The organism is Pseudoduganella rivuli (assembly GCF_009674485.1).
Lineage (GTDB): Bacteria > Pseudomonadota > Gammaproteobacteria > Burkholderiales > Burkholderiaceae_D > Rugamonas > Rugamonas rivuli_B.
Genome location: NZ_WKJJ01000013.1, coordinates 1 through 113264, shown reverse-complemented (window position 1 = coordinate 113264; position 113264 = coordinate 1). Strand labels below are relative to the sequence as shown.

The following is a 113264-nucleotide window of genomic DNA, read 5'->3' as shown; positions in this document are numbered from 1 at the left end:
GGAAGTGCGGCTCGATCTGGCCTTGCAGCAGCCGCAATTGCGCCTCCGTCGCCATCAGTTGCAGCGCGCGCTCGCGCCGGTGCTGGCGCAGCCGCACCAGCCACCAGGTCCATGCGATGGCGGATACCACGGCCAGCAGGATGTAGAAGCGCGCCTGCGCCAGCGGGTGCGCAATGGCGTCGGCCGCGCGGAAGTGCAGCGCAAACGCCGTCACATACAGGCCGCCGAACGAACCCGCCGTCAGTCCCGCCGCCAGCACCGCATTGAACACCGCCATGGCGCGCCAGTCGGCGGGATTCGACATGCGCAGCAGCCAGCGCTCCGGCAGCCAGTATTCCGCCAGCCGCGTCAGCGCCATCGTGGCCCAGGCGATCATCACGCAAATCAGCATGTTGAACAGGTAAGAGGCGCGCCACCAGCCCGGGTCCGATTCGCGCCCCGTCAGCACGCCCGATACCGCCATCAGGAATGTACCGGCTGCCAGCGCAAACAGCGTGGCGACCACCAGGCACGCCCACAGCGGTTCTTCGCGGTGTTTTTTCAGCGTCCAGAACGAATTCCACGCCTGGCCCAGTGTTGTCAATGTATCCATGCCCGCCAGTGTAAGCCAGGCCGGCCGGCATGGACAGGGATGTGCGGCGAATCGACGATAGGCGCGACGGGCGGCAGTTACACCTCGGGCGCGGCGCAGACAGCGTCGATCATGCCGCACAGTTGCGGATACTGGTGCTGGTCCAGCATCGCCACCACGCCTTGTACGATGTCGGGATGGGTATGGCGGCACGATTCCAGCAATTCCAGTGCGCGCGTCGTGTACAGCAAGTGCAGCGCTTCCCGCACGCCCACCAGCACGTCGTACGGCAATTGCGCCAGCGCCGCTTCCGCCAGCGGCTGCGGACGGACTTGCGGCGCGCGCTGGCGGCGGCGGAACCGGACATGCAGCTGCTGTTCCAGCACCTGGAACAGCTTGTCCTGCTCGATCGGCTTGCACAGGAATTCGTCCGCGCCCGCGTCCAGCGCTTCCTGCCGCTCTTCGTCGAAGGCGGACGCCGTCATCATCACCACGCGCGGCTGCGCCTGTCCCGGCTCCGAACGGATGCGGCGCATCACCTGCAAGCCATCCAGCCCGGGCATGCGCCAGTCCATGATGACCAGCGCGGGCGGGCTGCGTTTCATCGCGGCCAGCGCGCCTGCGCCGTCGGCGGCCAGTTCCACCATGAAGCCCAGCGGCGACAGCAGGCTGTCGATCAGGCGCCGGCTGTCTTCATTGTCATCGACCACCAGGATGCGGCTGCCCCGCTGCGCCGGTTCCAGCGCTTCCACCACGTTGGCCATTTCACCCGGCGCGGCGCTGGCCGCTTCCACTTCGATCGTGAACCGGAATTCCGCGCCATTGCCCAGTTCCGACGCCACTTCCAGCCTGCCGCCCATCATGCGCACGAATTCGCGGGAAATCGTCAGGCCCAGGCCCGTACCTTCGTTGGCGCCGGAACTGTCGGTCTGCACGAACGGTTCAAAGATGCGCTGCTGGTCTTCGCGCGCGATGCCCCGTCCCGTGTCGCGCACGGCCAGGGTCAGCGCGCAACGGTTGTCCGGCAGCGGCGTGGCGCGCGCCACCAGGGTCACGCTGCCCTGCTGCGCGAATTTCACCGCGTTCGAGACCAGGTTCAGCAACACCTGGCGCAGGCGCGCGCCATCGATGCGGATCGCGCGCGGCAAGCCGGCGCAATCGAGCGTCATGGCCAGCCCGGCCTGGCGGGCGCGCGCGCCCAGCATGTCCATCACTTCGCGCAGCAAGCCTTCCACATCGACCACCTGCGCCTGCAGCGTGATGCGTCCCGCTTCGATTTTCGACAATTCCAGCAGGTCGTTAATCAACGTCAGCAAGTGCTGGCCCGAGCGGTTGATGACGGCCAGGTTGCGCTTTTCCTCTTCCGTCATCGTCTGCGAATCCGCCAGCAGGCGGGAAAAACCGATCACCGAATGCAGCGGCGTGCGCAGTTCGTGGCTCATGGTCGCAAGGAAGACGCTTTTCGCGCGGTTTGCCGCGTTTGCTTCCGTCACCGCGACCGACAACGCTTCCGTACGCGCATCGACCAGTTCTTCGAGGTGGTTGCGGTGGCGGCGCAATTCGTGTTCCGCCATCTTGATTTCCGTGATGTCGTAATTGACGCCCACCATGCGCAGCAATTCGCCATCTTCGTCCCGGAACGGGCGGCCCGCCGCCTTGATGTAGCGGATCTGGCCATCGGGCCAGCGGATGCGGAATTCCGTGCGGTATTCGCGTTCACCCCGGCGCACGGCATCGATCAGGCGGTTCACGCGCACCAGGTCTTCCGGCAGCAAACGGCTTTCCCACGATGCCACGGTGCTGTCGAAGCCGCCGGGCGGCACCCCATACTGGCGGTGCATTTCCCGGTCCCACACCAGCCGCCCGGTGCGTGTGTCCCAGTCCCAGATACCGATGTTGGCCGCGTCGGTGGCAATGGCCAGCCGCTCTTCCGACGCCTGCATGGCGCTGTAGCGGCGGTCCAGCAAGTCGACCATTTCCAGGATGGATTCGTTCAGCGTCTGCAATTCGCCAAAAAACAGCCGCGCGCGGGGCGCGGCCCCGCCATTGCCGCCTGCTTTCACGGCGGCGGCGTACTTACCCACTTCCTTCAGGGGTTTCAGCACCACGTACCACAGCAGCAGGTACAGGCCGGCCACCAGCGCAATATCCAGCCCCACGATGGCCATCGTCAGTTCGACGCGCCGGTCGCGCAAGGTTTGCAGCACGTATTGCGGCGTCACGTACATTTTCACGGACCCCACGGCGCGCCCGGCCACGTCGATGGTGCGCACCGCCGTGCGCAGCGCGGGCAGGTCGGGCGGCGTGGCGATCCGTTCGATTTCACCCCGCGCATTGCGCAGGAAGACAAATTGCATGCCATTGCTGAGGGTGACCGTGCACCCGTACAAGTCGCGGTTATTCAGGCTGGCGCGCACGATGGCGATGATCTGGCGGTCGTCGAAATTCCACGCGGGCAGCGCGACGGCGGCGGTCAGCTGGTCGGCGCTGGCTTCGAGTTCGCGGTGCAGTTCGCGCCACCGCTCATTGCTTTCGGCGTTGTAAGAAAGCATCGCGAACGCGGCCAGCAGCACGGTGACGAGGGCCGCCAGCGCGGTGCTGACGATGAAGACAATGGATATGCGGCGGCGCGCCTGCCGCTGCAGGTTGTTCATGCCGGCCTCGGAGGACGCGCCTGCTGAATCACCCGTCCCCCTGGAAAAAATGGCCATGCGCCCGCCTGCACTCTTGACGTAGATTCGAGGATGCTAATGGGAAAGGGCGACTTTGTAACCTGCACCTTGGTACAAGTGCATATTTCGTCACACATTATCAGAGGTCACTGTTGACATTTCGGCATACTGCCGCTACTGCCGGACAGTAACCCCCAGTCACAAATTCAGACCATGCCGCCATTGGCTCGCAACACCTGGCCATTGACCCAGCCGCCATCCGGCCCGGCCAGGAACGCCACCGCCGCCGCGATGTCGTCCGGCGTCCCCAGCCGTTCCAGCGGCGCCATGGCGGCCAGCCTGGCCACGGCTTCCGGCGATTTGCCGTCCAGGAACAGATCGGTGGCGGTGGGACCGGGCGCCACCGCGTTGACCGTGATGTTCTTGCCCCGCAATTCCTTCGCCAGGATGTGCGTCATGGTTTCCACCGCGGCCTTGGTGGCGCCATAGATGGCGTAGCCCGGCAAGCCCACGCCGATCACGCTGGTGGACAAATTCACGATGCGCCCGCCGTGCGCCAGCCGGGACGCCGCCAGCCGCAAGGTATTGAATGTGCCTTTCACGTTGACGGCGAACAAGCGGTCGAAGGTGGCGTCGTCCGTATCGGCCAGCGGCGGCAAGCTGGACGGCATGAGGCCGGCGTTATTGACCAGCACGTCGACGCGGCCGTAATGCTCGGTGGCGGCGGCAAACAAGCGTTCCACGGCGGCAGGGTCCGCCACGTCGGCCTGCACCGGCAGCGCATGGCCGCCGGCGGCTTTGATGGCGTCGGCCACGGCGCGGGCTTCGGCCGCGTTGCCGGCGTAATTGATGACGACGGCATAGCCGTCGCGCGCCAGGCGGCGTGCAATGGCGGCGCCGATGCCGCGCGAGGCGCCCGTGATGATGGCAACTTGCTGCATGGTGAACTCCCTGAAGTGATGTGCGATGGGAGCAGTATCAATGAATCACCGGCACCAATAAATACAGTTAAATTGCATATACTATGCAATATTCATCAAGAATCTTCCCATGGACCGTTTCGATACCATGCGGCTGTTTTGCCGGATCGTCGAGCTGGGCAGTTTTTCCCGCGCCGCCGCCAGCCTGAACTTGCCTGCCGCCACCGCCACCCATGCGATCCGCGCGCTGGAAACCCGGCTGGGCGTGCGCCTGCTGCAGCGCACCACACGGCACGTCAGCCCGACGCCGGACGGCGACGCGTATTACCAGCGCAGCGTGCGCATCCTGGCCGACGTGGAAGAAACCGAAGCAGGCCTGGGCCATGGTGGCGCCCCGCCCCGGGGCAAGCTGCGCGTGGATATGCAAGGCACGCTGGCGCGCACCTTCGTGCTGCCACGGCTCGATGAATTCCTGGCACGGTATCCCGACATCACGCTGGACATCGGCATGGGCGACCGGCTGGCCGATTTGGTGCGGGAAGGTATCGATTGCGTGCTGCGTGTGGGGGAACTGGCCGATTCCGCCATGGTGGCCCGCCGCGTCGCCACGTTGCGGCAAGTGACCTGCGCGGCGCCCGCTTACGTGGCGCGCCATGGCGCACCTGCCAGCCTGGAAGCGTTGCAGGCGCACCGGGCCGTGAACTTCATGGGGCCGGACGGCAAACCCTATCCGTTCGACTACCTCGTCGACGGCGCGGTGCGCCGTGTGACGTTGCCCGGCGTCGTCTCCGTCACGGATGCGGACGCGTACGTCGCGTGCGCGGAACGGGGACTGGGGCTGGTCCAGTTGCCCCGCTACCACGTGGCGCGGCAACTGGCCGACGGCCTGTTAGTGGAAGTGCTGCCGCAACTGGCGGCGCCAGCCATGCCCGTGTCCGTGCTGTATCCGCACGCGCGGCAACTGTCGCCCCGGGTGCGGGTATTCGCCAACTGGCTGGCGGATGTCATGGCGGTGGCGCGCTAGGGCGTACCGCGCTTGCCCGCACCGTTGCGCATGTCTTCACGCAAATCGCCACGGACCTCGTCGAGCTCATCGTCGTCGCTGTCCGTCATCGGCATGGTTTCAATATGGTCGACGCCGATGTCATAGCCATCGCGCATCACAGCGTCGCGGCCGGCGGCGGCCCGTTCGCCCGTGCCGCCCGCATCGGTATCGCTGTCGAGATCCGCGTCGCCAAGATCGGGGCCGGCCGTACCGTGCGCCGTCCCCATTTCCGTATCTTCATTGGTCCCCTGGGTTAAGCCCGTGTCGACTTGCTGCGCCAGGCCGCTGCCGCCCTGCACGTCGCTGCCGGAATCGGAACTGTCGCTGGGCCCCAGCGCGCCAGTGCCATGGCCCCGTCCCAGGCTGCGGTCCGGCGTGGAGGGAAAGTTATCGGGGTCGAGAGTGCTGTTGCCTGACATGATGATTCTCCTTGAATTCCATGCAACGACAATAGCAAAGGCACCCGATGGGGGGCGCGACCGTGCCCGCCGGAACGGTTTTCATTGTTTATATTGTCTACAATGAAGCATTGCCCCGTTTGCGGAGTCACCATCATGGCCACCCCTTGCCTGCGCGCCGTCGTTGCCGATATCACCACGATGGAAGTCGACGCCATCGTCAATGCCGCCAATTCGTCGCTGATGGGCGGTGGCGGCGTCGATGGCGCGATCCACCGCGCCGCCGGGCCGGAACTGCTGGAAGAATGCCGCCTGCTGGACGGCTGCAATACCGGCCAGGCCAAAGCCACCAAGGGGTACCGGCTGCCGGCCGCCCACGTCATCCATACCGTCGGCCCGGTGTGGCAGGGAGGCGGGCGTGGCGAATCGGATTTGCTGGCGTCGTGCTACCGGAGTTCGCTGGCGCTGGCATCCAGCCTGGGCGTCCGTTCCATCGCCTTCCCCTGCATCAGCACGGGCGTGTATGGCTACCCGGCGGCGGACGCCGCCGTCATCGCCGTCGATGCGGTGCGGGCGGCCGCCCCCGCCAGCGGTCTCGACGACATCATCTTTTGCTGCTATTCCGAGCGCGACCTGGCGCTGTATGAAACCCTGCTGAGCTGACACCGGCCGCCTGCGTAGTATTACCGGGCAGGCTTGTGGCGACTACTTATTTCACAAATGTACTATTTATTGATATACTTTCTCCCGTGATCTTAACGGGAGCATGAACCATGAAGATTCAACTTGCCATTCTCGCCGCCACCCTGGCGGCCAGCACCACCGTCCTGGCGGAACCCGCCGACAGCGCCGTTTCACAGGCAGCCACGGCCGCCACCACCGCGGCGACTGCGTCCGCAACCGCTGCCGCCGCTGCAGCCGCTCCGGCGGCGGCCACCCGCGCCACGCCACGCCAGCGCACCCGCGCCGAAGTCATCGCGGAAGTCATCGAAGCGCGCCGCAACGGCACGCTGATCGAAACGGAAGCGGACATGGATGTCGCGCAAACCCGCCAGCACGTCGCCCGCTGATCCCATGCCACGCCGCGCCGCCCTCGTCATTGCCGTGCCGCTGCTGCTGGCCGCCTGCGCCAGCCCGGATGGCGCGCAGCCTGCCCAAGCGCGCCTGACCGATCCGGCACAGCTCGATGCGGGCGCCGCGATCATCGCGGCAGCCGGCAACGGCGACGCGGCCTGGCCCGACGAATCCTGGTGGACGGCGCTGGGCGATCCCCAGCTCGACCGCCTGGTGCAGCGCGCGCAAGCCGGCAATCCCGGCTTGCGCGCCAGTGAGGCCCGCGTGCGGCTGGCGCAAGCGCTGGCCAGCGCGGCCGACGCCGCCACCGGCCCCACGGTCAACGCATCCGCCGGCGCGGACCGCACGCGCTACCCGGAACACGGGACCGCGCCGGCCGCAATTGCCGGACGCACGCTGTGGAAGGAGAGCGCCACCGTCACCGGCGCGATCGACCTGGATGTGTGGGGCCGCCAGCGCGCGGCGCTGCAAGCGGCGCTGGGCGACGTCCGGACGGCGCAGGCGGAGCAGCAAATGGCGCGCCTGGCGCTGCAAACGGCCATCGTGCGCACCTATATCAAACTGGCGCACGCCCACGCGCTGCATGACCTGGCGACGGACACACTGCAACAGCGCCGCCGCCTGCACGCGATGGCACGGAAGCGTCACGCGGCCGGCCTGTCCGGCGCCCATGAAACGGCGGCGCTGGCCGCCACCCTGCCCGCTGGTGAACGCGAGCAGCAGCAAGCGCTGGCCGCCATCGCGCTGCTGCAACACCAGCTGGCGGCACTGATCGGCCAGGGACCGGGCGATGGCGACCACATCGCCCGGCCAACGCTGAACCTCGCCACAACGGCCACGCCGGCCGCCACGCTGCCGTCCGCCCTGCCCGCGCAACTGGTGGGGCGCCGTCCCGACGTGGCGACCCAGCGCTGGCGGGTGGAAGCGGCGGCCAGCCGCATCGGCGCGGCCCGCGCGGACTTTTACCCGGACATCAACCTGGTCGCATTCGCGGGCCTGCAGGCATTCGGCTTTACCCGGCTGCTGGAAGCGGGGTCGCGCACCATGGGCGTGGCGCCCGCCGTGACCTTGCCCGTGTTCGACAGCGGCCGCCTGCGCAGCCGTCTCGGCGCGCAAAACGCCGCGTGGGACATCGCGGTCGAACAGTACAACGGCGCCGTGGTGCAGGCGCTGGCGGAAGTGGCCGACGCGGTTTCGCAACAGCGCGCCATCGCCACGCAGCTGCAACAATCGGAAGCGGCGCAGGCCGCCGCCATCCATGCGGAAGACCTGGCCGAACGGGCCTGGCGCGCCGGCCTGACCGATGCCGATGCGCTGTTGCACGCGCGCCTGACCGCGCTGCATGAACAGCAAAGCGTGCTCGATGCGACGGCTCGGCTGCTGGAAAACCACACATTGCTGATGGCAGCCCTCGGCGGAGGCGTGAAAGCGGAGATACATTGATGAATATTTAACAGTGCGATATACAATTAAACCTTTCATAGTGGAGAGAAAGGAGAGCGCCAATGAGCAGTTTTGATGCCACCAACAAGCGCCTGAAGAACATCCACGCACGGCTGCCAGCCTTCCCTGAAGAGCTGATCCGCCTGATGCGCATGACCTACCACGTTCAGAAGCGCATGAAGGATTTGTCGAATGCGGCGCTGCGCAAGTATGACCTGGTCGATGCCAGCTACATGGTGCTGGCCGTGCTGTACGGCTCGGACAATGAGACGTCCACCGCGTCCAACCTGGGCGAGGCGTGCATGGAAAAACCGGCGAACCTGACGCGCGTGTGCAACGACCTGGAAAGCCAGGGGCTCATCACGCGCGGCAACCGTCCCGGCGACCGCCGCTGCGTGATGATCACGCTGACGGAAGCGGGCCGCAAACTGGTGGAACAAGTGATGCCCGAAGTGTGGTCGCGCACCACGCGGGCCTATGACGGCTATACGCCCGATGAACGCAGGCTGCTGGAACACCTGTTCAAGCGGCAATTGGACAACCTGGAAAATGTGATTTAGCCCATGCAGACGACCCCGGCCACCAGCAGCGAAACAATGATGCGAGCGGTGGCCGGGGCGCTGCGGCATTGGACCACGCATTGGTCTGCTTCGCATGGCGTGCGCTGGCTGTTCGTGGCGCGTACCTTGCTGGCCGCCTTCGGCGCGCTGGGCCTGGCCTTTTACTTCGGCCTCGATTCGCCGTCGACGGCGATGACCACCACCTTCATCCTGGCGCTGCCGTCCGCCGGCATGGTGCTGGAAAAAGCGTATTACCGCTTATTGGGCACCGTGGTCGGCTGCGCCGCCGCGCTGGCCCTGTGCGCACTGTTCGTCCAGCAGGCGCCGCTGCTGTTTGCCGGCATTGCGCTGTGGCTGGCCGCCTGCACCTGCGGCGCCGCGCTGCACCGCAACCAGCAATCGTACAGCTTCGTGCTGGCCGGCTACACGGCCGCCATGATCGCCATTCCCGCTCTCGATGCGCCGGAAGCGGCATTCATGCTGGCCGCCACGCGGCTGACGGAAGTCGGTGTCGGCATCCTGTGCGCGGGGCTGGTGCACGACGTGCTGTTCCCCCGCCGCCAGCACGCGGGTGTGTTGCAAATCGCCGCCGCGCGCCGCGAGCGCTTTGCCGCCTTTTGCCGCGACGTGCTGTCGCACCGGCTCGATGCGGGCGCGGCGGAACTGGCGCACCTGCGCTTTGCCGCCGATATCGCCGCGCTGGAAACAGGACGCGCGGCCGCCAGCTTCGAAGCGGCCCACTCGCCGGCCCAGACACGCCGGCTGCATGCGTTCAACAGCGCCTTCATGGCGGTGCTGGGTACCTCATACACCTTGCACCGCCTGTTGCTGCGCTTGCGCGCACAGGATGGTTCGGCGCTGCCGGATTTGCTGGAGCCACGCCTGGCCGCGCTGGCCGCCGCGATGGCGTTGCCGCTGTGGTCGCCACCGGAGCCAGGCTATGCCGGCGAACCCGGCGACGGGCTGACGCATGCGCAGCGCATCGACCTGGAAACCGCGCACGAATTGCTCGACCGCTTCACGCACGAATACAGCGCCTTCGCGGCATTGCACGACAGCCTGGCGCGCAACGACGCCAGCGGTACGGAACACGCGTGGACCTACGAACCGGCCACGCCATGGCCCATCGTGCTGGCCAGCGGCGCCCGCGCCGCCTGCGCGCTGCTGGCGGCCGGCGCATGCTGGTACTGGCTGGCCTGGCCGTATGCGGCCAATGCGCTGATCCTGTCCTGCATCTTTTGCGCGCTGGCGTCGTCTTCGCCGCGCCCGGTGGCCATGGTCCGGCAAATCCTGTCCGGCTTCCTGCTGGCCTGGCCGCTGTCGTTCGCGACGGAATTCTGGCTCGTCATGCTGGCCGACAGTTTCGTCACGCTGGTGCTGGCCGCCGCCCCGCTGTTCGGCCTGGGCGCGTGGCTGGCGACCGATCCGCAGCGGGCCGGCATGGGGATCGGCGTCATGCTGTTTGCCGCGCAAGTGATCGCCCCCGCCAACCAGATGCGGTACGACATGGGTGTCTTCCTCAATTCCACGCTGGCGATGATCGGCGGCGTGCTGCTGGCGTGGGCCGTGTTTGCCGTGCTGCTGCCGCAGCACACGATGGGCCGCGCCGCCTACATTGCGCGCGCACTGTGGCGTGAAACGCAGGCCGCCTGCATAGGGCGCCCGTTTACCGCCACTGTCACCGAACGCCACCTGCGCCGCCTGCGCCATCGCTTCGACAACCGCGTGCGCGACTTGCTGAACCAGCTGGCGACAGCCAGCGGTCCCGCACCCGGCGCGGACACGCGCGCCGTCGTGCGGCAGGCCCTGATGCTACTGGAACTGGGCCATGCCGCCATCGGCTTGCGCGTACTGGCGTCGCGCGCGCAGACCGGCGTCACGCGCGACACGCTGCATGCGTGCGTGCAGGCGCTGGCCGCGTATTGCCACCGTCCGTCCCCGGCCAGCCACGGCGCCGTGCTGGACGCGGTGCTGGCGGCCGGCGCCACGATACGCGCGGCCCTGCCCTGCGCCGACGCCGGGCGCAATGCGCGCCTGCGTGCCGCGCTGGCCGACCTGCACGCGCTGCATACGTCGCTGCTAAGCATGTACCAAGAAATTATTGTGAAATTATGACGAACAGAACCGGATGCACTGCTAGCAGCGGGCAACGCGGCAGAGCGCCGGTTATGGAAGTCAGAATTCACAAGAATTTATGCGTACTTGCTTATACCAGCCCATCGAAAAGGATATCAACCATGCCCCGTGAACTGGCCGTGTTCGGCGTCATGCTTCCCACCCTGTTGCCCCTGTTCGTGGCCAGCGTCGTGCTGCAAGCCTTGCTGGACAAGCTGCTGGGTTACCTCGGCGTGTACCGCGCCGTGTGGCATCCGGCGCTGGTGCGCCTGTCCCTGTTGACCTGCATTTTCAGCGGCCTGGCGTTGCTGCTTTCGTGAACCTCTCCTCCACTTCGACCATGCGCGACAAACTCACTCCGTTGTTCCGTTTCCTGCTTTCCGCCCTCGTGCTGGGCGGCGCCCTCTTCGCGGGCCACACCGCGTGGACCCGTTACATGGAATCGCCGTGGACCCGCGACGGCCGCGTCCGGGCCGACATCGTCAGCATCGGCGCCGACGTGGCGGGCACGGTGACGTCCGTGGCCGTGCGCGACAACCAGGCCGTGCAGGCGGGGGACGTGCTGTTCACTGTCGATCCGGCCCGCTACCGCGCCGCATTGGCGCAGGCGGAAGCGGCATTGGCCGCGCAGCAGGCCGAAGTGCGGCAACGGAGCCGCCACGTGCAGCGCCGCGCCGGCCTCGGTGACGACATCGTGTCGGCGGAAAGCCGCGAAGATGCGGGCGACGTGGCCGACGCGGCAACCGCGCGGCTGCGCGCGGCGCAGGCGGCGCGCGACCTGGCGAAACTGAACCTGGAGCGCACGGTGGTGCGCGCCCCCGTCGCCGGCTACGTCACCAACCTGCAAGTGCACGCGGGTGATTATGCGGCGGCGGGCGCGGCCCGGCTGGCGCTGGTCGACAGTGGTTCGTTCCATGTGATCGGCTATTTCGAGGAAACCCGGCTGCCCATGCTGAAGGCCGGAGCACGGGCGCAGGTGCGGCTGATGGGCGGCGGCGGCGCATTGCGCGGCCATATCGACAGTATTGCGCGCGGTATCACGGACCGCGATGCGGGCGGCGCCGGCTTGCTGGCCGACGTGCATCCGACCTTCAACTGGGTACGGCTGGCACAGCGGGTGCCGGTGCGGATCGCGCTGGACGGCGTGCCGAAGGATATCGCGCTGGTGGCGGGCGCCACCTGCACCGTGGAAATCAACGGTTCATAAAGAACAAAGCCCGCTGCTGCGGGCCTTGTTTTACGGTTTCAGGTGCGTCAGCGCGTAGCCGACGTGTTCCCACCAGTGGTCCCGTGTTTTCACGGTCTTCAGGCAGGCGTGGTCGATTTCCGTGTTGAACACGCGGTCCACGCACTTGCGGTTGACCAGCGCGTTGCGCTGGTTTTCCGCGTTGGCCAGCGCCAGCATCAGCCATGCCGAAAACGTGATGGTGACCAGCAGCAAGCTCCACGCCACATGGTTGATGTAGCGGCGCCCCACCAGCCCGCGCTCATCCGGCGCGGACTCGCGGTAAATTTCCATCACTTGTTTTTCGGTATCGCTTTTCATGCTTGCCTTACTTCTTGGCGGCCTTGGCCACCAGCGCATCCATCACCGCCAGCGCTTTTTGCATGGCCACCTGCTCGGATTCACCCGGACGGCCGGCGATCGACGGCGACGTCACGTAGCGGCCGTCCACCACGATGGTCGGTGCGCTTTCCACCTTGTAGGCGCTGATCACGGTACCGGCCTGTTTCATTTTAGTCTGCACGCCGAAGGAATTGAAGAATTCCATGTACTTGGCCTTGTCGACGCCGTTTTTCGTGATGAATTCAGTGATTTGCTCATCCGTGCGCATGCGGTTGCGCTCCACGTGCAGGGCGCGGAACAGCTTGTCATGCACGGTATCGACCTGGTTCATGGCTTCCAGGGTCAGGTAGGCGTGGGCAAACGGATCGTTCGGGCCGGATTGCGGGAAGTGCACGCGGCGGAACACGATCTTGTCGCCCTGCTTTTTCACCCACTCGTGCAGCAACGGGTCCATCGCGTTGCAGTGCGGGCACGTGTACATGAAGAATTCAACCACTTCGACTTTCTTGTCGGCCTTGGTTGGCACGGCCGGGGTCAGCAATTTGTAGTCGACGCCTTCCTTCGGTTCGGCGGCAGAGGCGCCCGCTGCGGCAAACGACAGCGTGACGGCGGCGAGGATCAGGCGCAGAAAACGCATAACTTCCCTTCCAATCTTTAAGTAGGTGGTAGACGCCGCGAGATTACCATTATTTGCCGCGGTGCTTGCGCCGAATCAGTAAAAATCCGTTACGGCGCCGGATTTTAAGGCTCAATTAAGGGCGCTGGCAACCGCCCAGGCTGCCAGCGTTGGTTTATAGTTGCGGCGGCAACTCTTTACAATTTCCCATGACAATGCAAAACGTCCGCAAACTGATGCGTTCGGCCGCGACCACGGCCATGCTGTGCGGCGGCCTGGCGGCGCAAAGCGTGCTGCTGGCGCAAGCGGTGGTGTATCCGATCCCGCAGCCGTTCACCGACACCGGCATCCCCCTCGCCCCGGCCCATGCGCCCCCGATCCGCGACGCCAGCAGCGACGACGCGTGGGGCGGCGCCCGCGGCGGCAGCGACGCCACCGGCACCCCGTTATCCGACCGCGTCGCCAGTTATGCGATTGCCGCCACGCTCGATCCCGTGCGCCACGTGGTGACCGGCCAGGAAACCCTCACGTGGCGCAACCGCAGCCAGCGCGTGGTGCGCTCGGTGTACCTGCACCTGTACCTGAACGCGTTCGAGCACAAGGACACGACGTTTTATACCGAACAGCGGCGCAGCCAGTCGATGTTCGGCAGCGAGCCCATCGACGATGGCTGGGGCTACACCAAACTGACCAGGGTGCGCCAGGGCCGGGCCGACGTGCCATGGTCGTTCGTGCAGCCCGATGACGGCCCGGCCGGAGACCATACGGTGGTCAAACTGGACTTGCCGGTACCCGTTGCCCCGGGCGGCGTGGCCACCCTCGATATCGGCTTCACCAGCCAGTTGCCGAAGCTGGGTACGCGCAGCGGCTACACGGGCAGTTTCCACTTTGTCGCGCAATGGTTCCCGAAAATCGGCGTGCTGGAATTGCCGGGCGAACGGGGCGCGGTGGAAGAACGGTGGAATGCCCATGAATACCACGTGGATTCCGAGTTTTATGCGGACTTCGGCCTGTATGACGTCAAACTCACGGCGCCGAAAGACTACACGGTGGGCGCCACCGGTAAGCTGCAGGGCGTGCCCGTGGAGCGCGACGGCTGGCTGACCCACCACTATGTGCAGGGCGACGTGCACGATTTCGCGTGGACGGCCGACAAGCGCTATGCGGCGCCGCTGACGGGCACGTGGCAGCCGCCGGCCGGCATGCGGGGCGCCCGGCCCGTGGACATCCGCGTGCTGTACACGCCGGAATACGCGGCCAGCGCGGCGCCGTCGCTGCAGGCGGCGAAGGATGCATTGAACTGGTACGGCGCCCTGCTGGGCCCCTACCCGTACGCGACGCTGACCATCGTGATCCCGCCGCACAATGGCGTGGGTGCGGCCGGCATGGAATACCCGACCTTGTACACGGCGGACAGCTTTACCCGCATCGCGCCGGGATCGCGCCAGGCGTTCGACCTGGATACGGTGAACATCCATGAATTCGCCCACAACTATTTCCAGGGCATCATCGCGTCCAATGAATTCGAAGAGCCGCTGCTCGACGAAGGCATGAATGAATACACCAACATGCGCATGCAGTCCGAGCGTGGACACAAGACCCCGCTGGCGCCGGCGTGGCTGCGCCGCCTCGGCATCAATCCCGCGTTCGAACCGTTCGATACGGAACGCGCCGACGCGGTGCTGAGCCATCCTGCCGACGCCGGCGCCGCCAGCGCCTATGCGCGCTTGCAGGGCGTGGGCCAGGTCTACGTGCGGGGCGCGCTGCTGTTCCGAGACCTGGAAGCGCAACTGGGCAAGGAAGCCATGACGCAGGGCTTGCGCGAATATTACCGCCGCTGGCGTTTCCGCCACCCCAGCGTGGCGGACTTGCGTGAAGCGCTGGCCGACGGCAGCGGCCAGCGCGCGCTGGTGGAGCGCGTGTTCGACCAGCAAGTGTATGGCGCGGGGAACGTCGACGACAGCGTGGCGGAATTCCAGTCCGAACTGGAACCCGCCGGCACGGGTGCGCACAAGGCGCCGCTGTGGCGCACGGAAGTGCTGTTGCGCCGGCGCGGCGTGGCCGTGCCGCAGACACTGGTCGTGCATTTCGCCGATGGCGGCGCGGAAACCGTGCACTGGGATCCGCAGCATGGCGAACAATGGCAGCGCTTCGTGTGGACGCGCACGGCGCGCGGCCTGTCCGCCGAACTGGACCCGCAGCGCAAGCACATGCTGGACGTGAACAAGCTCGATGACAGCCGCACCGCCATGCCCGATCAAAGCGCCGCGCGGCGCTGGACGCTCGATGCTGCCGCCGCGGTCCAGCTGGTATTGACCCTGATTGCCTCGCTTTGAACCAGATGAACAAGTCCTTTGCATTACTGAAAACCCTGTGCGTGCAATCGCTGCGCCGCGCGCTGCAATGGCGCCTGCCCGTGCTGTTCGTGGCGGCCCTGCTGCTGCCGCTGGCCATCGTGGTGGCGCCGGCGTGGATCGTGCTCGATACGCAATTGTCGTATTCCGCCCAGGCCGCCGTGCTGGCACAGCAACTGGACCTGGCCACCATCACGGATTTACTGAACGTCGGCCGGCGCCACGTGCTGGGCGCGCAACTGGCGCTGTGGACGGCGCTGGCCTGTACGGCGCTGACGTCGCCGCTGCTGGCCGGCGCCACCGTGACGGCCGCGCGCAGTACCGAACCCCTGCCGTTCGGCGCCCTGTTGGCGGGCGGCATGGCGGAATATGCGCGCATGGCGCGCATGCTGCTGTGGTCTCTCGTGGTGATGGGCGTGGCGCTGTGGGCCGGCGCCACGGCGCGGGAACTGGCGCAGCCGGACGAAGCGCTGCTGCCGGGCGACGGCGAATTCGCCGGCTATCTGGCCAACGGCGTGACGGCCTTGCTGGTGTGGGCAGCGCTGGTGACGGCCGATGCCGGCCGCGCCATGCTGGCGGCCGACCGACGCCGCAAGTCCGCCATTGCCGCCTGGTGGCACGGCGTGGCGCTGCTGCGCCGGCAACCGGTGGCGGCGCTGGGCAGTTACGCGGTGCTGGGCGTGATCGGCTTTGGCGTCACGGGATTGCTGGGGCTCGCACGCCTTCACTTCCCTACCGGAAACTTGCCGGGCGATGTGGCGGCATTGATTCTGACGCAAGCCATCGCCCTGCTGCTGGCGTGGTTCCGCGCGGCGCGGCTGTTTGCGCTGACGGCCGTGGCGCGGGGTTGATCATGCATTTTTTATGAATGGTTCATTTACATTGATCACATTGATACATGAATTGTGATGACGTACAGTGAAGCCAACTGAAAAGGAGCTTCGATGTCGACCTTGCCCGTGTATTTTTTATCCCATGGCGGTGGCCCGTGGCCGTGGATGCTGGACCAGTATGGCGGCCGCTACGATGCGCTGAAAGCGTCGCTGGAAGCCATCCCGGCGGAACTGGGCCGCAAACCCCGCGCCGTGCTGGTGGTGACGGCGCACTGGGAAGCGCCGCAATTGCGCATTTCGTCCGGCGCCGCGCCCGGCATGATTTACGACTATGGCGGCTTCCCCGACTATACGTACCGGATTCGCTACGGCGCGCCCGGTGCGCCGGACGTGGCCGCGCGCGTGCAAGCCTTGCTGCGTGACGCCGGCATCGTTGCCCACCTGGACCCCGAGCGTGGCTACGACCATGGGACGTTTTCCGCGATGGCGCCGATTTACCCGGATGCGGATGTGCCCATCGTGCAACTGTCGCTGAAAGCCGGCCTCGATCCGGCCGAACACCTGGCCATCGGCCGCGCGCTGGCGGCGCTGCGCAACGAAGACGTCCTGATCGTCGGCAGCGGCCTCAGCTACCACAACCTGCGCCAGTTCGGCGGCGCGGGGGCGCAGGCATCTCACCTGTTCGATGCGTGGCTGCGCGACACGATGGCGCTGCCGCCGGCTGAACGCAGCGCCCGCCTGCTGGCCTGGGAACAGGCCCCCGCCGCGCGGCAGGCGCATCCACGCGAAGAGCATTTGTTGCCGCTGATGGTGGCGGTGGGCGCGGCGGAACAGGATGCGGCTGCCGTGCAGTATCACGAAGACGCGTTCATGGGGGCGCTGGCGGTGTCCAGCTTTAGAATCGGCGGATAAGTCGCCCGCGCCGCAAGCCGTCAGGACCCGCGCTTGCCCTTCATGCGCTCGGCTTCCTTCTCGGCAGCTTTCAAGGCCGCTTTCTCCGCCTTGATGCGCTGCTCTTCCTCGAACACCGCCAGCGCCGCCGCGCGGGTTTCCGGCGTTTCCAGCGAAATGCGGCCCAGGATGCCGCTGCGGTATTCGGTCAGGAACGTGTGGGCGGCCTTTTCATAATCCATGTCGCCGCCACGGGCGCGGAAACCGCGCTTGATGGCGATGCCTTCCACCACGCCGATGCCGTCCATCTGGTCGATGTCCTTGAAGCCGTAGCGGGCCACCAGCAATTGCGGGTAGCGGCGCAACAGTTCGCCGGCGAGGAATTCCGCCACTTCTTCTTCGATCAGCGCATTCGACCCCACCGCGTGGCTGGCCGCCAGCATCAGGCCGTCGCTCGGCATGGCGATTTTCGGCCACAGCATGCCCGGCGTATCGACCAGCACGGTGTTCTTGTCGAGGTACAGCTTTTGCTGCGCCTTGGTGACGGCCGGTTCGTCGCCCACCTTGGCCACGCGCTTCTTCAGCAAGGCATTCATCAGCGTGGATTTACCCACGTTGGGAATGCCCATGATCATGATGCGCAGCGGTTTGGTTGGCACGCCGCGGTGCGGCGCCAGCGGCTTGGCCAGTTCCAGCACGCGCGTCACGTCGCCCGGCTTCTTGGTGGTCATGGCAAACGCCGTCACGCCTTCCTGGCGGCTGAAATACTCGACCCACGCGCTGGTGGCGGCGGGGTCGGCCAGGTCGACCTTGTTCAGCAATTTCAGGCACGGGCGCTGGCGGAACTTGCGCAACTCCTCCACCATCGGATTGCAGCTTGCTTCAGGCAGGCGCGCGTCCACCACCTCGATCACGAGGTCGGTATTCTCCATCTGTTCCGCCGCCTTCTTCTTGGCGGCGTTCATGTGTCCGGGGAACCACTGTATTGACATGCTCTGGCCTTATGCTTCTTGCGTGAAATCCTCTATTTTACCGCGAACCGCAGGGCACTGTCCGCGCCGCATCTATTGCAGTATCCGTTTCAGGTGAGGTCGGCTATCATGTGGCACCGCAATTTTTCTATTTTATAAACACTTTTTTTCTGGAGCAGCGAGAGATGCACAAATCTTCTCCATCCACGCCCGGCGAGATTACGCTGCGCGGTGTCGTCCTGGGGATACTGATTACCCTCGTATTCACAGCGGCACAGGTGTACCTTGGCCTGAAGGTGGGCCTGACGTTTGCCACGTCGATTCCCGCGGCCGTGATTTCGATGGCGCTGCTGAGCGCTTTCAAGACCGCGACCATCCAGGAAAACAATATCGTGCAGACCATCGCGTCGGCGGCAGGCACGCTGGCGTCCGTAATTTTCGTGCTGCCGGGCTTGCTGATGATCGGCTGGTGGGCCAACGTGCCGTTCTGGCCCACGTTTGGCGCGTGCGCCATCGGCGGCGTGCTGGGTGTGATGTACACGGTGCCGCTGCGGCGGGCGCTGGTGTCCAAGTCCGACCTGCCTTATCCGGAAGGCGTGGCGGCGGCCGAAGTGCTGAAAGTCGGCAGCCAGTCGCGCAGCGGCGCAGAAGAAGGCAAGGCCGGCTTGTGGGCCGTGATCTGGGGCAGCGTGGCGTCCGCGCTGTACGCGGCCGGCGCCGCCGTGAAAGTCATGGCCGGTGAAATGGCCGTGTATTTCCGCACCGGCAGCGGCGCCACCGGTATCGGCGCATCGAGTTCGCTGGCGCTGATCGGCGCCGGCCACCTGATGGGCATTACGGTCGGCATCGCCATGCTGGCCGGCCTCGTCATCGCGTGGGGCATCCTGGTGCCGCTGCTGACGGCCGCCCTGCCCGCTTCCGCCATGCCGGCAGCCGACCTGGCGCTGGGCGTGTGGAAAACCGACGTGCGCATGATGGGCGCGGGCTGCATCGGCGCCGCCGCCATCGTGACGCTGGCGGGCCTGGCCAAGCCGGTCGTCGGCGGCCTGAAATCGGCCATGGAAGCGGCGCGCCAGGCCAAGGAAGGCGGCGGCGAACTGCCCCGCACGGAACAGGATTTGCCGATCTTTATTGTCGGCCTGACCACGCTGATCGCACTGGTGCCGGCCGGCTGGCTGCTGGCGTCGTTCCTGCAAGGTGGCGTGCTGGCGTCCGTGGCGCCGGCCCTGATTGCCGTCGGTGTCGGCTATATCGTGATCGCCGGCATGTTCGCCGCCGCCGTGTGCGGCTACATGGCGGGCCTGATCGGTTCGTCGAACTCGCCCGTGTCGGGCATCGCGATCCTGACGGTGCTGGGCGCGGCGCTGTCCGTGGGCGCCGTGGGCCGTCACATCATGGGACCGGAAACCGGCCAGGCGCTGATCGCCTTCGCGCTGTTCGTCACCACCGTGGTGCTGGCCGTGGCCGTGATCGGCAACGACAACCTGCAGGACTTGAAAACCGGCCAGCTGGTCGATGCCACGCCATGGAAACAGCAGGTCGCCCTGCTGATCGGCGTGGTGGCGGGTTCCTGCGTGGTGCCGCCCGTCCTGGAATTGCTGAACCGGGCCAACGGCTTTGCCGGCGCCCCCAACCTGCAGGCGATTTCCAATGAACCGCTGGCCGCGCCGCAGGCGGCGCTGATTTCCACGCTGGCCAAAGGCGTCATCGGCGGTAACCTGCCGTGGCATTTGATCGGCTGGGGCGCCCTGATGGGCCTGGCGCTGGTCGTGGTTAATTTCCTGTTGAAAAAGTCCAGCAATGGCAAGTACAGCTTGCCGCCGCTGGGCGTGGGCCTGGCGATTTACCTGCCCAGCGCCGTCACGGCGCCGGTCGTGGTGGGCGCCGTCACCGGCTGGCTGTTCGAGCGCGCGGTGCACCACCAGCGCTGGGGTGAAGTGGCCAAGCGCCTGGGCGTGCTGGTGATGTCCGGCTTTATCGTGGGAGAAAGCTTGTTCAACGTGGCGCTGGCAGGTTTGATCGTGCTGTCCGGCAAGGGCGAACCGCTGGCCATTGCCAACAGCCTGAGCGAAGGCGCCACCATGGTGGTCGCGCTGGTGGTCGGCATGGGCCTGGTTGGCGGCCTGTATAAGTGGTCGAGCAACAACGCCCGCCGGGTCTCTGCCTGAACTCTTTCCTTCCGCAACCATTTCCCGTGGTTACAAAAACGGGCAGGCAATGATAATGTGTGTTCATTGCCTACCCGTATTGCTTTCCAATGAAATTACTCACCTCGCAGCAATCGCGCCGCCTGTTTGGCGGGCTGGCGGCCGCCGTGTGTGTGGTTTTCATCGTGGTGGCCGGGTTCGTATTGCATACGTTACAACAAAGCCGCGCGCGCTATTACGCCAATGCGGAAGAACAGTCGCGCAACCTGGCCATTGCGCTGGAAAACTTCCTGCGCGGGCATTTCCACGAAGTGGACTTGACGGTGCGCCGCGCGGCCGACGAATTCCGCTTGCTGCACGCGCAAAACCGTTTCGATCCCGCTGAATTCAGCGCTTTCCTGCGCTCGCTGAAAGAACGGGTGCCCCATGCGCGTTCGATCCGGGGTTCCGATGCCGATGGCCAGGTCATCTATGGCGAAGACATCGATCATTCGAAAATCCAGAACCTCGGTATCCGCGAGTTTTACCAGCGCGCCAAAGTCGAGCGCGACCTGGTCTTCGGGGTTCCCGTCAAATCGCGCATCACGGGCGATTGGGTGTTGCCGTTGATATATGCGATGACATTGCCGGACGGCAATTTCGGCGGCACCACCTACGTCAACATGACCACCACGACGATTTCCGACGTCATTGCATCGATGAATGTGGGCAAGCATGGCGTCATCACCTTGCTGGACAGCCAGCACCGCATCCTGCACCGGTTCCCGGAAGTGGCGGAAATCGTACCGGGTACCGAAGTGCCACTGTCGGCGCCAACCCGCGCCGCGCTGGAATCCGGGGCCCAGCATGCCACCTATGTCACCGAGAGCGTGCGCGACGGCTTGCAGCGCGTGGTCAGCCTGGAACGCATCGGGCACTATCCCGTCTATGTCGTGGTGGGCTTGTCCAGCGACGATTTCCTCGATCCATGGCGCACGGAAGTGCGTAGTGCCGTCCTGTTCCTGGCCGCGCTGTTTGCACTGTCGGCCGTGCTGCTGCTGGGCGCGCGCCAGTCGCTGCGGCGGCAGCACCGCATGGTCGAGCAACTGATCGAAGCGAAGGACCAGGCGCTGGCGGCGGGACGGGCCAAATCGGAATTCGTGGCCAACATGAGCCATGAAATCCGCACGCCGATGAATGCCGTGCTGGGCATGCTGCAACTGCTGCAGCACACCGCGCTGGATGTGCGGCAGCGCGATTACACGGCCAAGGCGGAAGCGGCGGCGCGTACCTTGCTGGGGCTGCTCAACGATATCCTGGATTTTTCCAAGGTCGAAGCCGGCAAGATGGAACTGGAACAGGTACCGTTCAGCATGGACCGTCTGCTGCGCGAATTGTCCGTGATCCTGTCCGCCTACACCGGCGCCAAGCCGGTGGAAATCGTGTTCGACGTCGACCCGCAATTGCCGCACTGGCTGCTGGGCGACGCGCTGCGCCTGCAACAGGTGCTGCTGAACCTGTGCGGCAACGCCATCAAGTTCACGGCCGAAGGCGAAGTGACGCTGACCGTGCGCGTGGACGGCTGCGCACCGGACAGTGGCCGCACGTGCGTGACGTTTACCGTGCGCGACACCGGCATCGGCATCGCGCCGGAACAGTGCCGCCATATCTTCGACGGCTTCAGCCAGGCGGAGACCTCCACCGCGCGGCGCTTCGGCGGCTCCGGCCTGGGGCTGGCGATTTCACAGCGGCTGGTGCGCCTGATGGGCGGCGAACTGTCGGTGGCCAGCACTCTTGGCGCGGGCAGCCAGTTTTCCTTTACCGTGGCCTTCGACCCCGCAACGCCCCCGGCCGCCGCGCCGTTGCGGGCGGCCGACCTGAAGGGCCTGGAATGCCTGGTGATCGACGACCATGCGGGCGCGCGCCAGGCGCTGGCGGCCATGGCGGAATCGTTCGGCTGGCGCGTGGATACCGCGGACAACGGCCTCGATGCGCTGAAACTGGTGATGCAGCGCAGCGCCGGCAAGCCGTATGACGTGCTGCTGGTGGACTGGCGCATGCCGCTGCTCGATGGCTGGGACACCAGCGTGCAACTACGTGAATTGCTGCCGGCCGAACATACGCCGCTGATCCTGATGGTGACGGCGCACGACCGCGAACCATTGGCACTGCGCCAGGCGCAGCAGGAAAGCCAGCAGCGCCCGGTGCTCGACGGCGTGCTGATCAAACCGGTGACGGCGTCGATGCTGTTCGATTCGGTGGCCGACGCCATGGCGCGCCACGACCATGCGGCCCAGCCGGCAACCGCACCAGCGCCGGCGTCCCTGCTGCGCCTGCGCGGTTTGCGGCTGTTGCTGGTGGAAGACAATCCCACCAACCAGCAAGTGGCGTGCGAATTGCTGACCTATGAAGGGGCGCAGGTCGACGTCGCCGGCAATGGCCAGGACGCGGTGGAACTCGTCATGGAGGCGGCGGAATTGCCGCACGCGATCCTGATGGATATCCAGATGCCGGACATGGATGGCTATGCCGCCACCCGCCTGATCCTCGATGGCCTGCGCCGGCAGGGACGCACACCGCCCCCCATCATCGCCATGACGGCCAACGCCATGCAGTCGGACCGCGATGCGGCGCTGGCGGCCGGGATGGTGGACCACGTGGGCAAACCGTTCGACTTTGCCACGCTGGTGCAGGTGCTGCTCACGCATACGGAAGGCAAGGCTGCACCGGAGTCCGTGGCGGCTGAGCCAACGGTGGCAACAGCCGCAGCGGCGACAGCCGCGCCGACGCCCGGGGATAACGCGGCAGCCCTCAACAGTGAAGCCGCGCTGCGCCAGCTGGGCGGGCTGCTGCCCGTCTACCAGATGGCGCTGCGCAGCTTCGGCGCTGAAACGCACAAGTTACAGCGGCAGTTGCGCGATGCGCTGGATGCGGGCGACGCGCAGGCGGCGCGCGCACCGCTGCACGTGCTGAAAGGATTGGCCGGTACGGTCGGCGCGGAGCGGCTGGCGCTGCTGGCCGGCGAAGCCGAGCAAGCCGTGCGACGCAACGCGGCGCCTGGCGCGGCGCTCGATGCCGCCGCGCGGGCGCAGGCCGAGGCCGTGCTGGCCGCGCTGCCGCCGGCTGTCAGCGCGGTGGCGACGTTGCTGGCGCAGTATCCGCCGGTGGCCGCGCATAGCTGACCGTCAGCATTTCCCACTGGTGCCCTTCCGGCTCATTCCAGTACACCATGCGCCCGCCCAGCATGGTATTGATTTGCCGGTCCATGGGGCCGAACACATTGGCGCGGTAAGGAATATCCGCCGCTTTCAGGCGCGCCAGGATGGCGTCGAATTCCGCGTCGCTGACACGGAAGCAGAAATGGTGGACCGGGTACACTTCTTCCGTCTGCTGGAAGTCCAATGTCAGGCCATCGTTGATGAAGACGGGTGAAAACGGTCCCAGCGTGGTGGGCGCCCACGCGACGCCCAGCAATTCCGCCAGTTGTTTCGCCGCGCCGACCTGGTCGCGGCAGGGAACGATGAAGTGGTCCAGCTGTATGGCCATCGGCACTCTCCTTGATCAACCCGCCAGCGCGGCTCCCGTGGCAGGCTCCTACAGTTCCGCCAGCGCCTTCACATGGGCCGCCACACTGCGGCCCAGCGCGGACAAGTTGTAGCCACCTTCCAGGCAGCTGACGATGCGCCCCTTTGCATACTGCTTCGCCACCGCCATGATCTGCTCCGTCATCCACGCATAATCGGCTTCCACCAGGCTCATGCCGCCCAGGTCGTCTTCGCGGTGGGCGTCGAAGCCGGCCGAGATGAAGATCATTTCAGGCTGAAAGGCATGCAGCGCGGGCAGCCATTTATCCATGACGAGCTGGCGCACCACGTCGCCGCCGGAACGGGCGGGAACGGGCACGTTGACGCGGTTCGGCGTTTCCGGGCGCGGCGGCGTGTACGGATAAAACGGGTGCTGGTAAAAGCTGGCCATCAGCGCGCGCGGTTCGTCGAGCAGCGCTTCTTCCGTGCCATTGCCATGGTGGACGTCGAAGTCGAGGATGGCCACCCGCGCCAGCCCGCGCACGTCCAGCGCATGTTTGGCGGCGATCGCCACATTATTGAACAGGCAAAAACCCATCGGCTCGGACGGCCGTGCATGGTGGCCCGGCGGGCGCACGGCGCAAAACGCATTGCCGATGTCGCCGTCGATCACGGCGTCGGTGGCCGCCACGGCGGCGCCGGCGGCCCGCAGCGCGGCGCGCCAGCTGTGGGCATTGAGCGACGTGTCGCCATCGATCGGATAATGCTCGCCCACGGGCGGGATATTGTCGCGCACGATGGCGATCGCCCCGGCGGTGTGGTTGCGGGCAATGTCGGACAAGTCGGCCAGCGGCGCCTCGCGCTGCTCCACCAGCGTATCGATGCGCGAGTTGATGAGCTGGTCCTGGATCGCCTGCAGGCGTGCGGGCGACTCGGGATGCCATGCCCCCATTTCATGGAGCAAGCATTCCGGGTGGCTATAAATTGCTGTAGTCATGTAAGATGAATATTGTTGATGCATGTCTCCTCTCCGGATAATAAACCCATGTACACAAAACTGCATGCAGTTGCACGCCAGGTTTGCGAGATTATCGTCGGCAAGGATTTGCAGGTCAGGCAGGCGCTGACCTGCCTGCTGGCCGGCGGCCACCTGCTGGTGGAAGACGTGCCGGGCGTCGGCAAGACCACGCTGGCCCATGCGCTGTCGATTTCCCTGGGCCTGCATTTCAACCGCATCCAGTTCACCAGCGACTTGCTGCCCGCCGACGTGTCCGGCATTTCCATCTACGAGCGGGAAAAAAACAGCTTCGTCTTCCACCCCGGCCCGATCTTCACGCAAGTGCTGCTGGCCGATGAAATCAACCGCGCCACGCCGAAAACCCAGTCCGGCCTGCTGGAAGCCATGGAAGAGCGCCAGGTGACGGCCGATGGCGTCACGCGCGCGCTGCCGGAACCGTTCTTTGTCATCGCCACGCAAAACCCCACCCACCAGGTCGGCACGTTTCCCCTGCCCGAGTCGCAGCTGGACCGCTTCCTGATGTGCCTGTCGCTGGGCTACCCCGACCCGGCCGCCGAGCGCGCGCTGTTGCTGGGCGACGACCGGCGCACCTTGCTGAAATCCCTGCCAGCCGCCATGACGCCGGCCGAACTGGCGGCGGCGCAGCGCAGCTTGCGCGAGATCCACGTCTCGCCCGCGCTGGCCACCTACGTGCAAGCGCTGGCGCAGGCTTCGCGCCAGAGCGGCGCCTTTGCCGAAGGCTTGAGTCCCCGCGCGGCGCTGGCGCTGCTGCAGGCGGCGCGGGCCTGGGCGGCATTGGAAGGCCGCGACCACGTGATGCCGGAAGACGTGCAGGCGGTGCTGGTGCCGGTCTGCGCGCACCGCCTGCGGCCGTTGAAGGCGGCGCATGGCGTGGCGCTGGCCAGCCGCGACCTGGTGCTGCAGCTGCAAAAATCCGTTCCGGTGTAGCCGATGGGGGCCACCGCGCGCAGGAAACTGGACCGGTGGCTGGGGCCGCTGCAACACCTGGCCGCCCCTGTCGCCCGGCCACTGCGCCGCCTCGTCAATTCCATGCTGTTCCAGCTGAAGGAGCGCGAGCCGGGCCACGTGGTGCTGGTCATGCGGCGCGTGTTTATCGTGCCCACCCGCCCCGGCCTCGCTTTCACGGGCTTGCTGCTGGTGATGCTGATCGGGTCCATCAATTATTCGCTGGGGCTGGGCTTTGCGCTGACGTTTTTCACGGGCGCCTGCGCGGTGGCGGACATGGTCATGACGGCGAAAAACCTGGCGCTGCTGCGCCTCGTGCCGGGCCGCGCCCAACCCGTGTTTTCCGGCCAGGAAGCACAATTCGAACTGCACGTGCACAACGACACGCCGCGCGACCGCTACGCCATCCTGCTGGGCTTCCTGCATGACGGCGAACCGCGCCACGCCATCGATGTTCCGTCCGGCGCCAGCGGCGCCGTGACCTTGTCCGCCGCCACGGAAGGACGCGGCTGGCTGGCGGCGCCCCGCGTGCGGCTCGTCACGCGCTTTCCGCTGGGTCTGTTCCGCTCGTGGAGTTACTGGCAGCCGGACTTGCGCGTGCTGGTCTACCCCGCGCCGGAAACGGATGCGCCACCGCTGCCCATGAGCGGCGCCGCCAGTGAAGACGGTCATGGCGCCGTGGGGCTGGACAACTTCGCAGGCATCCGCAGTTACCAGCCGGGCGACCCCATGCGCCAGCTGGCGTGGCGCCATATCGCCAGGCTCGATCCGGCCATCGGCGGCCAATTGACGACCAAGCATTTCGAAGGGGGGGCGGTGGCCGACATCCTGCTGGATTTCATGGCGCTGCCACCCAATCTGGACGTGGAAATGCGGCTGTCGCGGCTGACGCGCTGGGTGCTGGAAGCGGAAGCGCGGGCGCTGCCGTATGCGCTGCGGCTGGCCGGCCGCGAGCTGGGCCCCGGCCTGGGCGACGCGCACCGCGCCGCCTGCCTGCAAGCGCTGGCGCTGTATGGCGAGGAGACCACGTGAGCCTGGTGTCGCGCCTGAACGACTTGCCACGCGATAAAGCGGATACCTTGCTGTTGCTGGCGGCCGCGCTGATGGTGCTGGCGCCGCACATGGGCCATTTGCCGCTGTGGACCAGCGCCGTGGTGCTGGCCACCCTGGCCTGCCGCGCCGCCATCACGTGGCGCGGCAAGCGCATGCCGCCGCTGTGGCTGCTGCTGCCCGTGTCGCTGGCGGCCATGGCGGGCGTGTACGCCAGCTACCGCACGCTGCTGGGGCGCGACGCCGGTGTCGCCATGCTGGCGCTGCTGCTGGCCTTCAAGCTGCTGGAAATGCATGCGCGGCGCGACTTGTTCGTCGTGATTTTCCTCAGTTTTTTCCTGCTGCTGACAACGTTCTTTTATACGCAGGCGATCTGGATGGCGGCGCTGATGGCCGCCACCGTGGTGGTGCTGCTGGCCACCCTGATGACGTTCCAGTACACGGGCGCCGTGCCGCCGCTGGGCCGCCGCCTGCGCGAAACCGGCCGCATCTTCATGATCGCCACGCCGCTGGCCATCTTCATGTTTATCGCCTTCCCCCGTTTCCAGGGCCCGCTATGGGGCTTGCCGGGCGATGCGCACAGCGGCAAGAGCGGCATGTCCGACACCATGTCGCCCGGCTCCGTTTCCAGCCTGGCGCTGTCCGAAGAAGTGGCGTTCCGCGTACGCTTCTTTGGCGCGCCGCCACCGCAGGCCAGGCTGTACTGGCGCGGCATCGTGCTGTCCGGCTTCGACGGCAAGACGTGGTCGCGCGACAGCCGGTTGTTGTACGCGTCGGGCGAAAATGTGCGGGACTTTACCATTGCCGTCGATGGCGACGCGCTGCGCCATGACATCACACTGGAACCCACCGGCAAGCGCTGGCTGTTCAGCCTGGAATTGACGGCGCCGGATATCGACGTGCCTGGCGGCGTCGCCACCAGCGACGAACTGGAGTTGATGGCGCGCCAGCCGGTCAACGAGCGCCTGCGCTACAGCGCCCGCGCATGGGTCAATCACCAGTGGCAGGCCGACTTGCCGCAGGAACGCCAGGTCAAGTGGCTGCGCCTGCCACCTGGCTACAATCCCCGCGCGCTGGAACTGGCGCAGTCGCTGCGCCGCCCGGACAATCCCGCCGCGTCCGTGCAGGCGGTGCTGGCCATGTTCCGCCGCGAACAATTCCGCTACACGTTGGCCCCGCCGCCGCTGGGCCGCGACACGGTCGACGACTTCCTGTTCACCACCCGCGCGGGCTTTTGCGAACATTACGCGGCGGCGTTTACCGTGCTGATGCGGGCCATGGGCATCCCGGCCCGCGTCATCAACGGCTACCAGGGCGGCGAACTGAATCCGGTCGATGGCTACCTGACGGTGCGCCAATCCGATGCCCACGCATGGGCGGAAATCTGGCTGCCGCAACGGGGCTGGGTGCGTATCGATCCCACCGCCGCCGTGGCGCCGGAACGTATCGAACACAACCTTGCACGCAGCTTGCCGCAATCCGCGCCGTTCGGCCTCGACGGCTTGATCGGCTTGCGCAACAATCCCGATTCGTGGCTGTCGCAACTCCGTTTTGGCGCGAATGCATTGAATAATGCGTGGAACCAATGGGTCCTCGATTACAATCCCGACAGGCAGCGCAGTTTCCTTGAAGAATTAAGCCTCGGCTTCTTCAACTGGCGCGGCGCGGCGGGTATCGCGGCGATTGCCGCGCTGCTATGGTTGCTGCGCCGGATGCGCCGGCGCACCACGCAAGACCCGGCCGACGCCGCGTATGACGCTTTTTGCCAGTGGATGGCGAAGCGGGGCCGCGAGCGCCTGCCGGATGAAGGGCCGCACAGCTATGCGCTGCGCTTGCAGGACATGGAATTAACGGAAGCCGGGAAAGCTGCCATGCGCAGCTTCCTTGAATTGTATGGCAAGCTCAAATATGGGCGGCCTGACGCCAGGAGTAGCGCGTCCGCCGCCACGTTGAACGCATTACTGAACGAGTTGATAAAGAAGAACTGATGAAACTGCGTACTTGCACCTCTTCCTTCTTACTGGCCGCCGCGCTGGCCGGCCTGGCGCTGCCCTCGGTGTCGGACGCGGCCCAGGACCACCCTGCCAAGTCCGCCAAATCAAGCAAGGCCAAGGCCAAGACGGCGAAAAAGAAAACGCCGGCTGCGCCCAAAAAAGCCGCGATCGACTACGACGGCGAATTCGTCAACTTCGGCCAGTGGAAAGAAGTCAAACAATTCCTCGACGACTTGTCGGTGCGCCAGGGTTTCGACCGCGCGGAACTGGAAGCGACGATCGCCAAGGCGCGCTACGTGGATGCGGCGGTGCAATTGATGAAACCCGCGCCTCCCGGCAAGCCGAAGAACTGGCAAGCGTACAAGCAATTGTTTATCGAACCGGTCCGCATCAATGGTGGCGTGCGCTTCTGGAACGACAACCGCGACGCACTGGCCCGCGCGGAAGCGCTGTATGGCGTGCCGGCGGACATCATCGTCGGCATTATCGGCGTGGAAACCATTTATGGCGCCAATACCGGGCGCTTCCGGGTGATGGATGCGCTGACCACCCTGGCGTTCGCGTACCCGCTGGCGCCGCAGCGCGCCACCCGGATGGAATTCTTCCGCCAGGAACTGGAAAGCACGCTGGTCTATGCGCGCCAGGCCGGTATCGATCCCTTCTCGCTGCTGGGCTCCTATGCGGGCGCCGTGGGCTTGCCGCAATTCATGCCCAGCAACATCATGAAATATGCGGTGGATTTCGATGGCGACGGCAAGATTGATTTGCGCAGCTCGGCCATCGACGCGATCGGCAGCGTCGCGGCCTTCCTGGTCGCCCATGGCTGGCGCCGCGATGATCCGGGACCGCTGGCGTATCCCGCCACGGTCTCGTCCAGCGGCCAATGGAACAAGTACATCAACCAGGGCCTGGAAGCAAAATTCCGCCAGCAAGACTTGATGGCGGACGGCATCGTCACCACATCCTCTTTACCGCCGGGAATGCAGTTCGGCCTGGTGGATTTGCAAAATGGCGCCGAAGCGACGGAATTCTGGCTGGCGACCAATAACTTCTATGCCATTACGCAATATAACCGCAGCTATTTTTATGCCATGTCGGTGGTGGAACTGGGGCGCGCCATCCGGGCGGCCCGTGGGGGCACTTCCTGAGCATGTGTCGCAAAGTTGCACACGTGTAAGCTTGCGTAAATTGGCTTGAAATCTTGCCCAGTGGAAGCTATTGTATAGTTGATACTTGGAAACACGGCACTTTATGTATCGTGTGGCAATGACAACGCTTTTTGCCGTATACTCAACTTTGTCCAAAAGACAAATGCGGATGCGGGATCTGCTTAGACATGCTACCACAAGCATCATGCGTTAATTCTCACACATTGTTGCAGTCCGACAACATGAGACAGTGTTAGTTTTATTGCTCGTGAGTATTGATTTGCTTGATGTTGTACAATTGTGTATATATTATGAAACTTGTTATTTCGGAATTCCGTCCGTGTGTAAACGTTCCCAAGTAAGGAGGAACATGGCCGCAGGCTCCGAGTGTTTCAACTTTGCAGGACCAAACTTTACAGAAGGAACAGACGAATCATGACAAACCAAGTCGGAATTGATATGAACAACGATTCGGAAGGCGATGACCTGCTGCAGTACAACCCGAATCGTCTGCTCGACACGCTGATCGAAAACCTGCGCCTGAAAAACGATGCCGCCCTGTCGCGCGCATTGGAAGTGGCGCCGCCGGTCATCAGTAAAATCCGCCACCACCGCCTGCCGGTGGGCGCTTCGCTGCTGATCCGCATGCACGAAGTCAGCGACCTGTCGATCCGTGACCTGCGCTACCTGATGGGCGACCGCCGTAACAAGTTCCGCATCAGCGACAAGCAGTTCAAACCAAAAGAAGGCGAAACCCCGGGCGGTTCGCAAAACCAGGGCTGATTTTCAGCCGCTGGCTGAATCCCTCCCCTTGCGGGGAGGGGAATCAGCTTACGCCGGAAACACGCCGGTAGACAGATAGCGGTCACCGCGGTCGCACACGACGAATACGATCGTGGCATTTTCCACGGTCTGCGATACCCGTAAGGCAATTTCACAGGCGCCTGCTGCCGAAATCCCGCAGAAGATGCCTTCCTCCGCAGCCAGGCGGCGCGCCATGCGTTCCGCAGCAGCCTGCGTCACATATTCAATCTGATCCACGCGCGCCTTGTCGTAAATCTTCGGCAGGTACGCTTCCGGCCATTTGCGGATGCCGGCGATTTGCGAACCCTCTTCCGGCTGCGCGCCGATGATTTTCACGGCGTCGTTCTGCTCTTTGAGGTATTGCGACACGCCCATGATGGTGCCGGTGGTGCCCATCGCGCTGACGAAGTGCGTGACCTTGCCTTCGGTATCGCGCCAGATTTCCGGTCCGGTCGTTTCATAGTGCGCGCGCGGATTGTCGCCGTTGCCGAACTGGTCGAGGATGATGCCTTTGCCATCCTTTTGCATTTGCTCGGCCAGGTCGCGCGCATATTCCATGCCGCCCGTCTTCGGCGTCAGCAGGATTTGCGCACCGTACGCCGCCATCGCCTGGCGCCGTTCTTCGCTCTGGTTCTCCGGCATCAGCAACAGCATCTTGTAGCCACGGATCGCGGCCGCCATGGCCAGTGCAATGCCGGTATTGCCCGACGTTGCTTCGATCAGCGTGTCGCCCGGCTTGATGTCGCCGCGCTCTTCGGCACGGCGCAGCATCGACATGGCGGCGCGGTCCTTGACGGAACCCGCCGGATTATTGCCCTCCAGTTTGCCGAGGATGATATTGCCGCGCGCTGCCGCATCCGCGCCCGGGATGCGCACCAGCTGCACCAGCGGCGTGTTGCCGATCGTATCGGCAATTGTCTTGTAAGCCATCGTCTTCCGTGTGTTAACAGCAAAACGACCATTGTAATCCGAGACGGGCAACTATGCCGGAAGCCCTGTTTATCGACTCAGCTTCAGCGACATGAGGGTGTACGCCAACTGTTCGCCATCGATACGGAACATGTCGGAGATTTCGCCGGTGACGCGGAAACCGGCCTTGCGGTACAGCCCCAGCGCCGGCTCATTCACGCTCAGCACTTCCAGGTCGATCCATTCCAGCGACGTCGCGCTGCGGGCCCACGCCAGCGCGGAGGCGATCAGCACGCCGCCCAGTCCGCGGCGGCGCGCCAGCCGGTGCACGCCCATGCCCAGCAGGGCGCGGTGCGCGGCGCCGTTTTCCGGCCGTGCGCGCAAGTCGATATGGCCCAGGATGCCATCCGTGCCCTGCGCCACCCAGGCGCGGCGCCAGCCCGCATCGCCCACCGGCGTGCGCATGCCGCGCGTGAAGGCGGCTTCCTTATCTTGCGGGAAGGACGAGCGTTCGCGCGGCAGCGGCTGGAACAGCGGTGCGCCATTCAAGCCATTGTCTTTCAAATGGTCGTTCAGGTAGCGGAAAAAGGCCGGCAACTCGTCTGGCGCAACGGGACGGATGCTGGGGTGGTGGCTGCTGTCTGCGGGCATAACGGCCTTCAGGAAATCGTGGCTATCGATTGTAGCAGCGGGCCGGAAAAATGGGGCCCGCCCCTGGTATTTACGCTAGACTGTGCGTGGAATGTGAACTATGTCCTCCACCTCTGACACCAAACCGCCATGGCCACCGACAGCACAGAATTCACGCCTGAACAGTCTTCCCTCGATCCCGTCGCCGCAGTCCCTGGCAACCTGGCGTCGCGCCGGCACCAGATGTTCCCCAAACTGAACGACCACGAAGTCCGCCGCCTGCACCGCTTCGGTACCGTGCGCCAGTTCCACGACGGCGAACGGCTGTATGAAGCGGGCCGCACCAGCTTCGGCATGATGGTGGTGTTGAAGGGCAAAGTCGCGATCAGCCGCTACGATGGCCTGGGCAATACCTCGCCCATCGTGGAACACGGTCCCGGCGAATTCGGCGCCGAGGTGGGGCAACTGTCGGGCCGCCCGTCCCTCGTCAACGGCGATGCCGTGGGCGACGTGGAAGTGCTGGTGATCCCGTCCGACCAGCTGCGCGCGCTGGTGATCGCGGAAGCGGAACTGGGCGAGCGCATCGTGCGTGCGCTGATCCTGCGCCGCGTGGGCCTGATCGAAGTCAATTCCGGCGGCCCCGTGCTGGTGGGCCCGCCCGGCAATTCGTGCCTGCACAACCTGCAAAGCTGGCTGTCTTCCAATGGCCATCCGCACACGGTGCTCGATCCGAAAACCGACAAGCAAGCCGCCGCGCTGTGCGAACACTATCGCCCCCGGCCCGAGGAATTGCCGCTGGTGGTCTGCCCCGACGGCAGCGTGAAAAAGAACCCGACCAACGTGGAACTGGGCCGTTGCCTCGGCATGCTGCCCGAACTGTCGTCCGACAAGGTGTGGGACGTGATCGTGGTGGGCGCCGGACCGGCGGGACTGGCGACGGCCGTGTATGCGGCGTCCGAAGGCCTGTCCGTGCTGGCGCTGGAAACGCGCGCCTTTGGCGGCCAGGCCGCCGCATCGGCCCGGATTGAAAATTACCTTGGTTTCCCGACCGGGATTTCCGGCGGCGCTCTGGCAGGACGCGCTTTCGTGCAGTCGCAAAAGTTTGGCGTGGAAATCGCCATTCCGGCACCGGCCGGGCGGCTGATTTGCGACACCTATCCGCTGCAAGTGGAAATGTGCGGCAGCCTGCAACGCTTGCAGGCCAGGACCGTGGTGCTGTCGTGCGGCGCGCGCTACCGCCGCCCTGACCTGCCCAACTTGAAACAGTTCGAGGGACGGGGCGTGTATTACTGGGCGTCGCCGATCGAGGCCAAGCTGTGCAAGACGGAAGAAATCGTGCTGGTCGGCGGCGGCAATTCCGCCGGCCAGGCCGCCGTGTTCCTGTCCGGCCATGCGGCCAAGGTGCACATGCTGGTGCGGGGCCCGGGACTGGCCGCCACCATGTCGAGCTACCTGATCGAACGCATCCAGGCCACGCCGAATATCGAACTGCACACGCACAGTGAAATCACGGCGCTCACGGGCGATGACGAAAACGGTTTGCAGCACGTCAGCATCCGCTGCAGCGAAAGCGACGAAGAATGCCATTACCCGGTGCGCCACGTGTTCCTGTTCATCGGCGCCGACCCGAATACCGGCTGGCTGCACGATTGCGGCGTCGACGTCGACAGCAAAGGGTTTATCCGCACCGGGTTTGACGTGACGAAGGCACAGTGCCGCGCGAATTTCAACACCGGCGTCTATCCGCCCGACTTGCCGGTGCGGGCCGCGCTGGAGACGTCGGTGCCGGGCGTATTTGCGATCGGCGACGTGCGGGCCAATTCCACCAAGCGGGTGGCGGCGGCCGTGGGGGAAGGGGCGGCGGTGGTGGCGCAGATCCATGCCTTCCTGGCCAATCTGCCGCAGGACCGCTAACCGCCCGCCACAGTTACTTCAGCGGGAGTGGATACGTCGCGGGACTGGCATTGCCGTCCCTGTCCACCGCCTGCACGCCGAAGAAATAGTTATCCTTCGACAGCGGGATCTTCGCTTCCGTCACGTTGCCCACCCACCGGGAACCCTGCCAGTCGGATGCCGTAGTGTCGCGCCATACGATGCGGTAACCGGCCAGGTCGGGTTCCGTATTGGCTTGCCATACCAGCGTGGAATCGTTTTCCAGCTGCGCCGTGCGCATCTGCACTTTTTGCGGCGCCGCCGGCGCCAGCGCCAGCGTCGCCAGTGCGGCCGCGTTGACGCGGGCGACTTTCGCGATGTACTTGTAATCGTTGTACTCGGGCAGATCGCCGATCGTCACGCCGTTTTCCGTGCGCACGTTCTGGTGCTGGTGGTTGAAGTCTTCGTTCGGTTCCGTGAAACGCAGCGCCGCATAGCCCCGCTCCAGGAACGGCATATGGTCGCCGCCCCGCAGGTAACGGTCGCGGCGCTGGATCACGCTGACCTTGAAGCCCTTGACGTAGCGCTCGCCCTGCTCTTTCACGTGGCGCGCCAGCTGGCGGGAAATCGTGTCGTTTTCACCGCCCGTCAGCACCAGCGCGCGCACCGCTTCGCTCATGTCCTTCTCGACCGGGATGCCTTCCGCAAACAGGCGCACTTGCCTGTCGTCGACCTTGCCATGTTCGTCGCGCGAACTGCCGATGATGTCGTTGGTGAACATGCCCGCGATGTTCAGGTTCTTCTGTTTAGCCTGTTCGGCCCAGTGCGCGGCGCCCAACAGCCCCTGCTCTTCCGCCGCCACCGTCATGAAGACGATGGTGGCGTCGAATTTGTACTTCGACATCACGCACGCCATTTCCATCACGGCGGCGGTGCCGGACGCATCGTCGTTGGCGCCCGGCGCGTAACCCTTTTCATCCATCACATCGGTATTGCGCGAATCGTAATGGCCGCTGACCACGTAGATGCGTTCCGCGCTGCCGGCCTGCGTCCCCGGCAAGGTCGCCACCACGTTGACGATTTCCGTCGGGCGGCTGATGCGGCGCGACACCGGCGCGATGTGGCTGTCGAACGCCACTTGCAGGCGGCCGCCGTTGGCCGCGTTGCAGCGCTCGAATTCATTCTTGATCCAGCGCCGCGCGGCGCCAATGCCGACCGTGTCCGATTCCGTTTCCGACATCGTGTGGCGCGTGTGGAAACCCACCAGCCTGCGGATCGTCGCTTCAATGCGCTGAGGGGAAATGTCGCTGACGATGGTGTCGATTTGCGGCTGGTGGCGCGCCGTATTCGGCCCGGCGTCCTGTACCGGCGCCGCGATTGCCATGCCTGCCGCCAGTGCGCAGGCGAGCCCCGGCAGCGATGTGTTGATGGTTGCCATGATGTCGTCCTTGTCGTGAAGGCCGCCGCGCCTGCAGGCGGCTCGATGGACGATCATCGCATGGCCCGCCCGCGGGATGGAAGTGCGGATTTGTATCAGCAAGTAGCATGGCGGTGCAACGCACCGGCCGCATCCATCGCCAGGTAAGCCACTTCCATCGATGCCAGGAACGCCAGCGCGTCCTCGCCCTTCAGCATGGCGATGGTGGCGCAGGCGCCGGCCGCCGCCGTCAACGGCGCCAGCACGCTGACCGAGCGCCACGCCGTCACCGGCCAGCCGGTGCGGGGATCGAGGATGTGGCAATAACGCTTGCCCTCATGGTCGAAATAACGCTCGTAATCGCCGGACGTGCACAGCGCGCCGCCCGCCACGTCGATGGCGGCGATCGTGCCGTCGTCGTGGCGCGGGTCCTGGATGCCGATGCGCCACGGCGTTCCATCCAGTTGCGGCCCCAGCACGTGGAAGTCGCCTCCCAGGTTTACGTAGCCATGCCGCACGCCCTGCTCCAGCAGCTTTGCAGCGGCACGGTCGGCCGCGTATTCCTTGCCGAAGCCGCCGAAATCCAGCTCCATGCCGGGTTTCGGCAAGCGCACGGTGTTGACGCCCGCCGTGCGCTGGCGTTCCACCAGGTGCCAGCCCGTCAGCGCCAGCAGGGCATCGAGCTGGCCCGGCGCCGGCATGCGCGCCTGTTTGAAATCCCACGCCTTGCGCAACACACCGGTGGTGATGTCGAACAAGCCGCCGCTGATGCCGTGCAACTGCCCCGCGTAGTGCAGCAAGGACGCGGTTTCATCGTCGACCACGACGGCATCGCCGCCGGCCGCGCGGTTGATGGCGGTGACCACGCTGTCGTCGCGATAGCGCGAGTATTTGACTTCGATCCGCCGCACCTCATCGATGGCGCCCTGCGCCAGTGCCCGTGCCTGCTGCTCGCTGGCGGCGGGCAACAGCACCTGGCATGGGCTGGCCATGGCGTGGAATTCCACCGTGTACATGCGCAGGGTTTCCGCTACTGCCACTGCTTGCTGATACCCAGCTGCCACGTCTGTGCATCGTAGCGGGCCAGGCCGGGGCTGCCGCCGCCGCTCCAGCGCAAGCCCGCTGTTTGCCGGTAGCGTTCCGCCTTCACGTGCACGTTCCAGCCGTCGCCAAACGCATACGCGACTTTCAAGCCAAAGGTGGCGGCGCCGAATGCGGCCATGCGCTGGTCGGCCGTCATGAAGGTCTTGGTGCCGAACACATAGCCGGGCGGGAATGGCGGGCCGAAGGTGCTGTCGTACACCGGATCGAAATAAAAGTCCGCCTTCGATTGCGAATACAGCCGCACCGCGGGTGTGACGGACCAGCCGCCCGCCAGCGGTTTTTCCCATTCCGTGCCCAGGGTATGGGCGCGGATGCCGAAGGTGTCCGTGTACCAGCGGTAGCTGCTGCGCAGTGCGGACCCATCATTGAAGGCGTGGTTCCAGCGCAGCAGCACGCTGGTGATGTCGCGTTCGCGCGGACGGTTGTCGACGAATTTGTACGGGTCCGAGTAATAGCCCCGCCCCCGCGACCGCGACAAGTCGGCCTTGACCACGTCGGTGCGGGTCAGCACCTGTTCCAGCGTCGCCATCCACTCGAACGCGTGGCGGCGCTCGCCCACCACGGCCAACGTGACGGGTGAAATCACATCGTTGCTGACGCCGATGGCAAAGCCGCCCGTCGTGTTGCGGTCTTCCGACGCCAGCGTCCCGGCCAGCGACAGCGCCTTCGAGTGGTAGTCGTTTTCGCCGGAATACGCGGCGCCCGCGCTGACCGTGGCGCGGCCCAGGTAGCGCGTGACGCGGATGTCCGCGCCATTGCGCTCGTCTTTCATGCGCGACGCGCCGGACACCGACGTGTGGTAACGGGGCGTGGCGCCGGACAAATGGTCGCCCACCACGCCCAGTTCCACCAGCCACTGGCCGGCGATGGGCATCGTCATGTGCACGGACGGCGAACGGACGCTGATCCGGTCCATGCCGGGCTGGCTGTCCTGGTAATGCAGGTAATCGATGCTGATCGAGCCCGCTTCGGGGATGGTTTCCGCTGCCGCTTGCACGCCGGGCAGCGCCAGCGCCGCCAGCATCAGCGCGCGGGCTGGAGAAGAAGGAATGTTCGCCATAAGTCAGTTGCACCCGCAGCCGCCGCCGCCGACACTGCCGGCGCCGCTGGCCGCTTCGCGGCTGTCGTAGATGTGGGCCGCATAGCGGGCTTCGTTGCGGTCGCGCTCAAAGCGCATGTTGGGCTGCGCCAGCATGCCTTTTTCCCACGGCGCCACCGGCTGCACCGCGCCGCAGCCGGACAGCAGCGCCGCCAGTGTCCCTGCCGCCAGTACGGCTTTACATGATTGATGCATGTTTGCTCCTGTTGAAGCTCATTGTAGTTGAAGCGCCGCCTTGATCTGCGCGTCGAGCACGGCCTGGTCCGATTCATTGAATCCCGCGTGCAGCCATAACAGCTTGCCGTCGCGTCCCACCAGCGCGCTGCTGGGCATGCCCTTGATGCCGTAGGCGCGGGGCGTCGCGCCGGCCTGATCATAGGCGATGGCAAACGCGGCAGGTACCTTGGCCAGGAAGGCCGCCGCATCGTCGCGCTTCGCATCGACATTGATGGCCACCACCTGCAAACCATGGGCGCCGTAACGCTGCTGCAGGCTGTTCATCCACGGGAACGATTTGCGGCATGGCCCGCACCACGAAGCCCAGAAATCCACGTAGACCAGCTTGCCCTTGTAGGCATCGAGGCTGATACGGCCCGCGTCACCCGGCAAATCGAATGCGGGCGCGGGCGCGCCGGCCGCCGGCGCCGCCAGCGCGGCGGGCGCCAGCAGCACGGCGGCGACCGCCAGCATGCCTTGTCTCATGCGGCCCGCCATCATGGTGGCGTACCCGCGCTGAACCATGCCGCCAGCGTGCTACGTTCGGCCTGCGTCATGCCGGTCGCATTGCCGAACGGCATGCGCTGTGAATCCACGGCGGCCGATTTGATCAACCCGGCCTGGGCGCGGATTTGCGCTTCCGTATCGAAACTGAGGCCGGCCTGCGCCGTGTTATAGCCCGGGAACGTGGTGTGCGCCGAGTGGCATCCCACACAGCGCTGGGTAATGATGGCCTGCACTTGCGGGAACATCTTCGGCTGCGTTACCGGTTTCGAAGCGCTGAACACGCCGCTGGTCTTCGCGGCGGCATTGATCCACGACCCGGTCGCCACGCCGGTCGCCACGTTGATGGATCCCTTCAGCGCCAGGCTTTGGCCATTGCCCGCATACGTCATTTCAAAGCGGCCGCCGTCCGCCAGCTGCGTGGAACCGCCGACATCGGCATTCGCGCCATTCAAATGGCCGCCCGCCTGCACCGTGCCGCTGCTGTTGACGACGATGCTGATGTTGCCGCTGTCGCCGCCGCGCACGGTGCCGTCATACTGCGCCGCATAATCGGCGACGGCATTCGATGGCAGCTTGCTGCCCCATGGCAGGTATTCGATACCGGCCACGATGGCCGGGGCCACCAGCGCCTTGTTTTCCGCGCCTTCGCTGAAGAAGGCCAGCACTTCGCCGCGGGTGGCTTCGCCGCGGTCCATCACGCCCACCCAATAATCGAGGCCCGCCTGTTCTGGTGCGCGCTGCAATACGTTGTTGTACAGCTTGGTGACGTACACGAGGTTGGTGGGATTCGCACCGCCATACAGCGCGGCAAACTCAGCGCCCGATACGAAGCTGGCCGCCACGTCGCGCTGGCTGATGCCGTTGTCCATCTGGCTGATCCAGTAGCCCAGGCCGGCCAGGTCCGGCTTACGGTTGAATCCGGCCTGGTAAATGCGGTAGCCCAGGGCCGCGATGCCATCCAGGTCCAGCGCAATGGCGCTGTCGGCAAAGCGCAGCCGGGCGCCTGCCGCCACTTGTGTGGACTGGCTGGTGAGGATGTCGGTGACGGCAAAACCGTTGGCGTTGGCCGTCACCGTATACTGGCTGGCGTTGCCGCTGAAGGTGGTAAAGGCCGGCGCGGCGCCTTGCCGTACCGCCCCTCCTTGCATGGCGCGGGGCGCGCCGCCCTGCGCGCCCGGTTGCGTGGACTGGTCGCCGCCGCAAGCGGCCAGCGCCAGCAGCAGTAATATCGAACTGCGACGGAATGCATGCATAGCAAACCCCTATCTGCAATGTTGAATGGATCTTATCGTTACGTTTGCGGAATCGCAATTCTTCCGTCAAACCCCTGAAGTCGTGCGTAAATACCAAGCCGCAGGGATTTGGTTCAAAAAAAAACCGCCGGCTGCTGTGCCGGCGGTTTTTGACGTTCAAGACTGCTTGGTTACTTGTTCTTCGCGGCAGTCGGGGCTTTCGCGGTCTGCTTGCCTTCCATCGTTTTCGCTGCCGCCCCATCCTTGGATTTGCCGTTGACGACCAGGCCGGCTTCCGACAGTTTCATGGCATTCTTGTCGCCGATGCCTTTGACGCGGCGCTCGAAGTCGGCCCAATCCTTGAATTCACCACCCTTGCCGCGCTCGTCGAGGATCAGCTTGGACTTGGCGGGGCCGATGCCCCGCACACTGTCCAGCGCCGCCGCATCGGCTTTATTGACGTCCACCTGGGCAAACGCGACGCCCATCGCCATCGCCATCGTCGATACCGCCAGCAACAGTTTTTTCAACATGACTTCCTCCGTTTTCGTGGATGCAAGGCCTGGACCGCGCCCTGTCTCCTCCCAACGCATGGCGGCGGGCGGCGATGACGAAGCAACGTTGAGGCTGCTCAACCGGCGGTGCGTACCCACCTGCTGGAATGACGCTCAAGCGGGTATTTGCTTGGCAAAAGCCACAGCCAGCCGGTTCCAGCCATTGATGGCATTAATCGCCACGGTCAAGTCAACCATCCCGCGCTCATCAAAATGCAATTGCAGTGCAGCATAATCCTGCTCCCCAACAGTACCAGACGGCAAATTCGTCAGCAGCTCGGTCCAGGCAAGCGCAGCACGTTCACGCGGCGTAAAGAGAGGACTCTCGCGCCAGACTGGCAGCGCGTACAGCCGCCGCTCTGTCTCGCCACTTTTTCCGGCCGCCATCGCATGCATATCGACGCAAAACGCGCAGCCGTTGATCTGTGAACTGCGCAGCTTGACCAGTTTAAGCAGCCCAGGTTCAATGCTGCAGTCGTTCACATATTGTTCCAATCCCCCCATTGCCTTGTATGCGCCGGGAGATGCCGCCGCAAAGTTCAAACGCTCCATATGAAATCCTTTCCGTGTGGTTGATAGATCGTACTTGTCAAAACGGGTCATCCTGGAATAAAAATTCTGAAGCAGCTGTGACGGCCCGGCAGGGAGTGCAGCTCTACCCGGTATCCCAGCGCTGCCGCCAGGCGCTTGACGATCGCCAGCCCCAGTCCGACGCCGTCGGTGCAAGCGGCTGTCCCGCTACGGTCAAATGCTTCGAATACCCGGATTTTGTCTGCTGCGGGAATGCCGGGCCCGTTGTCCCATATCTCAATGCACCATCCGTTACCGCGGCGGCGTACACCAAGCAAAATTTTGCCACGCCCGAACTTGACTGCATTCGATAGCAAGTTTTCCAACATCCTCAACAACAGTCGCTCATCTGTCATCAAGACTACCGGCGTGAACCGGATCTTGAGCGCCACGCTTCGCTCCCGAACCATCTCCTCAAACATGAAGTCGAGCTGCTGAAACACATCCTGCAGCGCAACGGTCCTGGTCGCAGGGCGCACCCCCGTCGACTCTAACTGCGCAAACTCCAGAAAATCCCCAACATATGCTTTCAGACTGTTGATGACAGTCGCCGCCTTGGGTAAATGTGACTGCATGCCCGCCACATCGCCGGCACTGCCAATCTGCAGCAGCAGCTGCAAAGCGTGCAGGCGTTGTTTGAAATCGTGGCTTGCCTCCTGAAAAAATTGCGACCGCCTGTGTAACTTACGCAAAGCCTGTCCACGTAAGCGTTGCAGCCGCAGGTTGGCGGAGGCCAGCCTGCCCAGCAAGTGCCTGGTAAGAAAGGAAACCAAAACCATCACCGCTGCGCAGACGCCGGACATCACCAGCAGCAATTGCCCGACTAATTTGTCAAAGTCCGCGAAGGCTTCCTTTTCCGGCAGAATCGATGCGACTACCCATCCGGTAGCAGCGACCCGCTTGAAACTGGCGATGTAACGTTCTCCGTCCGGCATGGTGACCACACCCGCACCATCCTTGCCTTGCAATGCCCGCTCAAACACCGCGTTGCTGCCGTAGGGGAAGGCACGCTCAAGCAACCGGCTGCGGTCTGGGTGCTGGATCAAGCGGCCGTCGCGCGTCACAAGGAATAAATATCCCGTCTTCCCTATGACGGTGCGGCAAAAGCTGGACAGCATGCCAAGATCCGCCAGGGCGACGCTGCCACCGTGAATCGCCAGCAGACTGCGATCCGCCGCGAATACCGGTGCGGCCATTGACACCATGACCCGCCGCTGCGATTGCGACGGCAAGTAGGGTTCCGAGATCAACGGTTTTCCGCTGCGAACAAGCTGCTGCAAAGCGTCTGGCGGCCAAGGCAACACGGCCTCGTTCGCCGGAAGTGCGGGGAAGCTCTCCAGCAGTTTCCCCGCCGGCGTCTGCAAAGACACCGAGCGGTCAAATAGCGTGCGCAAACCGGCATTCGCGCTCAGGAAACGACGGGCGCTGGCACGGTCTGCGACAGCCGAGGGCGTGACCGTCAGCGCAGTTGCGGATAACGCCGCACTCAACTGGCCAATATTCTTGTCCAGGTCGCGTGCAATGTATTCCAGCAGCGTATTCTGATCCGAGACCAGCAATCCGTAAAAACCCTCCCGGTACGACTGCAGCGAGACAGCCTCCAGTGTCACCACGCCCGCCACCATGATAAAAGCCAGCCACAGCAGCATGCGCACCAGCAGCCGTCCGGCACGCCATCGCACCGCCCCGCCATCCCCCATTGCCGCCATCAGCTGTATCCCAGTTCAATCGCTTTGGCAACCGCATGGGCGCGGTTTGTGACGCGCAGGGCCCGCAACACGCTGGAAATATGGTTATCAACCGTGCCTTGGGAAATTCTCAACTGATTTGCGATATCCTTGCTGCTGTAGCCACGGCGCAGCAAACACAACATATCCTGCTGACGGCGTGTCAGTGGCAAGGTGGCAGCCGACTTGGTGCTGTTACCAGTCCCTTGGGCACCGATCACACGCGCCAGCGATTCGGTAAACTCATGCATCGGGCTGGCTTTGACGATGTAATCCAGTATGCCCAGCTCACTCGCCTGCGTGCGCCATGCTGGCAGGTCGTGAGCAGTAATAATCGCAACTTTGCCGGCTCCGCACGATTGGGCGAACTTCCTGGCCAGCGCCAGCCCTTCCGCGCCCGGCACATCCAGGTCAAGCAGCACGCGGAACCAGTCTGCCCGACTGTAAAACGTGGCGAGCGCCGTGACTGCGCAATGCCGGATGGTCACCTGCAGCGCCGGCGACATGCGGGATAACAGCAACGCCGTTGCATCGGCCACCAGTGGATGATCTTCGACGATCAGCACTTTGTTGTTATCGCGAAAGTCTGCCATATTCCTTCCATCGGACGCCGGACTCCGTGTGGCGTCCCCGCGGAGATGCCATCCGGACACTCATCAACCTTCGCTCACCGCTGTGACCGCGTTGAAAATCGCTTCATAGGTGGCCGGCGCCTGCAACGGCGGGTTGACCCGGTAGTCGCCGACGCTGGCAACGGCATCCCGAATGGCGAAAAAGACGGAGAAAGGCAGCAGCAAGGGTGGTTCGCCCACCGCCTTGGAGCGGTGGATGCTGTCCGTGACATTGGCGTTCTTGTACAGGCTGACGCGGAAGTCTTCCGGGCAATCCGACACCGCTGGAATCTTGTACGTCGATGGTGCATGCGTCATCAGCTTGCCCATCTGGTTCCACCACAGCTCCTCGGTTGTCAGCCAGCCCATGCCCTGGATAAACGCGCCCTCAACCTGCCCCTTGTCAATCGCGGGATTCAATGAATTGCCTGCATCGTACAGCGCATCCGCCCGCAACAACTTCCACTCGCCAGTGAGCGTATCGACAATCACTTCCGATACGGCAGCACCATATGCAAAATATGAAAACGGGGTGCCTGTCATCGTCTTGCTGTCCCAGCACAGGTTCGGTGTGGCATAAAAACCGTCGGACCACAGCTGAACCCGCGCGAGGTAGGCCTTCGCAACGACTTGTTTGAACGGCAGCGCCCGGCCCCCGACGTGCACGTGGTTGTTGCGGAATTGAACGTCAGCAGGATCGGCTCCGTATTCCTTGGCCACCATTTGCGCCAACCGCTCGCAAATCTGCCGCGCGGCATCCTGCGCGGCCTTGCCATTCAAGTCAGCGCCGGTCGAAGCGGCGGTAGGCGAAGTGTTGGCGATTTTGGCGGTATCGGTAGCGCTGACCTGCACCAGCGACAGGTCCACGCCCAATTGCTGGGCCACGACTTGGGCCACTTTGGTATTGACGCCCTGTCCCATCTCGGTGCCGCCGTGATTGACCAGCACCGAGCCATCCACGTACACATGCACCAGCGCGCCGGCCTGGTTTTGATGCACTGTGTTGAACGCAACGCCGAATTTCACGGGCGTCAATGCGATCCCTTTCTTCAATACCGGGCTCATGGCATTGAACTCCCGGGCCGCCGCGCGCCGCGCGCGGTAACTGCTGTCCGACTCCAGCTGCGCCACCAGCTCGTGGATGACGTTGTCCTTTACCGGCTGGCCGTATGGCGTGGTATTACGGGCGCCATCCGGATCGCGTCCATAAAAATTCGCCTTGCGGACATCGAGTGCATCCCGCCCCAGGTTGCGCGCGATTTCATCGATGATGTATTCAATGGCGATCGCCCCCTGGGGCCCGCCAAAACCACGGAACGCTGTGTTTGACTGGGTGTTGGTGCGGGCGCACATGGCCACGATGTCGACGTCGGACAAGTAGTAGGCATTATCGAAGTGGCAGACGGCACGCGTCGCGACAGGACCGGACAGGTCGGCGGAAAAACCCGCGCGCGTCAGCATTTCCACCTTGGCCGCCAGGATGCGGCCCTCGTCGTCATACCCTGCTTCATATTCGTACCAGAAGCAGTGACGTTTGCCGGTGACCATCATATCGTCGTCGCGGTCGGCGCGCAGTTTGACGGGCCCCTTGACATAGTTGGCGGCAATGGCTGCGGCCCCGGCCCACAGCGCGGACTGGGTTTCCTTGCCGCCAAACCCGCCGCCCATGCGGCGGCACTCCACCTGCACCTTATGCGACAGCAAGTCCAGTGCATGCGCGACCGTGTGTTGCATTTCAGTCGGGTGCTGGGTCGAACACAGCACCAGCATGCCGCCATCTTCTTTAGGAATGGCATACGAAATCTGGCCTTCCAGATAGAACTGTTCCTGGCCTCCCACCGCCAGCTTGCCCTGCAGCTTGTGTGGGGCCGCCGCATAAGCTTGCTCAAACTGGCCGCGCCGCAATTGCATCGGGGGCAGCACGAACGAGTTTGCATCACGGGCTTGCTGGGGTGTCAGCAACGCAGGCAGCTCTTCATAGTCAACCACGGCCTTGCGCGCCGCGCGCCGCGCGTTATCGTGGCTGTCAGCCACCACAATGAACATTGGCTGACCCACGTATTGCACCAAGCCATCCGCCAGAATCGGATCGTCGTGGATAATGGGACCGCAGTCATTGGCGCCGGGGATATCGGCCGCCGTGCACACCGCCACCACGCCCGGCGAGTTGCGCACCGCCTCAAGATCAATGGCGCGGATTTTCGCGTGCGCCTTCTGCGACAGACCCAGCGCCGCGTGCAGGGTACCCTGCACTTCACGAATGTCATCGACATAGTTCGCAGTCCCCAGGACATGCAGCTGCGCCGATTCATGGGGGCGGGATTGGCCTACTTCCGCCCACATGATGTCGCTCTCCGCCAGCAGGCGGGCTTCGGTCGGTTGATTCATTGTCAGTCTCCGTTTCGTTTTTGGTAAATGGGTTATTGCCACGCAAAGGCATTGACCAGCACAGCGGGCATCGCATGTTCAGGGCGCGTTTCGAGCCAGAAGCGATGCAGCAGGTTTTGCGCCGCCTGCATGCGGTAAGCGCTGGACGCGCGCATGTCGCTCAACGGCGCATAGTCCTCGGCCAACGCATCTTTTGCCTGCCGCAGCACCGCCTCACTCCAGATTGCGCCACGCAAGACAGCTTCGGCCCTGGCGGCACGCTTGGGAATCGCGGCCATGCCGCCAAAGGCGATGCGCACGTCACGGACCACATCGGTATCGAGTTCAATGCAGAAGGCCGCGCACACGGCGGAAATATCCTGATCAAAACGCTTGGCCAGCTTGTAAGTGCGGAATTGGCGGCCGGCCAGCGGCAGCGGCACCCGTACCGACTCGACGATCTCGTCAGCGTGCAAGTCCTTCTTCTGGTAGTCCAGATAAAAGTCTTCCAATGCCAGCACACGCCGCCCACGCGCGCCATGCAATACGACCTGCGAGCCCAGTGCGATCAGCCACGGCATCGAATCGCCAATCGGCGAGCCATTGGCGACGTTGCCGCCCAGCGTACCCGCATTGCGAATCGGTAAAGACGCGAAACGCTGCCGCATCTCATCGAGTTCTGGACCGTAGTGGCGGCACAGCGCATCAAACGCGTCGGTCAATGTGACGCCGGCGCCGATTTCCAGCATGTCGTCGCGCTCGGTGATGGCGCGTAGCTCCGGCACCGCCCCCAGATAAATAATGTCGCCCAATATCCGCATCTGCTTGGTCACCCACAGGCCAACATCTGTCGATCCCGCCAGCAAACGCGCCTCGGGCAAGTCCGCGCGGATCTCGAGCAACTGCGAAAGCGTGCGCGGCGCGTAAAACCGGCTCTCCCCTGCCGCATAAATGAACATGGCATCCCGTTGCAATGGCGCCAGGGACGCCAGCAATCCTGCGCGGTCGAATTCCGGCGCATCGAATTCACCCATGCGCGCAGCGGCTTCAATGATGGGCCGGTAGCCGGTACAGCGGCACAGGTTACCGGACAGCGCATCGTTAATATCGCGCCGGCACGGCGTCGTTCCACATGTCTGCTGTTTCAGGTACAGGCCCCATAGCGACATGGCGATGCCTGGCGTGCAAAAACCGCACTGAGAGCCATGGCAGTCCACCAGCGCCTGCTGAACCGGATGCAGCCCTCCATCCGGCTGCTGCAAATCTTCCACGGTAAACAACGCCTTGCCATCGAGCGTGGGAAGGAACTGGATGCAGGCGTTGACTGCCTTCATTTGTACTTCGCCGCCCTGCAGTTCCGCCACCACCACGGTACATGCGCCACAGTCGCCTTCAGCACATCCCTCCTTGGTCCCGGTGCAATGCAAATCCTCGCGCAAATGCTGCAGGATGGTTTGCGTGGGGGCGCTCTCATTAACGCTGTGAACGGCGCCTTTATACATAAAGCGGATTGGATCGGACATGATTTTTCCTTTGATTGATATTCTTTTTATTCAGACTATCAGCCGTCCGACAACGCACCTATAAGCCCATAAAAATAATATCTATTTATTAATTTATATGACTAGTTAATTTAAATTGAAAACAAAACAAACCATGAGAAATCCCATATGTACTGATTCCCCATTTCCCATCACCATAGCCTCCGCAATTAAAAAGATAGCCTGCCACATCAGCAGTCTAAACAACATCGTCAAAAACCTCAGGAGCCGAAGTGAGCACCTCTTTATTATCGCAATCCGCACGAAATTACTTGTATGAAGATAGTCAACTGGGGGCAGGTAACTTTCTCTTTAAAACTTATGAACTATGTAAAACACGGGATGTCCCATTTTTATTCCTTGAAAAACCATTCCGTACACCGTATGGCGACGAATATGATGAATTGAGCATGCGTCAGCTACTGCAGGCCGTCATGGACCTGGCGCATTGGTACCGCGCCCACAACATTAAGCGCGGCGCCTACGTGTGCACTTACACGGAAGAAGGATGTTCACCGTTCCTGCATTTTTTGGCGCTGAACAGTATCGGCGCCATTCCTGTCCCAATTAACAGTCAAATGCCAACGTCCATTGCGGCGCGGTATGCGCGCGCCAACGGTTTTGGATATTTTGTGCATGATGGCAATATTAATTTCGATGAGTCAATCGCCGAGGAGTTGCGGGACATCCAGGTCCTGAATTCCGCCACGACGTTTTCCGCACGGCCCGAAACCATGCCGACCGATTGGCCGCTGGAAAAGGCTGAGGACGATACGGTAATGATTTGCCACAGTTCCGGAACCACAGGTATTCCCAAAGCCGTCATTTTCAGTCATACCCAGTTTTTTAATGGAAAACGCGAACGGTTAAGAAACTTTATCGAAACCGATAACGAACGCATGCTGACGGCATTTCCCCAATCGCATTCCGCAGGAATCAGCTATCTGATGACAGCGACGATGCTGGGATTGCCGACAAGAATATTGAGCACGCTGACAGGGAGTACGGTAGCGGCGCAGATTCAGGCATTCCAGCCCACCGTGCTGGTCGCATTTCCTCAAACTTACCTATCCCTGATCAGCCAGGGCTTGCCGTCAGGCGCTTTCGGTACGGTGCGGCGCATGATCAATACGGGCGACTCGGCGCACGAAGCGCATATCAGCCAATTGTTGGCACTCGCGCCGGACGCGCGCTTCTTTGACGGGTTCGGCGCATCGGAACTGGGCATGTCGTGCTTCTGGAAAGTGTCGGCCGCCAATGCCGTGACATCGCGCCGTTGCGTGGGACAGCCGGCGCCGTATGCCAGCGCGCGGGTTCTCGATGCGCTGGGCAACGAACTGCCGGCAGGTGAGACCGGTTACCTTGCGATCAAATCACCGACCGTCACCCCCGGCTACTACAACGCACCGCATTTGACTGAAATGTGCCGGCTGGGGCAGCACTGGCTCACTGGCGATGTCGGCTACTTTGACCCCGAAGGTAACTTTTATCACCAGGACCGCGCAGTCGACGTAATTGCCACAGCGGCCGGGCCGGCCTATTCGCTGCCGCTTGAGGAACTGATCCAGCAACTGCCAGCGGTGCACGATGCGCACGTCATCGGCGTGGGACGCCTGCCGACCAGGGAACACAGTCTGATTGCACTGGTGGTGCCGCACGCCGGCGCCAACGCGGATCCGCAAGCGGTGCTGGAAATCCTATTGCAGCAGCCGGCACTGGCGGTGCTGCGTGGGCGTGGCTACGCGATCGGTGTCTGCCTCGCCGGCGCCGGTTTCAAGGCACCAACCGGCGCCACCGGCAAGGTGCTCAAACGCGCCTTGCGCGAAACATTCTGGGACACCTATCGCGCCTACTGTCATGGCGAGCGTGAGGTATTTACGTCGGTGCTGTGGAATCACGCGCCGACAGGCGCCCGGTAATTCCCCTTTTCCAGGAGACCCCAAATGCACTTCTTTGCACGAAACAAGCTGCTATTCGGCTGGCTGACCATGTTCCTGGTAGGGACAGATCTGTTCATCATTTCCCCGTTCCTGCCCGCGATCGCCGCCGACATGCACAGCACGCCGGCGTCGCTTGGCGTGCTGGTCGGCGGATTCAGCATCGCTTATGCCCTGCTGTGCCCGCTGCAAGGCCAGATCGCCGAACGCACCGGCGCACGCAAGGTACTGGCATTCGGCATCACATCGCTGGTGCTGGCCAATCTGGCAACCGCCTGGGCTACGACGCTGCCGTTGCTGATCGCCAGCCGCTGTTTTGCCGGCCTGGCAGCCGCGTCCATTTCGCCCATGATCTATGCGCTGACGGCAGCTTCCGCGCCTCCCGAGCGGCGGGCCTTCAGCCTGGCCATTGTCAATTCCGGACTGGTGCTGTCGCTGGTCGGCGGCGCACCTGTGGGCATGATGATTGCAGCCTGGTCCGATTGGCGCGATGTGTTTGTGCTGATTGCGATCTTGCTGGCCATGATGTTGCCGTTCAACCTGCGTTGCTGGCCTGTCACGGCATCCGCCCCTTCCCCGTCGGCTTCCCATGCTGGCAGCCTGCGCGGTGCCTGGGTCTTCCTGGTCACGATGGTGGCCTGGTCGGTCGCCGTCTATACCAGCTACACCTATCTTGGCAGTGCACTCGCCCTGCAATTTGCCAGCATGCCCGGCACGGTGGCCATGCTGATTGCATGCTACGGCGCAGGCGCCACCCTGGGTGGATTGTCGGGTGGGAAGCTGGCGGACCGTTATGGCGCCCATCGGGTCGTGCAAGGTTCATTCGTCATGATGGCAGTTGCCTTTGGCGCCCTGGCTGCCCTGTATGCCGGCCCTTCAACCCGCCAGCCCCCGCTGCTGGGCCCCGCGCTGTTTGCCGTGGCACTGGTGTCGTTCGGGTTGTTCCCTGCGCTGCAGGCCTGCGCCGCAAAAGTATTTCCATCGCGCCGCGCCAGTGTCATGGCGCTGATGGGGAGCAGCCTGTATGTCGGCATCACGCTGGGTTCGGTGACCGGCGGCGCGATCTATGCCGACGCGGGATTCCATTGGGTCGCCACGGCCTCCAGTGTGCTCGCTGGCCTGGGCCTGCTGATTTCGATCCCCGCCATGCGCGCCGCAAGCGACGAACCCATGCCGGCATTTGCCGTGCAACAGAAATAACCGGCTTTAACCAACCGGCCCCCTGGGCCTCACCCTGAGCGTTACCTCATCATAGGAGTCAGTATGTCCAGCATCACCGAATCCGTCGCAGCTTTGCCGCCAGCCGTACAAAAAAGCGAGAAACGCAACTACGAACATTCCGCCGTCCACCAGTCGCCATCGGCCAATGAATCCAATCCCCAGGTAGCGATCTGGTACGACAGCAAGGCACTGCAGCCGCTGGCGGAAGATATGCGCCAGGCCGTGCGTGAAAAAATCTTTCATGGCGTCTTCACCGGCATGGTCATGTATCCAGACAACATGAAAGCATTGTCCGCCTGCCTGCCGGCCCGCTTCAGCCGCGTGCTGCACGTCTCAGGCAAGGATGAGTGGAAGAAGCTGGCGCAGCATGTGACGCCGCAGACAGGCGGCACGGAGCAAACGCGCGTGCACGTCATTTGCAGTCCCGACGCGGCCACGCTGCAGCAGGCGCGGGAAGCCGGCTTTAAAACCTGCCTGCGCATCGGCGTCAACGATGCCGCTTCACTGCATGCGTCGTTCCGCGAAGGCTGGGGCCACGACTACCTGATGGTGGCGTTCAAGGACCCGACCAACATTCCCCTGGAACTGGTCATCGCGGAACTGCATAAGTCCAATACCGTGCTCCTCAAGGAAGTAGGAACCGACATTCATGATGCAGTGATCGCATTGGGTGTGCTGGAACTTGGCAGCGACGGCGTGGTGTCGTCCATTGTCGACGTGCCACAGTTCGACGCGCTGGCACGCAAGCTCGATGACGCCCGGCTTGCCACGCTGGATCTGCAAATCGGCACCGTGGTCCGCACCGAGCACTTGGGGCTGGGACATCGCGCTTGCATCGATACCACCCATATGTTCGAACCGGACGAGGGCATCCTGGTCGGCTCCACATCAACCGGCGGCATTTTCTGCTGTCCCGAGGTCTTCCATTTGCCTTACATGGAACTGCGGCCTTTCCGCATCAATGCCGCATCGGTCCACAGCTATGTCTTCAATGCCAGCGACCGCACCAGCTACATCAGCGAATTGCGGGCCGGCTCGCGCATTACGCTGGTCAATTCGAAGGGACGTACCCGGGAGATCTACGTCGGCCGCGTGAAAACGGAAATTCGTCCATTGATACTGATCGAAGTCCGCTTCCCGGACAACAAGCTGGTCAACATCGTCATGCAGGACGACTGGCACGTGCGCATCTTCTCCGACAAGGCCACGCCGCTGAATGTGACCGAGCTCAAGCCTGGTGACAAGGTCCTGGGCTACACAACGACCCCGGGACGCCATGTCGGTGTGCGCGTCGATGAACATATCCTGGAATCTTAAAACGGACCCGACCATTCAGGAGCCTTTATGACAGCATTTGCACGCAAACGCCGCTGGGCGCATTTTCAGGATGGCGGCGAAGGACGCTGCCTGGTGGTACCGATCGACCATGGTTTGACGATGGGGCCGATCGACGGTTTACACAGCCCGCACCAGATCAAGTCCTGGCTGTCGCCGGACTTGGTGACCGGCGTAGTCTTACATAAGGGAATGGCGGAACATCTGAAGTGCGTCAGCGGCTGCGGGATGATGATCCATCTGAACGGCGCCCTTAATCTCGACGAGAGCCCGGACTGCAAGGTGATGTTTACCAGTGTGGAAGCAGCCGTCAGGCTGGGCGCCGATGGCGTCTCCATCCAGGCCAATTTCACCCCGGCGACTGCGGCGTATAACTTGCACCTGATCGGCAGTGTCGTGGACGAGGCGCACCGTTACGGCCTGCCGGTGCTGGTCATGGTCTACGACAAGACCGGCGAACATAACAGCTTGAATAACCTGCGCCATTTCATGCGTGCGGCAGTGGAACTCGGTGCCGATGCGCTGAAAGTAGCGGCCCCTGCCAATCTGGAGCGTATTCCCGAATTACTCGACGGAATACAGGCGCACACCCCGGTGCTGTTTGCCGGCGGCGCACTGGACGATGAAACCCGGCTGCTGGATCTGGCGGACGCAAGTGTGCGCTATGACGCCGCAGGCATCTGCGCCGGGCGCAACGTGTTTCAGCATCCCGACCCACGGAAGATTTTACGCAAAACGCTGGACATTCTCCGGCGGCGCATGCCGGACTTCGACGGCAAGCAGCAGATCCGCGCGGCGTAGCACCGCCGGTACACTTATTTTTCGATAAAACCTATGCAAACCTATAGCAGATTAAAAGCCAGCATCAGCGCCGCCTATCAGCGCCGCTACTATGCCCGCCGCTGGGAAAGGGACTTGCCGGAAGTGCTGGCAATGGTCGATCGCGGACAATTCGACAGGCTACCGATTATCCGCAAAAAAGACTTGTCGGCAAACTGGGATGACCTGGTCGAATACGGCGATTTTGTCGATGTGGTCAGCTCGTCCGGCACGACGGGGCGGCCGGTCGAACTGCCGGTACACCGGCAACAGGAGCAGGTGTGGGTCGATTGCGTTGCCCGCGTGCTGAGCGAACTGGGCGCAGGGCCCGGTGGCAAGCTTCTTCAATTACTGAGCAATAACGACATGTTCTCGCTGGGACCGCTGGTTTGGCTCGCATCCAAGAAAATAGGCGTCGGTCCGTTCCGCTGTTCCGCGCAGCGGCTGCAGCGCATCGCCGACGTCATGAATTACCACCGTCCCCAGTTCGTGGTCGGCAATCCGATGGTCATGTTGAATATTGCCGATGAACTGGGAGCGGATTTCCCGCCATTGGAGCGGCGGCCCAAATATGCTTATTTTGCCGCCTGCGCGGCATTTGACGCCGAGAATGCATTGACCCCCATGGCGCAAAGAGCAAAAGATGTGTGGGGATTCGAGGAGGTGTTGAACGAGTATGGCTGCAGCGAGCTTGGCTCGATTGGCCACGAATGCCGCGCGCACAACGGTTTCCATATTAACGATGATGCCGTGCACGTGGAACTTGTCGATCCGCTGACCGGGCGTCCCTCGGCGCCGGGCAAATCAGGGGAAGTGGTGGTGACGGCACTATCGCTGCCACGCGGATTCATTGCTGTACGCTACGGTACCGGGGATATCGCCGCCTGGCTCGATACGGCGCCGTGTGCCTGCGGTCGCCGTTCGCCAAGGCTGGGAACCATCATCGGCCGCATCGACCATCAATTGAAGGTGCTCGGCCAGACCGTCTATCCCGACCTCATTTTCAACGTGGTCGATCAATTGACTGAGATTGTCGACTCGGTGCTGGTGAAGTACCGGGATGCCCTGCAGGCCGAGCAGGTGGAGTTATGGTTCTGCAGCTCCGGCCGGGCCGAGCAGGCCGCCAGTACCGCGACAGCTCTGCTGCAGCGGCATCTGGCAGTCTCGCCGCCGTTGCGCAGCGTGCCGCTGGACATCATCCGGCGCGTCAAGCAAGACCGCATGGCGCGCAGCAATGGCGTCAAACTGCCCCGTTATGTGGACCTGGACAACGTGCGTACCTACCTCGATGGCGTGACGTCATGACGCCACTGATCTGCGCCAAGGCACTGATGCCGGGACTGAAGTTGAAGGTGGAGTACCACAATCCATCCCTGTCCATGAAGCACCGCAGCCTGCCGCCATTTGTGTTCGCGATGGCGGCCCAGGGCAGGATTGCGACCGGCAGCCGGCTTGCGATCCTGTCGGCGGGCAGCGCCGGCATCAGCGTTGCATGGGCAGCCGCCCAGCTCAATTGCGGCGCCACCGTGTTCGCCCCTCCCGGCGTGCCCGAAACCGTGACCCGATACATTGAGTGGCTGGGTAGCGAAGTGGTACGGGTGGCTCCCGACGATGCCGGGAAAATGCATGCGCGTCTGCGTGGCAATCCGGCATGGACGCTGGTCGAACAGTTATCCGAACCGCTGCTATGTACTTACTACTACGCCGCAGGGCTGGAATTGCTGGCGCAGTCGGATTCCATTGCAGCCGTCACGGTGGGCGCCGGCACCGCGGCGTCGGTCATGGGGATGGCTGCCGCGCTGCGGCCACACGGTGTCAAGGTATACGCGGTCGAACCCGCCGAAGCCGCGGTACTACAGGGACAGCGCTGGCGCCCGCATGACATTACGGGCCTGGCCCCTCCCATCCCAAGCACCCTTTTCGATCCCACCGCCGTGGACGGTATTCTCAGTGTGCCATCGTCACTGGCCTGGCGGGCGGCGCATGCGGCGATGCGCGCCACAGGCGAAGCAGTGGGCCCCTCATCCGGTGCATGTATCGAGGCGGCGCATCAATTGCGCCAAGGCGGCGTCACCGGTGAAATCATCGCGGTCTGTGCTTCGCCGATGTTAACCGCCCTCTGCCAATCCAATCAACGACAACATCATGAACCTCTACATTGAAAAACTCGAAGCAAAGAAACATGAACTGATCACCCGCGTACGAGCGCACAGCTTCCTTCGGCGCTGCCGCGCCGGCCAGGTAGGGCTTAAGGAACTCAAGCTGTTCCTCGTCCAGCAGGGTCTCTACAGCAGTCATTTCACGCGTTACCTGTGCGCCCTGATGGCAAATTTGCCGGGCAATCAGGAAATATTGGAACTGGCCGATAACCTGTTCGAAGAGCTGGGCCTCAGTGATGCGGACGAACTGCCGCATCATCTGCTCTACAAACAGATGCTCGGCCACTTTGGCATCTTGACGATACAAGCCGACCCTTATGCAGGCACCGCCTGGCTGATTCGCGACATGCTCGACCATTGCAAGCAGTCGAACCCCGCATATGGCCTCGGCGCATTATGCCTGGGGGCGGAGGCGCTGGTGCCCAGCATGTATGCAGACATCATCGAAGGCTTTTTAGCGCAGGGCGTGGAGCTGGCGGAACTCGAGTTCTTCCGGATTCACGTCGCATGCGACGATGGTCATGCCGAGACAATACGCGATTTGATGGTCGCAATGGCCGAGGAAAATCCTGCGCAACTCGATATCATGTTGCAGGCGGGGGAAGCCTTGGTAAACAGCCGCTTACGCTTCTTTTCCGACATCGAAGCCATGGCCCACGCTGTGCAGGCAGTACATCAGGCCGCTCCGGCCCATGCGGCATGAGCACCGCCGGCATGCCGCAATCCAGGCAAGCGCTGATGGTTTCCGCCCACACGCAAATGCAGCAATGTCTGGAACAGCCGAGCTGGACAGACCGCGAAAAAGTCGCCCTGACCTGCCGTATCCTGCACCGGCACGGACATGCTTCCGGACTGGCGGGACAAATCACGGCGCGCACGGGCGACGACGGCACATTTTTGACGCAGCAGCTTGGCCTTGGCTTCGATGAAATTACCGCATCAAATCTGCTGGTGGTCGATCCGGACTTGCGTCTGTTAAGCGGCCAAGGGATGCCTAATCCGGCCAACCGCTTCCATAGCTGGATCTACAATGCCCGGCCAGACGTGCGCTGCATTATTCATACCCATCCGCTTTATACGTCCGCGCTGTCGATGCTGGAACAGCCATTGGCTATTTCGCATATGGACACGACGCCGCTATTTGATGATGTGGCTTTCCTACCGGAGTGGCCAGGCGTACCTGTTGGCAATGAGGAGGGTGACATCATCAGCAAGGCCCTTGGCAGTAAACGTGCGTTACTGTTGGCACACCACGGTCTGGTCGTGGCCTGCGCTTCGATCGAGGAAGCATGTATGGTTGCAATTCAGTTTGAGCGCGCCGCGCACCTGCACTTACTGGCCGCCAGCGCTGGCCAGATCAAACCGTTGCAACCCGCACTGGCAAGGGAGGCGCATGACTGGATTCTGACAGAACGGCGCTCCCAGGCAGCATTTGCTTACTATTCGCGGCGAATACTGTCGGATGCAGCGCTATGCAAAGACGTATTGGATTAGCGAAGTGCTGAAGGCAGGCAAGCGCCCTACGCTTTGATAAAACGTAGGGCCTTCAGCCATTCGCCAAGGCGTGCGACTGGCTTGACGGCGCCCCCGGTCTGGTTTTTCATCCGCCATCCCGTCCATGCGATTACCTCGGCGCCGCCCCTCCAAGGCAACTGCTAGAAATCTTCGTCCACCGCTCATGGCGCGTCGCCGTCATCGGCATGCCGGAGGTCTGGAGCCGGGCCTGTGCCGCCGCCAGCATGGCCGCCTCTTCCGGCGTCTTTGCCGACGACTTCGCCTTCTCGAAGTCGGCATGCACTTGCGCCCGCTTGGCCGACATGTCCGCCTGCATGGCCGGCAATTGCGCCAGCTGGGCGGCGGCCTTGGCGCGCTCTTCCGCGGTCGGCGCATGCTGCGCCATCCGCTCAAGCAATGGCCGCATGCCCGACAAGTCCGGCGCCCCCGGCGCCGGCGTCATGACGTGTTCCTGCACGATGTCCCACGTGTCCTTGTCCAGCTGCTTCCCCGTAACCTTGACTTGTACCGGGCCGCACTGGGCCGTATGGATAAAACTGCCCGGCGAACCATGGGTCGCCGTATTCGTGCACGGCGCACCGATGCCTGGCGGCGGGAACGCCGGCGTGGCGGGAATACAGCGCTGCTGCGGGCCGTTGCCGGGATAAACCCGGTCGCCGCTGTCATAGCCGCCGGACTGCGTGCGGGCCGTCACGGTACCCGTGGCGCCGTCTTCCGCAAGCCGCGCCCTGCCCGCATCCATCTCCAGCTGGTTGACCGCATCGATACGGTACAGCCCGGGTTCCGGCAGGCTGGCGCGCGGGGTGGCGGCCAGGACGCTGGCAGCGGCCAGCATTGCGCCGATGCCGGAGCCGGCGCGCCATAGGTTGAGTGCCATGTGATCTCCCGTTGAACGAACGGGCGCTACTTTAGTAGCTTTCGGCCCATGGTGGCGCATGGTAAAAAAAACCCGCCAGAGGGCGGGTTGTGAATTGCAGCTGACGCTGCGAGGGAGGTGCGGCGCGAACGCCACGGGGACATTGGACCATGCCGCTCCCTGCTTTTACTTGCGTCAGATCAATTCATTGCCAAACTCAGCCGAACAATTCCTCGCGCGTCACGGTGGCTGTGCCCAGCTTGCCGACCACGATGCCGCCGGCGCGGTTGGCCGTCTGTACCGCCTCTTCCCAGCCCACGCCGGCGCCCAGCATCGCGGCCATGGTGGCGATCACCGTATCGCCCGCGCCGGAGACGTCGAACACTTCGCGGGCATCGGCCGGTGTATGGAACACGGCCTGCTCGGTGTACAAGGTCATGCCCTCTTCCGAACGGGTCAGCAGCAGCGCATCGAGTTTCAGTTCGGCGCGCAAGTTTTGCGCCTTCGTCGTCAATTGTTCTTCGCTGCTCCAGCCGCCGGCGATATGGCGGAATTCGGAGCGGTTCGGCGTCAGTACCGTCGCGCCCGTGTAGCGGGAAAAATCATCGCCTTTCGGATCGACCATGACCACCTTGCCGGCGGCACGGCCTGCCGCCACCATGTCGGCGACATTGACCAGGCTGCCCTTGGCATAGTCGGACAGGATGATCACGTCATAGTCCGCCAGCAGCGCCTTGTATTGCATCAGCTTGTTATGCAGCACCGCGTCGCTGGGCGGCTCTTCGAAGTCGATGCGCAGCATTTGCTGCTGGTGGCCGATCACCCGCAATTTGATAATTGTGGAAATCGCTTCGTCGCGTTTCAGGTAGCTGTGGATGCCGCCACTGTGCAGCAAGTGTTCCACTTCGTTGCCCGCCTCGTCATTGCCGACCACACCCAGCAAGCCTGCCTGCACGCCCAGCGCGCCGGCATTGCGCGCCACGTTGGCGGCGCCGCCCAGCCGGGCTTCGCGCTTGGCGATGCGCACGATGGGAACCGGCGCTTCCGGCGAAATGCGGTTGACGTCGCCGAACCAGTAACGGTCCAGCATGACGTCGCCGACCACGAGGATGCGCACCTTGTCCAGTGCGGGTGCTTGATACTTGATTACCGAAGTCGTCATGGCGGCCTCTTGTTAATTTAGATTCGTGGGTACGACTCAATTCGTAGGGCGGTTTCCGCGCAGCGGAAGCCGCCATGCATGCGCTGCCGTTACAACATGCGCCAGCGATAACGCAAGCATGGCGGCTTCGCTGGCGCGAAACCGCCCTACGGAGTACGAGCCGCCACTCCGTTTTAGTTCATCACATTCAGTTCTTCGGTGCGGCGCGGCGGGTAGGTATCCCATTTGCTGCAGCCCGGGCAATGCCAGTAATACTGGCGCGCCTTGAAGCCGCAATGGCCGCACTGGTAACGGGCCAGCTTTTGCGTGTACCCATGCACCAGGCCTTTGACCATCGACAGTTCCGACAACAGCGCGGCCGGTGCGTCGACCATGCGCGCTTCCAGCAACTTGTCCAGGCCCAGCAAGGTCGGCGTGCGGCGCAACTCTTCCGATACCAGCTGCTTGGCCGCTTCCACGCCATCGAGCTCGATCACGGCCTTGAACACCACTTCCAGCAAGTCGATCGACGACGCCTGCTCCAGGTACGACTTCAGCAGGCTGACGCCTTCCTGCGGGCGGCCCACCTTGCGGTAGCCATCCATCATGCGGGTCGCAACCAGCGCCACGTGCGGCACGCTTTGCTGTTCCACGCGGCGCCAGGTGGCCAGCGCCGCTTCCACGTCGCCCTGCGCGTTTTGCACGTCACCCACCAGGATGGTGGCGCGCACGCTGGTGCGGTCCGCCTGCAGTGCATCGTCGAGCAGCTTCATCGCTTCGTCATAGTGCATGCGCACCAGCGCGTCCTGCGCCATTTCGCAATAGAACTGCGAGATTTCCTTCTGGCGGGCGCCGGCGCCCGCTTGCTGCAAGCCATTGGCGGCATCGATGGCACGCTGCCATTCCTTTTCGCGCTGGAAGATTTCCAGCAGCGAGCGGCGCGCCTGCACGCTGTAGGTACTGTCGAGCAGCCCTTTGAACGTTTCCTCGGCGCGGTCCAGCAGGCCCGCTTTCAGGTAATCCATGCCCAGCTCATAGCCGGCATGGGCCTTTTGTTCCGCCGGTAAATCGGGACGGGACAGCAAGTTCTGGTGCACGCGGATGGCGCGTTCCGTTTCGCCGCGGCGGCGGAACAGGTTGCCCAGCGCGAAATGCATGTCGGTGGTTTCCGGGTCCAGGCGCACGATTTCAATGAATGCGTCGATGGCCTTGTCCGGCTGTTCATTCAACAGGTGATTGAGGCCCTTGAAGTACCCGTTCGGCAAGGTGCGCGATTCGGATACCAGCTGGCGGATGTCGACCCGCGCAGCAACCCAGCCCAGGGCGAAGAAGATGGGCATGCCCAGCAGCCACCAGAGTTCAAATTCCATAGGACGTTTTTATTGTTGTGCTCATTGCTGAGCATTGACACTGTCCGGCTGCGGCTGCGCATTGACTTTCAATGCCGACGATTGCAACGCGGTGATGGTGGTTTTTTGCTTGTTCGCTTCGCGGCGGTAGCGGAAGACGGTGGGAGTCAGCGCGAGGATACCCAGTACTGCGCCGGCGGCAAAGAAGCCCAGCAACAGCAGCACCAGCGGGCCGCGCAATTCATAATTCAGGAACATCACCAGGTTGACTTCCTGGGTGTTCTTCAGGGCGAAGCCGAAGAACAGGACAAACAGGATAAAACCGACAACGGTGGAAACTATCTTCATAGGCCCTCTTCAAAAAAAAACGGCATCCACGGACGCCGTTTTTGTGCCGGAACCCGCGCGGGCCCCGGCGACCGTTCCAGACGCTTCAGTCCTCGATGATCGGTTGCCCGACCATCGCGTCAACCCGCTCACGCAACTGTTTGCCCGGCTTGAAGTGAGGGACGCGCTTTTCAGGCACCATCACCTTGTCGCCGGACTTCGGGTTGCGGCCGATACGGGGCGGCCTGCTATTCAAAGCAAAGCTGCCGAAACCGCGGATCTCGATACGCTGGCCGCTCGACAGAGCATTGGTCATCGCATCGAGAATCGTCTTGACCGCGAATTCCGCATCTTTCGCCACCAGCTGAGGATAACGCTCAGCCAGGCGGTTGATCAACTCGGACTTAGTCATCGTGTACCGGTTCAGTTATTTAGTTCTTGTTGTCGAACTTGGCCTTCAGCAGTGCGCCCAGGCTGGTGGTGCCCGAAGCAGCGCTGTTGTCAGCGGCGATCTTCTGCATGGCTTCCGCGGTGTCCGCGTTGTCCTTGGCTTTGATCGACAGCTGGATCGAACGTGCTTTGCGGTCGATGTTGATCACCAGAGCTTCAACGCTGTCGCCCACTTTCAGGTGGGTGCCGGCATCTTCCACGCGGTCGCGGGAGATTTCGGAAGCGCGCAGGTAGCCTTCAACTTCTTCCGACAGCTGGATCACGGCGCCTTTTGGCTCAACCGATTTCACGGTGCCGGTTACCAGCGAACCTTTGTCGTTCAGTGCAGCGAAGTTGTTGAATGGGTCGCCTTCCAGTTGCTTAACGCCCAGGGAAACGCGCTCACGCTCAACGTCGATTGCCAGAACAACGGCTTCCAGTTCGTCACCTTTCTTGAACTTGCGCACGGCTTCTTCGCCAGCTTCGGTCCAGGACAGGTCGGACAGGTGTACCAGGCCGTCGATGTTGCCAGCCAGACCGATGAACACGCCGAAGTCGGTGATCGATTTGATCGCGCCTTTGACTTTGTCACCTTTCTTATGGGTCACACCGAAGTCGTCCCATGGGTTGGCTTTGCACTGTTTCATGCCCAGCGAAATACGACGACGCTCTTCGTCGATTTCCAGAACCATCACTTCAACTTCGTCGCCCAGTTGGACAACTTTGTTTGGAGCGACGTTCTTGTTGGTCCAGTCCATTTCGGAAACGTGTACCAGGCCTTCGATGCCTTGTTCCACTTCAACGAACGCGCCGTAGTCGGTCAGGTTCGTGACTTTACCGAACAGGCGGGTGCCTTGTGGGTAACGACGGGACAGACCGGTCCATGGGTCGTCGCCCAGTTGCTTCACGCCCAGCGAAACACGGTTCTTCTCTTGATCGTATTTCAGGACTTTAGCGGTGATCTCTTGGCCAACCGTCAGCACTTCCGACGGGTGACGCACGCGGCGCCATGCCAGGTCGGTGATGTGCAGCAGGCCGTCGATGCCGCCCAGATCCACGAACGCGCCGTAGTCGGTGATGTTTTTCACAACGCCGGTCACCACGGTGCCTTCTTTCAGCGTTTCCATCAGTTTCTGACGCTCTTCGCCCATCGAAGCTTCGATGACGGCGCGGCGGGACAGAACGACGTTGTTACGCTTGCGGTCCAGTTTGATAACTTTGAATTCGAGGGTCTTGCCTTCGAATGGGGTGGTGTCTTTGACAGGACGGGTGTCCACCAGCGAACCTGGCAGGAACGCGCGGATGCCGTTGGTCAGAACGGTCAGGCCGCCCTTGACTTTGCCATTGACGGTACCGACGACGATTTCGCCGGATTCCATTGCTTTTTCCAGAGCCAGCCACGAAGCCAGACGCTTGGCTTTGTCGCGCGACAGGATGGTATCGCCGAAACCGTTTTCCAGCGATTCGATGGCCACGGAAACGAAGTCACCTACTTTGACTTCCAGTTCGCCTTGGTCATTTTTGAATTCTTCAACAGGAATGAAAGCTTCCGATTTCAGGCCGGCGTTAACGATCACGAAGTTGTGATCCAGACGCACGACTTCAGCGGAGATCACCTCGCCAGAGCGCATATCTTGACGCGACAACGACTCTTCGAAGAGGGCTGCAAAACTTTCCATTTAATATTTCCAGGTTAGCCAGTAAGGCCCGCACAATGCGGCTTCAACTGGGTTAGGGTTGATCAATGTAGCGATGGCACTCAGAGCGTACCTCGCTGCCTTTCATTTCCCGACGGCCGCATACCACTGCAACACTTGAGCGACCGCCGTTTCGGCGGTCATTTCGGAAGTATCCAGCACATGCGCCCCCTCTGCGGGGACCAGCGGAGCAATGGCCCGGTTCGTATCCCGGTCGTCGCGTGCCTTCAAATCCATCAGGAGGTCTTCCATATTAGCAGGAATTCCCTTACCTATCAATTGCTTATAACGGCGTTCGGCGCGCGCGGCCACACTGGCCGTCAAAAACACCTTTAAAGTTGCATGCGGGAAAATAACTGTCCCCATGTCGCGGCCGTCCGCCACCAGGCCCGGCGTTTTGCGGAAACCCAGCTGCAAGCCATATAAAGCCTGGCGCACGGTCGGGAATGCGGCGATTTTCGACGCGGTATTGCCCACTTCTTCCTGGCGGATCGCATCGGTCACGTTTTCATGCGCGAGGAAGACCGCGTCGCCGGTGAAACTGATGTGCAGGTGTTCGGCCAGCTTGGCCAGCGCGTGCTCGTCCGTCAGTGGGGTTTGGCGGCGCAGCGCCTGCAACGCCGTCAGACGGTACAGCGCGCCGGAATCCAGCAAGTGAAAGCCAAGCTGTTCGGCGACTTTGTGGGCCACGGTTCCCTTGCCGGAAGCGGTGGGACCGTCGATGGTGATGACTGGGATTGGGTGTATCGGCATAAAGCGAGGCGAAGAAGCAAACGCGTAACTTAACCCAGTTGGGCGATTCCCGCAAATGTGAATCCTGTAGGGCGGTTTCCGCCTTGGCGGAAGCCGGCATTGCATGCAGCCCGATACTGCCGGCGCTGGTGGCAACGCACGCATGGCGGCTCGATAAAACCGATCCGCCCTACGGAGTTTGCGTCCCCGTCCATGTCAGGACGGTTTCCGCTGTGCGGAAGCCGCCATGCATGTACGACCGGCTTATTTAGCGATGGCGGCAAATGCGCTGAAATACTCGGGGAACGTCTTGGCCACGCATTTCGGATCATTGATGCGAATGGTGTTGCCATTACGCAACTTACCATTGAGCGACGCCAGCGAGAAGCACATCGCCATGCGGTGGTCGTCGTACGTATCGATGGCAGCCGTGCCGATCTGCGCGGGCGGCGTGACTTTCAGGTAATCGGGGCCCTCTTCCACGATGGCGCCGACTTTGCGCAGTTCCGTTGCCATCGCGGCAATGCGGTCGGTTTCCTTCACGCGCCAGCTGGCGATGTTGCGCAAGGTGGTCGTGCCGTCCGCGTACAGCGCGGCAACGGCGATCGTCATCGCCGCATCCGGAATGTGGTTGAAGTCCATGTCGACGGCTTTCAACGGCGCGTCGGCGGATGCTTCGATCCAGTTGTCACCCATCGTGATGGTCGCGCCCATTTGCGCCAGCGCCTCGGCAAAGCGCACGTCGCCCTGGATCGACTGGCGGCCCACGCCTTCCACCCGCACCGGACCACCGGAAATCGCGCCGGCCGCCAGGAAGTACGACGCGGACGACGCATCGCCTTCGACGTGGATTTCGCCCGGGCTCTGGTATTGCTGGCCCTGGCGGATGGTGAACGATTGCCAGCCATCCTGCTCGACCGCCACGCCAAAGCGGCGCATCAGGTTCAGCGTGATTTCAATATACGGTTTCGAAATCAGTTCCCCCACCACGTCGATGGTGATGTCCTGGCCGCGCGCCATCAGCGGCGATACCATCAGCAGCGCCGTCAGGAACTGGCTCGACACGTCGCCGCGCACCGACAGGCGCGCCTGCGTGAACTGGCCGGCGTGGATGTGCAGCGGCGGGTAACCCTTGTTACCGGTGTAATCGATCTTTGCACCGACATCGTTCAGCGCATCGACCAGGTCGCCGATTGGACGCTCATGCATGCGCGGCACGCCGTGCACCGTGTATTCGCCGCCGATCACGGCCAGCGCCGCCGTCAGCGGGCGGATCGCCGTGCCGGCATTGCCCATGAACAGGTCGGCCGTGCGGTTCGGGAAGCTGCCCGCGCCGCCCTGCACCGTGTGCACCTTGTGGTCGCCGTCTTTCGTCTCGACCCACTGGATGCCCAGCGAGCGCAGCGCGTTCAGCATCACGTGCGTATCGTCCGACGCCAGCAGGTCGATGACCCTGGTTTCGCCCTGCGCCAGCGCGGCCAGCAACAGGATGCGGTTGGAAATGCTTTTCGAACCCGGCAGGCGCACCGTGCCTGTGGCGCGGGCGGCGGGCTGCAAATCAATGTGTTCCGGGTACTGCGTGCTCATATTGCGTCCTTCTTATTCTGCAAGATCTTTGGGTGGCGGCGCTTCAGCCGTCTCGATGGCGGCAATCCACCGTTCGCGCGCTTCGCGCGCATTGCTGTAGACCGCTTCCAGGCCCTTGCCATCGCCGGACGCCAGTTGCGCGCGCACGGACGTCAATTGCGCCATGTAGGCATCGAGTTCCGTCAGCAGCGCTTCCTGGTTGGCCAGGCTGATGTCGCGCCACATTTCCGGCGACGAACCGGCAATGCGCGTGAAATCACGGAAGCCGCTGGCGGCGTACTGGAACAGCAAATCCGCGTGCGGCTTGCGGGCGATGTCGTCGACCAGCGCAAAGGCCAGCAAGTGCGGCAAGTGGCTGACGGACGCGAACACCTTGTCGTGCTCCTGCGGCGACAGGCGGTGGATGATAGCGCCGCAAATTCGCCATGCCTGCGCCACCCGCTCGACATCTTCCGCGCTGTTTTCCGGCACAGGGGTCAGCACGACTTTCTTGCCACGGTACAGGTCGGGAATGGCGGCGTCGGGCCCGTTGGTTTCACGGCCGGCAATCGGGTGGCCCGGTACGAATTGATGGATACGGTCGCCCAGCACCTTGCGGGCGGCTTCGGTCACATCGGTCTTGGTGCTGCCGGCGTCCGTCACCACGGTATGCGGTTCCAGGTGCGGCAACAGCGCGGACAGGATGGGCCCCGTCTGCGCCACGGGCGCCGCCAGCAGCACCAGGTCGGCGCCTTTGACCGCGTCGGCGATGTCGTCGCCGATGGCATCGATAATGCCCAATTCCCTGGCACGCTCCAGCGAGGCGCGGGAGCGGCCCAGTCCAACCACGGTGCGCACCGCGCCCGCCTGTTTCAGCGCCCGTGCAAACGAGCCGCCGATCAGACCGACGCCGGAGATGACGACCTTGTCGAACACGTGTTTCATCATTCCGCCGCCAGCGCCTTTTGCAAGGCAGCGATCAATACCGCGTTTTCCTGCGGCAGGCCGATGGAAATGCGCAGCCACTCCGGCAAGCCATAGTTGCCGACCGGGCGCACGATGACGCCCTGCTTCAGCAGCGCCAGGTTGACGCGGGCGCCCGCCTGCGGATCGTTGCCGACCTTGACCAGCACGAAGTTGCCGTACGACGGCACGTACTCCAGGCCCATTTGCCGGAACGCTTCGACGAATTGCTCATAGCCGGCCGCGTTGTTGCGCGCGCCCTTTTCCAGGAATGCCGTGTCGTTCAGCGCGGCAATCGCGGCGGCCTGCGCCAGCGAATTGACGTTGAACGGCTGGCGGATGCGGTTCATCAAGTCCGTCAGCTTCGGCTGCGCAATCGAGAAGCCCACGCGCAGGCCCGCCAGGCCGTATGCCTTGGAGAAGGTGCGCGACACCAGCAGGTTCGGATACTGTTTTACCCACGCGGCGGAATCGTACTGGTCTTCCTGCTTCAGGTATTCGTTGTACGCCTCATCCAGCACCACCACGACGTGCTCTGGCACTTTTTTCAGGAACGCTTCGATTTGCGGGCCCGGAATAAAGGTGCCGGTCGGGTTGTTCGGGTTGGCGATGAAGACCAGGCGGGTTTCCCCGTCGATCGCGGCCAGCATCGCGTCCAGGTCGTGGCCGTGATCCTTGGCCGGCACCACGATGTGGCGCGCGCCGATGCCCTGGGTCGCCAGTGCGTACACGGCAAACGAATACTGCGCATAAACGATGGCTTCGCCCTTCTGGACGAAGGCTTTGGCGGCGATTTCCAGGATATCGTTGGAGCCGTTGCCCAGCGTGATCCAGTCGGCCGGCACGCCATAGCGCTTCGACAGTGCGTTTTTCAGTTCAAAGCCGTTCGCGTCGGGATAGCGGCCCAGCTCCGCGGCGGCGGCAGCCATGGCTTCGCGCGCCGACTCCGGTACGCCGAACGGGTTTTCATTGGATGCCAGCTTGACGATGTTGGCTTCATCGAGGCCGAACTCGCGCGCCACTTCGGAAATGGGCTTGCCCGCCTGGTAAGGAGCGATGGCGCGGACGTAATCGGGACCGAATTCTTTCGACATAATTAAAACCTTTGACAATCTTTAGGTGAGACTCACCGGGTACGAACCCAGAATCTTGAAGAACGCAGCCTGGTCCTTCAGTTCCGCCATGGCCTTGGCCACGCCCGTGTCATGCACGTGGCCTTCCACGTCGACGTAGAAGTAGTACTCCCACGTTCCCATGCGGGCCGGACGCGATTCGAAGCGCGTCATCGACACGCCATGTTTGGCCAGCGGCGCCAGCAACTGGTACACGGCGCCCGCCTTGTTCGGCACGGCCAGCACGATGGACGTCTGGTCTTTGCCGGAAGGCAGCGTCTGCAAGTGGCCGATGATGGCAAAGCGCGTGCGGTTGTGCGGGTCGTCCTGGATGTGCGGCTTGATCACGCCCAGCTTGTAGCGGGTGCCGGCGATTTCGCTGGCGATGGCCGCCATGGCAGGGTCGTCGCCCGCCATGCGGGCCGCTTCCGCGTTGGAGGCCACCGCGCGGCGCTCCACGTTCGGGTAATTCTGGTTCAGCCACACCTGGCATTGCGCCAGCGCCTGCGAATGCGCGCAAATGACTTTCACGCCATCCATCGAGCCGGTCTTGCTCATCAGGCTGTGATGCACGGGAATCGCCACTTCGCCGGAAATCAGCAACGTGGTTTGCAGCATCAGGTCCAGCGTGCGGTTGATCGCGCCTTCCGACGAATTCTCGACCGGCACGACGCCGAATTCCGCCGTGCCCGCCTCGGTGGCGCGGAACACTTCATCGATGGAGGCGCACGGCAAGCCTTCCACGGCGGTGCCGAATTGCTGGTACACGGCTTGTTCGCTGAACGTGCCGGCCGGTCCCAGGTACGCCACCGTCACGCGTTTTTCCAGCGCGCGGCAGGCGGACATGATTTCGCGGAAGATGGTTTGCACGTCAAACGACACCATCGGGCCCGGATTGCGGTCGGCCACGCCGCGCAGCACCTGTGCTTCGCGCTCGGGGCGGAACACAGGTGCATTGGTCTCGGCCTTCACATGGCCCACCTCTTGCGCGACTTTGGCGCGCTCATTGAGCAGCTGGAGGATCTGCGCGTCGATCGCATCGATCTTTTCGCGCAGCGGTTTTAATTTGTCATTCATGGTCTGCAGGAAGGGTTCGAACAAGACGCCAATCAGCGTCCTGCAAATTCGTTCAGGTAATCGACCAGGGCTTGGACACCCTCGAGTGGCATCGCGTTATAGATCGATGCACGCATACCGCCGACGGACTTGTGGCCCTTCAGTTGCAGCAGGCCGCGCGCTTTGGCGCCGGCCAGGAATGCTTCATTCTTGCTTTCGTCGCGCAGGTAGAACGGTACGTTCATGCGCGAGCGGTATTCCGGTTGCACACGATTCTGGTAAAAATCGTCCGCGTCGAGCGCCGCGTATAGCAGCTTGGCTTTTTCAATGTTGCGGCGTTCCATCTCGGCCACGCCGCCCTGGCGCTTGAGCCACTGGAACACCAGGCCGGCAATATAGATGCCGTACGTGGGCGGCGTGTTGTACATGGATTCGTTGTCCGCCACGTTCTTGAAGTCAAACGCGGACGGGCAGAATGGCAGCGCCTTGCCGATCAGGTCATCGCGCACGATGACGACCGTGACGCCGGCCGGGCCGATATTCTTTTGCGCACCGCCGAAAATCACGCCGTATTTCGATACGTCGACCGGGCGGGACAGGATGTGCGACGACATGTCGGCGACAATCGTGGTGTCCTTGTGCGCGTCCGGCACGAAGTCGATTTCCACGCCATCGATGGTCTCGTTGGTGCACAGGTGCAGGTAGGCGGCTCCCGGCGTCAGTTTCCACTCCGATTGCGGCGGCACGAACGCATAGCCATTGTCTTTCGCGGAAGCGGCGACATTGACGTTGGCGTAACGGGCCGCTTCCTTGATCGACTTCGACGACCACGAACCGGTCTGGATAAAGTCGATCGTGGCGCCTTCCCTGCCCACCAGGTTCATGGGAATCACGGCGTTTTGCGACAGGCCGCCCCCTTGCATGAACAGGATCTTGTAATTGTCCGGCACGGCCAGCAAATCGCGCAGGTCGCGTTCGGCCTGGTGGTAAATCGAAATGAATTCAGGGCCACGGTGGCTCATTTCCATGACGGACATCCCGCTGCCATGCCAGTCCAGCATTTCAGCGGCGGCTTGCGCCAGCACTTCTTTCGGTAAAACGGCCGGGCCGGCGGAGAAGTTGTAGATGTTCGTCACTTGCGAGATTCCTTAATCCTGAAAACCTGTTTCTGAAAATACGGTGTTACTTGGCGGTGGCGGCCGTCATGCCTTCCACCATCTTGGCGATACGCGGCACGATGACCTTCTGGCTGACCATCATGGATTCCTGCATCAGCTTCGGCATCGTCGACAGCATCTTGGTGCCGACGGGACTGCGGTAAAACGCGGTGATCTGGCGCATCTCGTCGTCGGAGAAGTTGCGCGCATAGATGCCGGTGGTTTCCGCCTCGAGTTCTTCCAGCAGCTTCGGATCGCTGAGGGTCTTGCCCATGGCGGTGATCATGCCCGGCAGCGCCTTGTCCAGGTCCGCGCGCGCCTTGCGCTTCTGTTCTTCGCTGAATTTCTTGTTTTCAAAGCCCGCTTCGGCAATCTGGCGCATCATGTCGGGCATGTGCTGCGACATTTGCTGCACGGACGCCTGCATGATGGCGCGCACGTTCATCACCGCCATCAATTCCTTGGCGGCCGCCATGTTCTTGGCGTCGGCATTGGCCGCAAAGACGGAAGCGGCGGGAAACGCCAGCGCCAGTACGGCGGCTGCGATCAATTTTTTCATTCAACTTTTCCTTATTACAAAAAAGAAGGGGCCTATGTCATTGTCGCATTAATCTGCGAAAACAACACAGGCCCCGTTATATCAGCTGTATATAAGCTTATTCGGCATCCGGCTCCGCTGGCGCCGCCGGCTCTGCGGACGATTCGGCCGCCGCATCCGCCGCGCCTTCCACATCCACCTCGTCGATATCCGTTTCCACGATACGCTGCAGGCCGGACAGGCTGGTGCCGTCTTCCACCGCGATCAGGGTCACGCCTTGCGTTGCACGGCCCATTTCGCGGATTTCCGCGACACGGGTACGGATCAGCACACCGCCGGTGGTGATCAGCATGATTTCATCGGTTGGCGTGACCAGGGTCGCCGCCACCACCTTGCCGTTACGCTCGGAGGTCTGGATCGCGATCATGCCCTTGGTACCACGGCCGTGACGGGTGTATTCGGTGATCGGCGTACGCTTGCCGTAACCGTTTTCCGTCGCCGTCAGCACCGACTGCTGTTCGTTTTCCGCCACCAGCAGCGCGATCACGTTCTGGCCTTCGTCCAGGTTCATGCCGCGCACGCCGCGCGCCGTGCGGCCCATCGGACGCACGTCGTTTTCATCGAAGCGCACGGCTTTGCCGGCGTCGGAGAACAGCATCACGTCATGCTTGCCGTCGGTCAGCGCGGCGCCGATCAGGAAGTCGCCCTCATCCAGGTCGACCGCGATAATGCCGGCCTTGCGCGGATTGCTGAAGTCTTTCAGCGGCGTCTTTTTCACGGTGCCCAGGCTGGTCGACATGAAGACGTAGTGATCTTCCGGGAACGTGCGGTTTTCGCCGGACAGCGGCAGCACCACGGTGATCTTTTCGTTTTCCTGCAGCGGGAACATGTTGACGATCGGCTTGCCGCGCGACGTGCGCGAGCCTTGCGGCACTTCCCACACCTTCAGCCAGTACATGCGGCCACGGTTGGAGAAGCACAGGATGTAATCGTGCGTATTGGCGATGAACAGCTGGTCGATCCAGTCTTCATCCTTGGTCGCCATGGCTTGCTTGCCGCGGCCGCCGCGCTTCTGCGCGCGGTATTCGGAAATCGGCTGGGCTTTCATATAGCCCAGGTGCGACAACGTCACCACCATGTCTTGCGGCGTGATGAGGTCTTCCGTTTCCAGGTCGGTCGCGTTGTGCTCGATGTTGGAACGGCGCGGATCCTTGTCGCCGTATTCGTTCTTGCACAGCACCATCTCGTCATGAATGATCGCCGTCACGCGGGCCGGCTTGGACAGGATGTCCAGCAGGTCGGCGATTTGCGCCATCACGTCCTTGTACTCGTTGACGATCTTGTCCTGCTCCAGGCCGGTCAGGCGCTGCAAGCGCATTTGCAGGATTTCCTGCGCCTGTTCGTCGGACAGCTTGTACAGGCCGTCGGCCTGCAGACCGTAATGCTTCGGCAAGTGTTCCGGACGGAACGCGTCGATGCCCGCCTGGCCTTCGTCGCCGGTACGCGCCAGCATTTCCCGCACCAGGGACGAATCCCAGGCGCGCGTCATCAGTTCGGATTTCGCCACCGGCGGCGTCGGCGCCGCCTTGATGATGGCGATGAAGTCGTCGATGTTGGCCAGCGCAACGGCCAAGCCTTCCAGCACGTGGCCGCGTTCGCGCGCCTTGCGCAGTTCGAACACGGTGCGGCGGGTCACCACTTCGCGGCGATGCGACAGGAAGGTCGACAGCATGTCCTTCAAGTTCATCAGCTTCGGCTGGCCGTCGACCAGCGCCACCATGTTCATGCCGAACGTGTCCTGCAGCTGAGTCTGCTTGTACAGGTTGTTCAGCACCACTTCCGGTACTTCGCCGCGCTTCAGCTCGATCACCACGCGCATGCCCGACTTGTCGGACTCGTCGCGGATGTCGGAAATGCCTTCCAGCTTCTTGTCGCGCACGTTTTCAGCAATGCGCTCCAGCAGCGACTTCTTGTTCACCTGGTATGGCAGCTCATCGACGATGATGGCGATGCGGCCGCCTTCCTTGCCATATTCCTCGAAGTGGGTCTTGGCGCGCATGACGACGCGGCCACGGCCCGTGCGGTAACCGTCACGCACGCCGGACACGCCGTAAATCGTGCCGCCGGTCGGGAAGTCCGGCGCCGGGATCATTTCGATCAGCTCGTCGATCGTGCATTCCGGGTTGGCCAGCACGTGCAGCGCGCCGTTGATGACTTCGGTCAGGTTGTGCGGCGGAATATTGGTCGCCATACCCACCGCGATACCGGACGAACCGTTGATCAGCAGGTTGGGGATACGGGTCGGCAGCACCGTCGGCTCTTTTTCCTTGCCGTCATAGTTCGGCGCGAAATCGACCGTGTCTTTATCGATGTCGGCCAGCATTTCGCCGGCGATCTTGTCCAGGCGGCACTCGGTATAACGCATTGCCGCCGCGTTATCGCCGTCGATGGAACCGAAGTTACCCTGGCCGTCCACCAGCATGTAGCGCAGCGAAAAGTCCTGCGCCATACGGACCAGCGTGTCGTAAATCGATGCGTCGCCGTGCGGGTGGTACTTACCCATGACTTCACCCACGACACGGGCGCATTTCACGTAAGGACGGTTCCACACGTTGTTCAGTTCGTGCATCCCGAACAGGACGCGGCGGTGTACCGGCTTCAGGCCGTCGCGCGCATCCGGCAAGGCACGGCCCACGATCACGCTCATGGCGTAATCGAGGTAGCTCTTGCGCATCTCTTCTTCGAGGGAAATTGGGATTGTTTCTTTTGCGAATTGATCCATTGGCGGGTCGTCTGTTCTTTGCTGTAGTTGACTTATCTGGCACGGGACAGGCCGCGCTCAAAGACAAGCGTACGATTTTAGCATGGGCGCCCGCTCTCCCGCGAGATTCCACGCTCCGACGCGCCGTTTCTGCGCCGTTTCCGCGCTGTTTCCGCACCATTTGACGCGCGGATTTCTACTGCACCACTTTGGTGAACGCAAGCTTCCGGGTCACCGGCTTGAAATAATCTCTGTTTAATATTGCCGGATAAGTACAAACCACGTTGCATAAACACAACATTTTGGTAAGATGCGAACTGGATTCAATTTGGACCGTTCGTATTCTTTTTCGTCCCCTATGGCAAAATGGACGAGAAGTTAATTGATTGTTTCGCAATCGGGAACCGGCGCGACTATGGGGTGGTATGGTAGGATGCGCCCCACGTAACACACAGTTGCGCAGTTTTTACTGCGGATAACACCCCGAAAGGAAGAAAAAATATGAAAAAAATCATCGCCTCGCTGTTCGCAGTGTCCGCTGTGATCGCTGGTAGCGCCACCGCGCAACAGCCAACGCAGCCGCCATTCGCTCCAGTGACCACCGACATCAAAGCACCGACGCCGAAGAGCGCCTATGTGCAAGATGCACGCGGCATCATCGCCCGTGACCCGTTCGGTCTGTGCTGGCGCACCGGCTACTGGACCCCGGCTGACGCCGTTCCAGGTTGCGACCTGCCAATTTGCGTGGAACCAGAGAAGCTGGAAAACGGCAAGTGCGTGGCCCCTCCGCCACCACCAGCACCTGCCCCAGCTCCGGCGCCGGCTCCTGTAGCGCCTAAGGCCGCTCCAGCACCAGCCCCGACCTCGGAAAAAGTCAGCTTCGCAGCCGACGCCTTCTTCGACTTCGACAAAGCCGTGCTGAAGCCTGAAGGCAAAGCCAAGCTGGACGACCTGTCGTCGAAACTGGGCGGCATCAACCTGGAAGTCATCATCGCCGTCGGCCACACCGACTCCGTGGGCACCGATGAATACAACCAGAAACTGTCGGTACGCCGTTCCGAAGCCGTGAAAGCTTACCTGGTGTCGAAAGGCATCGAAGCCAACCGCGTGTACACCGAAGGCAAAGGCGAGAAGCAGCCTGTGGACGACAACAAGACCGCAGCCGGCCGCGCTAAAAACCGCCGCGTGGAAATCGAAGTGGTTGGTACCCGCAACACCAAGTAATACCGTTGGGCGCAATAAGCGCCCCAATGTAAGCAACACTCAACCGCCCGGCTTGCCGGGCGGTTTTTTTTACCCGTGATATCTGTTTTTCCTGTGGCGTAAATGGCTGCATCACCTGTTGACCACCATCAATAAGGAGTAAGATTCTTAACAGACCTTGCAATTACATCTATTCGCCATGAAACAACTCTATTTGCTGCCCGCACTGCTGTTGTGCGGCGCCGCGCTGGCCCAAACGTCGTCGGTGGAACCCTCCGCCCAGCAAATCATCGATGCGCTGAAAACCAAGCCTGCCACCGCCACACCTGCCGCGGACGCTGCAAGTTCCACACCGAAACCGCGCCGTACCCGCAATTTCGCCGTGGAAGCCGCGACGCCGGAAGCGTCGGGCACACCGGCGCCGTCCCCCACCGCTCCGGCGCAACCGAATTCCATCAGCCTGGCGATCCAGTTCGACGTCAATTCCGACCGGGTGCAGCCAGCCAGCATGCAAACGCTGGCGGCGCTGGCAACCGCGATGAAGTCGCCGGAATTGTCCAAGATGCGCTTCCGCCTGGAAGGCCATACCGATGCATCGGGCCAGGCCGCCTATAACCGCAAGCTGTCCGCCATGCGGGCGGAATCCGTCAAGCGCGTACTGGTGATCAACCAGGTGGCGCCGGACCGCCTGGTCACGGAAGGCAAGGGTTCCAGCGAGCCGCTCAATCCGGCCGACCCGGGTGCGGCGGAAAACCGCCGCGTCCGCATCGTCAGCCTGGAGCCTTAACCCATGCGCCCTTCTCCCCTGCTCGCCAGCCTGGTGCTGGCGCTGACCGGTGCGGCCTTCACCGGCATAGCCGGCGCCGCCACGCCAGCCGTCCCTGCCGCCAGCAACAAACCGGCAGACCAGCCGCCCAGCCAGCCCCGCGCGGCGCGCCATGCGCTGATCATTGCGATTGGCGATTACATGAGTCCGAGCATTCCGCCATTGCTGGGCGTGGGGCACGATATCGATTCCGCCACGCAAATGGCGCTCGCCATGCAGGTGCCGCAAGCCAATATCCACGTCTTGCGCGACCACGAAGCCACATCGGCCCGCATCGCGCAGGAAATCGCGGAATTGAATAACCGCACCCGCCCCGGCGACCGCGTATTCTTTTATTACTCAGGCCACGGCACCCGCTATTACAGCCCGGCGCCGGCCGACAACGGTTGCGTGGAAGCGCTGTTGCCCGCCGATAGCGTGCCGCTGACCAATGCCCAGCTGGCCACCCTGATGAAGCCGATCTCGGACAAGGCCGACAAGTTGATGGTGTTTTATGACGCCTGCCATTCGGGCGGCATTGTCGGCAAACCGCTGGGCGTGACGCGCAGCCTGTCGACGCCGAAAGGCAAGCTGACGCCGAAATTCTCGCCGGGCGGCGCTATCGATGCCTGTTCGAAACCCACCAATATCCGCACGCGCAGCCTGGGCGGCGAAGCGGAAAAAGCCGGCGCGCTGGCGCACAACATCGTGCTGATTTCCTCGTCGCGGCCGGATGAAGTATCGTTTGACGATGAAGACGCGGGCGGCGTGGCGACACAGGCGTGGCGCGACTGCATGCTGCACGATGCGCAAGACCTGGACCAATCCGGCGCCATTTCCGTCAATGAAATTTCCGCCTGCGCGCAACAGCGCATCGAAGCGCGCTTCAAGGGCAACCAGCAATTCGGCGCCCAGCACATGACCCTGGGCGGCAACGCCGGTTTCGTGCCGGGGTGGCTGACCAGCGCCGCGTCGGCGGCGTCGGTGAAACCGGCCGCCATGGCGGCAGTTGCAGCCCCACCGTCAACTTCTGCCCCCGCGACAACGGCGGCGCCTTCGGCGTCCGCACCGGTCGCGCAAGCGCCTGTAAAACCGCCGGCCACCGCCCCCGCCGTCGTGCAAGCCGCCCCCGGCGCGGCCCTGGCCGATATCGTTGCGCAAAGCGACCCGCGGCGCAAAGTCACGGTGACGTCCCCGGCCCGCATGCTGAAAATCGGCAAGGATGCACTGGATTTGTCCGTCACGTCGTCGCATGAAGGCTATGTCTATGTCGTCATGCTGGGCTCGGACAAGAAGAGTTACTACATGCTGTTCCCGAACGACCGCGATGGCGACAATTACATCAAGGCCGGCGAAAGCTTGAAATTACCGCGCCCGAACTGGCGCATCACGGCGCAGGGCCCGGCCGGCACCGACCGCATGCTGGTGGTGGTCAGCGCCACGCCGCGCGACCTGGGGCAACTGGGTAATAACAAAGCGGGTCCCTTCGTCTACAACCTGACCGACGCCGGCGGCCGCGCACGGCTGCAATGGCTGCTGGGCACGTCTGCCGGCCTGTCGAAACCGGAATGCCAGCCCGGGGTGGCGCGCGATGCCGCCACGGCGGAACGCTGCTCCGACGCGTTTGGCGCCGTCATCACTGAATTCCATGAACTATAAGGATGCAACAATGAAACTCCAACTGATCCCGTCCGCGCTCGTGCTGGCGGCCATCCTGACCGCCCCCGCCTACGCACAATCGAGCCAGGCATCGGACGCCACCCCGCCGGGGCCGGCCGCCCAGGCAACGGCTGCGGCCACAGCCGCCGCGCCCGCCGCCGAACCGGCAGCGCCGCCGCCAGCGTCGGTGGTGTTCCTGGATTCGTCGCTGTTCGACAATGCCTTGTCGAGCCAGCTGGCAGCGGGCAAGGACCAGGTGGAAGTGGCCATCACCGGCAAGATTTCGCTGAACGCGATCCCGGGACGCATGGACAAATGGATTACCGCCGTCGCCTCCAAGGGCGAAGTGGCGCTGACGCAGCAGGCCGACGCGCCGCTGAAGCCGAAATTCGTGCTGGGCCTGCTGCCGACGATTTTCTCGTTCATCAAGATGGCGCGCACGGAAAGCCTGATTGATCCGGCCTCCAAATACAATGCGTCGATCCAATACCACCTGGACCGCAGCGGCGAAGCCGTCATCGATAAAATCGTGTTCGTGAAAAAACCACCCAAGCAATAATTCGCGACAGCGCGCCGGTGCGCTACAAGAATTCTCCGGCGCGCGCTTTGGCGTCCGGCAAATGTCCGTTATCATGCCGACTATGAACGCCGACCCTCTCGAACTCCAAAAATTCAGTGAGCTGGCCCACCGCTGGTGGGACCCCACTTCCGAATTCCGTCCCCTGCACGAAATCAACCCCCTGCGCCTGGAATGGATCAACGCGCGCGCCCCGCTGGCGGGCAAGAACGTGATCGACATCGGCTGCGGCGGCGGCATCCTGGCCGAATCGATGGCGCGCAAAGGCGCCAAGGTCACCGGGATCGACCTGTCTGAAAAAGCCCTGAAAGTGGCCGACTTGCACAGCCTGGAATCCGGCGTGCAGGTGCGCTACCAGTTGATCGCCGCGGAAGACATGGCGGCCCAGGAAGCGGGCCAGTATGACGTGGTGACGTGCATGGAAATGCTGGAACACGTCCCCGACCCGGCCGCCATCGTGCAGGCCGCCGCCACCCTGGTAAAGCCGGGCGGCAAAGTTTTCTTTTCGACCTTGAACCGCAATCCGAAGTCGTACCTGTTTGCCGTGATTGGCGCGGAATATCTGTTGCGCCTGCTCCCAAAAGGCACGCACGATTACGCAAAATTCATCACGCCGGCAGAATTGTCGCAATATATACGCAGTGCTGGCTTGCAGGTAGACAGCCTGAAAGGCCTGGGGTATAACCCGTTGAGCAAGATTTACTCGCTGAACGACGATACTGACGTCAATTACATGGTGGCGTGTACGCGCCCTGCCTGACCGACCTGATCCGATATGACCACTGCCCGCTCTTTCACCGCGCCTCGCGCCATCCTGTTCGACCTGGACGGTACGCTGGCCGACACGGCGCCCGACCTGGCTGCGGCCGTCAACCTGCTGCGCGCCGAGCGCGGCCTGGCGCTGACGCCGTACGAATTACTGCGTCCGACCGCGTCGGCCGGCGCGCGCGGCATGATCGGCGCGGCCTTTGGCCTGTTGCCGCATGACGACGGTTTTGAAGAGCTGAAAACCGGCTTCCTGGACAATTACGAGGCGGCCATCGCCGTCCACAGCCGTCTGTTCGACGGCGTGGCGGAATTGCTGGCGGGACTGGAAGCGGCGGGCTTGTCGTGGGGCATCGTGACAAACAAGCCGGCCCGTTTCACCGACGCACTGGTGCCGCTGATCGGCCTGGGGCACGCGGGCTGCGTGATTTCCGGCGATACCACTCCGTATCCGAAACCCCACCCGGAACCCTTGCTGGAAGCGGCACGCCGCATCGGCATTCCGCCGGAACAATGCTGGTACGTGGGCGACGACTTGCGCGACATCCAGGCGGGCGCCGCCGCCGGCATGTTGACGGTGGCCTGCGCCTGGGGCTACTGCGGCAGTTCCGAACCGGCCACGTGGAATGCCGACCATTTGCTCGATTCGCCACAAGCGCTGCTGGACTTGGTGCAATCGGCGTTGTCCGATGCCACAATGGCAGCATAGTTTCTACGCAGATATTGCCGTACGGCAATTTCGCAACTACTATATGTGTAGGTGGCACCTTGCCCTTCACTGATATCGGAGCATTACATGACTGGCGATGACATGATGGCGGATGCGGCTGCGCAGAGTCACATGCCCCAAAGCTGGGATGTGACGGCAACCGAATCCAAATTCTACTGGTATGACTTGATCACGGATTTCCCGCCCGCGCCGGATTTCCGCGACCCGCTGGGCCGCTACCTGCGGCGCATGCAGTTCGCCATCGAAGGTACGCTGGACAAGCGGCTGATCTATCTGCTGGTCAGCCGTCCGCGCCTGCGCTTCGACCTGAAACGTTCGACCAGCTGGGGCTTCTTTTCGCTGAAACTGACGGTACCGCTGATCGTGGGTGCCGACCAGGTCAAGGAAACCGTCACCATCGACCTGAAAACACCGGAGGACGCGACCTTAAAGAAGCCCACGGTCCAGATGTTCGACAAGTTCATCACGCTGAACTGGGGTTCGCTGATCGAAACCTATTCCGTGCATGACTTGCTGCAAAACTTTGACGTAAAGCTGAACTTCCCGACCAAGGTGCATTACGTGGGCCAGACGCACGACCCGGCCGGCCGCCTGCTGAAAGGCCGCCTGTCCAGCGTCAACCGCATCGCCGACCGCAACCAGCCGGACAATGACAATTTCCTGCTGATCCAGCGCATGAACATCAACACCTTCGGCGCCCGCCATCCGATGGATGACGGCTCGGAAGTCGCGCAGGAACAGCTCCTGAAGGAACGGATGGACATCATCGAATGCGTGCTGATCAAGTACTTCGAAGATGAATCCCGCAAAATCCGCAGCCCGCGCGAACAACTGGCCCGCCAGACCCGCCTGCGCAACCTGGCCAACTCGCACAAACTGGTCGGCCTGCGCATGAACCTGGGCCTCGACGAAGAGCACGCGTTCGATCGCCTGTTCTCGGACCGCGTCCCCGAATTGCGCAAACACGTGTTCGATTGCACGATCAACCAGGGCGAAACCACGTTCAAACGCCCGGAAAAAGCGTAACCACTTGTATCCATGCTGCGCCCGGGGTCCGTTTGCGGTACAATGACTATTCCTATCTGTGGGGACGACCTGGTTTCGACGTGGGTTTCAAAGCAGAACAGGGCATACCGAGGCCTGGTTACCTCGTAAATACACCCAGAAATCAATAACTGCAAACGATAACTCGTACGCACTGGCAGCTTAATTGCTGTTAGCTCCTCAACACCTCGTCCCTGGGGTGGGCCGTTAAAAGCTGAGGAGTCACTTACAGGGAATCGCGCTGTAACGGGTCACTTGAAGCAGCGTTAAATCTAAGGTGAATCGCCTGTACGGAACGTGTACATCCGTGCCGTCCGGGTTAAATTAAATGATAGTACTAAGTATGTAGAACTGTCTGTAGAGGGCTTGCGGACGCGGGTTCGATTCCCGCCGTCTCCACCACCGAACAAAAAATTAGGGCTCCAAGCGCAAGCTTGGGGCCCTAATTTTTTGTTCGACGGGTTCAGATAGCTGGAATCGGATCCGCGTCTGGCACGGACGCGGGGCTTTTGCGGGGCCCTCGGCGAGCACTGCTCGCCGCCGCAAAAGCGGCCTCCGCGCTTGCAAGCGCGGTGCCTCTTCGATTCGCCCATTCTCAACCTCGCACAGCGAGGTTGCGCCCGCGATTAGCGGGCTCAGACGCATGAGCCCGTCTATCGCGAGCGTTGGCAATTCCTTTCATCGCAAATCAGCAAAAGCGCGCCATCTAAACGCGCTGAGCAAAGCGTCCAGCGACAGCAACATACTGCAAGCATTACTTGGAATGGCTCTGCATGAAACAGCATGAATGGAGCGACGGCCACCACGGCAAATCACCGCGTGCATTCGCACGTGACGTGTTTCCGTCGCTGGGCAAGCTACCAGTTGCCAACATCACGCCCGCGATGGTTGCCGGGGCCATTCAAGCCGTCCAGCGGCGCAATGTGCAGGAGACGGCCTCCCGCATCTTGCAGCATTTGAACGGCGTGTTCCGGTACGCCCAGGCCAAGGGGTATTGCCGGGATAATCCGGCGCTGCCCGCCCGCGAAATCCTGCCGCGCAAGAAAAACAGCGGCCATATGCCGGCGCTGCTGGACTATGCGGCGCTGGGCGACGTGCTGCGCCGCGCCGAACTGGCCCGCCTATCCCCTGCCGTTCACATGGCGCACCGGCTGTGTGCGTTTACTGCCGCCCGCATCGGCAATGTCATCGATGCCGAATGGCGCGAATTCAATCTGGACAGCGATCCGCCGGTGTGGACCATTCCGTGGGCCAAGATGAAAGTGACGAGCCGCGACATCGACCACCGCATTCCGCTGTGCGCAGAAATCGCCACCGAATTGCGCAACTGGCAGATGCTGACCGGCAAGTGGGGGCATACCTTTCCGTCGCCCGGAGGCGGCGAGCACATCGACCGGGAATCCATCGAGAAGGCTTACCGGGTGACGCTGAAACTGGAAGGCAAGCATACGCCGCACGGGTGGCGCAGCGCCCTGTCCACTCTGGCCCGCGATCACGGCTACCAGCGCGATGTGGTGGAACTGGCGCTCGACCATGTGCATGACAATGAGGTGGCGCGGGCGTATGACCGGGGCGAACGGTTTAGCCAGCGGATTGCCTTGTATGACTGGTGGGGCCAGCAGTTGAGCGCTGCGCAGTCAGGTGCGCGGATTATTCCGTTGAGAGCCAGTAGCTGAACCGCATAGTCCCTGTCGGCGCGGGATCGGAAGTGCAAATATTCCAGCGCCTGCCCAATAGGATCAGCGAAAAGGCCAGTGTCCAGGCTGGCCACTTTTGTTTTGCCGCTGCGCGCCGGGATGGGGCCGGATTACGCCAAGGGATGAAGACGGCCGGCAGTCACAGCAACTCATCCTTGTTCGGAATCGGGTTGAAGAAAAATCCCGTTGATTTCTCCGGCAGGCTGCGCGGAGTGTGCTGCCCGAGCTGCTGCGGTGGTTGTGGTGTGGCTTTGTCCTCAGCGCCATGCTGGCCGAACTGGTCAGTGTCGCGTATTAGACGGTGGACGTAGCGCCGGAAAGTGTCGTGCCTGAAATCGATACGCTGGCTGGCCCGCATGTACTTCCAAATAATCTTGACCGTGTAACCCGCCCGTATGGCGGCGCCGACATCATTCCGCACGGCCAGGAAGGCAACCAGGTTGCCATCGCGCCGGCATTCCTCGTGTTGCTTGATCCACTCGCCGATCTGATCTGTGAAGCGCTTATTCATGGTGGTTTGTCCTATTTCTTTGCATGTTTTTGGCGTGGCCGCAGCGCTTTTGTCCCGCTGATATTGGCTGCTGTATGCCGCTCGATGCTGTGGCATGCGTTTATCCGCTGTTGATACAGTTTCGTCGCCGCTGTGTGCTTTTGTCGGCATGCCGGGGCATGCTTTCTAAATGTTCGGCGAAGGTAGCCGACGTGCGTTGAGATGGGACAAGCAGAAAAACGTGCCGTAGTCGTTGCTCAGTCCTGGCGTAAAAGCGTGAAAAACGCGGGCAGGATATGTGAAGTTAGCTAACCTTGCATTTTGCAAAGTTAGCTAACTTCACTTTCTTATTCGCGCCTGCGGCGCTCAACGAAAATCTTGAAGCAAGGACAAAATGTCAATTTTTCCTCCCCGCATGAAAAACTAATTGTTTCCATGTTGCATGTACCATCAATAAGGTTTAGAGTTTAGGGAAACATTGACAAATATCAACAAAAACTATCAACATGAAAGCTTTCCGAGAGGGATGCTGACCTAACAATTAGTCCTTTCCTGGTGAAAGCATTGATGCCGAAAGTGGCCCCCAATGCACCAATTAACTAGAGACTAAAGAAACCTCTCTCTCTTCTCATGGATAAGATCGCCCCTTTCACACATAAAAAAATAAAACACACAACCATCACAATTCTTGTCATTCTTTCAGTAATTTTTATCCTCATTTACACGTAGATAACGCTATTTGTGATTCCGCCAATCGGTGCAGTACCAGAAGGTAGAACCGTCGTCATTACTCGACTAAACAAAACTGAATTTATTGATAGTCCAGATGCAATGTGCGAAAGGATTCAAGGTGGAGTTAGCTTATTATGTCGTGGCATGGTAATGGGAACTGTAGTCGGAAAAGCCACTATCATAGTGAGGTTGCCATACAGTTCATGGCTCTACAACATTTCGACCGGTGGAAAAAGTTACGATCGTTAAATCAAAGGATTAATCATGGAAGTTTTAGTAATCGCAGTCCTTATCGGCTTAATTCCAGCATCAATTGAAAAAGGTAAAGGCAGATATTTTGGCCTTTGGTGGTTCTACGGAGCGGCACTATTCATCGTTGCATTGCCACATGCACTAATCATGAAGGCAAATAATTCTGCCATTGAACAACAGCAACTCGCGGAAGGTATGAAAAAATTCCTGCATTGCGCTGAACTCATCAAACCTGATGCCAAAGTATGCCGCTACTATGGGCGTGACGTCGCGGTTGATGCTTAATCATTTAAAATATAAAAAACCCTTCCATCCAACACACATCATGCTCGCCGAACGGATTTTGACAAATATGTTTGAATGGCGCTCATCGAAATTCCGGCTTGTTGAGAGCTAACGGAAGTAAGTTAGAAAAGGTGGTCGAGTCTTTACGCGGGCAACAAAAAACGTGGCTGCGTAACAGGATGGAATCAAGCGCAAATGCAAAAAGTAGATCTGAACGAATTCAGCTTCACGAGAAGCTTCGTATTTTTGCGTCAGAATAAACGCGTTAAATCGAAAGAGATTCGAAGGCAACTGAAGGAAATCAAGTTCCGCGCCGGACTAGAAAATTCTGCGCCGATCATTGTTCGGCATCGTGTATCCCTGGGGACATTGCCCCCTACTTATGGCTCAGTTTCCCTCTTACTAGGGGAGACTGTGCGCTCCCCTACGTTTGCGAACGGAACACTACACGAACGAGTCCTCGCATACGTTCTCCTAATTGAGTCCGAGGGATACGCGGCGATGCAACTCCGCCATTTAGGCACGACTGATATCGAGCCTCTTTTTAATAGTTACGCGCTTGTGCCATATGCTCAGATCACGAGCGTCCTCACTAATGGCGCAAACATTCTAAAAATCGTTTCAAAGATAATTAACCCAGCGCAAAGTGGATTAACCGGCCGGGCCTATGAGGGCAATTCACTACAGAACGAGATGCCTCAGTTTGGAAGTGGCAAAACTATTCCCCGTAGCCTAAAAGCCAATGATAATGGGGCAATGATCTCAGTGACCGCAAGTGCCTCGCGGATAACGACATATGGCCAGGCTGTAAACATTGATCAAGTTGGGAAATGGTTTTACCAGATTCGAACCTTGTTAGAACAAAATCGAAGATCTACATTTCTATCTCGCTTTGCTGAACCTGTGGACTTTGCCACGGCTATCCCCAACCTGGCCCCCAGCCTGGTGGTATTTGATGCACTAGGATTACAACACAAAATTGCTCAAGAAGGTCTAGTCTGGCGACGTAAATTTAGGAAGCAGGGAGAACGGAAGCTTACTCGTCCGGTTGCTACCTCTCAAATGGCTGACTACATTGTCGCGCAGCTATCCCGCAACGCAATCATCAAAAAAAACGAGTTCTCTTTCGGGAAAATCGATATCGGAAGCAGCAAGATCAAAGTCGATTTGAGTGCTTTTAGAAATTTTACTTTATTCGACGGCAAGAAGGATCTTGCACTATCCACTTTCGTAAATAGTCGAGAGCTTTTCTCCATCTATTTTGACTCACCAGATCACGTGTATATGAGCGGGGCAATATATCGAGATTCGGGCATTGTAGGTGAAGCTCAGTCTGTGATCGCTGCAATTGAAGGTGTAGACGCACTTGCTAGAGCAGATCGGGAAAAGATAGATTTATCAAGGGATGTTCCCCATCCCGACAAGATCAATCTGGACAGATTTCCCGACACATCCGTTTTCGCCATTGCAGAGGAAGCCTACCAGCATGCTTTGTTCATTTTTTGCGACGATCTAGGCGATGAGTGGGCAGATCACATTGCGGTAGACTCTGACAACAAGACATTGTCGTTCATACATTCAAAGCACGGTGAACTCACGACTGGCGCCTCCAGTTTGCACGAAGTGGTTGGTCAAGCACTCAAAAACATGGGTAACTTACTTTGCCTGCCGAGCGCAATGGGGCGAAAAATTGCTCGATACAACCGGACTTATCATGGCACCCAAATTCCTTTAGTTCGTCGCGCTCCGGCAGGTGCTACCGCAGTTCAAATAGAAGAAAGCGTTGTTCAGATCCTCAGTGATAATTTGTTACGACGCGAAGCTGTACTGTGCTGTTCTTTTCTATCGGCAGGGGAAGTCATAGCTCAGTTAACAAAACTTAAGGATGGGCAAAAAGTACGGCCACACATTAGACAGCTACTCTGGCTCTTATCGTACTTTGTCGCAGCGTGCAAGGAACTTAGCGTGGTTCCTCGCATACTCTGCCGTAAGTAGTCAGAGACTATCCTTGAGGCAAGAATTGTGGGGTATCAGTGGGGGTATTGCGGAGTAGCCCGCTCAACCATAACACTTAACGTACTGATTTCAATATATTTTTCTTGACGGTTTGATTGCCGCCGTCCCACCACAAAATACTTAAGCCGTTGATTCGTCAACGGCTTTTTCTTTTCTGCCCGTCCGGTTTGGCTTGTCACCCCAAGTCACCACCCCAAGTACGGAGCCAGAATGGCCTACAAGCTACCCTCTCACCTGCACCGCAGTCGGTCAGGAATTCTGCATTTCCGCATTGCAATCCCTCCTGACCTGCGCCATTATTTTGCTTCAAATGAAATTTACAAAAGCTTAAGGACTCCGGACGTCCGTGCGGCGGCAATCGCTGCGATGACACTCTCGATCAAGGTTAAAAACCTGTTCGCCGCCCTGCGCGCGGAACCGCAGCAACAGACAATGGCCAATACCAAGAACCAAACATTCCGGATGGATTACATCTGAAGTTCGACCTGGATGAATTCCGTCGACCAAGAAGCGTCGAGTTGCAGACACAACCTCACGACACACCGGATACAATCCGCGCGGCCATGGAAGCGCTCATGGCTAGAACTCCTCAGCCGCAATCCTATTCAAGCACAAGTTCCGAAGCGATTTCGTCGTACGTAGACGCCTATTTGGACAGCTTCCCCACGGACCAAAGTCCCAATGATAAGTCGCTGTTGGCATACCGCGCCGCCATCAATACCGTCATCAAGATTGCGGCGATAAGCCACTCCACGAACTCGCAATCGAAGACCACAACAGGTTTGAGGACGTAATTGTCAAGCTGCCTGTCAACAGCACGAAAGTGATTGCTGCGCGCGACCTATTAATTGACGACATGTTGCAGCTGGGCCTGGAGCCGATCAGTCTGCAAAATGCGAAGAACATCGCGCGCCGCGCCAACATGTTCTTGACTTGGGCGTTTCGGCGTGAGGGCGGCAAGCCGCCATTTCAACTGCTAGACACTATCAGGGTGGGCAAGAAGCTGCAGGCGGCAAAGAAGCGACGCGCGTTCACCGATGACGAGTTACGGGTGGTATTCAATCCGACGACGCTCGGGAAAAGCACCCAGGCTAGCCGCTACATGTTTTGGCTTCCGCTGATCGGGGCGCATACCGGTATGCGCATCAACGAAATTGCACAGTTACTCTTATCGGACCTCATCATGCTCGACGGCGGCCATTGCTTCAGCGTGACAGACAGTCCTGACCCAAACGAGGAACCGGAAGAAGCACAAGGGCTAAGACCATCAAGACCGAAGCTGCAAAGCGCATTGTTCCAGTTCATGCCAAGCTTATCGAACTCGGCCATTTAGCCTATGCCGATACGCTCAGGTCAGCAGGTCACTGCCGCCTGTTTCCCGATCTAGTGGGGGCCGCGACGGCCCAGGCCAGCCCGCCTCCAAGCAGTTTGGCCGCTACTGCGAGCGAATCAAGCTGTCCGATGCGGAATTGGTCTTCCACAGCTTCAGGCACGGCGCTGTCGGCCGCATGCGTTCGGCAAGAGTGGCGAAGGAGTTGCGCATGGTCGTTGTCGGCCACAGCGCGACTGAGGATACACACGATGACTACGGCGACATCCAGAACGACTACAGCGTGCACAACAAGCTAGCACCTATTGCTACCCTGGACTTCAACGGTGTTATTGACTATGTCTCACTGATGACGCGCGCGCCCACATTGGCGGCATTGGAACATTCGCTCACCGCCAGATCGAAGCGCAAGTAGACAACGTTCATGCACAACGGACGACCTAGCCGCTGGCGCTGGTTGTCGGGTCAGGCTAAGCGGTGATCGAGAGGCGGTGCTAAGAGCGCTTGGCATGGGCAGCTTCAATTAGTGTCTATTTAACCATATTGATGTATGATATTTCATTGGGGAAATGATTGCACGGCGACCGTGCCGCGTCTAATGTAAGTAACCTAACTATGGCACAATTAACAATTACGACAATTGATTCTTTTAACCGATTTTTGGAAAAAGTTGACCGCGGACAGAACGGCGATGGAACGTCGCTTTGGTTTCGTGGTGTCGGTTCAAGTTTGCACACGTTATCACCTTCGTTACACCGCAATTCACAGATCACCGATACTGCGAGCCTATTCGGCTTTGAGCAACGATTGATTACGCGATTTCAGGAACGCTCCATTCCTTATCTGACTCATAGGATAGATGAAATCTGGGAATGGCTATTCTTGATGCAGCATTACGGGATGCCCACCAGATTACTCGACTGGACAGAGAACCCATTCATAGCGTTATTTTTTGCTTTGAGTTCTGCTCAAAAGAATTCCGCAGGGACATATGATAATGATGCGGCGGTATGGATATTATCACCATCCAAATGGAATCAAACGATATTCCTGCATCAGAGTTATAATGGATCGGCTTTCTCACCTACTGACTCATCTATCAATACATACAAGCCCGGAACAGAACCGAAGTATATCAACGACAATCCGGTCGCCATTTTGGGTATCCATAATAGCCCAAGGATCGTTGCACAAAGAGGCTCTTTCTGCTTATTTGGAAAATCTCTGGACCCAATGGAGCGGATTTTCGAAAACGGGCATTTCCCGAATGATGCATTGGAGAAGATAATAGTTCCCGCGGCACAAATTCAAGACCTTTTGCAGAAGTTAATCTGGATGGGAATTTCTGATTCCGTGATTTACCCAGACCTAGAAGGACTAGCAAAGGAAACTAAACGTCTCTTAGGATTTAGGGTGTGATATGTTCAAAGTTCAAGCTCACGAAAAGCGAACCATTAGCTGGTGGAATCAAAAGCGAGAAAAAATTGACGTTGCCCCCCCTTATCAGCGAAAAGGCGACATTTGGGGTGATCGCGACAAGGCTTACCTAATCGACTCCATACTAAACGAATACGATATACCAAAGCTATATTTTGCTGACTTCAGTATTTTAAATACTGCATTAAATGCAAAAAGCTTACCTTATGCAGTAGTTGACGGTCGCCAGCGGATCGAGGCCATCTTTGCTTTTTTTGATGACAAAGTGGCGCTGAACGATGATTTTGTTTGGTTTGCGAATCCTGATTTAAAGCTCGCTGGATATCGCTACAGCGGTCTAAAAAGTAAATATCCAGAAGTTGTGGAAATATTTGAACAATTCAACCTTGATATAATGAGTGTCATCACCGATGACGTTGAAAAGATCAAAGATCTTTTTCTTCGCCTCAATAGAAGCAAGAATCTGACTGGCGCTGAATTACGCAACGCCATGGATGGGATAGTCCCAGACCTTATCAGGCGCTTGTCTGATCGAAAATTCTTCCATTCCTGTGTCCGTTTTAACACAGGCAGACATCAAGACTCAAACGTCGCGGCCAAGCTTCTACTTTTGGAACTGAACGGCGATTTTACAGACACAAAAAAGAAGCATTTGGACAAGATGGTTCAAAGCGGTGCAGTTTCGCAAAACCTTGAACCATTTATTGAAGCGGCAAGGCATGTCGAGAACAATCTTGAAATTCTAGAGGAGATATTCGTCGAAAGAGATCAGTTGCTTGTTTCGCATGGATTAATTCCGCTGTATTACACATTGGTCAAAAATCACGCCGACAATAAACTAATCATTAGAGATTTTCTTTTAGAATTCGAAGCGGAGCGAAAATCATATCAACTTTTGTCAAAATTAGACAATAGCAATCCTGATCCGGATTATTCCGCTTTTGGCGCTGCAGTTCGGAGCATTAATGACGCAGGGTCATTGGCGGCTGCATACAAAATCTTGGAGAAGAAATTTACGAAATTTGCCTTAGACTATTGAGTCTAAGATTTCAAGCGCTTGATGATTCTTGCAACTGAATCAATGACCACGGTATTTTCAGAGGCTCAAGGGTGTCTAGAAAATCCGTGGCGATTAATACCAAGTATTGCCAAGCAAAAAATGAAAATCCCGGAGACCAACTTTTGCGGTAGAGTTCTCTCCCCTAACCAAAAGGATAAATATGGCAATAATTGCAAGTACCGGTGATACGGTAAAAGTCTACTCGTTCAGCGTTTACGACATCAACCAAGACGAATTCGTGCAATCGACCCGCTACGCTACGTTCAATGCTATCGAAAAACTTTCCGCAATGCGCAGCAGTCATTCGCATGACATTCCTGCCAGGGATGTAGACAGTGACGGCTTCACAGTCAAAGGATACGATCCTTATAAATGACTTCGGGTCAGCTTCTTTTCACGATGAACTAGTGACTGGGCCGCCAAGGCCCAGTTTTTCTATGACAGCTTCACCCTGTCGGTCCTACGTCTCAGGTTTGCGCAGAATGCAGTCGATATATTGCTTATATGGCAAAATTCGTTCGCATCAAGGCGTGGTCACCCAAACTTCAGGGAGCCAAATTACTTTACCTTTCGCGCCTATCTGCTACTCTTAGTAAACGAAAATTGATATTTTGCAACTTTTCAATTACAAGGGAGTACTCCATGGCCGAAAAATTGTTCAAAGTGTATGTGAGGACTTTGGATCACCCCCACATATCCGAAATGATGGTATCTGCACCTGATCAAGAATCAGCAGCGCAACGGGCTTTAGGCCATGTCAAAGAAGCAAATCCGGAAAAGGGGAGACCAATCGAGGAATCTCAAAAGAACTCGGTTGTTGTCGCAGTAAGGGAAGCGGGAAAAAATGGTTGCATTGTTGTGAACAAGATTCCTGTTGCAGCGTTTGAGGAAATTGCAAAAACTGTTCAGCCGAAACAAAAGAAGAAAAAATAGTCATAAATAACTCACGCCTGCAGGTACCCCCGCCACCAAACAAACATCAGCCTATGTACGTACTTCGGGACCTCACGGAAAGTGGGGGACAATTTATCCTGTACCGGGGTTAGACATCAACGACAGTCCCCTTCTTCGGGCGAGTGTTACAATTCACAAGTAAGCACCCCAAGAGGGGTTTGACACTGCACCAATCCGATTCGATATCGCTGAAGAATCCCGCCGTCTCCACCACCGAACAAAAAAATTGGGCTCCAAGCGCAAGCTTGGGGCCCAATTTTTTTGTTCGCTCGGCGAGCTGTGGAATCGATTCCGCGTCCGTCCCCGACGGACGCGGGGCTTTTGCGCTTGCAAGCGCGGTGCCTATTCGATTCGCCCATTCTCAACCTCGCATAGCGAGGTTGCACCCGCGATTAGCGGGCAACGCAAGAACAGCCACGGCGACGCGCCGGACAACAGCATTGACTACAGCGCACCACATTTTCCGTCAAATACTTGTCTTCTCACGACAAATTGCTCGACAGCGCCACATCGGCGCCACGAATGCGATATATTTTTCCAAATTACAATAAATTATCGGCCTTGCCGGCCCCGCACCCTCCCCTCGGCCGTGCCGGCGTCGTCAAACCCACCAGCGTTTCACGCCCGGATAACCAGTTGCGGATGGTGTGGCTAAAAATGCGCACGCAAACCGGGTGCATGACATAAACCATCGACCGATGAAACGGCGCCAGCGGCGGCGCCATGAACTGAGTCCATCGACAGTAAAGGATATTTTATGCGTACGAATTTGCCGGTGACGCCTACCGAATATCAATTGTCGCCAGGACAGACCCTGGTGTCGACCACCGACGCCAAGGGCCGCATCCTGTATTGCAACCAGGCCTTTATCGAGGTCAGCGGCTTCAGCAAGGAAGAATTGCTGGGCCAGCCGCATAACGTGGTGCGCCACCCGGACATGCCGGAGGAAGCCTACCGCGACATGTGGCAAACCATCGGCAGCGGCAAACCGTGGTCGGCGCCCGTCAAAAACCGGCGCAAGAACGGCGACTATTACTGGGTGATGGCAAACGCCACGCCGCTGCTGGACCAGGGCAAACCAATCGGTTATATGTCGGTGCGTACGGCTGCTACCCGTGAGCAAATCGACGCCGCTGAACGCTTGTATGCGCAGATGCGCAGCGACAAGCAGCGCGGCCAACAGACCGTACGCCTGTCCGCCGGCCGCGTGCTGCACGCCAGCTGGCAGGGACGGCTGGCCGAAGCGGTGCGTTTCGGCTTGTCGGCCAAGATGCTGATCGTCCTGTTAACGGTAGTGCTGGTCAATACAGGCATCGCAGCGCTGATTCCGGCCGATATGCCGCTGGGCGGGCTGTTGCTGCTGTTGCTCAAGCTGGCGACGCTGTTTTGCGGTTGGCAATATCTGCGCCAGCTGATGATAAAACCGCTGGATGATTTGATCGGCGTGGCCAACAGGCTGGCCGCCGGCGACCTGACCCGTGCAGTGGCGCGCACCCGCAACGACCAATTGGGCGAGCTGGAGCAGGCATTTGGCCAGCTCAGCGTCAACATCCTGTCGATCGTCCGCGATGCCCGCGACCAGAGCGTGGCCATGCTGAACGGTACGCGCGAGATTGCCCAAGGCAACCTGGACTTGTCCGGACGCACGGAAGTGCAAGCGAGCAACCTGGAAAAAACCGCCTCGGCAGTGGAACAAATTACCGGCACGGTGCGCCAGACGGCGGAGGCGGCCGACGAGGCCGACCGGTTGGCAGGCGAAGTCAGCGCGATCGCCGAACGCAGCCGGGTCGCGGTCGACGACGTCAGCAGCACCATGCAGGAAATTCAGAGCGCCTCCGGCCACATCGGTGAAATCACCCAGGTAATCGACAGTATCGCTTTCCAGACCAATATCCTGGCGCTCAATGCGGCGGTCGAGGCCGCCCGGGCCGGCGAGCAAGGCCGTGGCTTTGCGGTGGTGGCAACCGAGGTGCGCGCGCTGGCGCAACGCACCTCCAGCGCCGCAAAAGAAATCAAGCAGCTGATCGACGACTCCAGCACCAAAGTACAGCAGGGGCATGCCAAGACGGAGGCGGCTCAATCCACGCTATATGAAGCGGTGGACGGAGTACGCCGCGTTTCCGCGCTGGTCAATGAAATCCGCAGCGCGTCGCATGAGCAGTTAATTGGCATCTCGAACATTAATGCCGCCGTCACCGAGCTGGATAATATTACCCAGCAAAACTCCGCACTGGTCGAGCAGATTACCGCGTCGGCTTCGCAACTGGCCGAGGTCGCACAATCGGTGACTGAAACCGTCCAGGTCTTTCAGCTTGACCATGACACCGCGCTGCGGCCGGATGCGGTAGCACTGCGCCGCGCCGGTAAAAGCACGCAACTCGGCCGCTCGTAAACGTGTTTATCCGCAGGCGTGCACGCCGGGTTATAGTGGACATGGGATGTCATCGCCCGATCCTTTCAGACCGGAATTATAGGCCGATGAGTCCGGTTCAGGATCGGGCAATTCGGGGATTAAATCGCCAATCCGTGCCATTTACTATTCGGTACCGCAGCGGACAAATATCGAGTAATTTTCCGAAGGCAAGTCTGGTAACCGCACAATTCACTCACCATCACTCGTCCAGTCGCGATCATATTGTTCGGCAATAGGAACTTCCTGTTCAGCGACACTCACCGTGGATGTCTTGGCGACTGGAAAATCCAATGCGCTGATGATTGGATCAGACCGACACTTAATAAGAATGGTATCGCGCCTGCCGCACCTGCAAACCGTGATATCGCTCTGATATCCATTCATCAAGCGATGCCACGTGAAGACTTACTTTTCGATTGCCGCACCAAGAATTCTTCCATCATCTCGATGGTTGGACTCTTCAATGAATCCGGCATTGCGTTGCAGCGAGGCCGCCGCTTGAAATTGAATGACGAGCAAGCTGATGCGTGGAAGCCAGCGCCCGATAATTTCCATTTTCCAATATGACGTTCACTGAGCCACGTAACCCCGATTACTTTCCAACGTTAATTTAAGCCGTCTCATCGGCACCTTCTCTTCAAGCTCTGTCTGCTCACGACTTAATTCGTTGAGCATTATCTCCCCGGCTTTTTAAGCGTGAACCGCTCATCCAGCGAATGCCATGCCTTGCTGCAACTGGCCGCTGCACAGCACACTTTCCGCTGTTCCAACCCGATTTCATACCAGATTCTAGCCTGATTAAGCTAGTTTCTGGCATAAACCCGGCCAATCTATCCTTTAAGGATGCACGCCTGCCAACTTCAACTGCAATTGCCTTGCTAAATAAAATCGCCAAACAAATACATTCTCCATCCAAACGATCCGTGCGCTAATCAATATCCCAATCCCGTATATTCCCTCCGCAGGGAACGCATTCCGCTTCCCGCAATTCCAATGAAGGAGTTCACCATGACGCAATCCAAATCCACCGGCAGCCAAAACCGGCAATCGGCCAATGAAGCGGACAGCGACAGCAAGAAATCCGCGCAAAAGGACAAGGGCAGTAAATCGACAGTAAGCCAAACGAAATCCGGCTCAACCAAAAGTACTGCGAAGAAACAAAGCAAGCGGTGATGCAAAACAGTGCGTCCAGGCATTAATGCATGAACGCACTGTTTCCAATTACCACAAACTTCTGTGCGCCATTCCTATCCAGAGGGGCATAAGATCAAGCTCCACTCACCATAAAGGAGACCTATCATGGCTATCGATAAGAAAGACCAGTCTCAGAATCCTCAGGTGCAAAAATCACAGAACCAGCAGTCGCAACCATCGCAAAACCAGCAGTCGCAGAATCAGCAGCAAAATAAACAGCAGCAACAAGACAGCCGCATCAATCCCCACACCACGCAAACCGGTAATCAACAATCCGGCAAAGGCAGCGGCAGCCAATCCGGCGGCATGAGCGATAGCCAGCGCGGCGGCAATGTGCAGCGGGATAATCTTTCTTCGCAGGATCAATCCAATAAACGTTCTTGACGAACAGGGTGATTAATTAGCGAAACTATGCCTTGGGGGAAATATTCTCCCAAGGCATTTTCAATTAAGGTGCGACGCCTGGTGGCCAATCGCAGTAGCATGATGGACCGGCATGAATAAAGGAGACCATCATGACCGACGAACATCTGATCCGGGGCCGCAAATTTGAACAGGGTACGCGTTCCGGCAATACCAGCCTGGCCAGCGCCGGTGCTAAAACCGGCAATCCCTCCCCTACCGGCAACCGCCAGTCCGATACCCGTACCGATGATTTATTGTCGGGCGGGGTGACGGAAACGGAACGCTCCGGCAGCTTTCAGCAAGACCGTAAAGCGGAAGATCTGGAAAAAGGCCTTGGCAAGCAACCGGGTAATCGGCAATCGACTGAAACCGGCCAATAAGGCATAAACGGGGATTACTCCCGGATATCCCGCAATCCCTTGCCCAACCGTTTGCGCAGCAAGGTACGCAATGTCACGCCGTCGCGATAACCGACTTGTTCAGCTATCCGGTCAATATTATTGCCCGTGGTTTTCAGCAAGTGCACGGCCCGCTCGATGCGTAAATCCTGTACATAGCCAACCGGCGTCTTGCCCATTACGTCCTGCAAGCGGCGCGCCAACGTGCGTTTGCTGGTGGCCAGCGCGTCGGCCGCCAGATCCAGCGAAAAGCCCTGCCCCAGGTTTTCCCGCGCCCAGCGGTCAAACCGCGACACCAGCGGGTCCGCATGGGCCAAATGGTCGGAAATCACGTACGCCGACTGCGAGGGCCGCGCATCGACAATCAGGTAGCGCGCCACCAGTTCCGCCAGTTCCGGGCTGGACTGGCGGATCAGCCACAGCGCCATATCGAGGTGACTGAGGGCGGCGCCCGCCGTCACGAACTGGCCGGAATGCACGACCATGCGCTGCGCGTCGAGCCGCACGCGGGGATAACGCTGGCGGAACATGGGCGTCAGCCACCATGTCGTGGTGGCGTCTTGCTCATCCAACAACCCGCTTTCCGCCAGCACAAAGGTGCCGATGCAGGCGGCCGCGATGCGCACGCCCTGCCCGGCCCAGCCGCGCAATGCGTCACCGGCGTCGCGGATATCGTCCGTGTCCAGCGCCCGCGTCAACGGTTCCGGCATCTTGTGGCCGATGGCAGGCACGATCACCAGGTCCGGCATGCCGCAGTCCAACAGCGGCACGACCGGCACGCCCATGCCTTGCGAGCTGCGCACGGATTCCCGCACGCCGGCCAGGGTCACAATGAAAGCAGGCGGCGGCGCCTCCTGCAGCGCAGCCAGTTCGTTGGCAGTGGTGAACGCGTCGAGGATGGTGGCCAGACCCGTGTCAAACACGCCGTCCAGCGCCAGCACAATAATTTTCATGGCAAACCCGCTACCAAAGATGGCAATCCTGCCAGTGTCGCACCGGGTGGCGGCTCTGTAAAGTGGCATCCATCGCAACCGCGATTGTTCCCAACCACAAGGAGATATCATGATCAAGCATGCCCTGTTCGCCCGTTTCGAAGCCCAACCCGGCAAGGAAGCGGCTGTCGCGCAATTCCTGGAAACCGGCCTGGCGCTGGCCAATGAAGAAGCCGGCACCAAGATGTGGTTCGCATTGCAGTTGTCGGACCGCGAATTCGGCGTGTTCGACGCGTTTGAAACGGTAGAAGCGCGCCAGGCGCACCTGAACGGCCCGATTGCGCAGGCGCTGATGGCGCAGGGGCCGCAATTGTTCACCGGCGCGCCGTCGATCGAGCCGATCCGCGTGCTGGGCCTGAAAAAGTAATCAAAGGACACCGCCATGTACGAAAAAACGCTGATCGCCGGCTGGGGCGACATGGATTTCAATTCCCACATGCGCAACACCGCGTACCTGGATAAATCCGCCGACGTGCGCATGATGTATTTCGCGCAATGCGGTTTTCCTATGGCGGAATTCATGCGGCTGAAATTAGGCCCGGTGGTCATGCGCGACGAAGTGGAATACTTCCGCGAATGTCATTTGCTCGATGAAATCACCGTGACGTTTGCCATGGCGGGACTGTCGGAAGATGCCAGCCGCATGATGCTGCGCAATGAATTCTTCCGCAAAGGCGTGCTGTGCGCCCGCGTCACGTCCACGGCGGGCTGGTTCGACTTGGCCAACCGCAAGCTGACCGTGCCGCCGGATAACCTGGCGCAGCCGCTGCGCGAACTGGCGCGCACCGATGATTTCAAGGTGTTGCCGGGCAGCGCGCGCTGAATTAACGGATATAAGGCGGGCGCCCTGCGGGAAATTAGCCTTTCAGGCAAAATGTCCTGATTGTCACTAGTCAACACCCACGGAGCCCCGCCCCATGATTTACGAAATCGCAGAAATCCAGATCAAACCGGACACCCACGCCGCCTTCGAAGCCGCCGTCAAGGAAGCCATTCCCCTGTTCAAACGCGCCAAGGGTTGCGAAGCCATGCGCCTGGAACGCATCATCGAGCGTCCCGACACCTATCACCTGGTGATCCAGTGGACCACGCTGGAAAACCACACGGTGGATTTCCGTGGCAGCGAGGATTTCCAGGCGTGGCGCGGCCTGGTGGGCGGCTTCTTCGCGCAGCCGCCGAAAGTCGAACACACTGAAACGGTGCTGACCGGCTTCTAAGTCCCAAGCCCTGCCCCGCCGTGCGCCAGCCGACGCCCGGCGCGGGCACAATAGGCTCATCCCCCGCACTGGAGCGACCACGATGGCCCATACTGTTTACCGCAATTTCATGCGCGTGTCCGATGCGCAAGATGCCCGCGACGCCTTGCTGAAAGCAGGCTTTCCTCCCGCCGCCGTGCACCTGACGCCGCACAAGGCGCCCGCCGCCGACACCACCACCAGTACGGTGGAAAACATCATGAATTCGCTGACGCCGGACAGCGCCGACAACACGGACGAACCGCGCCCGAAACCCGTGGCGCTGCTGGCCGTCGACGTGCTGGACGATGAACAGCGCGAACAGGCGGACGGCATCATGCAGCGTTACGACGCGCTCGACGCCTGATTGATACCTGATTGATGCCTGAACGGCGCCGGCGTCACGCCGGGCGATTACCGCGACCGTTTCCGCCAGTCGTCATGACGCTGTGTGGCTGAACACTTGCCGCAGGTAAGCGAGGAACGTCTCGTCCTTGCACATGGTCTTGCCGGGCGCGTCGGACAGCTTGGCCACCGACTGGCCATTGCAGCGCACCAGTTTCATGACGATGTTCAGCGGCGTCACGCCCATGTCGTTGGTGAGGTTGGTGCCGATGCCGAAGCCCGTCACGATGCGGTCGGCAAAATGGCGGTACAGCGCCAGCGCTTTCGGCAAATCCAGCCCGTCGGAAAATACCAGCCGCTTGGTGTGCGCATCGATGCGCAGCGCGGCGTAATGGGCCAGCGCTTTTTCGCCCCAGGCCACGGGGTCGCCGGAATCGTGGCGCAAGCCATCGAACAGCTTGGCGAAATACAGGTCGAAATCGCTGAGGAAAGCATCCATGCCCACCACATCCGTCAGCGCAATGCCCAGGTCGCCCCGGTATTCCTGTACCCAGTCTTCCAGCGCGGCCTGTTGAAAATCGCGCAGGCGCACGCCGAAGGCCTGGAATGATTGCATGTATTCATGGGCCATGGTCCCGATCGGCACCATGCCGATGCGGCGCGCGATGTGCACGTTCGAGGTGCCCTTGAAGTATTGTGGCGCCTGCGCCAGCAAGGTATCGACCACTTCATCGTGCCACGCGGACGAAAAGCGGCGGCGCAAGCCGAAGTCGGAAAACTCGAATGGATGGCGGCGCGCCGGTTCGGCACTGAAGGCGGAAAGCAGCGCGATCTTGTCGGCCAGTTGCGCGCGGCCCCGCGCCAGCGCGGCGGCCTGGTCGACGCGGCGGAAATACAGTTCGTTGACGATGTACAGCACGAAGATTTCAAACCCCATCACGTGCACTTGCGGGCCCGCCGCGCGGATCTGCAACGTGCCGCCGTCGGTCGACACGGTAATGAATTTGCGCTGGAAGCGGAACACCGTCAGGAAGTCGATGAAGTCGCTTTTCATGAAGCGCAGGCCGCGCAGGTAAGCGAGTTCGTCTTCCGTGAACGACAGCGAGCACAGGTGGTCGATCTGCTGCCCCACGTCGGCCGCCAGTTCCGCCAGCGGGAATTGCGGCGTATTGCGGCACATGAATTCATATTCCGCCTGCGCGCCGGGATGGCTGTGCAGCAGCGCCTGCCACATGGTGAATTTATATAAATCCGTTTCCAGCAGGCTGCGGACAACAGGGGAAAACAGCGGCATGACGCGGCTCCGGGGGCAAAGCCGCATCATACCCTGTTACTGGATGCCTCAAGCGGCAACCAGTTCCTCGATGGCGGTGCGGCTTTTCGCCAGCGTATCGGCCAGCGCCTGTTCACCCATGGCCACGCCTTCGGCCTGCACGAATTGCACGTCCGTCATACCGAGGAAGCCCAGCACGGCGCGCAGGTAGCTGGCCAGGTGGTCGAAAGCGGCTGCCGGACCGGCGCTGTAGACGCCGCCGCTGGCCGTGAACACGATGACTTTCTTGCCGGTCAGCAGGCCGACCGGGCCGTTTTCACCGTACTTGAACGTCACGCCGGCGCGCGCCACGTGGTCGATCCACGCTTTCAGGCCGGAGCTGACGGAAAAGTTGTACATCGGCGCGCCGATCACCACCACGTCGGCCGCCTGCAATTCCGCCACCAGGGTGTCGGACGTTTTCACGACGAAGGCCTGCTCCGCATTGCGCTGCTCGGCCGGCGTGAAGAATGCGCCCATCATTTGTTCCGTCAGGTGCGGTACCGGGTTGGCCGCCAGGTCGCGCTCGACGATGGTGTCGGAAGGATTCGCGGCTTGCCATTTGGCGATGAATTCGGCCGACAACTGGCGCGACAGCGAACCGGAACTACGCACACTGCTGTTGATGTAGAGAACGTTTGCCATGATGCTGCTCCTTAAAGGATAAACGGGGTTGACTTGCTGTGCATCATAGTTCGGGTTTAATATCGATGGAATACAGTTAATTTCAATCAAAACAATCGATTTTTTTGATATGCGAGATCCCGGCCTCCCCTCCCTCGAACAGTTGCGCGTCTTTATCGCCGTGATCGACCACGGCGGCTTTGCCGCCGCCGCGCGGGCGCTGCACCGCACGCAATCGGTGATCAGCTACACCATCGCCAACCTGGAAGAACAGTTGAATATCGCGCTGCTGGACCGCAGCAGGCGCAAGCCGGAATTGACGGAAGCGGGCAAGGCGCTGCTGGCCGATGCGCGCGCCATCAGCATGAAAGTGGACGGCATGCGTTCGCGCGCCAAGGCGCTGTCGGCCGGGCTGGAAGCGGAAGTATCGCTGGTGGTGGACGTGATGTTTCCCACCTGCCTGCTGGTGCGCATCTTGAACGCCTTCCAGCAGGAATTCCCCGCCGTGGCCATGCGGCTGCACACGGAAGCGCTGGGCGCCGTCACGCAGCTGGTGCTGGACCGCGTGTGCCACATCGGCATTTGCGGCGGCGTCGTCAATCCGCCGGACGCCATCGAGCGCCGCGCGGCCGGGGAAGTCACGATGATGCCGGTCTGCGCGCCATCGCATCCGCTGGCGTCGTGGCCGGGCAAGATTCCCGCCGCCGCCCTGCGCGAGCACATGCAACTGGTGTTGACGGACCGCAGCCAGCTCACGGCCGGCCGCGACTACGGCGTGCTGGGCTTGCGCACGTGGCGGCTGGCCGACCTCGGTTCCAAGCACGCGCTGCTGCGTGGCGGCCTGGGCTGGGGCAGCATGCCGCAAGCCATGATCAGCGACGACCTGGCCAACGGCCGCCTGGTACAGCTCGACGTGGCCGACGGCAAAGCGTTCCAGTACCCGCTGTACGTCATCAGCCGCAACGATGAAGAACCGGGCCCGGCCGGACGCTGGCTAATGCAGCAATTCCTCGAGCTCGACCACCGCCTGCCGCACGACGCGTATTGATGCCGTGCAAGACCGGTAGCGCCTGCTCCTACGCGGCACGGGGGGACTGTCCTATGGCGCGCCATGTGTACCGGGCCTACGATGAAATCACCCATTTCAACAGGAGATCACCATGGGCAAGCAACGGAAAATGAAAACCGCGCGCACCGAGAAAAACATGCAATGGCAAAACACCCAGGGCATGCAGCAAGGCACGGCGTTGAACCAGCAGAGTGCACGGGAAGCGTCCGCCAGCACCACGCACCGCGACCGCGGCACCGGCGCACGGGGCGACAGCACACACCAGCGCTATAACTCCGGCATCAGGAAAGACGACATCAAGCGCGCACAAGGCGGCAAGACCCGCCACGATGAAGAAATCCGCTAAGCGAGCGGATTACACCAGCCGCGCGCATTGCGCGACGATTTCCCGCTCGATCGCATCGAGCGGGACGCTCTTGTCGACCGCCCCCAGTTTCACGGCTTCCTTCGGCATGCCATAGACCACGCAGCTTTTCTCGTCCTGCGCCACCGTGCGGGCGCCCGCCTTGCGCATTTCCAGCAAGCCTGCCGCACCATCGTCGCCCATGCCCGTCATGATGATGCCCAGCGCATTGGCGCCTGCGCTCTTGGCCACGGACCGGAACAGCACGTCCACCGATGGCCGGTGCCGGTTCACCAGCGGGCCATCGATGACGTCGACGTAATAGGTGGCGCCGCTGCGCCGCACCAGCATGTGCTTGCCTCCGGGCGCAATCAGCGCCACGCCGGCCTGTACGCGGTCGTTGGATTCCGCTTCCTTGACGGAAATCGCACAAATACTGTCCAGCCGGGCGGCAAAAGCGCCCGTGAATTTTTCCGGCATATGCTGCACCACGACGATGCCCGGCGCGTCCGGCGGCAGCGCCGCCAATACCCGTTCCAGCGCCTGCGTGCCGCCAGTGGATGTCCCGATGGCGACCAGCGGCTCCGAAGGCGGCACGACGCCGCCATCGCATGGCGGCAGGATGGCATCGGCCGTCAGTTTGGCGGGGGGCGGCGCCAATGGCGGCGGCGTCGTCAGCGCCAGGCGCCGCGGTATGCGTTCTTCCGCCGGCGACTGCGCCTGGGCGCCGGCCGCCATGCGGATGGCGGCAATCAATTCATCGGCATGGCTCGCCATGTATTCACGGATATTGACGCGCGGCCGGTTGACCACGGCGACGGCCCCGGCCGATAGTGCTTCGACCGACAATTGCGTGCTGTCGGCTGTCAGCGACGAGCAAATCACGACTGGCAGCGGCCGTTCGCTCATGATCTTGCGCAGGAACGTGAGGCCGTCCATGCGCGGCATTTCGATATCGAGCAGCACCACGTCCGGCCAGTGCATGCGCATCCGCTCCATGGCCAGCAACGGGTCGGCCACGGCATGCGTGACCTGGATGCCCGGCGCCGCATTGAGCAGACCGGACAGCACTTGCCGCACCACGGCCGAATCGTCCACCACCAACACCTGTATGCTCATGCGGGTTTCCGGTAAAGTTGCGGCTACGTCATGTTCAGATTGATTTCCATGAATTGTACTCGTTGTCGCAAGGAACGCTGCACCAGTAATGTACCGTCGTACTGATCCGCCCCTTTCCGGCAAATACCGCCGCGGATAGTCGGCCAAGAATTAAAAGCGGGTGAACAGCGCTTCATCCGGCTCGCCCTCCGGGAAGTGCGCCACCCGGGGCATGGCCTTCGCCACAGTGGTCACACGGCTTTTATCCGCGCCAGCGGCTTTGCGCATCGGCACCACCCGCGCCGCCGGCGGCGTTTCACGCCACTCCGGCTGCGCCGGCGCGCCCGCCACGCGGAAGAAGGATATCGCCGCCTGCAATTCTTCGGCCTGGCTGCTCATTTCCTCGGCCGTGGAGGCCAGCTCTTCCGAACCTGCCGCATTTTGCTGCGTGGCGCCGGACAGTTGGCTGATGGCCGCATTGATCTGGCCCAACCCTGTCGACTGTTCTTCCGATGCGGCCGTGATTTCCTGCACCAGGTCGGACGTGCGCTTGGTGTTCGGCACCATGTCGTCGAGCAGCTTGCCGGCCTTTTGCGCCAGTTCGACACTGGATGTCGCGACTTCGGAAATTTCCTGCGCCGCCACCTGGCTGCGCTCGGCCAGCTTGCGTACTTCCGCCGCCACCACGGCAAACCCTTTGCCGTGTTCGCCCGCGCGGGCCGCTTCAATCGCCGCGTTCAGCGCCAGCAAATTGGTCTGATACGCGATGTCGTCGATGATGCCGATCTTCTTCGCGATCTGCGTCATGGCTTCCACGGTCGAGCGCACCGCCACGCCGCCTTCGGCCGCTTCCGCCGCGGCCTTGCTGGCCATGGCATCCGTCACGCGGGCATTTTCGGTATTTTGCGCAATCGACGCCGTCATTTGCTCGACCGAGGCGCTGGTCTGTTCCACGCCGGCCGCCTGTTCGCTGGCCGACTGCGACAGCGCTTGCGCCGTGGCGCTGACTTCTTCGGACGCGCCGGCCAGGACCCGGGCGCTGCTCGTCACTTCCGCCACCACGGACGACAGTTTGCCCACCATGGTTTTCATCGAATGCAGCAGGCTGCCCTGGTCGCCATGGCGCAAGCGGATCTCCACCGCCAGGTTCCCCTGCGCCACTTCGCTGACGATTTGCGCCGCATAAGCCGGTTCACCGCCCAACTGGCGCACCAGGCTGCGGATCAGCAGCCACGACAGGACAATGCAGAACGCCAGTCCGCCCCCCATCAACAGGGCATTGCTGCGCACCGTGGCGTTGTATTCAGCCACCGCCGCGTCATATTCTTCCTTGGCCACGGTTTCCTGCAACCCGCGCAACTTGTATAGCAATTCCAGCGCGACATAAAAATCCTTGTCCAGGCTCTTGATGGTTTCCTGTGCCTGCTTCATGTTGCCGCTGCGCAGCAGCGTCACGACCATCTGGCGCTTTTGCAGATAAGTATTCCACGCGGGCAGGTATTCGTCCGTCAGCTTCTTTTCATCCGGCGTCAGGTAAGTCGCAATGTAATCGCCCCATTGCTTCTTGAATTCCGCATAGTTGTTCTCGGCCGCCGCCAGGCCGGTCTCCACTTCGTCCGCGCTGCCCAGCGTGGTTTGCAAGGTCCGATAGCGCTGGCGCAACATCATGTCGCCCACTTTGGCCAACTGGCCCAACGCCACGGTGCGGTCTTCATACACGGTTTTCAGGCGTTCGTTACTCGAATACATCCCTTTCAGTCCCGCATAACCGACACCCAGCATCAGCGCGCTGAGGACCGCCACCAGGACACCCAGCCTGGCGGCGACCGAGAACCTCGCAAACACCGTCATGGCAGCACCAGTTTTTGCACGGCGCCCAGCAGCACTTCCGGCCGGAATGGCTTGACCACCCACGCCTTGGCGCCGGCCGCCTGCCCTTCACGCTTCTTTTCTTCCTGCGACTCGGTGGTCAGCATGATGACCGGCGTGAACTTGTGGCTGGCCTTTTGCTTCAATTCCCGCACGAATGAAATGCCATCCATGTTCGGCATGTTGACGTCGCAAACGATGAGGTTGACCTTTTGCCCGTCGAGCTTGTTCAGCGCGATCTGGCCATCGGCCGCTTCGATGACGTCATAGCCGGCGCCCTTCAACGCAATATTGACCACTTGCCGCAGCGACGCCGAGTCATCCACTACCATGATGGTTTTTGCCATTTTTACTCTCCAGAGTTCGTTATTTTCATCAGCCGCAGCCGGCGCAGCCGGCGCCGGGCATATTTCCCCGCAATGGCATGAGGCATCAATTGAATGGGTCAGACTGTATCCACAGGGTATTTCTTTGTAACCTGTACTTTGGTACATGTGACAAAATTCCCTATCGAACTGTCAATAAAGTGTTGCCCCACTGCACCAAAGTACAAGTTACGCAGCGCCCAGCCGTGACTACAGTAGGTTCATGGCACGCAATCCCGACATCACCGACATCTTCCTGCTCCCCGGCGAATACTTCGTCGGCGGCGCGGGACATCGCATCCGCACGCTGCTGGGGTCGTGCGTGTCGATTACGCTGTGGCATCCGGTACGCAAAATCGGCACCATGTCGCACTTTTTGCTGTCGTCGCGCAACCAGGACAAATCCGAGGGATTGAACAGCCGTTATGGCGAAGAAGCGCTGGAATTGATGCTGTCCGAATTGCGGGCGATCGGCGTCGACCCGACGGAATGCCAGGCGAAGATTTTCGGCGGCGGCCAAATGTTCCCCGGTACCTCGCAGGGTATCGGCCGCCAGAATGGCGAAGTCGCACTGCGCCTGCTGCGGGCGCACGGCATCACCGTGGTATCGGAAAGCCTGTACGGTGCGGGGCACCGCAGTGTTATTTTTGATATCGCGAGCGGTAACGTGTGGAGCCGCCACGTCGCGCCCGGCCAGTTTGCCGAAGTACGGGAAGAACTGCAGGTAGAAGCGCGGGTCGGTCACGCCGGGCGCGCCGGCAAGCATGCCACACTGACGCAGGCCGCATGCCAGCAGGCCGTGGAAGCGCTGGTGCAGGCAGCCCAGCCGGACGGCGCCGCCGCCGGCAAAGGCAAGCGCACCGTCACCAGCGCGCTGCGGTTCTTTTCACTGACTTAACGAATCATCCAATCAACGGATACGGCGCAGCGACGAAATCCGGTCATTCATGTTGCCCAGGTTGTCATAACGGCCGGGACCGTACACCACGCACTGGCCGCCGAAATTGTCGTGTTCGCACAATTGCCACTGGCCTTCATAAATCACCATCGAGCTGGCGCGGTCATTGAAATCCGCACCGCGCATGCTGCGCGTTTCGCCCTGGAAGGAAGCACGGCGGCCTTCGAAGCGCGCATGCTCGAACAATTCAATCGGGTCGGGCCGGTCCATGCCGACGCGGCGGTCGCGCTGCTCTTCGCGCCATTCGCGGCGTTCCTGGCGGTCGTCGCGGCCGTCGTGGTCGCGGTCGCGGTAACCATGGCCGCCGCCGCGCTCGATCTGGCGGGCCGACGAAATACTGTTGTTAAAGTTGCGCAAGTTCGGATATTCGCCCCGCTCGAACACGGCGCAATAGCCGCCGAAGTCCTTGTCCGCGCACACTTCCCACACGCCGGAATGCACGATCAGGCTCGATGCGCGGTCATTAAAACCGGCATCGCGCAAGTTGCGCGTGCCGTCGCGGATCGTCACTTCCTCGCCACGGAAATTATCGCGTGCGTACAGGGTCATTTCACCCGCGCTGGCGGCGGCAATTTGCCCCATCAGTGCGGCAGCCAAAGCCAGTATGGTTGTATGTTTCATTTTTTAGCTCCTTATGTTCCCGCCGCTGCGGCTGTATTCCGTCGTGCGGCTGTATTTTTAGTCAACGTCTTGACTCATCCGCCAGCCTACACGACGTTGTAACAAATTCCTACGGCAAATTCCTACGCTAGAATGGCCGTTTCTCTTAACAGCATATCCATGCCCACCACTTTTACCATCCCCAATATCCGCCGCGAAGCAGCCGCCCTTTGGCAACTGGCGTGGCCCGTGCTGGTGGGCCAGTTGGCCACCGTGGGCATGGGGGTGGCGGACGTGGCGATGACGGGACACGCCAGCGCCACGGAACTGGCGGCGGTGGCGCTGGGCGCGTCGGTCTGGTCCATCATCCTCGTCACCGTGACGGGCACCATGATGGCCATTAATTCCGTCGTGGCGCACCAGGTGGGCGCGGGGGACTACGGCGCGATTGCCCACTCCGTGCGCCAGTCGCTGTGGAAAGCGCTGGGCGTCGGTGTCCTCGGCGCCCTGGCCTGCAATGCCGCCACCTTGCTGTTCGACCATTTGCAGATGGCGCAAGAGGTCAACGACCGCGCCACGCTGTTTGTCCACATCATCAGCATCGGCATGCCCGCGTATGCGGCCTACCGCGCGCTGTACGGCTACAGCACCAGCATCAATGAAACCAAGCCGGTGATGGTGATCGCGCTGCTGGGCCTGGCGTTCAACGTGGTGGTGAACTGGCTGCTGATCTTCGGCCATTTCGGCTTGCCGAAACTGGGCGGTATCGGTTGCGCCGTCGCGACCGGCGCGTGCATGTGGCTGATGCTGGGCGCCATGCTGGCGTGGCTCAAGGTGGCGCCCGCCTATCGCCGCACGTATCCGTTCACGCACTGGGAATGGCCGCACTGGCCGGAAATCCGCGCGATGCTGAAGCTGGGGCTGCCGACCGGCATCACGTACTTTGCCGAAGTGTCCGCGTTCGGCGCCGTCAGCCTGCTGGTGGCGCGCTTCGGCGTGGTGGAAGTATCGGCGCACCAGATCGCGCTCAACTTCGCTTCGCTGGTGTTCATGGCGCCGCTGTCGTTCGGCATCGGCGCCATCACGCGCGTGGGCCAGGCCATGGGCGAAGCCAACGCCGCGCAGGCGCGCTTTGCCGCGTGGGTGGGTGTCGGCATGTCGCTGTCGTTTGCCGTGCTGTCGGCCATCGGCATTGCCTTGTTCAACGAACAGATTGCCGCGGCCTACACGTCCGATACGGCGGTGCAGGCGCTGTGTGCGCAATTGCTGCTGTTTGGCGCACTGTTCCAGCTGTCCGACGCCACACAGGTGGCGGCGTCGTGCGCCATCCGCGGTTACAAGGTCACGCGCCAGCCGATGCTGATCCAGTTGCTGGCATTCTGGGTCTTTGCGCTGCCGCTGGGCTGTATCCTGGGGCTGGCGCCGGCCTGGGTGCCGTTCGCGCCGGCCGCGCCGATGGCGGCGACCGGGTTCTGGATCGGGCTGGTGCTGGGGCTGACGATTGCCGCCGTACTGCTGAGCTGGTCGCTGCACGTGCTGTCGCTGCAGCGCTTGCGTGACTGCACGCGCCCTCCTGCTCACAGATCACGGACCGCCGCACTGTAGGGCGGATCGGGTGTATCGAGCCGCCGTGCCGGCGTTGCCATGCTGCGCGCGCTGGTGTTGGCGCAAGCATGGCGGCTTGATGAAACCAATCCGCCCTACAGTTTGCAACGCTATCGGCATTGCCAGCCGAACGATGAACGGTTTTTTGCCCGGTATTCCAAACCCTTGCCGCCAGCCTGTCTGGTATTGTCTTGCCGCAATTATCCTAACGAGCGAATTCCCATGCGATTGATTCTTTCCCTGCTGGCTTCCCTGGCGACGCTGGCCACCTCCCCCGCTTCGGCCGAGCGCCTGACCCTGGACCGTATCCACGCCGACCCGGCGCTGGCCGGCGCCGCCGTCCGCAACCTCAAGGTATCGCCGGATGGCGCCCGCGTCACCTTCCTCAAGGGCCGCGACGACAACCAGTTCCAGATGGACTTGTGGGAATACAACCTGAAGGACAAGACCACGCACCGCCTGGTGGATTCGAAAATCCTGGTGCCCGAAGAAAACCTCTCCGATGCGGAAAAAGCGCGCCGCGAACGCGAACGCACGGCCAGCCTGAAAGGCATCTTGAATTACAGCTGGTCGCCGGACGGCAAGCAATTGCTGGTGCCGATCGCCGGCAACCTGTACCTGATCGACGTGGCCAAGCCGGACGCTGCCCGCCTGGTGGCATCGGGCCAGGTGCTGGACCCGAAGATTTCGCCGCAAGGCCGCTACGTCTCGTTCGTGCGCAACCAGAACTTGTTCGTCATCGACCTGTCGACCGGCAAGGAGCGCCAGTTGACCACCGATGGCAAGGACGCCATCCATAACGGCGAAGCGGAATTCATCGCGCAGGAAGAGATGGGCCAGCGCACCGGCTACTACTGGGCGCCGGACGACAGCGCGATTGCCTATAAACGCTACGATGAAACGCAGGTGCCGATTGCGCGCCGCTTTGAAATTTACGCGGACCGCACCGACGTCATCGAACAGCGCTATCCGGCCGCCGGCGATCCGAACGTGACCGTGCAACTGAAAATCGTGTCGCCCGCCACCGGCGACATCCGGGACGTCGACCTGGGCCCGAACCCCGATATTTACCTGGTGCGCGCCGACTGGAGCGCCAACAGCCGCACGCTGACCTTCCAGCGCCAGAGCCGCGACCAGAAGACGCTGGAACTGGTGGCCGTCGATGCGGCCACCTTGCAGCAGCGCGTGGTGATCACGGAAAAATCCGACACGTGGACCACGATCCACGATGACTTGCGCTTCCTGAAGAGCCGCGATGCGTTCATCTGGGCGTCGGAGCGCTCCGGCCGCAACCACCTGTACCTGTACAACCTGGACGGCAAGCTGCTGCATGCGATTTCCAAGGGCGAATGGGGTATCGACAACGTGCTGGCGGTCGATGAAAAGGCAGGCAAGGTGTATGTCGCGTCGAACCGCGATGCGGTGACGGACAAGCAAGTGTATGCGCTGCAAATCGATGGCAGCACGGCCGCCAATCCCAAGCGCATTACGCAGGCCGATGGCTGGCACGATGCCGCGTTCGCGCGCAATGGCGAAGTGTTTGTCGATTCATTCTCCGACCAGGACACGCCGCCGCAAGTATCGATCCGCCGTCCCGACGGCGCCATGGTCGCATGGCTGGAAGAAAACAAGGTCGATGCAAAGCACCCGTACGCGCCGTACAAGGCCGACCACTTGCGCACCGAATACGGCACATTGAAAGCGCAGGATGGCCAGACCCTGTACTACTCGATGATCAAGCCATATAAATTCGACGCATCGAAACGCTACCCGGTCTACCTGTCGACCTATGGCGGCCCGCACGCGCAGCACGTATCGCGCAAATGGGGCAATTACTTCGACCAGTACATGGCGCAGCAAGGCTTCGTCGTATTCCGCCTCGATAACCGGGGTTCCGGCCGCCGCGAGCGCGCATTCACCGACGCCAATTACAAGCGCCTGGGCGAAGTGGAAGTGCAAGACCAGTTGACGGGCGTGGCCTTCCTGGGCCAGCAGCGCTTCGTCGACGCCAAGCGTATCGGCGTGTTCGGCTGGAGCTACGGCGGTTTCATGACGTTGCGCCTGTTGTCGCAAGCGTCGGACAAGATCGCCATGGGCGTGTCGGTGGCGCCGGTGACGGACTGGAAACTGTATGACACGCACTACACGGAACAGTTCATGAGCACGCCGAAGGACAACCCGCAGGGTTACGCGCAAAGCAGCGTCTTCGCCCACGTCGACGGCTTGAAGTCGCCGCTGCTGCTGGTGCACGGCATGGCCGACGACAACGTGCTGTTCACCAACTCCACGCGCATGATCGATGCGCTGGTGAACCGCGGCGTGCAATTTGAATTGATGACGTATCCGGGCGCCAAACACGGCATTTCCGGCAAGGGGCCGCAGCGCCACGTGTACGGCAATATTGAAGCGTTCTTCAAGAAGAACCTGAAGCCTGAGAGCAACTAAGAAAGCAAAAAAACCCGGCCTGAGCCGGGTTTCATGCCGGGGTACGGCGGCCGATCAGCGGTTACCGCGGTCGATCGCATCCTTCACGGCTTCCTTGGCGTCGCCGACACCCTTCTGCACCTTGCCTTCGGACTGTTTCGACAAGCCCTTGGCTTGCTGCTCGGAACTACCCACCAGCTTGCCGGCTTTTTCCTGCACCTTGCCGGCCACTTCCTTGGCTTTACCTTTAACCTGGTCCTTGTTCATGATGACCTCCTGAAAGTACGCACACGCCACATGGTGTGCCCAAGGAAATCATAGCCAGAGGGTATGTGCGGCTCCGTACGTTGACTAACACTCGACTAACACTTGCGCCACAAGCTTGCCAGCCACGGCTGCTGGTCGCGCGGCAAGCCCGGCGGACGGTAGTAATGATGCAGTGGTGCAAATCCCGCCGCCGTGACATAGGCCGCCCACGCATCGTAATCGTGGTAGCTGCCGTAGCGGGCGCCGTTCCACCCTTCCTGGTTATTGCCACGGGGATTGGAACTGAACAGGACGCCGCCCGGTTTCAGCGCCGCCTGCAAGCGCAGCAGCACGTCGGGCAATACGGCAGTCGGCACATGGAACAGCGACGCATTGGCAAAGATGCCGTCGAATGCCCCTTCGGGCAGCTGCAAATCGACAAAATCCTGGTGCAGCACGTCGCACCCGCTGTACTCATGCGCCATGCGCACGAATTCCGCCGAACCGTCGAGGCCGGTGGCGATATGGCCCAGTTCCGTGAAGCGTTTCAGGTCGCGCCCCGGTCCACATCCCAGGTCCAGGATGCGGAACGGCGGCGTGGCTTCGATGGCTTCGAGCAGCGCCGCGATATTCTGGCTCACGTCGTGGTCACGCGTGCCCTCGAAAAACTGCTGCGCGCTGCGATCATAGTGCGCCAGTGTCGCCTGCGTGATCTGCCCGATATCCATCACACCTCCATTACCAGACGCGCACGCGGTCTTGCGGCGCCAGGTACAGTTGCTGGCCCTGCCGCACGTCGAATGCCTTGTACCACGCATCCAGGTTGCGCACGGTATAGGTACGCCATTTGGACGGTGCGTGGCCATCGGTCATGACCTGGCGGCGCAGCGATGCATCGCGCACCAGGTTGCGCCAGCTGCGCGCATAGCCGAGGAAGAAATCGCGGTCGGCGGCATTCGGGTTGGCGGCCTTGAACGCATCATACGCGGCCGCCAGGCCGGCCAGGTCGGACAGGTTTTCGCTCAGGGTCAGCTGGCCATTCAACGCCAGGTCCGGGAACGCCTGGTAGGCCGAGTACTGCGCCACCAGCGCCTGCGTCGCGGTCTTGAAGTGGGCAGCGTCATCCTTGGTCCACCAGTCGCGCAGGCGGCCGTTCGAATCGAATTGCGAACCCGTGTCGTCGAAGCTGTGGCTGATTTCATGGCCGATGACCGCGCCGATCGCGCCATAGTTGGCCGCATCGGTGCCGTTCAAGTCAAAGAATGGCGGCTGCAGGATCGCGGCCGGGAAATTCAGCGCATTTTGCATCGGCAGGTTGACGGCATTGACCAGTTGCGGCGGCATGCACCACTCTTTGCGGTCCACCGGCTGGCGCAGCTTGGCCAGTTGCTGCGCCGTGTACAGCTTTTCCGCGCGCTCGGCGTTGCCATACGCATCGTCCGCCTTCACGTCCAGCTGCGCATACGACGTCCATTTATCCGGGTAGCCAACGCCGACGTACAGCACGTCCAGCTTCGCATGCGCTTCCTTGCGCGTGGCCGGCGCCATCCACGCCAGCTTGTCGATGCGCTGGTGGAAGGCCTTGACGATATTGGCTACCATGCCGTCCAGTTTGGCCTTGGCTTGCGGCGGGAAGTACTGCGCCACGTACAGCTTGCCGACGGCATCGGGCATGGCGCTGTTGACCGCGGCCAGGCCCCGCTTCCAGCGCACCGACAATTGCGGCGTGCCGGACAAAGTGCGGCCGTAGAAGTCGAAGTACTGGTCGACAAACGCTTGCGGCAAGTTGTTGGCGTTATGGTTGATGGTGTGGAAGGCCAGGAAGTCTTTCCACGCATCGAGCGAACAATCCTGCAATTGTTTGGCCGCGCCCGTCATGGCGGTCGGATGCCACAGCATGAATTGTTTTTGGCCCTTCAGGCCGGCGCTGGCAAAGAACAGGTTCCAGTCCATGCCGGGCGCCTTCTTCGCGAAATCCTGCAGCGACCACGTGTGGTTGGACTTGGCCATGTCGGCGGAATCTTCGCGTGTCGCGTGCGACATCGCCAGCTTGCGCTCCAGGTCAAACACGCGGGCGGCGCGGGTTTCCGGGTCGCTGAAGCCGGCCAGTTTCAGCATGGCGGCAATGTGCGCCTGGTACGCGGTGCGCAGGCGGTGCATGCGTTCGTTGTCGTCCAGGTAATAAGCGCGGTCCGGCATGCCCAGGCCGCCCTGCAGCAGGTAAGGCACGTTGTGCTTGGGATCGTTCAAGCCCTGCGACACCCACAGGCCGAACAGGTTTTCCGTCTGGAAGTTGGTGGCGTTCAGCGGGTCGACGTCGGCGCGGATCGATTCGCCCAGCGCGCGCGTCAATTCTTTCTTGTCGCGCAGCGCGCGGATCTTGTCGAGCGCCGGCGTCAGCGGCGACAGCCCCCGCGCTTCGATCGCGGTTTCATTCATGAACGCGCGGTAAAAGTCCCCCACTTTCTTCGCTTCCGCATCGGACGAACCGGCCGCCGCTTCCACCAGCTTGATGATGCGCTGGTTGGTTTCATCGGCCAGTTGCGACATGCCGCCCCACGAGCTGCGGTCGTCCGGGATTTTCGTCGAGCTCAGCCATTCCGCGTTGGCGTAGCTGAAGAAGTCGTCGCCGGGCAAAACGGCAGCGGCGGCCGGGGCGGCGGCCGGCGCCGCGTTGTCGGCGGCGCCGGCATGGGCGGTAACAAGCTGGAGTGCGCCGCACAGCGCGAGGCTGATGGCGGTCTTGATCGGTGCGTGCATGGAATGGGTTCCTGTTTTAATGTTTTTTGACTATTTTCAGGGCGTGGTACGCCAGGCTGCACTGTATTGCGTTCCGCATTTTGACACCCGCACAATGCGACAAACTGCAAAATTCCCGGACAGGCTGCAGGAATCGTCCACTGCGGTGCAGTACTGCAACAAAAAGCCCCAACAGAGGAAAAATTCACTATATAGTTCATCTACAGCAACGCATTCCCACAGGAGACCCCCTATGAAACTTGAAGCGCTTTTCCAGAATCCCACCGCGTTGCCCACTGCACCGAAAGTCGTCGAGGAATTGATCGCCAGTTTTGACAAAGCCAGCGTCTCCACGGAAGAAGTCGCGAAAAAACTGTCGGCCGACCCGGTGCTGAGCGCCAAGCTGCTGCGGCTGGCCAACTCCGCGTATTACCATGTGTCGCGCAGCATCGGCACGGTGGAAGACGCGGTGCTGATGCTGGGCTTCGTGACGGTGCGTACGCTGGTCATCAGCTCCGGCCTCGTCAGCGGTTTCAAATCCGTGCCCGGCCTGGACTTGAAACAATTCTGGCGCTACAGCCTGTATACGGCGTGCGCGGCCAAGTGGATTGCCAAGAAAACCAAGGAAAATACGGACCTCGCGTTCACCATCGGCATGATGCACGGCATCGGCCAACTGGTGGTGCATGCCGCCATGCCGGAACAGGCCATGCAGCTGGATAAGGTTGCCGGTCCGCTGGATCCGCGCCGCCTGGATACCGAACAGCAATCGTTCGGCTTCACCTATGCCGACGTGGGCGCCGAACTGGCGCGCCGCTGGAAATTCCCGGACGTTTTCGCGGAAACCATCGCCACCTTCCCGGATCCGCTGAACGATGAAGAAGCCACGCACCTGTCCGGCGTGATCCATTTGGCCGCCTGGCGCGCCCGCGTGGAAGAAAACGGTTTGTCGGCGGAAGAAATTGCCGCCTGCTATCCGGAAGACCTGGCTGCCGAACTGGGCCTGGCGCCCAATGCGCTGCTGGACGACATGCCGCCGCCAAGCGAACTGAGCGCGGGGCTGGAAGAATTGGTGAAATAAGTTCCACTTTTGACAATGCCAGCGCGGCCCGTGCCGCGCTTTTTTATGTCCGCAATCTTGTCGTTTTGATTAGCCAAAAACTTTTTTCAAAATATTTTCAATTTTTTTCAAGAAAACCCTAAAGTTCCCGGAAGGCATGACGTTAATCCAGACAAGCAGTAATCCACTCCACTTTCCGGGATACGCCATGACCTCGAACGAAGTCCTCTCCATGTATGAAAATGTTGCCGGTTTGACTGGCAAAATGGTGATGGCTGCACGCGCCAGCGATTGGGAAAGCCTGGGCCGCCTGGAAAACCAGACTGCCGCCACCGTGGCGACGGTCACTGCCGGTGTGACGGTGCCAGCCCAACAAGGCGATGCCCGCGCCCGCAAGATCGCCCTGCTGAAACAAATTCTCGCCAACGACCGCGCCATCCGCGACGTGACCGAGCCATGGCTGAACCAGGTGCCAGGCGTTTGCCAGTAAGTCCCTGATTCTCCTGTAAAAAAAGCGCCCGCGAGGCGCTTTTTTGTTGCTGGGCTTATTCCCCGTCCTTGTCCATCACGGGTTCCTGCGGCTCCGCCGCCGGCATCTCCGCCTCGTCCGGCTTGTTCCGCTTCCACCGCTTCCAGAACATCAGCTTTTCCTTCGGCAGCGCCAGCTTATTCTTGCGCACCAGGTACACGAGACCGCCCAGCACGGCCAGCGCAGCGACCACGCCCAGCAGGATTTGCGTGGTGGCGTTCAGGCCGGAGCGGCGTTCTTTCTTGCCGTTCGTACCATTCGTACCGTTCGAAGGCGGGATCACGGAACCAGCCGGGTTCATTGGCGTACTGGCCGCAGGCGCGGACGCGGTTGGCGGCGCCGAGGTGGCCGATGCGGCGGAAGCGGCTGAAGCAGCCCCCCCGGCGGTTGCAGCCGAAGGGGGCACTGCGGCTGGCGTGGCGCCGGGCGCCTGGCGCGCCGGCGCAGAACCCGGCGCGCCAAGCGCCGTTTGCAATGCTTGCACCTTGCCTTCCAGGTCGTGGATCTTGGCGTTCAGCTCCGTGTTTTTCTGGTCCAGCGCCACGCACTGTTTGGCCTGGTTGCCGGCCTTGCCCGGCACGCAGGCGGCGGGCGCAGGCGCACTGCGCTGCGGCGCAGTGCGCACCAAGTCAGTCCCATAAGCGGCGCGGCGCGCCAGCGCTTCCCGCTCCGCGGCGGCCCGCGCCCGGGCCGCGATCAGCGCCGCCTCCGACGGTGCA

General features: G+C 61.4%; 109 protein-coding genes, 1 other RNA gene and 1 pseudogene (1 of these 111 running past the window's edge). 61 read left to right on the top strand and 50 right to left on the bottom strand.

Annotated features, from left to right (window positions below):
* From GJ700_RS20720 to GJ700_RS20710, 3 genes are all read right to left on the bottom strand, one after another.
* A protein-coding gene (locus GJ700_RS20720; RefSeq protein ID WP_154377421.1) for a sensor histidine kinase crosses the window boundary here: on the bottom strand, positions 1-592 show its 5' portion. Its footprint begins 557 nt before the window's first position; 592 of the gene's 1149 nt are visible here — the first part of the coding sequence; its start codon is at positions 590-592; the stop codon falls past the left edge of the window.
* A 77-nt stretch (positions 593-669) separates the two neighbouring features.
* On the bottom strand, positions 670-3225 hold the full coding sequence (locus tag GJ700_RS20715; RefSeq protein ID WP_154377419.1) for an ATP-binding protein: 2556 nt from the start codon (positions 3223-3225) through the stop codon (positions 670-672).
* Between the two features lie 224 nt (positions 3226-3449).
* Entirely contained in the window at positions 3450-4184 is a 735-nt protein-coding gene (locus tag GJ700_RS20710; protein WP_154377417.1) for an SDR family oxidoreductase, read from the bottom strand.
* 109 nt (positions 4185-4293) lie between these two features.
* On the opposite strand from GJ700_RS20710, the gene GJ700_RS20705 reads away from it, so the two are divergent.
* The gene (locus tag GJ700_RS20705) at positions 4294-5187 is read left to right on the top strand and encodes a LysR family transcriptional regulator (RefSeq protein WP_154377415.1); all 894 of its coding nucleotides are present in this window, start codon (positions 4294-4296) and stop codon (positions 5185-5187) included.
* Here the strand turns inward: GJ700_RS20705 and GJ700_RS20700 are convergent.
* Positions 5184-5627 (bottom strand): hypothetical protein, encoded by a 444-nt coding sequence (locus GJ700_RS20700; protein WP_154377413.1) that lies wholly within the window; start codon positions 5625-5627, stop codon positions 5184-5186. The genes GJ700_RS20705 and GJ700_RS20700 overlap by 4 nt on opposite strands.
* 135 nt (positions 5628-5762) lie before the next feature.
* Here GJ700_RS20700 and GJ700_RS20695 point away from each other — a divergent pair, with 135 nt between their 5' ends.
* The 7 genes from GJ700_RS20695 (at position 5763) to GJ700_RS20665 (ending at position 12005) form a co-directional block, all read left to right on the top strand.
* Positions 5763-6269: an O-acetyl-ADP-ribose deacetylase gene (locus tag GJ700_RS20695; protein ID WP_154377411.1), complete on the top strand. Its 507-nt coding sequence runs from the start codon at positions 5763-5765 to the stop codon at positions 6267-6269.
* A gap of 110 nt (positions 6270-6379) precedes the next feature.
* Positions 6380-6676, top strand: a complete 297-nt coding sequence (locus GJ700_RS35035) for a DUF4148 domain-containing protein (protein ID WP_195763966.1) — start codon at positions 6380-6382, stop codon at positions 6674-6676.
* Positions 6642-8123 carry an efflux transporter outer membrane subunit gene (locus GJ700_RS20685; protein WP_229507140.1) on the top strand — a complete coding sequence of 494 codons (1482 nt, stop codon included), beginning with the start codon at positions 6642-6644 and terminating at the stop codon, positions 8121-8123. The genes GJ700_RS35035 and GJ700_RS20685 overlap by 35 nt, the downstream gene beginning before the upstream one ends.
* A 62-nt stretch (positions 8124-8185) precedes the next feature.
* Entirely contained in the window at positions 8186-8683 is a 498-nt protein-coding gene (locus GJ700_RS20680; protein ID WP_154377409.1) for a MarR family winged helix-turn-helix transcriptional regulator, read from the top strand.
* 3 nt (positions 8684-8686) lie between these two features.
* Positions 8687-10798: an FUSC family protein gene (locus tag GJ700_RS20675; protein ID WP_229507139.1), complete on the top strand. Its 2112-nt coding sequence runs from the start codon at positions 8687-8689 to the stop codon at positions 10796-10798.
* A gap of 122 nt (positions 10799-10920) precedes the next feature.
* Positions 10921-11118 carry a DUF1656 domain-containing protein gene (locus tag GJ700_RS20670; RefSeq protein WP_154377407.1) on the top strand — a complete coding sequence of 66 codons (198 nt, stop codon included), beginning with the start codon at positions 10921-10923 and terminating at the stop codon, positions 11116-11118.
* Positions 11119-11138: 20 nt separating this feature from the next.
* Positions 11139-12005, top strand: a complete 867-nt coding sequence (locus GJ700_RS20665) for an efflux RND transporter periplasmic adaptor subunit (protein WP_154377635.1) — start codon at positions 11139-11141, stop codon at positions 12003-12005.
* 30 nt (positions 12006-12035) lie between these two features.
* On the opposite strand, the gene GJ700_RS20660 is transcribed toward GJ700_RS20665, so the two are convergent.
* Both GJ700_RS20660 and GJ700_RS20655 read right to left on the bottom strand, forming a co-directional pair.
* Positions 12036-12344 carry a hypothetical protein gene (locus GJ700_RS20660; RefSeq protein ID WP_154377405.1) on the bottom strand — a complete coding sequence of 103 codons (309 nt, stop codon included), beginning with the start codon at positions 12342-12344 and terminating at the stop codon, positions 12036-12038.
* Positions 12345-12351: 7 nt separating this feature from the next.
* Entirely contained in the window at positions 12352-13002 is a 651-nt protein-coding gene (locus tag GJ700_RS20655) for a thiol:disulfide interchange protein DsbA/DsbL (protein ID WP_154377403.1), read from the bottom strand.
* Between the two features lie 188 nt (positions 13003-13190).
* Here GJ700_RS20655 and GJ700_RS20650 point away from each other — a divergent pair, with 188 nt between their 5' ends.
* The 3 genes from GJ700_RS20650 to GJ700_RS20640 all read left to right on the top strand — a co-directional run bounded on the left by GJ700_RS20650 (position 13191) and on the right by GJ700_RS20640 (position 17080).
* Complete coding sequence (locus GJ700_RS20650; RefSeq protein ID WP_154377401.1) at positions 13191-15317, top strand: M1 family metallopeptidase; 2127 nt, start codon at positions 13191-13193, stop codon at positions 15315-15317.
* Between the two features lie 5 nt (positions 15318-15322).
* A complete protein-coding gene (locus GJ700_RS20645; protein ID WP_154377399.1) occupies positions 15323-16186 on the top strand; it encodes a hypothetical protein in 864 nt (287 codons plus the stop codon).
* A gap of 93 nt (positions 16187-16279) precedes the next feature.
* Positions 16280-17080: a DODA-type extradiol aromatic ring-opening family dioxygenase gene (locus tag GJ700_RS20640; RefSeq protein WP_154377397.1), complete on the top strand. Its 801-nt coding sequence runs from the start codon at positions 16280-16282 to the stop codon at positions 17078-17080.
* Between the two features lie 20 nt (positions 17081-17100).
* Here GJ700_RS20640 and ylqF read toward each other — a convergent pair whose 3' ends face one another.
* Positions 17101-18024 carry a ribosome biogenesis GTPase YlqF gene (gene ylqF / locus GJ700_RS20635; protein WP_229507138.1) on the bottom strand — a complete coding sequence of 308 codons (924 nt, stop codon included), beginning with the start codon at positions 18022-18024 and terminating at the stop codon, positions 17101-17103.
* A 191-nt stretch (positions 18025-18215) separates the two neighbouring features.
* Here ylqF and GJ700_RS20630 point away from each other — a divergent pair, with 191 nt between their 5' ends.
* Together GJ700_RS20630 and GJ700_RS20625 are read left to right on the top strand one after the other, a co-directional pair.
* Positions 18216-20198 (top strand): OPT family oligopeptide transporter, encoded by a 1983-nt coding sequence (locus tag GJ700_RS20630; protein WP_154377393.1) that lies wholly within the window; start codon positions 18216-18218, stop codon positions 20196-20198.
* 89 nt (positions 20199-20287) lie between these two features.
* Entirely contained in the window at positions 20288-23338 is a 3051-nt protein-coding gene (locus GJ700_RS20625) for a hybrid sensor histidine kinase/response regulator (protein ID WP_154377391.1), read from the top strand.
* Here the strand turns inward: GJ700_RS20625 and GJ700_RS20620 are convergent.
* Complete coding sequence (locus tag GJ700_RS20620) at positions 23283-23702, bottom strand: VOC family protein (RefSeq protein ID WP_154377389.1); 420 nt, start codon at positions 23700-23702, stop codon at positions 23283-23285. The genes GJ700_RS20625 and GJ700_RS20620 overlap by 56 nt on opposite strands.
* Before the next feature lie 48 nt (positions 23703-23750).
* The gene (locus GJ700_RS20615) at positions 23751-24677 is read right to left on the bottom strand and encodes a histone deacetylase family protein (RefSeq protein WP_154377387.1); all 927 of its coding nucleotides are present in this window, start codon (positions 24675-24677) and stop codon (positions 23751-23753) included.
* A gap of 48 nt (positions 24678-24725) precedes the next feature.
* Here GJ700_RS20615 and GJ700_RS20610 point away from each other — a divergent pair, with 48 nt between their 5' ends.
* From GJ700_RS20610 to GJ700_RS20590, 5 genes are all read left to right on the top strand, one after another.
* Positions 24726-25646: an AAA family ATPase gene (locus tag GJ700_RS20610; RefSeq protein WP_154377385.1), complete on the top strand. Its 921-nt coding sequence runs from the start codon at positions 24726-24728 to the stop codon at positions 25644-25646.
* A 102-nt stretch (positions 25647-25748) separates the two neighbouring features.
* A complete protein-coding gene (locus tag GJ700_RS20605) occupies positions 25749-26696 on the top strand; it encodes a DUF58 domain-containing protein (protein ID WP_154377633.1) in 948 nt (315 codons plus the stop codon).
* A complete protein-coding gene (locus GJ700_RS20600; protein WP_371868052.1) occupies positions 26693-28702 on the top strand; it encodes a transglutaminase TgpA family protein in 2010 nt (669 codons plus the stop codon). The genes GJ700_RS20605 and GJ700_RS20600 overlap by 4 nt, the downstream gene beginning before the upstream one ends.
* Entirely contained in the window at positions 28702-29856 is a 1155-nt protein-coding gene (gene mltB / locus GJ700_RS20595) for a lytic murein transglycosylase B (RefSeq protein ID WP_154377383.1), read from the top strand. Before GJ700_RS20600 ends, mltB begins: the two co-directional genes overlap by 1 nt.
* Before the next feature lie 459 nt (positions 29857-30315).
* The gene (locus GJ700_RS20590) at positions 30316-30639 is read left to right on the top strand and encodes a hypothetical protein (RefSeq protein WP_229507137.1); all 324 of its coding nucleotides are present in this window, start codon (positions 30316-30318) and stop codon (positions 30637-30639) included.
* A gap of 48 nt (positions 30640-30687) precedes the next feature.
* Here GJ700_RS20590 and cysM read toward each other — a convergent pair whose 3' ends face one another.
* Both cysM and GJ700_RS20580 read right to left on the bottom strand, forming a co-directional pair.
* Positions 30688-31590, bottom strand: a complete 903-nt coding sequence (cysM, locus tag GJ700_RS20585; RefSeq protein ID WP_154377379.1) for a cysteine synthase CysM — start codon at positions 31588-31590, stop codon at positions 30688-30690.
* A 69-nt stretch (positions 31591-31659) separates the two neighbouring features.
* Complete coding sequence (locus tag GJ700_RS20580) at positions 31660-32220, bottom strand: GNAT family N-acetyltransferase (RefSeq protein WP_154377377.1); 561 nt, start codon at positions 32218-32220, stop codon at positions 31660-31662.
* A 129-nt stretch (positions 32221-32349) separates the two neighbouring features.
* On the opposite strand from GJ700_RS20580, the gene GJ700_RS20575 reads away from it, so the two are divergent.
* Positions 32350-34113, top strand: a complete 1764-nt coding sequence (locus GJ700_RS20575; RefSeq protein ID WP_154377375.1) for an FAD-dependent oxidoreductase — start codon at positions 32350-32352, stop codon at positions 34111-34113.
* 13 nt (positions 34114-34126) lie between these two features.
* On the opposite strand, the gene GJ700_RS20570 is transcribed toward GJ700_RS20575, so the two are convergent.
* From GJ700_RS20570 to xdhA, 12 genes are all read right to left on the bottom strand, one after another.
* Complete coding sequence (locus GJ700_RS20570; protein ID WP_154377373.1) at positions 34127-35509, bottom strand: M20/M25/M40 family metallo-hydrolase; 1383 nt, start codon at positions 35507-35509, stop codon at positions 34127-34129.
* A 95-nt stretch (positions 35510-35604) separates the two neighbouring features.
* Entirely contained in the window at positions 35605-36528 is a 924-nt protein-coding gene (locus GJ700_RS20565) for an FAD:protein FMN transferase (protein ID WP_371868051.1), read from the bottom strand.
* A complete protein-coding gene (locus tag GJ700_RS20560; RefSeq protein WP_229507136.1) occupies positions 36519-37652 on the bottom strand; it encodes a DUF3570 domain-containing protein in 1134 nt (377 codons plus the stop codon). Before GJ700_RS20560 ends, GJ700_RS20565 begins: the two co-directional genes overlap by 10 nt.
* Before the next feature lie 3 nt (positions 37653-37655).
* On the bottom strand, positions 37656-37886 hold the full coding sequence (locus tag GJ700_RS20555; protein ID WP_154377371.1) for a DUF4266 domain-containing protein: 231 nt from the start codon (positions 37884-37886) through the stop codon (positions 37656-37658).
* Positions 37887-37904: 18 nt separating this feature from the next.
* On the bottom strand, positions 37905-38393 hold the full coding sequence (locus tag GJ700_RS20550) for a TlpA family protein disulfide reductase (RefSeq protein ID WP_154377369.1): 489 nt from the start codon (positions 38391-38393) through the stop codon (positions 37905-37907).
* Positions 38394-38404: 11 nt separating this feature from the next.
* Positions 38405-39667 (bottom strand): DUF4214 domain-containing protein, encoded by a 1263-nt coding sequence (locus GJ700_RS20545; RefSeq protein WP_154377366.1) that lies wholly within the window; start codon positions 39665-39667, stop codon positions 38405-38407.
* Positions 39668-39837: 170 nt separating this feature from the next.
* Positions 39838-40179 carry a ComEA family DNA-binding protein gene (locus GJ700_RS20540; protein ID WP_154377364.1) on the bottom strand — a complete coding sequence of 114 codons (342 nt, stop codon included), beginning with the start codon at positions 40177-40179 and terminating at the stop codon, positions 39838-39840.
* A gap of 135 nt (positions 40180-40314) precedes the next feature.
* On the bottom strand, positions 40315-40752 hold the full coding sequence (locus tag GJ700_RS20535; protein WP_154377362.1) for a carboxymuconolactone decarboxylase family protein: 438 nt from the start codon (positions 40750-40752) through the stop codon (positions 40315-40317).
* A gap of 47 nt (positions 40753-40799) precedes the next feature.
* Positions 40800-42479 (bottom strand): sensor histidine kinase, encoded by a 1680-nt coding sequence (locus GJ700_RS20530; RefSeq protein WP_154377360.1) that lies wholly within the window; start codon positions 42477-42479, stop codon positions 40800-40802.
* Positions 42479-43090, bottom strand: coding sequence for a response regulator transcription factor (locus GJ700_RS20525; protein WP_154377358.1), 612 nt, complete (start codon positions 43088-43090; stop codon positions 42479-42481). Before GJ700_RS20525 ends, GJ700_RS20530 begins: the two co-directional genes overlap by 1 nt.
* Before the next feature lie 63 nt (positions 43091-43153).
* Entirely contained in the window at positions 43154-45496 is a 2343-nt protein-coding gene (gene xdhB / locus GJ700_RS20520; RefSeq protein ID WP_154377356.1) for a xanthine dehydrogenase molybdopterin binding subunit, read from the bottom strand.
* 32 nt (positions 45497-45528) lie between these two features.
* The gene (xdhA, locus tag GJ700_RS20515) at positions 45529-46998 is read right to left on the bottom strand and encodes a xanthine dehydrogenase small subunit (RefSeq protein WP_154377354.1); all 1470 of its coding nucleotides are present in this window, start codon (positions 46996-46998) and stop codon (positions 45529-45531) included.
* Positions 46999-47249: 251 nt separating this feature from the next.
* Between xdhA and GJ700_RS20510 the strand changes: the two genes are divergently transcribed.
* From GJ700_RS20510 to GJ700_RS20475, 8 genes are all read left to right on the top strand, one after another.
* On the top strand, positions 47250-48935 hold the full coding sequence (locus tag GJ700_RS20510) for a class I adenylate-forming enzyme family protein (RefSeq protein WP_154377352.1): 1686 nt from the start codon (positions 47250-47252) through the stop codon (positions 48933-48935).
* Between the two features lie 24 nt (positions 48936-48959).
* On the top strand, positions 48960-50153 hold the full coding sequence (locus GJ700_RS20505; protein ID WP_154377350.1) for an MFS transporter: 1194 nt from the start codon (positions 48960-48962) through the stop codon (positions 50151-50153).
* Positions 50154-50216: 63 nt separating this feature from the next.
* Complete coding sequence (locus GJ700_RS20500; protein WP_154377348.1) at positions 50217-51491, top strand: 3-dehydroquinate synthase II domain-containing protein; 1275 nt, start codon at positions 50217-50219, stop codon at positions 51489-51491.
* Positions 51492-51518: 27 nt separating this feature from the next.
* Positions 51519-52310 carry a class I fructose-bisphosphate aldolase gene (locus tag GJ700_RS20495; RefSeq protein WP_154377346.1) on the top strand — a complete coding sequence of 264 codons (792 nt, stop codon included), beginning with the start codon at positions 51519-51521 and terminating at the stop codon, positions 52308-52310.
* Positions 52311-52424: 114 nt separating this feature from the next.
* The gene (locus tag GJ700_RS20490; protein WP_195763965.1) at positions 52425-53633 is read left to right on the top strand and encodes a phenylacetate--CoA ligase family protein; all 1209 of its coding nucleotides are present in this window, start codon (positions 52425-52427) and stop codon (positions 53631-53633) included.
* Positions 53630-54490, top strand: coding sequence for a pyridoxal-phosphate dependent enzyme (locus GJ700_RS20485; RefSeq protein WP_195763964.1), 861 nt, complete (start codon positions 53630-53632; stop codon positions 54488-54490). The genes GJ700_RS20490 and GJ700_RS20485 overlap by 4 nt, the downstream gene beginning before the upstream one ends.
* Entirely contained in the window at positions 54474-55190 is a 717-nt protein-coding gene (locus GJ700_RS20480) for an iron-containing redox enzyme family protein (RefSeq protein WP_154377341.1), read from the top strand. The genes GJ700_RS20485 and GJ700_RS20480 overlap by 17 nt, the downstream gene beginning before the upstream one ends.
* Positions 55187-55981 carry an aldolase gene (locus GJ700_RS20475; RefSeq protein WP_154377338.1) on the top strand — a complete coding sequence of 265 codons (795 nt, stop codon included), beginning with the start codon at positions 55187-55189 and terminating at the stop codon, positions 55979-55981. Before GJ700_RS20480 ends, GJ700_RS20475 begins: the two co-directional genes overlap by 4 nt.
* A gap of 130 nt (positions 55982-56111) precedes the next feature.
* Here GJ700_RS20475 and GJ700_RS20470 read toward each other — a convergent pair whose 3' ends face one another.
* From GJ700_RS20470 to gyrA, 14 genes are all read right to left on the bottom strand, one after another.
* Positions 56112-56879, bottom strand: a complete 768-nt coding sequence (locus GJ700_RS20470; protein ID WP_154377337.1) for a hypothetical protein — start codon at positions 56877-56879, stop codon at positions 56112-56114.
* 196 nt (positions 56880-57075) lie between these two features.
* Positions 57076-58020 carry a D-glycero-beta-D-manno-heptose-7-phosphate kinase gene (rfaE1, locus tag GJ700_RS20465; protein WP_154377335.1) on the bottom strand — a complete coding sequence of 315 codons (945 nt, stop codon included), beginning with the start codon at positions 58018-58020 and terminating at the stop codon, positions 57076-57078.
* A gap of 173 nt (positions 58021-58193) precedes the next feature.
* On the bottom strand, positions 58194-59369 hold the full coding sequence (lapB, locus tag GJ700_RS20460; protein WP_154377333.1) for a lipopolysaccharide assembly protein LapB: 1176 nt from the start codon (positions 59367-59369) through the stop codon (positions 58194-58196).
* Between the two features lie 21 nt (positions 59370-59390).
* Entirely contained in the window at positions 59391-59696 is a 306-nt protein-coding gene (locus GJ700_RS20455; RefSeq protein WP_154377331.1) for a LapA family protein, read from the bottom strand.
* A gap of 85 nt (positions 59697-59781) precedes the next feature.
* Positions 59782-60087, bottom strand: a complete 306-nt coding sequence (locus GJ700_RS20450; protein ID WP_154377329.1) for an integration host factor subunit beta — start codon at positions 60085-60087, stop codon at positions 59782-59784.
* Positions 60088-60106: 19 nt separating this feature from the next.
* Positions 60107-61783 (bottom strand): 30S ribosomal protein S1, encoded by a 1677-nt coding sequence (gene rpsA, locus GJ700_RS20445; protein ID WP_154377327.1) that lies wholly within the window; start codon positions 61781-61783, stop codon positions 60107-60109.
* Between the two features lie 102 nt (positions 61784-61885).
* Positions 61886-62554, bottom strand: a complete 669-nt coding sequence (cmk, locus tag GJ700_RS20440; RefSeq protein ID WP_154377325.1) for a (d)CMP kinase — start codon at positions 62552-62554, stop codon at positions 61886-61888.
* Between the two features lie 243 nt (positions 62555-62797).
* Entirely contained in the window at positions 62798-64120 is a 1323-nt protein-coding gene (gene aroA / locus GJ700_RS20435; protein WP_154377323.1) for a 3-phosphoshikimate 1-carboxyvinyltransferase, read from the bottom strand.
* A gap of 12 nt (positions 64121-64132) precedes the next feature.
* Positions 64133-65047: a prephenate dehydrogenase gene (locus GJ700_RS20430; RefSeq protein WP_229507135.1), complete on the bottom strand. Its 915-nt coding sequence runs from the start codon at positions 65045-65047 to the stop codon at positions 64133-64135.
* A complete protein-coding gene (gene hisC / locus GJ700_RS20425) occupies positions 65044-66156 on the bottom strand; it encodes a histidinol-phosphate transaminase (RefSeq protein ID WP_154377321.1) in 1113 nt (370 codons plus the stop codon). The genes GJ700_RS20430 and hisC overlap by 4 nt, the downstream gene beginning before the upstream one ends.
* 21 nt (positions 66157-66177) lie before the next feature.
* Positions 66178-67251: a prephenate dehydratase gene (gene pheA, locus GJ700_RS20420; protein ID WP_154377319.1), complete on the bottom strand. Its 1074-nt coding sequence runs from the start codon at positions 67249-67251 to the stop codon at positions 66178-66180.
* 32 nt (positions 67252-67283) lie between these two features.
* The gene (gene serC, locus GJ700_RS20415; protein WP_371868049.1) at positions 67284-68366 is read right to left on the bottom strand and encodes a 3-phosphoserine/phosphohydroxythreonine transaminase; all 1083 of its coding nucleotides are present in this window, start codon (positions 68364-68366) and stop codon (positions 67284-67286) included.
* Positions 68367-68412: 46 nt separating this feature from the next.
* Entirely contained in the window at positions 68413-68946 is a 534-nt protein-coding gene (locus GJ700_RS20410) for a DUF2059 domain-containing protein (RefSeq protein ID WP_154377317.1), read from the bottom strand.
* Between the two features lie 97 nt (positions 68947-69043).
* Positions 69044-71707 carry a DNA gyrase subunit A gene (gene gyrA, locus GJ700_RS20405; protein WP_154377315.1) on the bottom strand — a complete coding sequence of 888 codons (2664 nt, stop codon included), beginning with the start codon at positions 71705-71707 and terminating at the stop codon, positions 69044-69046.
* 480 nt (positions 71708-72187) lie between these two features.
* On the opposite strand from gyrA, the gene ompA reads away from it, so the two are divergent.
* The 9 genes from ompA (at position 72188) to GJ700_RS20360 (ending at position 80145) form a co-directional block, all read left to right on the top strand.
* Entirely contained in the window at positions 72188-72910 is a 723-nt protein-coding gene (gene ompA, locus GJ700_RS20400; RefSeq protein ID WP_154377314.1) for an outer membrane protein OmpA, read from the top strand.
* Positions 72911-73088: 178 nt separating this feature from the next.
* Positions 73089-73676 (top strand): OmpA family protein, encoded by a 588-nt coding sequence (locus tag GJ700_RS20395; RefSeq protein WP_154377311.1) that lies wholly within the window; start codon positions 73089-73091, stop codon positions 73674-73676.
* 3 nt (positions 73677-73679) lie between these two features.
* A complete protein-coding gene (locus GJ700_RS20390; RefSeq protein WP_154377309.1) occupies positions 73680-75353 on the top strand; it encodes a caspase family protein in 1674 nt (557 codons plus the stop codon).
* 10 nt (positions 75354-75363) lie between these two features.
* The gene (locus GJ700_RS20385; RefSeq protein WP_154377307.1) at positions 75364-75912 is read left to right on the top strand and encodes a hypothetical protein; all 549 of its coding nucleotides are present in this window, start codon (positions 75364-75366) and stop codon (positions 75910-75912) included.
* A gap of 82 nt (positions 75913-75994) precedes the next feature.
* Entirely contained in the window at positions 75995-76690 is a 696-nt protein-coding gene (gene ubiG / locus GJ700_RS20380; RefSeq protein ID WP_154377305.1) for a bifunctional 2-polyprenyl-6-hydroxyphenol methylase/3-demethylubiquinol 3-O-methyltransferase UbiG, read from the top strand.
* 15 nt (positions 76691-76705) lie between these two features.
* A complete protein-coding gene (locus GJ700_RS20375) occupies positions 76706-77404 on the top strand; it encodes an HAD family hydrolase (protein WP_154377303.1) in 699 nt (232 codons plus the stop codon).
* 87 nt (positions 77405-77491) lie between these two features.
* Positions 77492-78451 (top strand): hypothetical protein, encoded by a 960-nt coding sequence (locus GJ700_RS20370; RefSeq protein ID WP_154377301.1) that lies wholly within the window; start codon positions 77492-77494, stop codon positions 78449-78451.
* A 60-nt stretch (positions 78452-78511) separates the two neighbouring features.
* Positions 78512-78871, top strand: a transfer-messenger RNA (tmRNA) gene (gene ssrA / locus GJ700_RS20365).
* A gap of 371 nt (positions 78872-79242) precedes the next feature.
* On the top strand, positions 79243-80145 hold the full coding sequence (locus tag GJ700_RS20360) for a tyrosine-type recombinase/integrase (RefSeq protein ID WP_154377299.1): 903 nt from the start codon (positions 79243-79245) through the stop codon (positions 80143-80145).
* A gap of 160 nt (positions 80146-80305) precedes the next feature.
* On the opposite strand, the gene GJ700_RS20355 is transcribed toward GJ700_RS20360, so the two are convergent.
* Positions 80306-80677, bottom strand: a complete 372-nt coding sequence (locus tag GJ700_RS20355) for a TraK family protein (protein ID WP_154377297.1) — start codon at positions 80675-80677, stop codon at positions 80306-80308.
* Positions 80678-81652: 975 nt separating this feature from the next.
* Here GJ700_RS20355 and GJ700_RS20345 point away from each other — a divergent pair.
* From GJ700_RS20345 to GJ700_RS20305, 9 genes are all read left to right on the top strand, one after another.
* Entirely contained in the window at positions 81653-81925 is a 273-nt protein-coding gene (locus GJ700_RS20345) for a zinc ribbon domain-containing protein (RefSeq protein WP_154377293.1), read from the top strand.
* A gap of 195 nt (positions 81926-82120) precedes the next feature.
* Positions 82121-83920 (top strand): hypothetical protein, encoded by a 1800-nt coding sequence (locus GJ700_RS20340; protein ID WP_154377291.1) that lies wholly within the window; start codon positions 82121-82123, stop codon positions 83918-83920.
* Between the two features lie 231 nt (positions 83921-84151).
* Positions 84152-84418, top strand: a complete 267-nt coding sequence (locus tag GJ700_RS20335) for a DUF6538 domain-containing protein (RefSeq protein ID WP_154377289.1) — start codon at positions 84152-84154, stop codon at positions 84416-84418.
* Positions 84419-84764: 346 nt separating this feature from the next.
* On the top strand, positions 84765-85274 hold the full coding sequence (locus tag GJ700_RS20330; protein ID WP_154377288.1) for a site-specific integrase: 510 nt from the start codon (positions 84765-84767) through the stop codon (positions 85272-85274).
* Between the two features lie 208 nt (positions 85275-85482).
* A complete protein-coding gene (locus tag GJ700_RS20325; protein ID WP_154377286.1) occupies positions 85483-85686 on the top strand; it encodes a hypothetical protein in 204 nt (67 codons plus the stop codon).
* 200 nt (positions 85687-85886) lie between these two features.
* Positions 85887-86690 (top strand): FRG domain-containing protein, encoded by an 804-nt coding sequence (locus GJ700_RS20320; protein WP_154377284.1) that lies wholly within the window; start codon positions 85887-85889, stop codon positions 86688-86690.
* 1 nt (position 86691) lies between these two features.
* Positions 86692-87747, top strand: a complete 1056-nt coding sequence (locus GJ700_RS20315; protein WP_154377282.1) for a DUF262 domain-containing protein — start codon at positions 86692-86694, stop codon at positions 87745-87747.
* Positions 87748-87928: 181 nt separating this feature from the next.
* Positions 87929-88144 (top strand): hypothetical protein, encoded by a 216-nt coding sequence (locus GJ700_RS20310; RefSeq protein WP_154377280.1) that lies wholly within the window; start codon positions 87929-87931, stop codon positions 88142-88144.
* A 266-nt stretch (positions 88145-88410) separates the two neighbouring features.
* Entirely contained in the window at positions 88411-88701 is a 291-nt protein-coding gene (locus GJ700_RS20305; RefSeq protein ID WP_154377278.1) for a hypothetical protein, read from the top strand.
* A gap of 563 nt (positions 88702-89264) precedes the next feature.
* Here GJ700_RS20305 and GJ700_RS20300 read toward each other — a convergent pair.
* Positions 89265-89447: a hypothetical protein gene (locus GJ700_RS20300; protein WP_154377276.1), complete on the bottom strand. Its 183-nt coding sequence runs from the start codon at positions 89445-89447 to the stop codon at positions 89265-89267.
* A 32-nt stretch (positions 89448-89479) separates the two neighbouring features.
* Here GJ700_RS20300 and GJ700_RS20295 point away from each other — a divergent pair, with 32 nt between their 5' ends.
* The 5 genes from GJ700_RS20295 (at position 89480) to GJ700_RS20275 (ending at position 93114) form a co-directional block, all read left to right on the top strand.
* Entirely contained in the window at positions 89480-91114 is a 1635-nt protein-coding gene (locus GJ700_RS20295) for a methyl-accepting chemotaxis protein (RefSeq protein WP_154377274.1), read from the top strand.
* Between the two features lie 243 nt (positions 91115-91357).
* The gene (locus tag GJ700_RS20290; protein ID WP_154377272.1) at positions 91358-91702 is read left to right on the top strand and encodes a hypothetical protein; all 345 of its coding nucleotides are present in this window, start codon (positions 91358-91360) and stop codon (positions 91700-91702) included.
* A gap of 441 nt (positions 91703-92143) precedes the next feature.
* On the top strand, positions 92144-92308 hold the full coding sequence (locus tag GJ700_RS20285; RefSeq protein ID WP_154377271.1) for a hypothetical protein: 165 nt from the start codon (positions 92144-92146) through the stop codon (positions 92306-92308).
* Positions 92309-92434: 126 nt separating this feature from the next.
* A complete protein-coding gene (locus GJ700_RS20280) occupies positions 92435-92713 on the top strand; it encodes a hypothetical protein (protein WP_154377269.1) in 279 nt (92 codons plus the stop codon).
* A gap of 131 nt (positions 92714-92844) precedes the next feature.
* The gene (locus GJ700_RS20275; protein ID WP_154377267.1) at positions 92845-93114 is read left to right on the top strand and encodes a hypothetical protein; all 270 of its coding nucleotides are present in this window, start codon (positions 92845-92847) and stop codon (positions 93112-93114) included.
* Positions 93115-93128: 14 nt separating this feature from the next.
* On the opposite strand, the gene GJ700_RS20270 is transcribed toward GJ700_RS20275, so the two are convergent.
* Positions 93129-94085 (bottom strand): GlxA family transcriptional regulator, encoded by a 957-nt coding sequence (locus GJ700_RS20270; RefSeq protein ID WP_154377265.1) that lies wholly within the window; start codon positions 94083-94085, stop codon positions 93129-93131.
* A 109-nt stretch (positions 94086-94194) separates the two neighbouring features.
* On the opposite strand from GJ700_RS20270, the gene GJ700_RS20265 reads away from it, so the two are divergent.
* The 4 genes from GJ700_RS20265 to GJ700_RS20250 all read left to right on the top strand — a co-directional run bounded on the left by GJ700_RS20265 (position 94195) and on the right by GJ700_RS20250 (position 95726).
* A complete protein-coding gene (locus tag GJ700_RS20265) occupies positions 94195-94491 on the top strand; it encodes a putative quinol monooxygenase (protein ID WP_154377263.1) in 297 nt (98 codons plus the stop codon).
* Positions 94492-94506: 15 nt separating this feature from the next.
* Positions 94507-94947, top strand: a complete 441-nt coding sequence (locus tag GJ700_RS20260) for a thioesterase family protein (RefSeq protein ID WP_154377261.1) — start codon at positions 94507-94509, stop codon at positions 94945-94947.
* A 94-nt stretch (positions 94948-95041) separates the two neighbouring features.
* The gene (locus GJ700_RS20255) at positions 95042-95341 is read left to right on the top strand and encodes an antibiotic biosynthesis monooxygenase family protein (protein ID WP_154377259.1); all 300 of its coding nucleotides are present in this window, start codon (positions 95042-95044) and stop codon (positions 95339-95341) included.
* Positions 95342-95423: 82 nt separating this feature from the next.
* The gene (locus tag GJ700_RS20250; protein ID WP_154377257.1) at positions 95424-95726 is read left to right on the top strand and encodes a hypothetical protein; all 303 of its coding nucleotides are present in this window, start codon (positions 95424-95426) and stop codon (positions 95724-95726) included.
* Positions 95727-95798: 72 nt separating this feature from the next.
* Here GJ700_RS20250 and pncB read toward each other — a convergent pair whose 3' ends face one another.
* Both pncB and GJ700_RS20240 read right to left on the bottom strand, forming a co-directional pair.
* Positions 95799-96998 carry a nicotinate phosphoribosyltransferase gene (pncB, locus tag GJ700_RS20245; RefSeq protein ID WP_195763963.1) on the bottom strand — a complete coding sequence of 400 codons (1200 nt, stop codon included), beginning with the start codon at positions 96996-96998 and terminating at the stop codon, positions 95799-95801.
* A 48-nt stretch (positions 96999-97046) separates the two neighbouring features.
* Positions 97047-97661: an FMN-dependent NADH-azoreductase gene (locus GJ700_RS20240; protein WP_154377255.1), complete on the bottom strand. Its 615-nt coding sequence runs from the start codon at positions 97659-97661 to the stop codon at positions 97047-97049.
* A 109-nt stretch (positions 97662-97770) separates the two neighbouring features.
* On the opposite strand from GJ700_RS20240, the gene GJ700_RS20235 reads away from it, so the two are divergent.
* Complete coding sequence (locus GJ700_RS20235) at positions 97771-98688, top strand: LysR family transcriptional regulator (protein WP_154377253.1); 918 nt, start codon at positions 97771-97773, stop codon at positions 98686-98688.
* 112 nt (positions 98689-98800) lie between these two features.
* Positions 98801-99055, top strand: coding sequence for a hypothetical protein (locus GJ700_RS20230; protein ID WP_154377251.1), 255 nt, complete (start codon positions 98801-98803; stop codon positions 99053-99055).
* Between the two features lie 9 nt (positions 99056-99064).
* Here GJ700_RS20230 and GJ700_RS20225 read toward each other — a convergent pair whose 3' ends face one another.
* The 3 genes from GJ700_RS20225 to GJ700_RS20215 form a co-directional block, all read right to left on the bottom strand.
* The gene (locus GJ700_RS20225) at positions 99065-100171 is read right to left on the bottom strand and encodes a protein-glutamate methylesterase/protein-glutamine glutaminase (protein WP_154377249.1); all 1107 of its coding nucleotides are present in this window, start codon (positions 100169-100171) and stop codon (positions 99065-99067) included.
* A gap of 150 nt (positions 100172-100321) precedes the next feature.
* Positions 100322-102001, bottom strand: a complete 1680-nt coding sequence (locus tag GJ700_RS20220; protein ID WP_154377247.1) for a methyl-accepting chemotaxis protein — start codon at positions 101999-102001, stop codon at positions 100322-100324.
* Positions 101998-102366 (bottom strand): response regulator, encoded by a 369-nt coding sequence (locus tag GJ700_RS20215; protein ID WP_154377245.1) that lies wholly within the window; start codon positions 102364-102366, stop codon positions 101998-102000. The genes GJ700_RS20220 and GJ700_RS20215 overlap by 4 nt, the downstream gene beginning before the upstream one ends.
* Positions 102367-102607: 241 nt before the next feature.
* Here GJ700_RS20215 and GJ700_RS20210 point away from each other — a divergent pair, with 241 nt between their 5' ends.
* The gene (locus tag GJ700_RS20210; RefSeq protein ID WP_154377243.1) at positions 102608-103282 is read left to right on the top strand and encodes a chemotaxis protein CheD; all 675 of its coding nucleotides are present in this window, start codon (positions 102608-102610) and stop codon (positions 103280-103282) included.
* Between the two features lie 12 nt (positions 103283-103294).
* Here GJ700_RS20210 and GJ700_RS20205 read toward each other — a convergent pair whose 3' ends face one another.
* Positions 103295-103963 (bottom strand): beta/gamma-crystallin, encoded by a 669-nt coding sequence (locus tag GJ700_RS20205; RefSeq protein ID WP_154377241.1) that lies wholly within the window; start codon positions 103961-103963, stop codon positions 103295-103297.
* Between the two features lie 159 nt (positions 103964-104122).
* Here GJ700_RS20205 and GJ700_RS20200 point away from each other — a divergent pair, with 159 nt between their 5' ends.
* Complete coding sequence (locus GJ700_RS20200) at positions 104123-105547, top strand: MATE family efflux transporter (RefSeq protein WP_154377239.1); 1425 nt, start codon at positions 104123-104125, stop codon at positions 105545-105547.
* 222 nt (positions 105548-105769) lie between these two features.
* Positions 105770-107992, top strand: coding sequence for a S9 family peptidase (locus GJ700_RS20195; protein WP_154377237.1), 2223 nt, complete (start codon positions 105770-105772; stop codon positions 107990-107992).
* A 54-nt stretch (positions 107993-108046) separates the two neighbouring features.
* On the opposite strand, the gene GJ700_RS20190 is transcribed toward GJ700_RS20195, so the two are convergent.
* From GJ700_RS20190 to GJ700_RS20180, 3 genes are all read right to left on the bottom strand, one after another.
* Positions 108047-108238, bottom strand: coding sequence for a CsbD family protein (locus tag GJ700_RS20190; protein WP_154377235.1), 192 nt, complete (start codon positions 108236-108238; stop codon positions 108047-108049).
* A gap of 95 nt (positions 108239-108333) precedes the next feature.
* Entirely contained in the window at positions 108334-108945 is a 612-nt protein-coding gene (locus GJ700_RS20185; RefSeq protein ID WP_154377233.1) for a class I SAM-dependent methyltransferase, read from the bottom strand.
* Between the two features lie 10 nt (positions 108946-108955).
* The gene (locus GJ700_RS20180) at positions 108956-110977 is read right to left on the bottom strand and encodes a M13 family metallopeptidase (RefSeq protein WP_154377231.1); all 2022 of its coding nucleotides are present in this window, start codon (positions 110975-110977) and stop codon (positions 108956-108958) included.
* A 232-nt stretch (positions 110978-111209) separates the two neighbouring features.
* Between GJ700_RS20180 and GJ700_RS20175 the strand changes: the two genes are divergently transcribed.
* Both GJ700_RS20175 and GJ700_RS20170 read left to right on the top strand, forming a co-directional pair.
* Positions 111210-112037, top strand: a complete 828-nt coding sequence (locus GJ700_RS20175; protein WP_154377229.1) for an HDOD domain-containing protein — start codon at positions 111210-111212, stop codon at positions 112035-112037.
* A 187-nt stretch (positions 112038-112224) separates the two neighbouring features.
* Positions 112225-112506 (top strand): flagellar protein FliT, encoded by a 282-nt coding sequence (locus GJ700_RS20170; RefSeq protein WP_154377227.1) that lies wholly within the window; start codon positions 112225-112227, stop codon positions 112504-112506.
* A gap of 55 nt (positions 112507-112561) precedes the next feature.
* On the opposite strand, the pseudogene GJ700_RS35030 reads toward GJ700_RS20170, so the two are convergent.
* Positions 112562-113264: pseudogene (locus GJ700_RS35030) on the bottom strand (hypothetical protein); the annotation flags it as partial.

What these genes read in the sequence shown, in the direction of transcription:
- GJ700_RS20715 (WP_154377419.1), bottom strand. Translation starts at nt 3,225, where the DNA reads ATGAACAACCTGCAGCGGCAGGCGCGCCGCCGCATATCCATTGTCTTC.
- GJ700_RS20710 (WP_154377417.1), bottom strand. Translation starts at nt 4,184, where the DNA reads ATGCAGCAAGTTGCCATCATCACGGGCGCCTCGCGCGGCATCGGCGCC.
- GJ700_RS20705 (WP_154377415.1), top strand. Translation starts at nt 4,294, where the DNA reads ATGGACCGTTTCGATACCATGCGGCTGTTTTGCCGGATCGTCGAGCTG.
- GJ700_RS20700 (WP_154377413.1), bottom strand. Translation starts at nt 5,627, where the DNA reads ATGTCAGGCAACAGCACTCTCGACCCCGATAACTTTCCCTCCACGCCG.
- GJ700_RS20695 (WP_154377411.1), top strand. Translation starts at nt 5,763, where the DNA reads ATGGCCACCCCTTGCCTGCGCGCCGTCGTTGCCGATATCACCACGATG.
- GJ700_RS35035 (WP_195763966.1), top strand. Translation starts at nt 6,380, where the DNA reads ATGAAGATTCAACTTGCCATTCTCGCCGCCACCCTGGCGGCCAGCACC.
- GJ700_RS20685 (WP_229507140.1), top strand. Translation starts at nt 6,642, where the DNA reads ATGTCGCGCAAACCCGCCAGCACGTCGCCCGCTGATCCCATGCCACGC.
- GJ700_RS20680 (WP_154377409.1), top strand. Translation starts at nt 8,186, where the DNA reads ATGAGCAGTTTTGATGCCACCAACAAGCGCCTGAAGAACATCCACGCA.
- GJ700_RS20675 (WP_229507139.1), top strand. Translation starts at nt 8,687, where the DNA reads ATGCAGACGACCCCGGCCACCAGCAGCGAAACAATGATGCGAGCGGTG.
- GJ700_RS20670 (WP_154377407.1), top strand. Translation starts at nt 10,921, where the DNA reads ATGCCCCGTGAACTGGCCGTGTTCGGCGTCATGCTTCCCACCCTGTTG.
- GJ700_RS20665 (WP_154377635.1), top strand. Translation starts at nt 11,139, where the DNA reads ATGCGCGACAAACTCACTCCGTTGTTCCGTTTCCTGCTTTCCGCCCTC.
- GJ700_RS20660 (WP_154377405.1), bottom strand. Translation starts at nt 12,344, where the DNA reads ATGAAAAGCGATACCGAAAAACAAGTGATGGAAATTTACCGCGAGTCC.
- GJ700_RS20655 (WP_154377403.1), bottom strand. Translation starts at nt 13,002, where the DNA reads ATGCGTTTTCTGCGCCTGATCCTCGCCGCCGTCACGCTGTCGTTTGCC.
- GJ700_RS20650 (WP_154377401.1), top strand. Translation starts at nt 13,191, where the DNA reads ATGACAATGCAAAACGTCCGCAAACTGATGCGTTCGGCCGCGACCACG.
- GJ700_RS20645 (WP_154377399.1), top strand. Translation starts at nt 15,323, where the DNA reads ATGAACAAGTCCTTTGCATTACTGAAAACCCTGTGCGTGCAATCGCTG.
- GJ700_RS20640 (WP_154377397.1), top strand. Translation starts at nt 16,280, where the DNA reads ATGTCGACCTTGCCCGTGTATTTTTTATCCCATGGCGGTGGCCCGTGG.
- ylqF (WP_229507138.1), bottom strand. Translation starts at nt 18,024, where the DNA reads ATGAACGCCGCCAAGAAGAAGGCGGCGGAACAGATGGAGAATACCGAC.
- GJ700_RS20630 (WP_154377393.1), top strand. Translation starts at nt 18,216, where the DNA reads ATGCACAAATCTTCTCCATCCACGCCCGGCGAGATTACGCTGCGCGGT.
- GJ700_RS20625 (WP_154377391.1), top strand. Translation starts at nt 20,288, where the DNA reads ATGAAATTACTCACCTCGCAGCAATCGCGCCGCCTGTTTGGCGGGCTG.
- GJ700_RS20620 (WP_154377389.1), bottom strand. Translation starts at nt 23,702, where the DNA reads ATGGCCATACAGCTGGACCACTTCATCGTTCCCTGCCGCGACCAGGTC.
- GJ700_RS20615 (WP_154377387.1), bottom strand. Translation starts at nt 24,677, where the DNA reads ATGACTACAGCAATTTATAGCCACCCGGAATGCTTGCTCCATGAAATG.
- GJ700_RS20610 (WP_154377385.1), top strand. Translation starts at nt 24,726, where the DNA reads ATGTACACAAAACTGCATGCAGTTGCACGCCAGGTTTGCGAGATTATC.
- GJ700_RS20605 (WP_154377633.1), top strand. Translation starts at nt 25,749, where the DNA reads ATGCTGTTCCAGCTGAAGGAGCGCGAGCCGGGCCACGTGGTGCTGGTC.
- mltB (WP_154377383.1), top strand. Translation starts at nt 28,702, where the DNA reads ATGAAACTGCGTACTTGCACCTCTTCCTTCTTACTGGCCGCCGCGCTG.
- GJ700_RS20590 (WP_229507137.1), top strand. Translation starts at nt 30,316, where the DNA reads ATGAACAACGATTCGGAAGGCGATGACCTGCTGCAGTACAACCCGAAT.
- cysM (WP_154377379.1), bottom strand. Translation starts at nt 31,590, where the DNA reads ATGGCTTACAAGACAATTGCCGATACGATCGGCAACACGCCGCTGGTG.
- GJ700_RS20580 (WP_154377377.1), bottom strand. Translation starts at nt 32,220, where the DNA reads ATGCCCGCAGACAGCAGCCACCACCCCAGCATCCGTCCCGTTGCGCCA.
- GJ700_RS20575 (WP_154377375.1), top strand. Translation starts at nt 32,350, where the DNA reads ATGGCCACCGACAGCACAGAATTCACGCCTGAACAGTCTTCCCTCGAT.
- GJ700_RS20570 (WP_154377373.1), bottom strand. Translation starts at nt 35,509, where the DNA reads ATGGCAACCATCAACACATCGCTGCCGGGGCTCGCCTGCGCACTGGCG.
- GJ700_RS20560 (WP_229507136.1), bottom strand. Translation starts at nt 37,652, where the DNA reads ATGGCGAACATTCCTTCTTCTCCAGCCCGCGCGCTGATGCTGGCGGCG.
- GJ700_RS20555 (WP_154377371.1), bottom strand. Translation starts at nt 37,886, where the DNA reads ATGCATCAATCATGTAAAGCCGTACTGGCGGCAGGGACACTGGCGGCG.
- GJ700_RS20550 (WP_154377369.1), bottom strand. Translation starts at nt 38,393, where the DNA reads ATGAGACAAGGCATGCTGGCGGTCGCCGCCGTGCTGCTGGCGCCCGCC.
- GJ700_RS20545 (WP_154377366.1), bottom strand. Translation starts at nt 39,667, where the DNA reads ATGCATGCATTCCGTCGCAGTTCGATATTACTGCTGCTGGCGCTGGCC.
- GJ700_RS20540 (WP_154377364.1), bottom strand. Translation starts at nt 40,179, where the DNA reads ATGTTGAAAAAACTGTTGCTGGCGGTATCGACGATGGCGATGGCGATG.
- GJ700_RS20535 (WP_154377362.1), bottom strand. Translation starts at nt 40,752, where the DNA reads ATGGAGCGTTTGAACTTTGCGGCGGCATCTCCCGGCGCATACAAGGCA.
- GJ700_RS20530 (WP_154377360.1), bottom strand. Translation starts at nt 42,479, where the DNA reads ATGGCGGCAATGGGGGATGGCGGGGCGGTGCGATGGCGTGCCGGACGG.
- GJ700_RS20525 (WP_154377358.1), bottom strand. Translation starts at nt 43,090, where the DNA reads ATGGCAGACTTTCGCGATAACAACAAAGTGCTGATCGTCGAAGATCAT.
- xdhB (WP_154377356.1), bottom strand. Translation starts at nt 45,496, where the DNA reads ATGAATCAACCGACCGAAGCCCGCCTGCTGGCGGAGAGCGACATCATG.
- xdhA (WP_154377354.1), bottom strand. Translation starts at nt 46,998, where the DNA reads ATGTCCGATCCAATCCGCTTTATGTATAAAGGCGCCGTTCACAGCGTT.
- GJ700_RS20505 (WP_154377350.1), top strand. Translation starts at nt 48,960, where the DNA reads ATGCACTTCTTTGCACGAAACAAGCTGCTATTCGGCTGGCTGACCATG.
- GJ700_RS20500 (WP_154377348.1), top strand. Translation starts at nt 50,217, where the DNA reads ATGTCCAGCATCACCGAATCCGTCGCAGCTTTGCCGCCAGCCGTACAA.
- GJ700_RS20495 (WP_154377346.1), top strand. Translation starts at nt 51,519, where the DNA reads ATGACAGCATTTGCACGCAAACGCCGCTGGGCGCATTTTCAGGATGGC.
- GJ700_RS20485 (WP_195763964.1), top strand. Translation starts at nt 53,630, where the DNA reads ATGACGCCACTGATCTGCGCCAAGGCACTGATGCCGGGACTGAAGTTG.
- GJ700_RS20480 (WP_154377341.1), top strand. Translation starts at nt 54,474, where the DNA reads ATGAACCTCTACATTGAAAAACTCGAAGCAAAGAAACATGAACTGATC.
- GJ700_RS20475 (WP_154377338.1), top strand. Translation starts at nt 55,187, where the DNA reads ATGAGCACCGCCGGCATGCCGCAATCCAGGCAAGCGCTGATGGTTTCC.
- GJ700_RS20470 (WP_154377337.1), bottom strand. Translation starts at nt 56,879, where the DNA reads ATGGCACTCAACCTATGGCGCGCCGGCTCCGGCATCGGCGCAATGCTG.
- rfaE1 (WP_154377335.1), bottom strand. Translation starts at nt 58,020, where the DNA reads ATGACGACTTCGGTAATCAAGTATCAAGCACCCGCACTGGACAAGGTG.
- lapB (WP_154377333.1), bottom strand. Translation starts at nt 59,369, where the DNA reads ATGGAATTTGAACTCTGGTGGCTGCTGGGCATGCCCATCTTCTTCGCC.
- GJ700_RS20455 (WP_154377331.1), bottom strand. Translation starts at nt 59,696, where the DNA reads ATGAAGATAGTTTCCACCGTTGTCGGTTTTATCCTGTTTGTCCTGTTC.
- GJ700_RS20450 (WP_154377329.1), bottom strand. Translation starts at nt 60,087, where the DNA reads ATGACTAAGTCCGAGTTGATCAACCGCCTGGCTGAGCGTTATCCTCAG.
- rpsA (WP_154377327.1), bottom strand. Translation starts at nt 61,783, where the DNA reads ATGGAAAGTTTTGCAGCCCTCTTCGAAGAGTCGTTGTCGCGTCAAGAT.
- cmk (WP_154377325.1), bottom strand. Translation starts at nt 62,554, where the DNA reads ATGCCGATACACCCAATCCCAGTCATCACCATCGACGGTCCCACCGCT.
- aroA (WP_154377323.1), bottom strand. Translation starts at nt 64,120, where the DNA reads ATGAGCACGCAGTACCCGGAACACATTGATTTGCAGCCCGCCGCCCGC.
- GJ700_RS20430 (WP_229507135.1), bottom strand. Translation starts at nt 65,047, where the DNA reads ATGATGAAACACGTGTTCGACAAGGTCGTCATCTCCGGCGTCGGTCTG.
- hisC (WP_154377321.1), bottom strand. Translation starts at nt 66,156, where the DNA reads ATGTCGAAAGAATTCGGTCCCGATTACGTCCGCGCCATCGCTCCTTAC.
- pheA (WP_154377319.1), bottom strand. Translation starts at nt 67,251, where the DNA reads ATGAATGACAAATTAAAACCGCTGCGCGAAAAGATCGATGCGATCGAC.
- GJ700_RS20410 (WP_154377317.1), bottom strand. Translation starts at nt 68,946, where the DNA reads ATGAAAAAATTGATCGCAGCCGCCGTACTGGCGCTGGCGTTTCCCGCC.
- gyrA (WP_154377315.1), bottom strand. Translation starts at nt 71,707, where the DNA reads ATGGATCAATTCGCAAAAGAAACAATCCCAATTTCCCTCGAAGAAGAG.
- ompA (WP_154377314.1), top strand. Translation starts at nt 72,188, where the DNA reads ATGAAAAAAATCATCGCCTCGCTGTTCGCAGTGTCCGCTGTGATCGCT.
- GJ700_RS20395 (WP_154377311.1), top strand. Translation starts at nt 73,089, where the DNA reads ATGAAACAACTCTATTTGCTGCCCGCACTGCTGTTGTGCGGCGCCGCG.
- GJ700_RS20390 (WP_154377309.1), top strand. Translation starts at nt 73,680, where the DNA reads ATGCGCCCTTCTCCCCTGCTCGCCAGCCTGGTGCTGGCGCTGACCGGT.
- GJ700_RS20385 (WP_154377307.1), top strand. Translation starts at nt 75,364, where the DNA reads ATGAAACTCCAACTGATCCCGTCCGCGCTCGTGCTGGCGGCCATCCTG.
- ubiG (WP_154377305.1), top strand. Translation starts at nt 75,995, where the DNA reads ATGAACGCCGACCCTCTCGAACTCCAAAAATTCAGTGAGCTGGCCCAC.
- GJ700_RS20375 (WP_154377303.1), top strand. Translation starts at nt 76,706, where the DNA reads ATGACCACTGCCCGCTCTTTCACCGCGCCTCGCGCCATCCTGTTCGAC.
- GJ700_RS20370 (WP_154377301.1), top strand. Translation starts at nt 77,492, where the DNA reads ATGACTGGCGATGACATGATGGCGGATGCGGCTGCGCAGAGTCACATG.
- GJ700_RS20360 (WP_154377299.1), top strand. Translation starts at nt 79,243, where the DNA reads ATGAAACAGCATGAATGGAGCGACGGCCACCACGGCAAATCACCGCGT.
- GJ700_RS20355 (WP_154377297.1), bottom strand. Translation starts at nt 80,677, where the DNA reads ATGAATAAGCGCTTCACAGATCAGATCGGCGAGTGGATCAAGCAACAC.
- GJ700_RS20345 (WP_154377293.1), top strand. Translation starts at nt 81,653, where the DNA reads ATGGAAGTTTTAGTAATCGCAGTCCTTATCGGCTTAATTCCAGCATCA.
- GJ700_RS20340 (WP_154377291.1), top strand. Translation starts at nt 82,121, where the DNA reads ATGCAAAAAGTAGATCTGAACGAATTCAGCTTCACGAGAAGCTTCGTA.
- GJ700_RS20335 (WP_154377289.1), top strand. Translation starts at nt 84,152, where the DNA reads ATGGCCTACAAGCTACCCTCTCACCTGCACCGCAGTCGGTCAGGAATT.
- GJ700_RS20325 (WP_154377286.1), top strand. Translation starts at nt 85,483, where the DNA reads ATGGTCGTTGTCGGCCACAGCGCGACTGAGGATACACACGATGACTAC.
- GJ700_RS20320 (WP_154377284.1), top strand. Translation starts at nt 85,887, where the DNA reads ATGGCACAATTAACAATTACGACAATTGATTCTTTTAACCGATTTTTG.
- GJ700_RS20315 (WP_154377282.1), top strand. Translation starts at nt 86,692, where the DNA reads ATGTTCAAAGTTCAAGCTCACGAAAAGCGAACCATTAGCTGGTGGAAT.
- GJ700_RS20310 (WP_154377280.1), top strand. Translation starts at nt 87,929, where the DNA reads ATGGCAATAATTGCAAGTACCGGTGATACGGTAAAAGTCTACTCGTTC.
- GJ700_RS20305 (WP_154377278.1), top strand. Translation starts at nt 88,411, where the DNA reads ATGGCCGAAAAATTGTTCAAAGTGTATGTGAGGACTTTGGATCACCCC.
- GJ700_RS20300 (WP_154377276.1), bottom strand. Translation starts at nt 89,447, where the DNA reads ATGGCGCCGCCGCTGGCGCCGTTTCATCGGTCGATGGTTTATGTCATG.
- GJ700_RS20295 (WP_154377274.1), top strand. Translation starts at nt 89,480, where the DNA reads ATGCGTACGAATTTGCCGGTGACGCCTACCGAATATCAATTGTCGCCA.
- GJ700_RS20285 (WP_154377271.1), top strand. Translation starts at nt 92,144, where the DNA reads ATGACGCAATCCAAATCCACCGGCAGCCAAAACCGGCAATCGGCCAAT.
- GJ700_RS20280 (WP_154377269.1), top strand. Translation starts at nt 92,435, where the DNA reads ATGGCTATCGATAAGAAAGACCAGTCTCAGAATCCTCAGGTGCAAAAA.
- GJ700_RS20275 (WP_154377267.1), top strand. Translation starts at nt 92,845, where the DNA reads ATGACCGACGAACATCTGATCCGGGGCCGCAAATTTGAACAGGGTACG.
- GJ700_RS20270 (WP_154377265.1), bottom strand. Translation starts at nt 94,085, where the DNA reads ATGAAAATTATTGTGCTGGCGCTGGACGGCGTGTTTGACACGGGTCTG.
- GJ700_RS20265 (WP_154377263.1), top strand. Translation starts at nt 94,195, where the DNA reads ATGATCAAGCATGCCCTGTTCGCCCGTTTCGAAGCCCAACCCGGCAAG.
- GJ700_RS20260 (WP_154377261.1), top strand. Translation starts at nt 94,507, where the DNA reads ATGTACGAAAAAACGCTGATCGCCGGCTGGGGCGACATGGATTTCAAT.
- GJ700_RS20255 (WP_154377259.1), top strand. Translation starts at nt 95,042, where the DNA reads ATGATTTACGAAATCGCAGAAATCCAGATCAAACCGGACACCCACGCC.
- GJ700_RS20250 (WP_154377257.1), top strand. Translation starts at nt 95,424, where the DNA reads ATGGCCCATACTGTTTACCGCAATTTCATGCGCGTGTCCGATGCGCAA.
- pncB (WP_195763963.1), bottom strand. Translation starts at nt 96,998, where the DNA reads ATGCCGCTGTTTTCCCCTGTTGTCCGCAGCCTGCTGGAAACGGATTTA.
- GJ700_RS20240 (WP_154377255.1), bottom strand. Translation starts at nt 97,661, where the DNA reads ATGGCAAACGTTCTCTACATCAACAGCAGTGTGCGTAGTTCCGGTTCG.
- GJ700_RS20235 (WP_154377253.1), top strand. Translation starts at nt 97,771, where the DNA reads ATGCGAGATCCCGGCCTCCCCTCCCTCGAACAGTTGCGCGTCTTTATC.
- GJ700_RS20230 (WP_154377251.1), top strand. Translation starts at nt 98,801, where the DNA reads ATGGGCAAGCAACGGAAAATGAAAACCGCGCGCACCGAGAAAAACATG.
- GJ700_RS20225 (WP_154377249.1), bottom strand. Translation starts at nt 100,171, where the DNA reads ATGAGCATACAGGTGTTGGTGGTGGACGATTCGGCCGTGGTGCGGCAA.
- GJ700_RS20220 (WP_154377247.1), bottom strand. Translation starts at nt 102,001, where the DNA reads ATGACGGTGTTTGCGAGGTTCTCGGTCGCCGCCAGGCTGGGTGTCCTG.
- GJ700_RS20215 (WP_154377245.1), bottom strand. Translation starts at nt 102,366, where the DNA reads ATGGCAAAAACCATCATGGTAGTGGATGACTCGGCGTCGCTGCGGCAA.
- GJ700_RS20210 (WP_154377243.1), top strand. Translation starts at nt 102,608, where the DNA reads ATGGCACGCAATCCCGACATCACCGACATCTTCCTGCTCCCCGGCGAA.
- GJ700_RS20205 (WP_154377241.1), bottom strand. Translation starts at nt 103,963, where the DNA reads ATGAAACATACAACCATACTGGCTTTGGCTGCCGCACTGATGGGGCAA.
- GJ700_RS20200 (WP_154377239.1), top strand. Translation starts at nt 104,123, where the DNA reads ATGCCCACCACTTTTACCATCCCCAATATCCGCCGCGAAGCAGCCGCC.
- GJ700_RS20195 (WP_154377237.1), top strand. Translation starts at nt 105,770, where the DNA reads ATGCGATTGATTCTTTCCCTGCTGGCTTCCCTGGCGACGCTGGCCACC.
- GJ700_RS20190 (WP_154377235.1), bottom strand. Translation starts at nt 108,238, where the DNA reads ATGAACAAGGACCAGGTTAAAGGTAAAGCCAAGGAAGTGGCCGGCAAG.
- GJ700_RS20185 (WP_154377233.1), bottom strand. Translation starts at nt 108,945, where the DNA reads ATGGATATCGGGCAGATCACGCAGGCGACACTGGCGCACTATGATCGC.
- GJ700_RS20180 (WP_154377231.1), bottom strand. Translation starts at nt 110,977, where the DNA reads ATGCACGCACCGATCAAGACCGCCATCAGCCTCGCGCTGTGCGGCGCA.
- GJ700_RS20175 (WP_154377229.1), top strand. Translation starts at nt 111,210, where the DNA reads ATGAAACTTGAAGCGCTTTTCCAGAATCCCACCGCGTTGCCCACTGCA.
- GJ700_RS20170 (WP_154377227.1), top strand. Translation starts at nt 112,225, where the DNA reads ATGACCTCGAACGAAGTCCTCTCCATGTATGAAAATGTTGCCGGTTTG.